We start from the raw sequence: 115,343 nt of genomic DNA on the forward strand, positions 1-115,343 counted from the left end.
TCGCGCCCGAACTCGTCATCGGTCCCGATCACGATGCGGTCGGGTCGCTTGAAATCCGCAATGGCCGCACCTTCGCGCAGGAATTCGGGGTTGGAGACGACCGCAACCCGGTGGCCGCGCTCGCCCGACGCACCGCTTTCGGCGATGATCCGTTCCACCGCATCGCCGGTGCCGACCGGAACGGTGGATTTCGTGACGACGACGGTATCATTGCCGAGATGAGCACCGATCTCCTCGGCAACGCCGTGAACATAGGACAGATCGGCATGGCCGTCGCCCCGGCGGGCGGGGGTGCCAACCGCGATGAACACCGCATGTGCGCCCTCGATCCCGTCGGCAAGATCGGTGGTGAAGGACAGCCGCCCGGCTGCGACATTGGCCGCGACCAGCGCATCGAGCCCGGGTTCGTAGATCGGCATCACGCCCTGGTGCAGGCGGTCGATCTTGCTCTGGTCCTTGTCGATGCAGACGACATCATGGCCGAAATCTGCGAAACATGCCCCCGAGACCAGGCCGACATAGCCCGATCCTACCATCGCGATCTTCATTAACGGGAACTCCTGCTTTCAATACGAATATCGCCGTCATTCTCGACGGCCTGAATGTAGCGCCGGCTTGTCCCCTCCAGAACCACCGCCGTCAAGCGACCGGTGCGAAAGGCGCCGGTGTCCAGACCGATCCGGTTGCTGCGCTCATCGACATCCTCGCTGATCGAATGACCGTGAACGATCATGTGGGAATGCGCCGCCCCGTGGCGCAGGAACCGTTCCCGAATCCATAACATGTCGCGGCGTTTCTGATCTTCCAGCGGCACGGCGGGGTCGATGCCGGCGTGAACGAACAGATAATCGCCCGCGATCATATATTCATCGAAGCTTTCGAGAAATTCACGATCCTCTCGCGGCACGGCGGCACGCATGATTTCCTGCAGATCGTGCAATTCGGCATTGTTATATTCCAGCCTGTCGATGCCGTAGCTCAGGATGGTCTCGCGCCCGCCATGTCTCAGGAAATGGCGCAGCACCTCCGCATCCTCGAAGCTTTCGAGGAACATCTCCTCGTGATTGCCGGCAAGCAGGCGAACCTCGCGGCGTTCGTGCAATCTTCGGGCGAGCGCGATGACCCCGGCGCTGTCGGGACCGCGATCGACCAGATCGCCCAGCAGGACGATGGTCGTTCTGGCTTCGGCGGAGGCGGCATCGTCGGCCTCCATCGCCTCGACAAGGGCCGAAAACAAGTCGAGCCGTCCGTGGATATCTCCCACGACATAATAACGCTCGCCATCGGGTACGGCATGGGCGGGGGCGGCGCGGCGACCGCGAAACATCTGGCGAAGAGGTTCGAGCATGAAATCCGGTTCGTTTCCTTCGTGAGCGCGAATGGCCAGTGCCTGACATGGGGCAATCCACCGCGAAGTTGCGATAGGCGAGGCTTTCTGGCCCGACCCTGAATAAGCGCGGGACAGGCGATCGAATAAGCGCGGGACAGGCGATCGGCACCAGGAAACGCCAAATTCCTGCCAATTCTCGCAATTGCGCAATATGTCTTGTGCATTGCAACAAAGGGCGGCATGATTGTTGCGCAACCGGACAGGTCGCCCATTCGAACGAGGCCGTCGCCGAACAGCAGGTAGGACGAAAGCGACACTTCACCAAGGAAAATTGTCATGCTCACGCCCGGAACGATGTCTGCCGTTCTTACAGCAGCGGGTACGCTCGCTCTCTGCAGCCCTGCTTCGGCGCAAGGATCGCAGGACCAGGACGTGCCGCTTGCAACCGGCAACGATCTGACCGCCCCGCCTTCCGAAATCGAACTTTCCGCCAATGTGGCCCTCGTCAGCGATTATCGCTTCCGCGGCGTTTCATTCTCGGGTGGCGACCCGGCCATCCAGGGAGGTTTCGACCTGGCGCATCAGGGCGGCTTCTATGCGGGCGCCTGGGCTTCCAGCATGGACGGCAGCGAAGCTATGGGTGAGATGGAGCTTGACCTGTATGCAGGGTACAGCGCCGGCGTCGGCAATGGCCTGACCATTGATGCCGGCCTGCTGTATTATGTTTATCCGACCGGAGACGGCAGCGCGGATACGGACTATTTCGAACCCTATGCTTCCATCAGCTTCCTGATCGGCCCGGCAGAGGCGAAAGCCGGTGTCGCTTATGCTTGGGAGCAGGACTCGCTCGGCGGGCGCGACAATCTCTACCTCTATACCGATGCTTCTGTCGGCATACCGACGACGCCGGTAAGTGTTTCGGCCCATCTCGGCTATACCGACGGGTCGCTTGCGCCCGCGATCATCGCCGGCGGCACCGACGACACCGGCTTCGATTATTCGGTCGGGGCAAGTGTCGTGGTGCTGGGCGGCATGGAGCTTGGCCTCACCTATGTCGGAGTCGATGGTCCGACCATCGATGGACTTACCGACGATACGCTCGTCGCCTCGGTCGGCTTCAGCTTCTGAACGGGCCGGAACTGGCGATTGCCATGACGGGGTCTGCACCGCAAATGCTGCGGACCCCATTTGATGCGCAAGGCGGGTTCCGCATGACTAGATTTCTCCACGTGATGATCCGCGTTTCCGATCCCGACGGAATTCGCATTGCGTGGGATCAGCCTGTGCGATAGGCGCGACTGAGCTATGGTCGGGGCCGGGCACGAGTGAGCCTGCGGGTCGGGGGGCGCAAGTGTCGTTGTTGGGTTTCGCGCCATGGGAATGGCTCGCGCTGGTTGAGCACGAATTGCTGCTGTTCGCCGGTATCATCTTCCTGCTCGGCGCGCTCGACGAATTCGCTGTCGATCTGATCTGGATCTGGCTGAAGCTGACGGGCAGGGCAAAGGTGCCGCGCCTGACCGAGCAGGATGCTGCGGCCCCGTTGCACGGCCGTGCAGCGGTTTTCATCCCGACATGGCAGGAAGCCCGCGTCATCGGCACCACGGTCGCTCATGCGCTTGCTGCCTGGCCGCAAACGGGCTGGACGCTGTATATCGGTTGCTATCGCAACGACCCGGCAACGGTCGAGGCTATCAAAGCGGCTTCACGCGGCAACCCGCGCCTGCGGATCGTCATCCTCGACAAGGACGGGCCGAGCACCAAGGCCGATTGCCTCAATCGGCTGTATGGCGCAATGGAGGTCGACGAGGCCCGCTTCGGAACAAGATTCCAGATGGTGGTGCTGCACGATGCCGAGGATATGGTCGATCCGGCGGCGCTGTCGATCCTCGACGCTGCCATCTGCGGCGAAGGGCATTCAGGCGGCGCGGATTTCGTGCAATTGCCGGTCCTGCCCATCCCGCATCCCGGGTCGCCCTGGATATCGGGCCATTATTGCGAAGAATTCGCCGAAGCGCATGGCAAGGGCCTCGTCGTGCGCGATGCCATTTCCGCCGGGATTCCTGCCGCGGGGGTCGGCTGTGCGATTGCCCGTCCCATCCTGGCGCAACTGGCGGAGCGGCAGATTTCGCATCTCCCCTTCGCGGCCGATTGCCTGACAGAGGACTACGAACTAGGCCTCAACGTCACCGCTCTGGGCGCACGCGGAAGATTCCTCCGGCTGCGTCATGCTGATGGCAGGCTGGTCGCCACCAGAGCGTTCTTCCCCTCCCGAATCGATCAATCGGTGCGTCAGAAGACCCGCTGGATCCATGGCATCGCCTTGCAGAGCTGGGACCGGCTCGGCTGGTCCAATCAGCAAGGTCGCGTCGGGCTTGCGGAAATCTGGATGCGCCTGCGTGACCGGCGCGGCCCGCTGACGGCGCTGGTTCTGGCAATGGCCTATCTGTTGCTTGTCCTGACGGGACTTGGGTGGGGCGCTGCACAATTGGGTTACGGGCAGACGCTGCCCCTCTCGCCTGCTATGGAACTGCTGCTGATCGCCAATTTAGTCGGTTTCGGCTGGCGGATCCTGTGGCGCTTCGGGTTTACGTTTAGGGAATACGGCGCAGTGCAGGCCACCATGGCGGTATTCCGCATCCCTGTCGCCAATATCATCGCGATCATGGCCGGCCGGCGAGCGGTCATGGCTTATCTGCACACCTTGCGCGGCAAGGCGATCCGCTGGGACAAGACATCGCATGACGCGCATCCGGCATGGATCGTCAGCCGGAAGCCGAAGCCGCCCCGGTCCAGCGCACTGTGAAAATGTCGCCCGTTCCGACGAGGCCGATGGCAAGGCGCTGGCGCGGCGAGCCGATCGTCATGCTGGTGCTGCTGCTTGCGGTCTGGGCCGGTCTGCGCAGCGCCTTTTGGGAAAATCCCTTTGCCATGTCGCAATCCCCGGTGGAGTGGCTGGTGCCGGAGCTTGGCCTGACCGGAGGCCTTGGTGCGGATACATTTACCGGATGGCGGAGCGCTGCGAATGAGGCGCGATCCGGCATCACGCAAGGCGCGGCAGAAAACCCGCAGACGAACCCGGATCGGATACTCGCTTCTACGCCTTTTAGAAGTGCCACCTTTCCATCCGCTACGCAGCCGGTCGCACTGGATGATGTCGGAATGGGAGGCGGTGCGATGGTCTTGGGCATCTGGCCGGCAGCACCGTATCAGGCGCAGCCGACCCGATCTCCGGCCAAGCCACCGGCCAAGCCGCCCGTCACGCCGCCCACCCGTCCGCAGCAGGATCTCATGGCGGCAGCAGCGCCGAAACGCGATGTGTGGACAGGAGACGCATGGCTGTTTCTGCGTCCCGATGCGACCAACCGCGCCGAGGCGAGCGGGGGCCTGGCAACCTATGGGGCGAGCCAGGCCGGAGCAGTGCTGCGTTACCATATCGCGCAGGAATCGCCGCTGGCGCCAACCGCCTATCTTCGCGCCAGCAGCAGCCTGGCCGCCGCCGAGCAGGCCGAACTGGCTCTCGGCATATCGGCACGGCCGGCGCGGCGTCTGCCGGTCACGCTCCATACGGAGATGCGTATCGCCGAAATTGGCAATGGAAGCGAGTTGCGGCCCGCCGTCTTTGCTGTGGCGGCTCCTCCGGTCGCCCGATTACCCGCGCGCACCGAAGCGCGGTTCTATGGACAGGCGGGGTATGTCGCCGGATCTTTCGCAACGCCGTTCGTCGATGGACAGGCGAGGATCGATCGTGAGGTCGCCCGTTACGACGCGGAAGCAGGCCCCGCGTCCTCTGCCCGGCCGCTTCGCCTGCGCGCCGGTGCCGGTGTGTGGGGCGGCGCGCAGCGCGGCGCTGCACGGGCCGATTTCGGTCCCACGGCCACGGCGCAATTCAACATCGGACAGCTGCCTGTCACCGCCGCGATGGATTACCGTTTCCGCATCGCTGGCGAAGCGCAACCCGCCTCGGGCGCGGCGTTGACGCTGGCGACGAATTTCTGATCCGGTGGATTACCCGCTGCTTTCCCGACCGGCCCGCGTGGGCTAGGCGGAGGGGGTCATGGACGTCTATCTTCCCATTGCCAATCTGTCGGTCAATGGTCTGCTGATCGTTGCGCTTGGCGGGCTGACCGGCATTCTGTCCGGGCTGTTCGGCGTGGGCGGCGGATTTCTGACGACTCCGCTGATGATCTTCTACGGCATTCCACCCACCGTCGCCGCGGCATCGGCGGCAACGCAGGTCACGGGCGCCAGCGTTTCGGGCGTTTTCGCGCATCGCCAGCGGGGCGGCGTCGATTACCGCATGGGCGGGGTCATGGTGGTGGGCGGCATGATCGGTTCGGGGCTGGGCGCCTTGCTGTTCCGTTTCCTCGCCTCGGTCGGGCAGATCGATACCGTCATCAACATACTCTACGTGCTGCTGCTGGGCTCCATCGGCGGGCTGATGATGCGCGAGGCATGGGCCAGCATCCGCCAGTCGCGAAAAGGCGTGCCGCCGCCAGCGCGAAAGCGCCGGCATCATCCGCTCATTTCCGCGCTGCCGATGCGCTGGCGGTTCTACAAGTCCGGCCTCTACATCTCGCCGCTTGCGCCGCTGATCCTGGGAGTGCTGGTGGGCATGCTGACCATGCTGATGGGGGTCGGCGGCGGGTTCATCCTGGTGCCGGCGATGCTCTACATCCTGGGCATGAGCGCGGGCGTTGTCGTCGGAACGTCGCTGTTCCAGATCCTGTTCGTGACGATCACCACGACCATGATGCATGCGCTGACCACGCAGGCGGTGGATATCGTGCTGGCGGCCCTGCTGCTGCTGGGATCGGTGTCGGGCGCGCAGATCGGCACCCGCCTGGCGGTCAAATTCAAGCCCGACCTGCTGCGGCTCGCCCTTGCCGCCATCGTGCTGCTTGTCGCCCTGCGGATGCTTTATGGGCTGGGCGTGAGGCCGGACGAGATCTATTCGGTCGCGCAATTGTGATGGCGCGGGTTTTCCTGATGTCAGCGGCTGTGCTGGCCTTTGCGGCACTGGTGGGCGCGCCGGCTGGAGGGCAGGAGCGCGACCCCATTCTCGTGCCGGCAGTGTCGCAGCAGGAAGTGCAGGTGCGGCAGGGTTTCACCGGGACCGAACTGCTCCTGTTCGGCGCGATCCTCGATCCGCGCGGCAGCCGCGCCGCCGATGGCTATGACATCGTCGTCGTGCTGAAAGGACCGGCAGAACCGATCCGCGTGCGGGAGAAGGAACGGGTGGGAGGCATCTGGATCAATTCCGAAAGTACCGCTTTTCGGTCCGCCCCGACCTATTTCGCCGTGGCCTCGTCGCGCCCGATCGACACGATCGTGGATGCCCGCACGGCCGCCATTTACGAACTCGGCCTCGATTTCATCCAACTGTCTCCCGGCGGGGCGATCGACCCCGAAGAACAGGCGCGTTTCACCTCCGGCCTGGTCGACCTGCGGCAGCGGCAGGGCCTCTACAAGCAGGACATGGACGGCGTCACCATCGAGGAAGGCGTCCTCTACAAGGCGCGCATATCGCTCCCCTCCAACGTGCTGACCGGCCTGTACACGGCAGAAACCTTCGCCATCACCGATGGCCGGGTGATCGCTTCCGCTGTTGCGGATGTCGACGTGCGGAAGGTGGGCTTCGAACGGTTCGTCGAGGTCTTCAGCCAGTCGCAAAGCCTGCTATACGGTCTTCTGGCGGTATGTCTTTCCGTGTTCATGGGCTGGCTTGCCGGGCGCCTGTTCGCGCTGGTCTGATCGTCTTCCGGTGGCCGGGCAGCGATTGACCGCTTCTTAACCGTCCGATGTCTAGTGAACTCCCGAAGCAAAGGGATATTTGGCGGCTATGAACGATCTGGCGACGAAGAACTTCACCGGCTCTGACGCTGCGGAAGAGGCAGAACAGATTGCGGCAGACCTGAGCGCGGAGAATGCGACCCAGCCGATCGGCATCGTTCTCGAGATCGCCGGTTCCGGCTCGCAGATCGCGCTCGATCTTGAACGGCTGAACCAGTGCATGGAAGATGCCGACCCCTCGATTGCGCTCGCCGGGCAGGTCGGGTCGCAGATCAAGATCCGGGTCGGCAACAGCTGGCTGCTCGCCAGCGTGCGCAACCAGCGGCAGGACCGGCGTGCCAGTGGCGGCATCATCGCCAATATCGATTTTCTGGGCGAAGGACAGGAAGAAAAGCTGACGGGCCGCATTCACGGGTTCCGCCGCGGGGTCACGCGCTATCCGGTTCCCGGCGCGCTTATCTTTCCCGCCACGACCGAGGATCTGAAGCAGATCTACGCCAGCGACGGGCGCTCCAATATCCAGATCGGCACGGTCTATCCGACCAGGGACATTCGCGCCGGGCTGTATATCGATGCCATGCTGGGCAAGCATTTCGCCCTGCTGGGCTCCACCGGCACCGGCAAGTCGACCAGCGCCGCGCTGATCCTGCATCGCATCTGCGAGGCTGCACCGCAGGGTCATATCGTGATGATCGACCCGCATGGCGAATATTCCGCCGCCTTCCGCAGCAACGGCCTGATCCTGGATGCCAGCAATCTGCAACTGCCGTATTGGTTGATGAATTTCGAGGAACATTGCGAGGTGCTGCTCTCCAGCAACGGCAACGAACGCCAGATCGACATGGACATCCTGGCCAAGTGCCTGCTGAAGGCGCGCAGCAAGAACCGCCTCGCCGAGGAAATGGGCAAGATCACCGTCGATTCCCCGATCCCCTATCTTCTGTCGGACCTCGGCAACGAGGTGCAGAACGAGATGGGCAAGCTGGACAAGTCCAATTCCAGCGCCCCGTACATGCGCATCAAGAACAAGCTGGACGAATTGAAGGCCGATCCGCGTTACCAGTTCATGTTCTCGGGCATGCTGGTGGGCGACACCATGGGCGATTTCATCAGCAAGGTGTTCCGCATGCCGAGCGACGGCAAGCCGATCTCCATCGTCGATGTGTCCGGCGTTCCGTCCGATATCACGGCGACGGTGGTGGCGGTCCTTGCCCGACTGACCTTCGATTTCGCCATTTGGGGCCGCGAGGAAAAGACCCGGCCCGTCCTGCTGGTATGCGAGGAGGCGCATCGCTACGTTCCGAACGAGAAGAACGCGGATAACAGTTCTGTCGGCAAGATCCTCAGCCGGATCGCGAAGGAAGGGCGCAAATACGGCATTTCACTGGGCCTGATCACCCAGCGGCCCTCGGACCTTGCCGAAGGCGTGCTGTCGCAATGCGGCACCATCATCTCGATGCGTCTCAACAACGATCGCGATCAGGCTTTCGTTAAAGCCGCCATGCCCGAAGGCGCGCGCGGTTTCCTCGATTCCATACCGGCGCTGCGAAACCGCGAATGCATCATCTGCGGCGAGGGCGTCGCCATTCCCATCCGGGTGAGTTTCGACAATCTGGACGAGATCAAGCGCCCGGCATCCGAAGACCCGAGCTTCACCGAATTGTGGCGCGAAACCGGCGGCGAGGAAGAGGCGGTCCAGCGCATCGTGCAGCGCTGGCGTTCGCAGGGCAAGTAGGGGCGGCAGACGCGTCTTTTTTCCACGACCGGGTGCGTTCAGGTGCCGCGTTCGTCCCCGAACAGATGGATGTGCAACCGGTCGCTCAGGCGGAAACCGTGCTGCAAGCACAGCGGCACCAGCCATTCCTCTCGCTGGCGAAGGGTGGCACTGTCGGTGCCTTCGGGCATCAGGAAGACCCTGTCCGGGGGGATATCGTGCTGCCGCACCAACGCTGCGGCTTCGGCTACATCGCCGGGCGTGGCAACGACGAATTTGAACCATGCGCGCGGGTCTGCTGCATAAAAGCGCAAGCGTTCCGGGATCAGAGCGAGTTGGGCGGGATTGCCGCTGTGCGACAGTTTGGGGCTGATATTATATTGCTCGATGTGGGCGTCGAGTGGCGGCGGCGCTCTTGTGGTGCCATTGCTTTCCACCTCCACGAACAGGCCCGGCAGACGGCTGCGTAGCAGGTCCAGCACGCGGATCAGGGCAGGGGCCTGCAACAAAGGTTCGCCGCCGGTGATGACGAGCCGCTGCTGGCCGAGGCTGGCGACGAGATTCGCCACCTCCGCTGCTTCCATCCGCATCTGGTTGGGAATGCGGGCGAAGGTCTCTCCGCCGCGATGCGGGTGGTCATCGCCGTCGAAATGCCAGGTATAGGCCGTGTCGCACCAGACGCAGGCCAGATTGCACCGCGACAGGCGCATGAAGGTGCAGGGCACGCCGGCAGACGGCCCTTCGCCTTGCACCGATGCGAAGATTTCCGCCTCGCCCGGCAGGGTAGTGGCGAGGACCAGGGTCATGGAAGCGATCGCATCGGAGCGGATCAGCCGAGACGAGCAAGGGCTGAACGCAGGCGGTCGGCTTCGCTGACGTGCTGTTCCATGTCCGCCTTCGCCTTTTCCACCGCTTCGGGCTTCGCCTTTTCTACAAACTTCGGGTTTTCAAGCCGTTTGGCCAGATTGCCGACTTCCTTTTCGGCATTTCGCAGCGCCTTGTTCAGGCGCGCCTTTTCCGCTGCAATGTCGATCACGCCTTCGAGCGGGATCACGAATACGTCCGAACCCGCCATGACCTGCATCGCCGGCCCCTCCGGCGCTGCAAGGACGTGGATTTCGGACAGCCGGGCGAGGCGTTCCAGCGCCGCCCGGTTTTCCGCCATGATTATACGGGCGAGATCACTCGGGGCGGCGACATACGCTTCCAGCTTCGCGCCGGGAGGGATGCCCAGCTCGTTCTTGGCAGCGCGAAGTGCACCCGTGAGGCCGATCAGCCAATCCACCTGACGCTTCGCTCCTGCATCGACCTGGGCCGCGGGTTCCGGCCATCTGGCGGTGATCAGCGGGTAATCGGCGCGTGTCCCCTGCTTCGACCACAGCTCTTCCGTGATGAAGGGCATGAAGGGATGCAGCATCACGTAGATCTGGTCGAGCACCCATCCGGCGACCTTGCGGGTTTCTTCGTCTATAGTGCTGCCTTGCGCCGGCTTGATCAATTCCAGGTACCAGTCGCAGAACCGGTCCCAGACGAAGTGATAAATGGTGTTCGCCGCCGCATCGAAGCGGAGTTCAGCCAGCGCCGCATCCAGCGCGGCCAGCGTGTCGACGACTTCGCCGATAATCCAGCGATTGATCGCGGATGTCGCCCTGGGGGCGGCGATCTGCTGGCTCGCCCCGATCCCGTGCGACTGGCAGAACCGGGTCGCATTCCACAGCTTGGTCGCGAAATTGCGATAGCCTTCGAGGCGGCTTTCATCCATCTTCACGTCGCGGCCCTGACTTTCCATCGCCGCCATGAAGAAGCGCAGGGCATCGGCACCAAACCGGTCGATCAGCCCCAGCGGATCGACGACATTGCCTTTCGATTTCGACATTTTCCGCCCGTCGGCGGCGCGCACCAGGCCGTGCAGATACAGCCGCTTCCAGGGCACTTCATCCATGAATTGCAGGCCCTGCATCGCCATGCGTGCATCCCAGAAGAACAGGATGTCAAAACCGGAGATCAGCAGATCGTTCGGATAGTGCTTCGCCAGCATGGCCGTTTCATCCGGCCAGCCAAGGGTTGCGAAAGGCCACAACGCGGACGAGAACCACGTATCGAGAACGTCGGGATCCTGCGTCAGGGAAACGCCTTCGCCCGCCTGCGCCTGTGCTTCCGCTTGCGACTCGGCAACGAAGACATTGCCATTTTCATCGAACCATGCCGGGATTTGGTGCCCCCACCATAATTGCCGGCTGACGCACCACGGCTGGATATTTTCCATCCAGTTGAAGAAGGTCTTTTCCCAGCTTTTCGGGATGATCTCGATACGCCCGTCGCGGACCGCCCGCATCGGCGCTTCGGCAAGGGCCTCCGCATCGACATACCATTGATCGGTCAGCCAAGGTTCGATCACCACGCCGCCCCGGTCCCCGAAGGGAGTGGCGATCACGCGATCCTCGGTGCGTTCGAGCAGGCCTGCATCGTCCATCATTTCCACGATGCGCTTGCGCGCCGCGAAGCGGTCCATGCCGATCAGTTCGTCCGGCACCAGCCGGTCCGCCGTCTGCACGACGTGGCCTTCCGCATCCAGCATGTTGAGCATGTCGGCAGCGGCGATGCCCGCGCGCTTGCCGACCTCGAAATCGTTGAAATCATGGCCCGGCGTGATCTTGACCGCACCCGACCCGAGTTCCGGATCGGCATGTTCGTCCGCGACGATCGGCACTTCGCGGCCCGTGATCGGCAGTCTCACCTTTGCCTTGTTCTTCAGCAATTCGGCATAGCGCGGATCGTCCGGGTGCACGGCCACGGCCATGTCCGCCAGCATCGTTTCAGGCCGCGTTGTCGCCACCGACACCTGCCCCGATCCATCGGCCAGCGGATAGGTGAAATGCCAGAACTGGCCGTTCACATCGCGCGTTTCGACTTCGAGGTCGGAAATCGCGGTCTTCAGCTTGGGATCCCAGTTTACCAGCCGCTTGTCGCGGTAGATCAGACCTTTCTCGTGCAGATCGACGAACACCTTGACCACGGCGCGGGTGAAATGCGGGTCCATTGTGAACTGCTCGCGGCTCCAGTCCATCGAACAGCCGAGCCGCCGCAGCTGGCGCGTGATGGTGCCGCCGCTCTCCGCCTTCCAGTCCCAGACCTTGGCAATGAATTCCTCGCGCGAATGATTGGTGCGCTTGTCGCCGCTCTTCTCCAGCTCGCGCTCCACCACCATCTGCGTGGCGATGCCCGCGTGGTCCATGCCCACGACCCACAACGTATCCTTTCCGCGCAGCCGTTCGTAGCGGACCATGATGTCCTGCAAAGTATTATCCAGCGCATGACCGATATGCAGCGATCCCGTCACGTTCGGCGGGGGATTTACAATGGTGAACGGCTCGGCATCCGCGCGGGCGGGCCGGAACAGGCCGTTTTCCTCCCAATGGGCATACCAGCGCGCCTCGATGGCAGCGGGGTCGAAGGTTGTGTCGAGCGGGGAAGCGGTGTCGTTCATGGCAGGAGTGCCTTTGCCAGCGCGATTGATTTGGCGCAACGGCTTGTCGGCGGCGCATTTTGCGGACATATCGCCTGAGAGATGCATAACGGGGCACGATATTCACTGGAAACCGGCAGCGGCGGGAGCCGTGAGGGGAGCGGCGCGCGGCTGGTCCTGACGGGACCTTATCTCGTCTCCACCATCGGCGGCGTGGACAGGAATCTGCGCTCGATCGGCGAGGATCTCTCCACCATCGATCTGTCCGGGGTGACGGAGATCGACACCGTAGGTGCCTATGTCGCCAGCAGCCTGGCGCAGAAACATGGTGCCGAGATCGTCGGGGCGGATGAACGCGCCACTCGCCTGGTGAATGCGGTAAGTGGCAGCGCTGGCGGCAAGGCCAATGTCCGGCCCGAACGGCCAACCACGCTGACCCGGGTGCCTGCGGCCGTGGGCGAGGGCGTGTTCGAATTCGCCGGCGGCGTCCGGGGGCTCGTCACCTTCATCGGCGCACTGATAGCGGGCATCGGCACGCTGATCGCCCATCCGCGCCGTTTTCGCGGCAAGGCGCTGGTGAGGCAGATGGAACTGGTCGGAGTGGCTTCGCTGCCCATCGTCGGGTTGATGAGCTTCCTGATCGGCATCGTGGTGGCGCAGCAGGGCGCTGTCCAGCTGCGGCAATTCGGTGCCGAGATCTACACGATCAACCTTACCGGCCGCCTGAACCTGCGTGAACTGGGCGTGTTGATGACCGCGATCATGGTCGCCGGCCGCTCCGGCAGTGCCTTCGCCGCGCAGATCGGGACGATGAGGCTGACAGAGGAGGTGGATGCGATGCGGACCATCGGCATCTCGCCGATGGAGGCATTGATCATCCCCCGTATCCTCGCGGCTTTCCTGATGATGCCGCTCCTCGGCTTCTATGCCGCGGTCATGGCGATCATCGGCGGTGCGTTCATCGCCGATCTGACGCTTGGCATCCCCTTCCTTACCTTTCTTGCAAGAGTGCAGGAAGTGGTGCCGATCTACGATCTGTGGGTCGGACTGGCGAAAGCGCCGGTCTTCGGCCTCATCGTCGGCATCGCGGGCTGCTATCAGGGCATGCAGGTAAAGGGCAATTCCGAACAGGTGGGCCTGCGCACCACCAAGGCCGTTGTGCAGGCGATCTTCATGGTCATTGTCCTCGATGCATTTTTCGCGGTCTTCTTCACCGAAGTGGGCTGGGCATGACGAAGCAGCACCTCGATTCCGCAGAAGAAGCTGGCGCTGCCGATACCGCGGACGGCAGTCTGCAGGCCGATGCTCCTCATGCCAGGTTCCGCGGCGAACATGCCATCATCGTGCGAGGGCTGACCAATCGCTTCGGCGAACAGGTGGTTCATGAAGATCTCGATCTGACGGTCAATCGGGGGGAGATCATCGGGATCGTTGGCGGTTCCGGAACCGGTAAATCGGTGCTGATGCGGTCGATCATCGGATTGCAATATCCGTCTGCCGGTGAAATCGATGTTCTGGGCCGGTCCATGACCGCCGCCGAGCCGGACGAGGAAGTGGGCGTTCGCAGCCGTTGGGGCGTGTTGTTCCAGGGCGGGGCGCTGTTCTCGACATTGACGGTCGGCGAAAATGTGGAAGTCCCCCTCAAGCAGTTCTATCCCGAGATCGAAACCGATCTGCGGCACGAGATCGCGCGTTACAAGGTCATGCTCTCGGGCCTGCCCGAAGAGGCGGTCGCCAAATTTCCCAACGAACTGTCGGGCGGGATGCGGAAGAGGGCTGGCCTGGCCCGTGCCCTCGCGCTGGACCCCGAACTCCTGTTCCTCGATGAACCGACGGCGGGGCTGGATCCCGTAGGCGCTGCCAAGTTCGACCGCCTGACGCGCGAATTGCAGGAAACGCTGGGTCTGACCGTGTTCCTCATCACGCATGATCTCGATACGCTTTATGAAATCTGCGACCGGGTGGCGGTGCTGGCCGACCGCAAGGTGATCGCGGTCGGCACCATCGACGAACTGCTTGCTCTCGACCATCCCTGGATCCAGGAATATTTCAACGGACCGCGCGGACGCGCCGCGCAATCCAGCCAGGAACGTGAAAAAGCCAGAATCGCCCGTTCCGGCGCTGAAACAGCCGCAATGGACAATCCCGCGCAAGCCGGGGCATAGGATAGATAATGGAAACACGGGCAAATCACGTTTGGGTCGGCGCCGTCACCCTCATCCTGCTGGCGCTGCTGGCACTGTTCATCGTCTGGCTGGCGCGGCTGGGGACGGCCGATCAGAAGGAATATGACATCTTCTTCAACCAGTCCGTGGCCGGTCTGGCGAACGGTTCGGAGGTGACTTTCGCCGGGGTTCCGATCGGACAGGTGAGCCAGATCCGTCTGTGGGAAGACGACCCCGCTTTCGTGCGCGTACGGATCAGGGTCGAACCCGATGCAGCCATTCTCGTCGGCACCACGGCCACGCTGCAAAGCTCCTTCACGGGCGTATCCACCATCCTGCTGGACGGTGCACGCCGCGATGCGCCGCCCATCACCTGTGAAACGACCGCATGCCCGGAAGGCGCGCCGGTCATTCCGCCAAAGGCAGGCGGCTTCGGCGAAATCATTGCAAACGCGCCGCTGCTGCTGGAACGCCTCGCTACGCTGACGGAACGTCTGACGATGCTGCTTTCGGACAGCAACCAGGGCGAGATTTCCGGTATCCTGCGCAATACGAACGAGATATCGCGGGCGCTTGCCGATACTGCGCCGCAGACGGAACGCACGCTGGCCGAATTGCAGGTCACGCTGCGCGAGGCGAGCAATGCGCTTGTCGGGTTCGAGCGGGTGACGGGATCGGCCGACAAGGTGCTGAACTCCACCGACCGGCTGCTCAACCAGGAAGGTGCCGCCCTTGCTGACGAGGTTCGCAAGACGCTGGCCACCGCAAACCAGGCCGCCGAAGCGCTCACCGCGACCCTGAAGGATGCGCAGCCTGCCGCGCAGCAATTGAGCCAGAGCACCATTCCGGCAGCGAATGCGACGCTCGAGGATTTGCGGGCGACCAGCCGCGCCTTGCGGCAGGTAACGGAAAAGATCGAGAATGAAGGCGTCACGTCGCTGATCGGCGGCGGGGATCTCCCCACCTACGATCCGGATGATTGACGGCCGCATGCTGCCAGCGAATGCTTTATACCGCCGGAACCCGGCAATGCCACGAACAGGACACGACGAATGATCCGTCACGCAAGAACATCGCTCATGGCAATCGCCGGATCTCTGGCACTGGCGGGGTGCATCAGTTTCGGGCCGGATGTGCCCGAAAGCCTGCTGACGCTGACGCCAGTTACCGTGGCGACCCCAGGGGCGATCAGCACCGGGACGGCGGAAAGTGCCATTGCGGTGAAGGAACCGACGGCCCCGCAGCGACTTGCGGTCAACCGCGTGCCGGTCCAGATCGACGACACGAATGTCGCTTATCTGGAAGATGCCACCTGGGTCGAACGTCCAGCGCGCCTGTTCCAGAACCTGCTGGCCGAAACCATCCGCCAGAGGTCGGGCCGGATCGTTGTCGATACCGAGGAATCGTCGATCATGCCGCAGGTTCTTCTTCGCGGCGCGATTCGGGAATTCGGCTATGATGCGCGAACGCAGACCGTCATGGTGCGATATGATGCCATCTGGGAGATCGAGGGCGAGGCGATCCAGACCCGGCGCTTCGAAAGTGTGGTTTCCGCCATCGCGCCCGAGGCTGCACCGGTCGGTGCGGCGCTGAATCTGGCGGCGAATGATGTGGCGACTCAGGTGGCCGACTGGATCCGGTAATCGTCGCCGCTGATTGCGTCCGATCGGCGGCCTAGCTGCGCAGCAGGCGCAGGAACCTGGCCGCCTGCAGGAACCCTGCGCGCCGGGACGCATCGCGCGCTTCGGCTTCCGGGTCGCGGCCCCACAGGCCGGCTTGCCAGTCGCTTTCAAGCTCCGCGGCTTGCCAGGCCGCTTCTGCTGGCACCTCGCCTTCGGCGACTGCGAGCGCAACCGTGAGCGAAGCCGCAAGGGAGGCAAGATTGTGCAGACCCGTCAGCGTGAACTCGTCCTGCTCTGACAGGCGCTTCTGTAAATGCGCCTTCGTTGCCGGGGCAAGTGCGCGGTGCACGATACCGGACACGCGCGGCATGGCAACGCCCTCGCGCTTCTCCAGCGCCGTGACCAGCGGTTCCCACACGCGTCGCTGTTCCGCAAACAGGGCGTCTTCGGGATCGGCGCGATAGATCAGCGTATCGGTTTCGGCAAAGGAAAGCACGGTCGCAACCGACTGCTCCGACACGGCGCGGACGATATCGATCGCGTGGTCGACCATGTCGCGCAAAGGAAAGGCGCGCGGGTCGATGTCCTCACCTTGGTCCCACCACTCCGCCGCCAGGGCTTCGGCCAGCGGCAATGCCGGGATCACCTGCGGATTTCCGGCTTGCGTACGCACCTCCCGCCCGTCCAGCACTACCTGCCAGCCGGCACCATTATCGGCAGCAGCGGGGATTACCCCGACCTTGCGGTAGAAACGCTTCATTCCTTCTTCCACCAGCGGGCGAGCAGGGCGGGGAACAGGAAGAACTCCATCGCGCCGAGTACGAAGAGCATATAGCCAAGCCCCTGGTCCACACGCAGCCTGCCCGCTATGATGACGATGCCGAGCACGACCATGACGATTCCGAACAGGCGCAGCGCCTGAAGTATCCAGAACCGGGCGACCGCCGGATCACGTGGTGCATCATGCATCGCGCAGCAACCTGCCCAGCATGTTCGCGTCGTCTGCCACGGCGATGGCCCCGGCTTCCCGCAGTTCCGCAGCTTCGTGATATCCCCACGCAACGCCGATTGCGCGGACCCCGGCATTCGCCGCCATCTCCATGTCGAAGGTGGTGTCGCCGATCATCGCCGTGGTGCTGAAATCCGTTGCCGCATCCGCCATGGCCGCGTGCAGCATTGCCGGATCGGGTTTGGACGGATGGCGATCGGCGGTCTGCAGCGAGATGAACCAGTCGCCCATGCCATGCACGTCGAGGCAGGAGGCGAGCCCGCGTTCGGATTTGCCGGTGGCAACGGCCACGGCCCAGCCATCGCGGCGCAAGCCCGCTACAAGGTCCCGTATGCCTGGGAACAGCGGCTCCTCCAGCTGTCCCGCCTGCCGGCTGCTGCGGAAAGCCTGCTTGTAGCCTTCCACCACTGCGACCTGGGTCTCCGCTGATGCATCCGGTGCAAGCAGCCTTATGGCACCGGGTAGGCTCAGTCCGACGATGCGGCGAACCCGGTGGTGATCGGGTAGCGGCAGGCCTGCGTCCGCAAAGGCCACGTCCATTGCGGCGCAGATGGCTGCCTGCCCGTCCACCAGGGTTCCGTCACAATCGAATACGGCCAGTTTGTGACCCATGCCTGTCTAACGCCCCTTGCCGCCGCCCGGCCGCGAAGGCTTACCGCCCGGACTGCCCGTGCGCCTGCCGCCATTGCTCTTCCCGTTCCCGGCAGGCTTGCCCCTTGCCGCTCCTGTTTTCGCCAGCGGCTTTCGCACCGGTGTCTTTCCCTCGGCCCGTCCGCGCCGTTCGCCTCGCCGCCCTTTCCGGATCTGCTTGGCATGCTGACGCGCGGCCTGCTTGCGTTCCGCCTTGCCCGGCGGGGGCGGCCCGGTTTCGGGCTGCGCGTCGCTGAGGCTGGGGTCGAAGCCCAGCTGTTCCATGCTGGCGGCAAAATGTTCCGGCAGATCGGCCACCGCGTCGATCATGTCGCCATCGGGATGGTCGATGATCAGCCGCCTTGCATGAAGATGCATCTTGCGGCTGATCGACCCGGTGAGGAAGGCATCCTGCCCGCCATATTTCCCGTCCCCGACGATGGGGTGGCCGATCGCCGCCATGTGGACGCGCAACTGGTGCGTGCGGCCGGTAAACGGTTCCAGTTCGACCCAGGCGGCACTGTTTCCCGCCCGTTCGACGATGCGGTAGCGGGTCTTGGCGCTCTGGCCGTTTTCCTCGTCCACATGCATCTTCTCGCCGCCGGTGCCGGGCTGCTTCGCCAGCTTCGCCTCGATGATGCCATTGGCCACGTCGGGAACGCCGACGACCAGCGCCCAATAGACCTTGCGGGCGGAACGGCCTGAAAACCGCTTCGAGAAGAAAGCGGCGCTGCCCGGCGTTCGCGCGATCAGGAGCACGCCGCTGGTATCCTTGTCCAGCCGGTGGACGAGGCGCGGGCGCGGGCCGTTCGGCCCGGCGAAGGCGTCCAGCAGCCCGTCGACATGGTGATGCGTGCCGGTGCCGCCCTGCGTGGCGAGACCCGGCGGCTTGTTCAGAAGGATGGCGGCGCGGTCCTGTTCGATCACCATCGCTTCCGCCGCGGCAATATCGGCGTCGGTCAACACGCGCCTGGGGGCAGCACCACCGGGCGGGGTATCGCCGCCGGGCGGCACCCGCAGCGTCTGACCCGATACGAGGCGATCGTCGACCTTTACCCGCTTGCCATCCACGCGGATCTGCCCGGTCCGCGCCCAGCGCGACACCATCGCGAAGGACACCTGCGGCAGATTGCGCTTGAACCAGCGGTCGACGCGAATATCGTCATCATCCCTGGCAATGCGGAATTGCCGCACGGTGTCGGCGGGTTCGATCCTGCTCATGCCATCATCCTTGTCCAAGCATTCTTGCCAGCGCCAGCCCGAGGTAGAGACCGGCAAGTCCCGCCACGATGCTGAACGCGGCATAGAACATGGCGAGAGCGGGCTGCCCGCGTTCCACCATTACCATCATCTCGAGACTGAAGGTCGAGAATGTCGTGAAACCGCCCAGCAATCCGACGCCGAGCAGCAGGCGGACCGGTTCGGCACCCACATTTGCCGAGTCACCACGGGCGAGCCAGCCGAACAGCAATCCCATGACGAGCGACCCCAGGACATTGACGGTCAGCGTCGCCCAGGGAAAAGAGGACGCAGCGGCGGGAGCATCCATGATCTTGCCGACCTGGTAGCGCAGGACGGCGCCGATCGCACCGCCAAGACCGACGTGAAGGCTGGCCGACAGGGGGCCGATGGATTGAGCGGAAGCGGACATGGTGCCTGCCCCTTACGCGCCATGGGGCCGCTTGCAAAGGCAGGGTTGCAATGGCGGGGCCGGGCCGCGACGCTTGCAAATCATGTCAAGAAAAGCTACACACGGCGCAGTTCCAGTCGGTCCGCACAGGATTCGGCGCGGTTCCCGTTGATGCGGGGACACGTATTTTCGTCTAGATATGGGCGCATTCCCGCATTTGGCGCGGGCTCTGCTGCCCTGCTGTAAGGTTTTGTAATTTATGCAGATCATGGTTCGCGATAACAATGTCGATCAAGCCCTCCGCGCGCTCAAGAAGAAGCTGCAGCGCGAAGGCGTCTATCGCGAAATGAAACTGCGCCGCCATTACGAAAAGCCCAGCGAAAAGCGCGCCCGTGAAAAGGCTGCTGCCGTTCGCCGTGCCCGCAAGCTGGAGCGCAAGCGGATGGAACGCGACGGCGTCAAGTAAGCTGGCGCGGTTCTGCGCTGCCCGTGCCCCTTCCGTCAGCGGTCCGACGCGTGATGGATGCCGCTGCGCCGCTGCGCCGCTGGTTTGGCAGACGGATCATGCGCAGTCAGACCGGGCATGTAGATTCGCTTTGAAACCTCGATTCGCTTGAAAGCCATGCAGTGATGAGCCATCAGGGCGCGGAAAATATTTTCGCGCCCTTTCGCTTGAGCATCTTATTTTCTTTTTGGGTCCACCCGTTCGTCGTCCGCCAGGGCCAATTTCAGGATAGATCATGACCGAAGTCACCCGCGTACCGATCCAGCCCGTCGACCGGGGAACGCTCCCCAAATTGTGGATCGCGGTCGTGCTGGCCGTTCTGCTGGCTGCGGGCGTCGCGTGGGCCACCGTGCCCGATGGCGTGGAAGTGACGACGATCGCTCCCGGCACCGGTCCCAGCCCGGCGGAAGACGATGTCGTGCTGGTGAATTACGTGGGCAAGCTGGCCAATGGCGAGATATTCGACCAGGCCGAACAGGCGCCGCTGCCGCTCGAGGGCATGATCCCCGGCTTCACCGAAGGCGCGCAGAAGATGCAGAAGGGCGGCACCTATCTGATCGAAATTCCCGCAGAACTGGGGTATGGCGAAGAAGAGAAGCTCGATCCCGCCAGCGGCGAAGTGCGTATTCCCGCGAACAGCACCCTCCTGTTCGAAGTCGAACTGATCGACTTCATCTCGCGCACCGATTTTGAACAGCGGATGCGCGCGATGGAACAGATGATGCAGATGCAGGGCAAGATGCCCGGGGGGATGCCAAGCGCTCCCGCCGGAGCGCCGCCCGTCGTGCCCCTGCCGCAGAACTGAACGCCGCAGAACTGAACGCCGCAGAACTGAACGCCGCAGAACTGAACCGGAAAATAGGCGGGAGACAGGCAAGTGAACAGTCGCCCCGACGAAGCGCCGTCCGACCCTGCAGCGTCCCGATCAATTACGCCTGAGCCCGCAGCTCCCACGGACGAGTTGCCAGCGTCAGCGGGTGCCGGGGTCGAAAACTGGCCAGCGCTGGAATGGGTACTGGCCGGACTCCTCGCGCTTGCCGGGTTTCTGGTCTGGGCGCTGACCGACAAGGCCGATGGAGCCGATGATGAGGCGTGGCGGCTTGCGTCTGCCGCATTCGTCGCCTTCGGTTCGCTGGCGGCAGCCTTCACGCTGCAACGCGGCCAGTGGCGCGAACCTGCAATCTTCGCTGTGCTGACCGGCGCCGTAATGGGCGGACTGGCCTGGCGGATCTCCGACCAGTCCGATGCGCTGGCAGGGGAAGCCTTCATCTTTACTGCCGGCCTGCTCTGCATCGGGCTGGCGTTGCCGCTCTTTCAGGCCGGATTTCACCGGAAGCGCCTGTCCACCTCCTACGCGCAAACCCATCATTTCGTCTGGACCGATGCGATCGGGGCCGCTGGCGCGCTGGCATTCACCGCCCTGACATGGCTGGTCCTGTTGCTGATCGGTCAATTATTCGCGCTTCTCGGCATCGATCTGATCGTCGATCTGATGCAGCGCGACTGGTTTGGGTGGACCCTGTCCGGCGCTGCCTTCGGCGCCGCGCTCGGCCGGTTGCGCGGCGAATCCCCGGTGCTTGGCACCTTGCAAGGCGTGGTGCTGCTGCTGTTCTCGCTGCTTGCGGTTCCGGTGGCCGTGGCTCTCGTCCTGTTCCTGGCTGCCATGCTGGTTTCGGGTCCGGGCGTGCTCTGGGCCGCCACCAGCAGCGCCACGCCCATCCTGCTGGCGCTGGCGGCGGGCAGCTTCATTCTCGTCAATGCGATCATCAGGGATGCCGACCATGCGATGCGTTCTTCGTGCGTGGTGCGATGGGCGGCCTTGCTGCTGGCGCTCTTTATTCTGCCGCTGACAATTTTCGCGGCGATTTCGTCAGGCATGCGGATCGCGCAGCACGGATTGACGCCGGAACGACTCTGGTCGCTCGTCGCCATTGCTGTCGGCGTCGCTTACGGTATCGCCTATGCCGCTGCATGGCCGCTCGCCCGCCTCTCTCGATTTGCAAGCTGGCGAGCCGCCATACGTCATGCAAATCTGGTGCTGGCCGCGGCGATCTGCGCGCTGGCCTTTTTGCTGTCGCTGCCGCTGATCGACTTCGGTGCCATTGCGGCAAGGCAGCAGGTTGCGCGATTGCAGGGTGGCGAGGTCACGCCCGGCGAGTTCGATTTCACCGCCTTGCGCTGGGATTTCGGCGACAGCGGAAGAGAAGCCCTGCAGCTTCTGGCGAACAGCAAGGCCGCCAGCGTGGCGAGTTCGGCAAAGGAAGCCCTGGCCCAGGTTGTCGAGCCTGCGCCCGCTTTCGACGGGGGTATCCGGCAGCAGGGTGAAATCATCATCACCGGGGTTGAGGACGCAGCTTTGCAGGACAGGGTTCGCCGGCAAATCAACGGCCAATTGCGCTATCATTGCGAGACGAAGTGCCGGGTGCAGGCCGTCGGGTCGTGGCCAGGGGGTGGCACGCATCTCGTGCTGGTAAGCACCTTCGGGATCACTCATCTGGTGGTCGGTCCGGGCGATCGCTTCCTCGTCCCGGAAATCGGCAACGGCTATTTGACCGGCGAACCGGCGCACCCCCCTGAAGCGGCCGAGCCGGGAAAAGCCGTCGCATTGCGCCCCTATGTCGGCCGGCAGATCTATCAGGATGGCAGGCCCCTCGGAGAACCCTTCGCCTATCCGCCGAAAACCCCGCTTGAAGCAGGCGGCGCCCCTCGCTAACGCGATTGCCATGTCCGTAGATAAATCTCAGGTCGCGAAGATCGCATCGCTGGCGCGGATCAGCATGGGCGATGCCGAGCTTGACCGCATGGTTCCCGAACTCAACAACATCCTCGACTGGGTGGAACAGCTTGGCGAGGTGGATACGGCGAATGTCGAGCCGATGACCGCCGTCATCGCCAATGCGCTGCGCCTTCGCGCCGATGTCGTCGATGCCGATCCGCTGACCGGCGGCAACATGCGTGAGAGGGTGCTGGCGAACGCTCCCGATGCCGAACACGGCTTCTTCGCCGTACCCAAGGTGATCGAATGACCGAACTTACCGAACTGGGCGTCGCACAGATCCGCGACGGCGTGCGCGGCGGCGACTTCACCGCTGCCGAGGTGGCCGATGCTTTCAACGAAGCGGTGGCGGGGGCAACCTCGCTGAACGCTTTCATCACCCCGACACCCGAGGTCGCCGCGCGTCATGCCGCGCTGGTCGATGTAGACCGCGCTGCCGGCAAGGATCTGGGCGCGATGGCCGGCGTACCGATCGGGATGAAGGATCTGTTCGCGACCCGCGGCGTGCGGACCACGGCGGCCAGCCACATCCTCGAAGGCTTCGTGCCCGAATATGAAAGCACCGTGTCGCACAATCTGTGGAGCGCCGGGGCGGGGATGCTGGGCAAGCTCAACCTCGACCAGTTCGCCATGGGGTCGAGCAACGAGACGAGCTTTTTCGGCAATGTCGTCAACCCCTGGCGGCGGAACGGCAGCGATGTGGCGCTGACGCCGGGCGGGTCGAGCGGCGGTTCCAGCGCCGCCGTCGCCGCGCGTCTTGTGCCCGCCGCTACCGGCACCGACACCGGCGGATCGATCCGCCAGCCCGCTGCTTTCGCCGGTATCTGCGGCATCAAGCCGACCTATGGGCGGTGCAGCCGCTGGGGAACGGTAGCATTCGCCTCCAGCCTCGACCAGGCGGGACCGATGGCGCGCGATGTGCGCGATTGCGCCATCATGCTGGGCGCGATGGCGGGCTTCGACGCCAAGGATTCCACCAGCCTCGACCTGCCCGTGCCCGATTGGGAGGGCACCCTTTCGGCCGATCTGAAGGGCAAGCGCGTCGGTATCCCCCGCGAATACCGGATGGAGGGCATGGATCCCGAGATCGAGGCGAGCTGGGAGCAGGGCAAGGCGATGCTCCGCGACGCCGGTGCCGAGATCGTCGACATCAGCCTGCCGCATACGAAACATGCGCTGCCCGCCTATTACATCATCGCCCCGGCAGAAGCCTCCAGCAATCTGGCCCGCTATGACGGCGTCCGCTACGGCTTGCGCGAATTGCCCGCAGGGGCGGGCCTGCAGGACATGTATGCCGCCACCCGCGCCGCCGGTTTCGGCGACGAGGTGAAGCGCCGGGTGCTGATCGGCACCTATGTGCTGAGCGCGGGATTCTATGACGCCTATTACACGCAGGCGCAGAAGGTACGGACGCTGATCGCGCGCGATTTTGCCGAGGCATGGGACCAGTGTGAAATAATCCTTGCACCCACGACTCCCAGCGCCGCCTTCCCGCTGGGCGAGAAGAGCGACGTTCCGCTGGCGATGTATCTGAACGACGTTTTCGCGGTGCCTGCCAGCCTGGCGGGCCTCCCTGCCATGAGCGTCCCTTGCGGGCTGAACGCGCAAGGGCTGCCGCTCGGTCTGCAGATCATCGGCAAGGAACTGGACGAACAGGGCGTGCTCGACGCTGGCCGCGCGATAGAGGCGCGGGCGGGCTTCACGGCGCAGCCCGAAAAATGGTGGGCGTGAACTGGGTGATATCCCGCGCCTTCCGCTGGAGATCATCCTCCTGGCCTTCCACGAACCCGGCCAGACCGGCTGATATCAGATAAGCGGCGGCGCAGGTAATGCCATGGGGCCGTTCGTTGGAAGCGCCGGGGCACGGTGCGGGAACGGTAGTGCCGACAGGACGCGTAAAATGCTTGGCAGCGGGCGGTCCGCCCCTTATCGCGCCCATCCATGAGCAATTATCGTATTCAGGGCGAAACCGGCGAATGGGAGGTCGTGATCGGCCTCGAAGTGCATGCGCAGGTCACCAGCCAGGCCAAGCTGTTCTCCTCCGCCGCCACGCAATTCGGAGCGGAGCCCAACACCCAGGTCAGCCTGGTGGATGCAGCCATGCCGGGGATGCTGCCGGTTGTGAACCGCGAATGTATCCGGCAGGCTGTACGCACGGGCATGGCCATCGACGCTCAGATCAACAGATGGTCGCGTTTCGACCGCAAGAATTACTTCTATGCCGATCTGCCGCAGGGCTATCAGATCAGCCAGCTCTATCACCCGCTGGTGGGCGAGGGCGCGCTGACCATCGATGCCGATGAAAAAGCCGGCATTCCCGAAGCGAGGCGCATCGGTATCGAGCGCATCCATGTCGAACAGGATGCGGGCAAGCTGATGCACGATCAGCACCCGACCATGTCCTATGTCGATCTCAACCGGTCGGGCGTGGCGCTGATGGAAATCGTCAGCCGCCCCGATCTGACCTCGCCTGCCGAAGCGGGCGCCTATGTCCGCAAATTGCGCTCCATCCTGCGCTACGTCGGGTCATGCGACGGCAATATGGAGGAAGGATCCATGCGGGCGGACGTCAATGTCTCGGTCCGCAAGCCGGGTGAGGAGCTGGGCACAAGGACGGAGACGAAGAACGTCAATTCGGTGCGCTTCGTCATGGCGGTCATCGAATCGGAGGCGCGGCGGCAGGTCGATCTGATCGAGGATGGCGGCGCGGTGGTGCAGGAAACCCGGCTCTACGATCCCGACCGGAACGAGACCCGGTCCATGCGCAGCAAGGAAGATGCGCATGATTACCGCTATTTTCCCGATCCTGATCTGCTGCCGCTGGAACTGGACGACGGTTTTCTCGCCGAATGCCGGAACAGCCTGCCCGAACTGCCCGATGCCAAGCGCGCGCGTTATGAAGGCGAACTGGGCCTGTCCGCTTATAATGCCAATGCGCTCACCGCCGAGGTCGAGACCGCCCGCTGGTTCGAGGAACTGCTCGGCGAAACCGCGGCCGCGCAGGGCAAGCCGGAAAAGGACGTCGCGAAGCAGGCGGCGAACTGGCTGATGTCCGAGCTGCTGGGCGCTCTCAACAAGATCGGCGCATCGCTGGACGCCTCACCCGTCAGCCCCAAGGCCGGCGCCGAATTGCTGGCGCTGGTGGGTGAGGGCACGATTTCCGGCTCCATCGCCAAGCAGGTGCTCGAATTTATGCTGGAAACGGGTGACGGGGCGACTGCAATTGTCGAGCGCGAAGGATTGAAGCAGGAAAGCGACACGGGCGCGATCGAGGCGGAAATCGACAAGGTGCTGGAAGCCAATCCGGACAAGGTCGAGCAATATCGCGGCGGCAAGGACAAATTGTTCGGCTTCTTCGTCGGCCAGGTGATGAAGGCGATGCAGGGCAAGGCCAATCCGCAGGTCATCAACGAATTGCTGAAGCAGAAACTGGGCTGACTGGCCTTTCCACGAAAAGGCCCGCCGGATCGCTCCGACGGGCCTGACATTCTCAAAGGCGCTGGCTTCAGCCCTTGCGTTCGCCGGTCATCGGCATGGAGCCAAAGGCACCTGCGTTAACATTGCCGGTCAGCTGATCGCCATTCACCGTCGCTTCGCAATCGAGCGTCATCGGCATCGGCACCGTCATGTTCATCTTCCAGGTGAGCTTGTCGTCGCCGACGATCTTGCCGTCCTCGACTTCCATGCTGCCCATCTGGCCGGCGTTCGTGCCGGTGAAGGTCTTGCCATCATCGCCGGGTACGACGGTAAAGGTGCTCTTCTGGTCGCCCATCGGGCTCTTGGTGACGCATTCGTAAGTTCCGGCTACGGACATAGATAACTCCATTTTCTAGATTGCCGGCCCATTCATCGGGCCTTGCTTACATGAATGTCAACAGGTGCGCGCGCGCTCAGTTCCCTTCCATCGTGCGCATTTCGATCGGCAGGCCAAGCGCTTCGAGTTGCGGCCGCACCGTTTTCGCGTCGCCAACCACCACGAAGACCAGATCGTCACCCCGCAGGGTCGCGGCCGCTTCTGCATCGAGCTGCTGCGGCGTGAGCGTGCCGTACCGATTGGCCAGCGTCTCGTAATAATCGTCTGCGCGGTCGTAGGTGACGATGTCCACGATGCCGCCAAGAACGTCCTGCGACGTTTCGAAGCGGCCGGGCAGTTCTCGCACATTGCCGTTGATAAGGCGGGTCAGTTCGGCCCCGGTCACGCCCTGTCCATCGGTGTAGCTTGCCAGATCCTTCCGCAATTCCACGATGGAATCGCCGGTCCTGTCGGCCTGGACGGGCGCGTAGATCAGGAAGCTGCTGCGATCCAGGGGTGACTGCACGATGCTGCGCACGCCATAGGACCAGCCCTTCGTCTCGCGCAGGTTCATGTTGATCCGGCTCAGGAAGCTGCCGCCGAACACTTCATTGGCGGAATCGAGCAGCGTCAGATCGTCGGTGCCCCTGCGGTCGAGAACGCGTCCGCCAAGGATCGTGCTTTGCGGGCTTTCCGGCCGGTCGATCAGGATGATCCGCGATTGCTGCACCGGCACTGCGGCATCGAGATTCTTCTGCGGAGCAGGCGTGGCAGGTGCGCGCCAGCCGCCGAAGGATGCCTCCAGCAGCCGGGTCACTTCGGGCAGGGTCGTATCGCCGACGACATAGATGCGCGCCCGGTCGGGCCGCAGCCAGGTGCTGTGGAAATTGGCGACATCCGCGCGGGACAGCCGTTCGACAATGGCCGGATCGCCGGTGCCGCTGGGCGGAATGCCGTAGGGATGCTGGCCGAACAGGATCGGCGCCAGCGCCCGCTGGGCAATCGCGCCGGGATTGTTCATCTCGTTGCGGATACGCGTCAATTGCTGCGTTCGGACCCGCTCCAGTTCCGCCGGATCGAAGGCGGGATTGCGGATGTAATCGGCCAGCAGGGCGAAACTCTGCGCCAGATTGGGCGTCAGCGCGTCGAGGCTGAAACTGGTGGTGTCGACATCGGCAAAGCCGCCGATATTCGCGCCAAGGCGTTCCTTGGCAATCGCCAGCGCTTCGGAATCGAGCGTCTGCGTGCCTTCGTCCATCACCTGCAGCATCAGCGACTGCACGCCGAGCTGGTTGCGAGGATCGGCGGCATAGCCGGCATCGAAGCTGACCCGCGCTGTCACCAGCGGCACCGCATCGCGCCGGGCGAAATATACCTCCATGCCGTTAGACAGCGTGGCTCGTTCGATGTCGGGGAAGTCGAGAGGCTTCAGTTCCTGCATCGGCGGCAGCTGCGACCGGTCAGCCTCGGCAACCGACGCTGCGGCCTGCATCCCCAGCGCAGGCGACAGTGCAGAAGCCAGGGCCGGGTCCATGAACCATGCCGGGGAATTGAGGCCGCTGCCCGGCTCGGCGGTGAAAAAGCCGCCGCGATCCTCGCCGCCTTCCTTCCGCGTGCCCGGTTCGACGACCAGGCGGAAGGCCGGGCGCGAGGCCCATTTGCCGAACACGGTTTCGACCTGCTGCGGGGTCATGGCCGCAGCCCGGCGAAGAACATCCTGATATTCCGCCGGGTCGCCGGAATAGAGCAGCCCTTCGGCGAGAGTAGGCGCCTTGCCGCCAAAGCCGCCGACGCTCTCCAGACCGCGGATCTGCCCGGCGGTATAGGTGGTGACGGCGCGCTGCAATTCGCTTTCCGTCGGCCCTTCGGCGATGAATTTCGCGATCTCGGCATCGAGGGCCGCCGCCAGCATCTCCCTTTCCACACCCGGCTTCGCATCGGCATAGACGACGAGCTGCCCTGCCTGTGCATATATGCCCGCCTGCGCCACGACGCGGACGGCAAGCTGCTGCTCGCGCACCAGCGCATTGTCCAGTCGCGAACTGGCGAGGCCGCCAAGGACCGTGGCACCCATCGTGACCGGCAGATATTCGTCGTTGTCGAGACCCGGTATCGCCCACATCCGGTAGACGCGCGGCGTCGCCACCTGGTCGTATATCACCTTGTCCACCGGTGCGGGCAGGGTCGGCACAGGTGCGGCAACGGGCTGGATTTCCGGCCCGCGCGGGATTGCGCCGAACCATTTGTTCACCTTGGCACGGGCCGTGGCCGTGTCGATATCGCCGGCCAGCACCAGGATGGCGTTGTTGGGGCCGTAATGGTCGCGGAACCAGTCCTTCACATCGTCCAGCGTGGCGGAGGAAAGGTCGTCCATCGAACCGATGGTCGAATGGTGATAGGGGTGGCCGGAAGGATACAGCGTCTCCAGCTGTTCATATTCGACGAGGCCGTATGGCTGGTTGTCGCCCTGCCGCTTCTCGTTCTGGACCACGCCGATCTGGTTATCCAGCTTCTCCTGCGTCACCGCGCCGAGCAGATAGCCCATGCGGTCCGACTCCAGCATCAGCGCCCGGTCGAGCGCGCCGGTCGGCACCGTCTCGAAGTAATTCGTGCGGTCGAACCATGTCGTTCCGTTGAAATCCGTGGCGCCGACCTGTTGCAGCGGTTCGAAGAAATCGCCCGGCGCATTTTCGCTGCCATTGAACATCAGATGTTCGAACAGATGGGCAAAGCCGGTCTTGCCGCGCGGTTCGTGCTTCGATCCCACGCCATACCAGACGGACAACGCCACCACCGGTGCCTTGCGGTCCTCATGGACGAGAACCGTGAGGCCGTTATCCAGAGTAAAGCGGTCGTAGGGGATCGAGACCTCGTCGATCAGCGCTTCTACGGGGGCGGGCTCCGCAGCGATCGCGGGGGCGGCGGACGCCAGCGGATCGGCCATGCCGGCGCGGGATGCATCGGCGCCCGGCACACTGGCACAGGCGGCAAGGGACAGGGCCAGCAGGCTGGTTCCGGCGAGACGTAGCTTCATGTTTTCCCCCAGCATTTCAGTTTTTCAAACGGCCTGCATTATCCGCAGCCGTTTTTCTCCCCGCGAAATTACCCGATGGTCAAAGACCCGTCACTATTTTTCGTTACGCGGCCTTGGTTGAAGGAGTCACGATCGTCTGCCTCTCTCAGACCAGACGCTACGTCCGTCATTCTACATCACCCTCACCACAAGCATCCATCCCGCGAAGCGGGTTCGTGCTACGGTCCAGGACTTGCCAAGGCAGGTCCAGCATTGCCCCTAAGGATTATACCGGTGATTAGCCGATGATCAGCTTCGCTGGCATGATTCTTTCGGAATGACGAACTGGCAGAGCTTCTACGGCTGCAGAGGTCGTTCAAAACCGCCGCCCAGCGCGACGAACAACAGGGCGCGGTTCTGCAGCCAGGCGCTGCGCGTCGCCAGCAATTGCTGCTGCGCGGCGAACAGATTGCGCTCAGCATCGAGGACTTCCAGATAATCGGCAACGCCTTCGCGGTAGCGCAGCCGTGCGATACGGGCGATCCGCTCCTGTGCGGCGATGGCTGCTTCCAGTGTTTCGATCTGCTCGGCCAGGTATCGCCGCCCCGCAAGCGCATCGGCTACCTCGCGAAAGGCAGTCTGAATAGCAAGGTCGTAATCCGCGACTTCCTCGACCGCGATAGCTTCTGCCAGGGCAAGCCGTCCCTGACGCGCGCCGCCGTCGAAAATCGGCAGGCTGATCGATGGACCGAAACTCCAGCCCAATCCGTCGGTGCCAAACAGCCCGGTCAGCCCGTCCGAGGTCAGGCCCGCATTGCCGGTCAGCGAGATCGTGGGAAAGAATGCCGCCCGCGCAGCGCCGATGTTGGCGCGAGCCGCGCGCAGTTGCTCTTCTGCCGCGATGATGTCGGGGCGTACCAGCAGGAGTTCGGACGGCATGTTCGCGTCGAGCCGCGCTTCGTTACCCTGTCCGGCCAGCGTCAGGCCCGGCGGCAGTTCTTCGGGTATGGTTCCGCCGACCAGAACGGCCAGCCGGTTCTGCAGTCGCGCCAGGGCCAGCCGTTGGACAGCAAGCTGCTGTTCCGCCTGCGTCAGCAGGGTTTCTGCTTGGCGGAAGGGCAGGGCCGAGGTGACGCCCGCATTCAGCCGCAGCCGCGCAATGCGCAGGCCTTCCCGCCTGCTTTCGGCCGTCGCTTCGGCAAGAGCGATCTGTTCCTGCGTTTCGACGATCTCGTAATAGGTGGTCGCGGTCTCGGCGATCAGCGACAGATAAAACGCCCGTTGTGCCGCGATGGTCGCGAGATATTCGGCCCGCGCGGCTTCCTCCAGATTGTCGAGGCGGCCCCAGAAATCCAGTTCGAACGCGCTGACCCCCACGCCGACACCGAAGCGGTTGAAGTTAGCCGCACCGCTTCGCGTGCCGGGCGAATCTGCGCTTGGCGGCGCGGCCAGCGGCTGGCGGGACCGGATGGCCGATCCATTCGCGACTACGACCGGCAGATCGCGGCTGTCCTCGATCCGGTAACGCGCGCGCGCCTGTGCGATGCGCGCGGTTGCCGCAACGAGGTTCCTGTTGTTCGCCAGGGCCGCAGCGATGAGCACTTCGAGGCGCGGATCGACGAACCATTCGCGATAGGTGAGGCTGGATGCGACCACCCCGCCGTCGGGGCGGAGCGAATCCGGATATGCAGGCGCGATCGGCAGGTCGCGAAGCTCCGCCGGGGGTGCCAGGTTGGTGCAGCCAACCAGCAAGGTGCCAAGCGTCGCCAGTGAAATGATGCGCTTCATGTGGCCGGTTCCTCTCCGGGCAGCGTGTCAATCTGTTCATCCCTATGACCGGCCGCGACCGGTTCCTTCGAACTCAGGCGCTGCCGCACCAGCAGATAGAGTGCAGGTATGATGAAGATGCCGATCGCGGTGGCAGCGATCATTCCCCCCATCACACCGGTACCGACCGCGATACGGCTTGCCGCACCCGCGCCGCTCGAAAACACCAGCGGGACCATGCCCATGGTGAAGGCGAGCGATGTCATGATGATCGGCCGCAAGCGGAGCCGGGCAGCGGTCTTCACAGCTTCGAGGACTGGCTTCCCCCGTTCCTCCTCCTCGATGGCGAATTCGACGATCAGGATTGCATTCTTCGCCGCAAGGCCGATGATCGTGATGAGCCCGACATTGAAATAGACATCCGCCGAAAGGCCACGCAGCATCGAGAACAGTACCGCGCCGAGCACGCCCATCGGCACGATCAGCAGCACCGCCAGCGGAACGGCCCAGCTTTCATACATCGCAGCGAGCAACAGGAACACAACTACCAGCGACAGGCCGAGCAGGAGGACGATCTGCCCCCCAGCCTGCTTCTCCTCATACGAGATGCCTGTCCATTCAAAGCCGATCCCCTGCGGCAACCGGCTGGCGAGCCGTTCCATTTCCTCCAGCGCCGCGCCAGACGATTCTCCCGGAGCCGCCATTCCCGAAAGGGTCATGGCGGGATAGCCATTGTAACGCGCCAGACTGCCGGGTGCGGCAGACCATTCCGCTTCCGCAAAGGCGCTGAAAGGCACGAGTTCGCCCTGCTGGTTCGGAATGCGTAGCGCGAGCACGTCCTTCGGTTGCATGCGGTAAGGTGCATCGGCCTGAACCAGCACCTGCAGCACACGCCCCTCCCGGTTGAAGTCGTTGGCATATGCCGAACCGAAATTGATCGACAGCGCTGCGTTGATTTCGGCCAGCGACAGGCCGAGAGCACGTGCCTGCACCCTGTCGATGGAGACTTCCATTTCAGGGCTGGGGCCCTGATCCTCAGGTCGCAGATTGGCAATCAGGGGGCTCTGCGATGCCGCGCCCAGCATTTCGTCGCGCGCCGCTACAAGCGCTTCCCGCCCGAGCCCGCCGCGATCCTGAAGCTTGAGCGTGAAGCCGCTCGCCTGCCCCAGCGACTGGATGGCCGGCGGCTGGATGACGAAAGCAATGGCTCCCTCGATTTGTGAGAAGACGCCCATGGCCCGGCCGAGCACGGCCTCCGCAGCGTTCTCTGCCTCGGCACGTTCTTCCCACGGCTTGAACGTTGCGAACATCAGGGCATTGTTCTGGCCCTGACCGAAGAAGCTGAAACCGCGAATGACGACGAGGTCGGAAACCTCCTCCTGCTCCATCCAGTATTTCGTGATCGGTTCCAGCGCCTCGTTCGTGCGTTCGACCGTGGCACCAGGAGGCGCCTGGACGGCGGTGATGAGGAACCCTTGGTCTTCCGTCGGCAGAAACGCCGTCGGCATCCGCATGAACAGCAGCAGCGTCACCGCCCCGAGTGCGAGAAAGATGCCGAAGGTGCGGATCGGACGCGACAGCAGCGCATCGTTCGCCCGGCCGTACTTCCGCGTCATTTTCGCGAACCAGTGGTTAAAACGGGCGAACCCTCTGGCGGCGATGGTCCCCGCTCGGGCGAGGCCGCCGCGCCAGCCGGGCTGCCTTTGCGCAGGCGGCGCGTCGTCCGCGGCATCAACATCTTCTTCATCGGGGCCATGTGCCATCGGCTTGAGGAAGGTCGCGCACAAAGCAGGCGTTAATGAAAGCGCCAGCACGGCGGAGAAGAAGATCGAAATCGCGAGCGTGACCGAGAACTGCCTATAGATGCCGCCGGTCGACCCAGGGAAAAAGGCCATTGGTACGAAGACGGCGATCAGCACCAATGTGATGCCGATGATCGCACCGGTGATCTGGTCCATTGCCTTGCGCGTCGCCTCCAGCGGAGAAAGGCCTTCCTCGCGCATGATGCGTTCGACATTCTCGATCACGACGATGGCGTCATCGACAAGGATGCCGATGGCCAGCACCATGCCGAACAGCGACAGGACATTGATCGTGAAGCCGAACAGCCACAGGCCAAGGCACGCCCCGGCAAGGGCGATGGGCACGACCAAGGTTGGAATGAGAGTCGCCCGCCAGTTCTGCAGGAACAGGAACATGACGAGGAAGACGAGGATCATTGCCTCGACCAGAGTCTTCACCACTTCCTCGACCGAGGTCTGGACGAAAGGGGTCGTGTCGTAGGGGACCGACCAGTCGACCCCGGCGGGCAGGCCGGTCTCAATCTCGTCCATCCGCTCGCGAATACCTTCTGCCGCTGCCAGAGCATTTGCGCCGGTCGCCAGTTGCACGGCCATGCCGGCCATCGGTTGCCCGTTCAGCGTCGTGGACGTGGCGTAATTTTGCGCCCCGATCTCCACGCGTGCGACCTCGCCCAGCCTGACGACAGCCGCGCCGGTGCTGGCGCGCAGGATAATATTCTCGAACTCCTGCACCATGGTGAAGCGGCCTTCGGTTGAGATGGTGGCCGTAATCTGCTGCCCGTCCACGATCGGCAGGGCGCCGATTGCTCCGCCAGCGGTCTGACTGTTCTGTTCGCGGATCGCTCCCAGCACGTCGCTCGGCGAAAGACGGTAGGAGGCGAGCGCTTCAGGATCGAGCCATATCCGCATGGCATATTGCGACCCGAACAGCGTAATGTCGCCCACGCCCTGCACGCGGCGCAGTTCATCAACCACCTGGGTTGATGCGATGTTACCTAGGTCCGTCGTGGACAAAGCGCCCGTTTCAGATGTCAGGGCGACGATCATCAGGAAGCCACTATTGGCCTGGCGCACGGTAATGCCTTGTCGTCTGACCTCTTCCGGCAGGCGAGCCTCGACCGTGCTCAGGCGGTTCTGAACCTCGGTCTGGGCGACGTCGATATCGGTTCCGGCCTCGAAGGTAAGCGTGATCGAGGCAGTGCCGTTCGATTGGCTACTCGACGACATGTAGAGGAAGCCTTCGACTCCATTCAGCTGTTGCTCGATGACCTGCGTGACATTCTGCTCCAGCGTCTCTGCATCCGCGCCGGGATAGACGACGCTGATGGTGAGCGAAGGCGGGGCCACTTGCGGGTACTGCTCGATCGGCAGCCCGCGCAGGGCAATGACGCCTGCCAGCAGGATGCCAATTGAGATCACCCAGGCAAAGATCGGGCGGTCGATGAAGAAGCGAGCCATGCCTACTGGCCCTTGTTGGCGGAGGTGCGGCTTGCAGGAGTCGGCGCGGTGCGCCCCGTTGGCACATCTGCCCTGGTCACCGGAACGCCCGGCCTGATCTTCTGCAGATTGCTGACGATGACCACATCGCCGGGGCGCAGGCCGCTTTCGATTACCCAGCGGCCGTTCACCGTCGCGCCGAGCTCGACCTGGCGAAGCGCCGCCGTGCCTTGGCGGTCGACGACGAATACCGATCCGCCGTTCTCGTTCACGGTCACCGCTCGTTGAGGCACAGCGATACCGCTACTGACCTGCCCTGCGTAGATCTTCGCCCGCACGAATTCGCCGGGCAGAAGAAGGCCGGAGGGATTGGGAAATTCGGCGCGCAATTCGACGGTGCCGGTTTCCTGATCGACCGAAAAATCGAGGAAGTCGATATAGCCTGGGATCGGATATTCCGTTCCGTCCGAGAATGTGAGGCGCACCTCGACTCTTTCGTCCTCGCCAAGCTCGAGCTCGCCCGCCGCGATTGCGCGTCGAACGGCCAGAACCTCGCTCGCTGATTGGGCGAAGCTGACATAGACAGGCGAAATTTGTTCGATTTCCGTCAGCAGCGTGCCTTCGACCTGGCTGACCAGCGCACCTTCGGTAACCTGCGCCCGGCCGGCCCGTCCGGATATCGGCGCGCGAACGGTCGTGTAGCCCAGCTGCAAAGATGCGGCGTCGAGCTGTGCGCGGATCTGGGCGACGTTGGCCGACGCCTCGCGAGCCGCAGCGACGGCGGCATCGTATTCCTGCCCGCTGATCGCATTTTCGGCGACGAGCGGCCGGTAACGTTCCACAACTGCGCGGGCATTCGCCTCCGTCGCGCGGGCGCGTTCGAGACTGGCTTGGATCTGGGCCGAACCAGCCTGGAGTTCGCGCGGATCGATGCGGAAAAGAGGCTGTCCCTCACGGACGTCGGTTCCTTCCTCATAAAGGCGCTCCTGCACGATGCCGGTGACCCTGGCGCGGACCTCGGCCTCCCGCACCGGCTCGACCCGGCCCGGCAATTCGATCACATTAGGGATGGCTTCGCTGCCAATTGTCACTGTCCTGACCGGAACCGGTTGCGGCGCGGGCGCTTCCTCCGGCGCGGAACAGGATGCGAGCAAAAGACTGACAAAAATACCTGCGAAGGAGCGCATCGGGGGCAAGCTTTCTCGATTTATTGTGCAAGTGCGAAGATGTAATAGATATTACATCACTGGCGCGCAAGGCTTGTTCGTGGAATTGTGGGAAGCATGGAACAACTCGAACTCGATCGGCTGGACCGCCGCCGGCGCGCAATCATCGACGCCGCGCTCGATCTGTTTATAGATCAGGGTTATGAACGCACGACACTCAGCAATATCGTCGAACGGGCGGGCGGCTCTCTGGCGACGGTCTACAAGCTCTTCGGGAACAAGGAAGGTTTGCTGGATGCCGTCGTTTTCGACCGGACCACATCCGGCGAAAGCCTCATCCGCGAGATCGCCTCTGAAAACGAACCTCCCGCGCAGACCTTGCGCCTGATTGCAGCAGCCCTGCATGCCCGGTTCCTCGACCCGCGCGAAGTGGCTCTCGTCCGGCTCGTGATCGCCCGCAGCATCAAGGATCCGGCATTTGCCCGGCGGTTCTTCGAAACGACCGCCATGCGCACGCGAGAGGCGCTGGAGCGCATCCTTGTACAATGGGCTGAGGGAGGCGTGGCGATGGAGGGCGAGCCGGAAATACTGGCCGAAATCTTCCTCAGCCTCATCATCAGCGACCTGCAAACCGAAGCCATCAGCCACGGTATCGCGGGACAGACTTCGGCAACAAGACTAGCGATGCGAACCGATTTCTTCCTGCGCGGGGCTGCTTTGGCAGGGTAGTACCCCGGCAAAGTCCGATGTCGAGCAGACAGGTGCCATGATTGGAGGTTCCACCAAGCGGCCGATAGGAAGCGGCGGATGAACTCGTCGGGGCTGAGCGTCATGACCTGCTGCCGGTCTGGTGCGCAGCGACGATAGTCCCTGTAGCGGAACGTGACCCCATGCTCGTCGAGCCGCAGGAGGCGACTGTTCGAGATGGCGACCCGGTGGGTGTAGCGCGAGAGATAGGTGAGTACAGCCTCGGGACCGGCGCACGGCGGCTTGGCATAGACCACCAGCGCTTCTTGCGGACCGGCGCGAGGTGACGCAGGAATGCACGACGATGGTGAGCCTGGTCTGCGAGGCGGTCTTGAACAGCAGCTTGTAGAGCAGAGCTTGCCGCGTGCTGATCGGCAACATGGCGTCGCGACCTGGGAAGAGCAAGCCATCGGCACGCAGCACACCCTGCTGCCGCCCCGCGCGCCACCACTCGCGCAGCAGCACGAGCAGACCTTCGGGCAGCATGGCATTGCGAGAGCGCCCACCCTTGCCATGTTCGATCCTGAGCAGCATGCGCTTGCTATCGATATCGCGCACCTTGAGCGCCGCGACCTCGCCGACGCACAGTCCCGGGCCATGGGAAAGGGAACGGGCTTCCGGGGAAATTCGCCCCGGCCGAGCGTACATGAGAAGGCAAAAACGGCGCGGCAGCGAAAGACGCTGGACCCAGCGGCCCTTTGCCGCGTTTCCCCTTTGCCCGCGACACGGGCACGGGCTGCACAGTGCACGCACCCCTTGAGTTGTAAATATGCAACACCATCTTGCATATGTAACACAGCGAGGAACCGCGAATGAATCTGGAAAAATTTACCGATCGGGCGAAAGGCTTCCTGCAGGCGGCCCAGACTGTCGCCATACGCATGAACCACCAGCGGATCACGCCGTCGCATCTTCTGAAAGCCATGGTCGAAGATGCAGAGGGCATGGCCAGCGGCCTGATCGCCCGCGCGGGCGGCAACCCCCGCACGGTCGAAGGCGAGGTCGACGCCGCGCTCGCCAGGATACCCGCCGTCTCGGGCAGCGGCGCACAGGCGACGCCGGGCCTCGACAATGACGCCGTGCGCGTGCTCGACCAGGCCGAACAGGTCGCCGACAAGGCGGGCGACAGCTATGTTACCGTAGAACGGCTGTTGATCGCGCTCGCGCTGGCCAGCACGACCGATGCGGGCAAGGCGCTCACCACCGGGCAGGTGACGCCCGCGGCGCTGAACGATGCCATCGAGGAACTGCGCGGCGGACGCAAGGCGGATACCGCCAGCGCCGAGGAAGCCTATGATGCGATGGAGAAATACGCCCGCGACCTGACGCAGGCCGCGCGCGACGGCAAGCTCGACCCGGTGATCGGGCGTGACGAGGAAATTCGCCGCACGGTCCAGATCCTCGCTCGCCGCACCAAGAACAACCCGGCGCTGATCGGCGAACCCGGCACCGGCAAGACCGCCATTGCCGAAGGGCTGGCGCTGCGCATCGCCAATGGCGACGTGCCCGACAGTCTGAAGGGCCGCACGCTGATGAGCCTCGACATGGGCGCCTTGATCGCCGGCGCGAAATATCGCGGCGAGTTCGAGGAACGGCTGAAGGCCGTGCTCGACGAGGTGAAGGGCGCGGGCGGGCAGATCATCCTGTTCATCGATGAAATGCACACGCTGATCGGCGCGGGCGCTTCCGAAGGTTCGATGGATGCCAGCAATCTGCTGAAACCTGCGCTCTCACGCGGTGAACTGCACTGCATCGGCGCCACCACGCTGGATGAATATCAGAAATATGTCGAGAAGGATCCGGCCCTGCAGCGCCGGTTCCAACCTGTATTCATCAACGAACCCAGCGTGGAGGACACCGTGTCGATCCTGCGCGGGATCAAGGACAAATACGAACTGCATCACGGCGTGCGGATAACCGACGGCGCGATCGTCGCGGCGGCCCAATTGTCGCACCGCTATATCGCCAATCGCTTCCTGCCCGACAAGGCAATCGACCTGATGGACGAGGCGGCCAGCCGCATTCGCATGGAAGTGGAAAGCAAGCCCGAGGAGATCGAGCAGCTCGACCGCCGCATCATCCAGTTGAAGATCGAGGAATCGGCGCTCGCGAAGGAAAGCGACGAGGCTTCGCGCGACCGGCTCGAAACCTTGCGCGAGGAACTGGCCAATCTCGAACAGAAATCCTCCGAACTGACCGCGCGCTGGCAGACGGAGCGCGACAAGATCGCGGCCGAGGGCCGGCTGAAGGAACAGCTGGACCAGGCGCGGCTTGAACTGGAACAGGCGCAGCGCGAAGGCGATCTCGCCCGCGCGGGCGAGCTGTCCTACGGGCGCATTCCGCAACTCGAGAAGGAACTGGAGGCCGCGCAGGGACAAACTGAAAACGCGCTTCTGCGCGAGGAAGTGACCGAGGACGATATTGCCGGCGTGGTTTCCCGCTGGACGGGCGTGCCCATGGAAAAGATGCTGGAAGGCGAGCGTGAGAAGCTGCTCGATATGGAGCAGATCCTGGGCAAGCGCGTCATCGGCCAGTCGCAGGCGGTAGAGGCCGTGTCCAAGGCCGTTCGCCGGGCGCGGGCCGGATTGCAGGATCCAAACCGGCCCCTCGGATCGTTCCTGTTCCTCGGCCCCACCGGTGTCGGCAAGACCGAACTGACCAAGGCGCTGGCTGGCTTCCTGTTCGATGACGATTCGGCGATGGTCCGTATCGACATGAGCGAATTCATGGAGAAGCATGCCGTGGCGCGGCTGATCGGTGCGCCTCCGGGCTATGTCGGCTATGAAGAGGGCGGCGTGCTGACCGAAGCGGTACGGCGGCGGCCCTATCAGGTCGTGCTGTTCGACGAGGTTGAGAAGGCGCATGCCGATGTATTCAACGTACTGTTGCAGGTGCTGGATGATGGCAGGCTGACCGATGGGCAGGGCAGGGTGGTCGATTTTTCCAATACGCTGATCATCCTGACATCCAATCTCGGCAGCCAGTACCTTACCAATCTGGAGGAGGGGCAGAGCGTCTCCGATGTCGAGCCTCAGGTGATGGATGTGGTGCGCGCGCATTTCAGGCCCGAATTCCTGAACCGGCTGGATGAGATCATCCTGTTCCACCGCCTGGCGGCCGAACACATGGCGCCGATCGTCGACATCCAGCTTGGCCGCGTGCAGAAGCTGCTGAAGGACCGCAAGATCGAGCTGGAACTGACCGATGCGGCGCGGCGCTGGCTGGGCCGGGTCGGCTACGATCCCGTCTATGGCGCAAGGCCATTGAAGCGCGCGGTGCAGCGTTACGTCCAGGATCCGCTGGCCGACAGGCTGCTGGCCGGTGAAATACCCGACGGCAGCAAAGTGCATGTCGATGAAGGTGATGGCGAGCTGGAGATGGCGGTCGACTGATTAAAACTGTTCAGAATGGCCGGCCTGGCGGGCCGCTCAAATCGAGTGGCTGAACCCTGACCCATTTGGACAGCAGGTATTTTTGCCCACGGAGGACGGGTGATCCGGCGTGAACCAGGCGCGAATCCGGTAACTCGTCTGCCCGCAAATTTCGGAACATGATCGCATCTCCCGTCGATCCACGAAAGGAGAGGTCAAGCTCAGGAAAGACAGTTTCGCCGCCGGTATAGCTATTGTTCAAGTAAATCAGGAACGTGATGAGGCGTTGATTGGACGTGCCTTTTGGAAGTGCATCCAGATGCAAGCGGTATTCCTGCTTCTCGCGATAATGTAAGATTTGAGTGGGCTCTGCCTGTTCCACCTGCGTCTTCGAGGCAAAGGCGATCCTCCGATTTATTGCGTGCAGAGCTGCCGTCTCTGCTACAAATGGAAACGAAGTGGCTTCCGACGAACGGATGGGATTTGCCACCATGTGACCAGTTTCAGGGTCAACAATCAGGGAAGGCTGAAGCGTGGGTTTGGCGAGATTGACCAGATGTTCGCACTCTTTTCTGCTTAAGAAGCTTCGGAAACAGTGTACCAGGCCTTCATTATCCAGTATCTCTGCCGAAGAAACAGATTGCGGTTCTCCCTCCGCATCCAATTGCATCTGTTTTATGATAGCTAATTCTTGTTCGTGCTTCGGATCAACAGCAAGGTAGCGAAGAACCTCGGGCCAATCTCTACGCCCTCCCGCGCCATTCATCAGAAGAGCCATGTATGCAGCGCGGGAAAATTCATCGCCAAGTGCGCCGGCGGAGCGGTAAGCTTCTCTTGCCAAAGTGAGATCGCGCCGGATGAGGGCTCCGGACATCCGCCAATCGCCTAAGATGCCGAATGCGAAGGCACTTCCCTTTCGGGCAGCTTCCTCGAGTGCACGATAAGCAACCGTGATGCCCCGCGACTGTGTGAGAGCTAGGGCATTTTGCGCGAGAGCGGATCGAGGATCATCGGTCATCTGTTGAGACCATCATCTTGCCATGAGTTTCAATTTTCATAACTTTAAGAAAAAAGGGCCGGATTGGCATCCGGCCCCTTCATCTTCTTATCGTCAGTACCAATCAGAACCCGGCACGGACACCAGCGTAAAAGGTACGACCTTTGATACGGTATATGCCGCTGCCACCACCGATACCGGTCAAACCCAGCGGCGGATTGGTGTCGAGGACATTGTCGACACCGAAGTCGAAGTCGAACTGATCATTTACCTCATATCCAACGCGAACATCGTGGTAGAAGGTTTCGGAGTACTTGCGAATGTCGGCATAGTCGGCATTCGCCGGCGGATCTCCGTTGACGCTATTGAAATCTTCGAATTCATTAAGGTACATCGGTCCGATATACCGCATCTCGTAGCCCAAGGTGAAGCGATTGAGCTTCAGGTCCACATTCCAGCGGAACTCATCCTGCGGGTCACCCAGTTCTTCAAGAACAACGTCCTCGAAGTCCGGGTCTGTTGGAGATTCGAAATTGCTGCGCTCGAAAAGATGCGTGTAAATAAACCGCGTGCTGATCGCATTATCTGCGCCGAAGGGTCGGCTATAAGCGGCCTCAAGATCAATCCCGCGGACCGTGCGAGCGGCAAAATTCACTCCACTCACTACCAGGTTCTGATCCAGGATCTGCCCCGGAACTTCATCATTGGGTCCGGTGCCTGGGCCGCGGAAACGATTGATCAATGCGCAGAACGGATTGTCCAATGAGGGAAGGTCGTAGCAGGTATCAACCAGCGTCTGAGCAGACACTGCGGTAATGACATCGTCCACGCTGATATCATAATAATCTGCAGTAAACGAGAAGCCGGGTAGAAAACGTGGCTGAAGGACTGCGCCAATAGTATAGGAATCCGAAGTTTCCTCAGTCAGGTTCGGGTTGCTGCCACTCAGGATTTCAAGCGAATATGTCGGCAATGCTACGAACTGGGGGTTGGTCAGCAAGTTCCCAAGATCTGCACGGCAATTTGCCGCACGATTTGGTGAGTTGTTGATGTTCTGTGGCAGACAGGGATCGGAGAAGCCCGGAGCAAAGTTCTGGGTAATCGGGAACGATGTTTCGGTCAGATTCGGTGCGCGAACCGAGCGGCCATATTGGGCCCGGAAACGAATGTCTCGAATTGGCGACCATTCGACACCGGCATTGTAGGCGTAAACGGTTCCGACTTCACCCTCATAATCGGATACGCGGCCCGATCCACTGACCGTCAGTTCATTGAAGAAGGGGCGGTCGGCCAGAAGCGGAAGACGAATTTCGCCGAACGCTTCTTTCACTTCGAAAGGATCGGGGGCAAAGGTCGGCAAGGCGTTGTAGAAGGTGCGTCCGGACTCAACGATCGGGTCAGCCTGATAGAACAGTTCCTCACGGCGATACTCCGCACCAACTGCAAAGCCGATCGGGCCGCCGGGAAGGTTGAAGAATCCGCTCGAATCTCCGGAAACGAAACCGCTGATGACGAGCTGCTCGAGCCTGGCATCGGATACGGTGTTTTCAAGGATGTAATCTGCTGCTGCGGCGTTGTTCGGAGCGCCAAACGGATTGTAGGGAACACAATTGGCGATGTCGTCGGCCAGAGCAGCTGCGTCGCCCTCGAGGCCGTATTCGACGGCTGCGGTCGGGTCGAACTGCGACCGGCAGCGAATCTGGCCTGTCGCCGGATCAATTCCGGAATCAAGAGCAAGCAGGAAACGCTGCGGAATGATGTTCCCGAGAATCGTCGTGCTTTCATCAACACGGCCATAGTTCGCCGAAACTTCATAGCTCCAGTCATCATTGAACTGACCGCGAACACCGCCCACGATCCTGTAAACGTCGCGTTCGGACGCTTCGTCCCTGTTGCCGAGGTCGGTCAGGGAACGAGCTATCGTGAAGCGATATGAGCCATCAGCGATAGCTGCCCTGTTAGCGTCTGTCAGGGGATTGCGGCGAACCAGGCTGGAGTTAAATCCCGATTCCAGGATTTCGCCTGCAATCAGGTTACGCGCTGCCGGATTGAGGAACGGGTTGTCGAGGCGGACCAATTCACGGCGGTCGCCGAACGTCACACCTTGAACGAAGGCCGGGCTGGACTGCTGGCCCTGTGTATTGATGCGCACATACTTTGCTTCGATGAACGGTTCGAATGCTTCTGCCAGCTCGAAGTGGGCAAGAAGGTTCGCGTTATAGCGTTCCTGCTGCGGGAAGACGCTCAGCAGTGTTCCTTCCCGACCCGTTTGGCCGTTACTGTTGATAATGCTGCCGATCGGACCGGTGCCCAGGCGAGTGCCCGTTTGCGGCACAAGCTGTCCGTCGCTGGTAAACAGAAAAGTGCAATTGAACGGAACGCTGTTAAGACCGGTTCCGCATTCGGGGCTGTTGGTGCCTCGGGTAATCGGCACGAGACCATTGAAAAAGATGCTCGCGGTGGAAATATTGCGGAAAAAGGCGCGGTCGGGGAACCCATCAGAACTGAGTGGGGACCCGTCAGGATTAGTTCCCGAATCCGTATCGATCGTCAGGAAACCGTCGTTTCGACGAAGAAATCCGACGTCGGACCCGTAAACACGTTCCTGATTGGCATATTCCCCATGCAAGGTAATGTTGCCGCGGCCGTCGGCAAAGTTCTGGCCTGCCAGCACCGAGATATACTGGCTGGGAAAAGTACCCTCTTCATTGACGCTGGCATGGCCGCGGAATTGCACGCCCTCATAATTATCGCGAAGAATGAAGTTAACCACGCCTGCAATTGCATCTGAGCCGTAAATCGCGGAATTGCCGCCGGTGACAACCTCGACGCGTTCGATCAGATCAGTCGGGATCGTGTTTACGTCAACCGATGTCCCGTTGGACAGGATGTCCGACGCCACATGCCGACGGCCATTGACCAAGGTCAGGGTCCGTGCCGTGCCGAGCCCGCGAAGATCGAGAAGATTAAGACCAGTAGTGCCAAGGAACCGGCCGGCATTGGCCTGACTGAAGCTGCTGCGCAGCTGCGGCAAATCGTTCAATGTATCGCCGACGCTTATCGAGCCCTGCTCGAAGAATTCTTCACCCGTGAGGATAGTCACCGGGACTTGCGCTTCAAGATTGGGCCGCGCGATTCGCGATCCGGTGACGACAATGGTATTCGGCTGTTCAGCAGCCGTATCCACATTGCTCAGCGTTTCTGCCGGGTCGCAGATGCCATTGTCGTTGAAGTCGGGGCAATCGACCGGCGGAGATGCAACAGCGGTATCCTGAGCGGAGGCAGGGGTTGCCAATGCCAGAGCGGCAAGGCCAGCGCCGGTGAACAGGGCGCCCTTCGCCGTGATGTTGAGATTCTTGATCATAATCTTCCATTTTCCCAAGGAAGCCGAGCGACCCGGCCCAGCGATAATCAACAAGTGAGGTCCGCGATAAGCGGGACCTAAGCTGCCGCAGAAATGCAGCAGCGCACTTCGTTACGCAATGCCGTTCGGCTGCGGTAAACGCTTGAGGGAAAAGCTGTGGCATCAGTGCAACAAGGCTGCAGCTCGGTGCATTTCTGCTGGAGAGTGCGCCCGCAGCAGGCCAGGCCAGGACGATTTCCGTAGGTGCAGATGACAGGTGGCAATTGGGCCGGACGTGCCGCGATTAATCCTGGGGCCAATCTGCCGGACGTAACCCTGCTTTTGGAAAGACGCTGGCGCGCGATACGAAACAACTCTCGAACAGACGGTTCGTGTACTTTTCTCAGGACGAAAAAAGGGGCGCAGTCCTGGAACTGCGCCCCTCTTATTGGCTCTATAATTCGGTGTCGCGGTTGCGATCAGAAGGTGATGCGACCCGTGACAGAGAACCGGCGGCCCAGCGGGTCGTAGGTCGAGGGGAAGGTGTTCCCGCTGTTGAACGATGTCGAACCGATGTTGCTGCCGACCACCGGAGGCTTGTTGTCGAACAGGTTGATGGCAGCGACCGTGAACTGGAAGTTCTCGAACACGTCGAAGCGCGCCGTCAGATCGAAATAATGCTCCGAGCTGATCGATTCAAATTCGTCCAGGAAGGGTGCTTGACCTTGCGGGTTGAAGTTCGATTCCTCGAGTTCAACACCGTCGATATAGCGCCAGAGAAGCGACAGATCCGCTCCGCCGAAGCCTAGCGTGGTACGCTGCGTGAACGAGAATTCGGGGATGATCGATCCGCAGTTCGAACCGAAGAAGCCCGCACATTCGAAGATGATGTTCGTATCATCGTCCTGAGCAGCGTCGAAGGTGTTCGAATTGGTCCAGTTACCCGCGAAATTCAGCCCGAGATCGGCGAAGCCGAGCTGCCGCTGATAATTGATGACCACGTCGATACCGTCGGTCTGGATACGGCCCTGGTTGGTGAGAACCAGAGGAATACCACGCGTGGTACCCACGTTTCCGAACAGATTACCCGTTGCCGGATTGCGGCGAATGGCCTGACAAGCAGGGTCGGCCGGGTCGCCGGTCGGGCTGGTCCGGAAATTGTCTCCGAAGCAGTTGGCGAACACGTTATCAACGGTCGGGTTCGTAATCGCGTTGGTGAGGTCGATATTGTAATAATCTACCGTCATCGACAGGCCGCGGAAGAAGTCCGGCTGGAATATCGCACCGACAGTCCAGGTGTTTGCATCTTCGGCGTCGAGATTTGGGTTGCCGCCGGTCGTGACGTTAACCTGACCTGCGGGATCGACGATGATCGAACCGATGCTCGATGCCGGTGCACCCTGGGCAAGGCAGACCGCGCGCAAGGCAGCATTGCCCGCAGGCGCTGCACCGACGCAGGGATCGGTATCGAAATTGTCGAGACCGGTGACCTGCGGGTCGAACAATTCACCGATATTCGGGGCGCGGGTCACCTTCTGATAATTACCGCGAATCTGCAGGCCGGGAAGGATCGTGGCGGTACCGCCGGCCTTCCAGGTGTATTCCGTACCCGTCGACGAATAATCCGAGATACGACCGCCGAGGAGGATGGTCGCTTCCTGCAGGAAGGTGTTTTCCAGCACCGGAATGGCCAGCTCGCCGAACACTTCGCGAACGTCATATTTACCGAAGGAGTCCGGCTGCGCTGCGCCGTTGCCAAGCACTTCGCCCGGAGTCTGCGTCAGCAGGTCCGAAGTCGTTCCGGCCGTGTATTTGCGGTATTCGACGCCGGCGACGACGCTGACGGGCGTGATGGCGGAGGGAACGGCAAAGCCGAAGTCGCCCGCGACGAAGCCCTGAACCTGCGTCAGGCTGGTTTCCGTCTTGGCCGAGTTGCCGACATCCAGGAAGTCCTGAACGGCAGGGGTAAGGCTGCCGAGCGGACCGAACAGGTTGATCGGAACGCAGCCGTTGGACGCATCGAGGCAGGTGTTGCGGTTGGTCGAGAAGACCGACTGCTGCAGGCGCGACAAGGTCCCGTTACCACTCTGGCGCGAATCGATCTCGCTTTCGCCATAGGCACCGAAGATTTCGTAATCCATGTTGGCAAGCAAATTGCCGCGGAAACCGCCCTTGTACTGGAAGAGCTGCGTTTCATATTCGTTGTTACGCGTGCCGAACTCGACGAAACGACGACCGTAATCGAGATCGACGGTCAGGAAATCGGGATCGTTCGGATCGGTTGCAGTCGCAGCCGCATCGCACTGCGCCTGGGAGAACAGGCGCTGGACGCCTGCAGTATCGCCATCCGTATCAAGACCGCAGATCTGGTTGCGGATCCCGGCATTCAGGAACGGATTGGACAGCGGCGTCGTCAGGACGTTGCGGAACGTACCCGACGGGGCGATGATCGTGCTGTTGGTGCTCTGGACAAACATCGCTTCGGTGAAGAATTCGACCGAGTCGAGCACTTCGTAGCGTGCCGAACCGTACATGCGGTACTGTTCGAGCGGCAGCTGGAAGACGTTGAACGGGTTGAAGTTGAAGGGGCGGTCGAAAGGCACGAGCGAATTGCCATCGGGCGATACCTGCAGCGTGCCGCCGGTGGTGCCCGGAACGGTGATGACGGTCGGAACGGCCGTGGACGAACCGCCGGCATTGCCGCTGATGGAACTGATGTTCTCGACGGAGAAGGCGCGGTCGCCCTGGAAGATGGTCTCGCGATCGGTGTAGCCGATGCTGAGAACGGCGTTGCCGCGGCCATCTTCGAAATTCGCACCGAGCGTCAGATCGATACGCTGCGTGCTGCCGTCACCTTCTTCGGTGAGCTGCTGCGTCGCGGAAAGATCGACGCCTTCGAAATCATCCTTGGTGATGAAGTTGACGACGCCGGAGATCGCGTCGGCACCATAGGTGGCGCTGGCGCCGCCGGTCAGCACATCGACGCGGCTCAGCAGAGCGACGGGGATAATGTCGATATTGGTGAGGCCGTTGAGATTGGCGGGAACCACGCGGGTGCCGTTCAGCAGGACGAGGTTGCGGTTGGGGCCGATCCCGCGCAGATCGACGAAGGTCGAACCGCCATTGCCATTGTTGACCTGTGCACCGATGCTGGGCGTGATGCCGGGCACTTCGCGCAGGAATTCGTCGGCGACGGTCGCCTGACGCAGGTTGATTTCCTCGGACGTCACGACCGAAACGGGGCTGGACTGTTCGAGATTGGGGTTGGTCAGGCGCGTGCCGGTGACGACGATGGTGTCGAGCGGCTGGGCAGGCGGCGTCGCTTCGTTTTCGTTGACGTTCTGCTCGCTGGGCTGGATCTGCGCCGAGGCAGGTGCGGCGAGAACCGTACTGATTGCGATCGTGGCAGCACCGGCTGCCAGGAATGTCGACTTCTTCATTGTTCTTTCCCTCTGTAACTGCGCCGTGAAGGCAAATCTGCATCACGGGCCTGTAACCCCGCCCGGTGAGTAGCGCGGAACGACGATGCACGCACCGCGATTCCCGTCAGATTCACCCGGATGCGGGGTTACTGGCCGAGGCGTCACTTCATTGGAAGCGGGAACCGTGTCCTGCCGCGAAATTGGTTCCCGGGTGTAACGCAGTTGCAACAGGTAGCGAGCGCAGAGGCCGGCCGACCTCCTGCGGGATCGAACCGCCGGCAGGCGCATCATTCAGGTGAGTAGCAGGTTGCAACCTGCTTGACCGGTAGCGGGGTGCTGGCTACGCCATGCGCCAAATTACGCCAAGAGGATGACCGAACATGACCACAGCCTATATCGTCGATGCCGTTCGCACCGCCGGGGGGCGCCGGGGCGGGCGACTTGCAGGGATTCATCCGGTCGATCTGGCGGCCCGGTCGCTCAACGCCATCGTCGAGCGCAGCGGGATCGATCCTGCCACGGTCGAGGACGTGATCATGGGCTGCGTCAGCCAGGCTGGCGAGCAGTCGATGCAGGTGGGGCGGAATGCCGTTCTCGCCTCGATGCTTCCCGAGAGCACGCCCGCCGTCACCATCGACCGGCAATGCGGTTCCAGCCAGCAGGCCATCCAGTTCGCGGCGCAGGCGGTGATGAGCGGCACGCAGGACGTCGTCATCGCCAGCGGCATCGAGAGCATGAGCCGCGTGCCGATGGGCTCCACCGCCACGCTGCATATGAAAGAGGGCATGGGGCATTACAAATCGCCGGGGCTTGAGCAGAAATATCCCGGCATCATGTGGTCGCAGTTCAAGGGCGCGGAAATGATCGCGGAGAAATACGGTTTCTCCAAGGACGATCTCGACCGCTTCGCCCTGCACAGCCATGAGAAGGCGATTGCCGCCACCCGCAGCGGTGCTTTCGATGCGGAGATAGTGCCTGTCGAGATCGAGACGCCCGACGGGACCGAAACGCACCGGATCGACGAAGGCATCCGCTTCGACGCGACGCTGGAAAGCATTGCGGCGGTGAAGAAGCTGTCGGAAGACGGGCGCCTGACCGCCGCCAGCAGCAGCCAGATCTGCGACGGTTCCAGCGCGGCGCTGATCGTGTCGGAGCGCGTGCTGAAGGAGCAGGGCCTGACGCCCATGGCGCGCATCCACAACATCACCGTGACGGCAGGCGACCCGGTCATCATGCTGGAGGAACCGCTGTTCGCGACCGATCGTGCCCTCGAGCGCGCCGGGATGAAGATCGAGGATATCGGCCTTTACGAAGTGAACGAGGCCTTCGCCCCGGTGCCGCTCGCCTGGCTGAAGCATGTCGGCGCAGATCCCGAACGCCTGAATATCCATGGTGGCGCCATTGCGCTGGGTCATCCGCTGGGCGCATCCGGTACGAAGCTGATGGCGACATTGCTGCATGCATTGAAGGCGAACGGCAAGAAATACGGGCTGCAGACGATGTGCGAAGGTGGCGGCGTCGCCAATGTCACCATCGTCGAGAGCCTGTGATCCGGACAGATAAGACAAACATCGAAACCAAAGAGGACAAGCCATGAAGATCGACAGCAATGTTTCCGCCATCGTCACCGGCGGCGCATCGGGCCTGGGTGCCGCCACGGCGAGGGCACTGGCCGCGCAAGGCGCGAAGGTCGCACTTTTCGACCTGCAGGAAGAGAAGGGTCAGGCGCTCGCCAGGGAAATCGGCGGGATCTTCTGCGAGGTCAATGTGACCGACGAAGCCAGCGTCGATGCAGGCTTTGCCAAGGCGCGCGAGGCGCATGGGCAGGAACGTGTGCTGGTGAACTGCGCCGGCACCGGCAATGCGATCAAGACCGCGCGCCGCAACAAGGAAGATGGGTCGATCAGCCACTTCCCCCTTGATGCGTTCAACTTCATCATCCAGATCAACCTTGTCGGCACTTTCCGCTGCATCGCCAAAGCGGCGGCCGGGATGATGACGCTCGATCCGATGGAAGACGGCGAACGCGGGGCCATTGTCAACACCGCTTCGGTCGCGGCGGAAGATGGCCAGATCGGCCAGGCCGCCTATTCCGCGTCGAAGGGCGGCGTGGTCGGCATGACCCTGCCGATCGCCCGCGACCTGATGAGCGAGGGCATCAGGGTGAATACGATCCTGCCCGGCATCTTCAACACGCCGCTGATGAATGCCGCACCGCCGCAGGTGAAGGATGCACTCGCGCAGTCGGTTCCCTTCCCCAAGCGGCTCGGCAATGCGGAGGAATATGCCCACCTTGCCATGACGATGATCGAGAATGGCTATTTCAACGGCGAGGATGTCCGCCTCGACGGTGCGATCCGCATGGCGCCGCGCTGATCCGACCGACATCGAACTGGAGGTAGAGGCGATGGGCTATTCGCAGATCCGTTACGAACGGCGGGGGAAGCTGGCGATCCTGACGCTGGACCGACCCGAAAAGCTCAACGCCTATACCAGGCACATGATGGGTGAGATCACGGCGGCGCTCGACGAAAGCGACGCTGACGATGCGGTGAGGGCGGTGATTTTTACCGGTTCGGGCGACCGGGCCTTCTGCGCCGGTGCCGATCTGTCCCCGGCAGACGGTAATGCGCCGTTCGCGAGCGCGGCAGAGGTGGCGGATCTTGCCGACGAACGGGTGCGCGACGGCGGAGGCAGGCTGACCCTCCGCCTTTTCCGGTCCAAGAAGCCGCTGATCGCCGCGTGTAACGGCGTGGCGGTCGGGGTCGGTGCCACCATGCAATTGCCGATGGACTTTCGCCTTGCATCGGAGAACGCCCGTTTCGGCTTCGTCTTCGCAAGGCGGGGCATCGTGCCCGAAGCGGCGTCCAGCTGGTTTCTGCCGCGGCTGGTGGGTATCAGCCGGGCGATGGAATGGTGCATGACAGGCCGTATATTCGGCGCGCAGGAAGCGCTGGAACACGGGCTGGTCCGTTCCGTCCATGCACCCGGCGAATTGATGGAAGCTGCCTGCGAACTGGCAAGCGAGATCGCCGACAATACCTCCGCCGTATCGATTGCGATGACGCGGGCCATGCTCTGGCGGCTGTCCGCACAGCCGCACCCGATGATGGCGCACCGGATCGACAGCCGCGCCATCTATCGTCTGTCGCGCAGCGGAGACGCGCGGGAAGGTGTCGCCAGCTTCCTCGAAAAGCGAGAGGCGGATTTCAGGGATAGCGTGTCGACGGACATGCCCGACTTCTATCCCTGGTGGGATGAGCCCGGGTATGAGTAACGCCTGGCATATCGGGGTCATCGGCGGGTCGGGGCTCTACGATGCCGATCTGCTGCAAGATGCGCAGCAGATTACTGTCCAGTCGCCTTTCGGCGACCCATCAGGGCCGGTCACGACAGGCTTTCTGGGCAATGTGCGCTTCACCTTCCTCTCGCGGCATGGCGCAGGCCACAGGCTGACGCCCGATGCCGTCAATTACCGCGCCAATATCGACGTCCTGAAGCGGTGCGGCGTAACCGACGTTCTCGCCATATCCGCCGTGGGCTCCCTGCGCGAAGCGATGGCGCCGGGCGATGTGGTCGCGGTGGATCAGTTCATCGACCGCACGGCAGGGCGCGAACGCAGCTTCTTCGGACCCGGCTGCGTCGCTCATGTCGGGCTGGCCGACCCGGTCTGCGACCGTTTCGCTACTTTGGCGGGCGATGCTGCCGAGGCGGCCGGCGCGAAGCTGCACCGCGGCGGCACCTATGTCGCAATAGAAGGGCCGCAATTTTCCACCCGCGCCGAAAGCCGGATGTTCCGGGACTGGGGCGGCGATATCATCGGCATGACCGGGATGCCGGAGGCGCGACTCGCCCGCGAGGCGGAGCTGCCCTACGCGCTGCTCGGCATGGTGACGGATTACGACAGCTGGCGCGACGGCGAGGCCGGCGTCGAAGCGCCCGATATCTTGGCGGTGCTGAGCGCCAATGCCGCAAGGGGCATGGACACGCTGCGCGCCCTGGCCGACCTGCTGCCGCAGGACCGGTCGCCGGCCCCGGCCGATACGGCACTGGAACATGCCATCATCACGACGCCCGATAAACGGGATGCGAGGCTGGTGGCGCGGCTCGATGCCGTTGCTGGCCGGGTGCTTGGCTAGGACGGTCTCGCCAACGAGGCGCGCGCCCTCAATCCACCTCCGCCCCCGGACCTAAACGCACCTTCACGCGCGTCTTGCCAAGTGAACAGGTTTCGTTAGAAACCATTTTCATGGAAGCGTCCGAAAACCCAAACAAAGTTCCGCGCCTTGGCCTGGCGGAATTCCTTCCCTATCAGCTTTCCACCGCCGCCAATGCGGTCAGCGACCGCATAGCCGAGGCCTACCGAAGCCGCTTTGGGCTGAAAGTCACCGAATGGCGGGTCATGGCCGTGCTCGGCGATGCCGGCAAGCTGACGCAGCGTGAACTGACGGCGCTGATCCGCATGGACAAGGTGGCGGTCAACCGTGCCTGCAAGCAGTTGGAAAGTCGCAGATTGCTGACCCGCGCACCGAACCCGCGCGATGGCCGATCGCATCATCTGGTGCTTACGGGCGAGGGCAAGGCGATGCATTCGCGCATCATGCCGCTGGCCCGTGCGATCGAGCGCCGCCTGTTCGAACCCTTTGACGAGGCGGAGCAGGCGGTGCTGCGCGAATTACTGGAAAGAATGCGCGAACAGGCGGAACGGATCGGCCCCGGTGCCGATTACGACGCCGGAGCCTGACCCTTGTGCTGCCCTGATCCCGATCCGATCCGCCTGATTTCTTCTGCTCCGGCCTAGCCGCCGCCGCTGCCCGGCTGGGCGGCGAAAGCATCGCTGATGGAGCAGGCGGCGGGGCCGAGAATGACGATGAACAACACCGGCAGGATGAACAGGATCAGCGGCACCGTCATGATGGCGGGCAGTCGCGCGGCCTTTTCTTCCGCCCGCATCATGCGTTCGTTGCGGAATTCGGCCGAGAGCACCCGCAGAGCAGACGCCAGCGGCGTGCCGTATTTTTCGGTCTGGACCATGGTGGTCACCACGCCCTTCACCGACTCCAGGTCGACACGATAGGCCAGATTGTTGAAGGCCTGCTTGCGTTCGGTCAGGAAGGAAAGCTCGATGGCGGTGAGGGCGAATTCGTCCCCCAGTTCGGGATAGGCCCGCCCCAGTTCCTTGGCGACGCGGTTGAATGCGGCATCGACCGTCAGGCCCGCTTCCGCGCAGATCACCAGCAGATCGAGCGCATCCGGCAGGCCCTTGCGGATTTCCAACGTCCGCTTGCCCGCCTTGTTCTTCAGGAACAGTTCCGGACCCTTGTAGCCGGCCAGAACCATGGCGGCGAAAGCTGCGAAGCGTTTGAAGTCGCTCCAGTCGGCGAACATGTCGGAGACATAGAAGAGCATCAGGCCGATGAAACCGAGGATTACCGGCGCGATCAGCCGGGCACCGATGACCAGAACGGCCAGTTCCTTGTTGCGATAGCCGGCATGCGCCAGCTTCTGCTGGATCACGTCGACCTGGCTTTGCTGCAGGACTTTCATGCCCGTCAGCGTGCCCTTGACCCGTTCGGTCTTGTCGCTCCTGCGGACCAGGCTGGTGCGTTTTCGGCTGGTGCTGTTGACGATGCCCGCCTTCAGTTCCTCGCGCCGCGAATTCAGCGCCTTCACTCGCTTGGCCATCGGATCCTTCACGGTCACGGCGGCATAGATCGCCAGCATCACCGCCATGGCCGCCACCCCTGCAAGGAGGGTTCCGACCATGATGACATCGACACCGAGAAGGGTCGGACCGTCTGAACTGTTGAACATTGGCTGGATCCCGTCTTCAGATTTCGAAGCTGACCATCTTGGCCATGATGAATGCGCCGATGGACATCCAGACGAGGCCGCCCATGCCGGCCACGATCAGTCGGTCCTCCTCGAAGAAGCCGGCAAGATAATCCGGATTGATCCACCAGATCATGATGAAAACCATGAAGGGCAGCGCGCCGACGATGTAGGCCGAGGCCTTGGATTCCGAACTCATCGCCTTGATCTTCAGCTTCATCTGCGCGCGTTTCCGCAGGACATCGGCGAGGTTCGACAGGGTTTCGGCCAGGTTGCCGCCCGTTTCGCGCTGGATGGCAAGGGTAATGCAGAAGAAGTTGAATTCCGCGATGCCGAGCCTGTCGGCTGTTTCCTGAAGCGATTCCTCCATCGTCCGGCCGATCTTGATCCGCTCGGTAATGCCCTTGAATTCCTGCCCCACGGGGCCGGGCAGTTCCTGTGCGACGACGCTCAGCGTCTCTGTCACCGGCAAACCCGAACGCAGGCCGCGCACCAGCAGTTCGATGGCATCGGGAAACTTGCTGTTGAAGCCGTTGGTGCGCTTCTTGATGAAGAAGTTCACCACCATATGCGGCAGGCCAAGCCCGACCACCGCGCCGACACCCAGCGACAGGGCGGCGGAGCCCGAACGCAGGAACAGAATGACAGATACCACCAGCGCCAGACCGAGCGACGCATAAAGATAGTTCTGCACCGTCCATCCCTTGCCCGTGCGGTCCAGCCGCATGGCGAGCGCCTCGGCCTTGCTGGCCGACCCGGCGATGCGGTGCATCTTGGGCTTGCGCGCCGCGATGGCTTTCTTCAGCTGCGATTCGACCTTCGTGTCCGTGCTTTCGGAATGGCGATAACGGACGGCCTGCAGCCGGCGCTGGCTTTCCCTGGATGCGGAAGGGCCGGCCAGCAGCACATAGCCGATGGCCAGGATTGCCATCAGTCCGCCGCTTACCAGCAGGAGCTGGATGATGGTCATGCTGTCGTTCCGCCTTTCATTGTCGCCAGGCCCCGACGCCAGCCTCGGGCCGGCGTCGGGGGTGATGCGGGCGGCGGCAAACAGGACCCGCCGCCCGCAAACCTCGTATCTATCCCGCGATCTTTTCGGCTGCGGGCTTCCTGTCCTTCTTCGCCAGCAGCGACTTCAGGTCGAAGCTGGAAAGCAGACTCTTCTTTTCGGGCTCGCCCACCTCTGCATCCTCGTCGCTGGCGCCGATTATGCGGTCCGCCACCTGACGGATGACGCCGGCTGCCTTGCTGCTGCGGTTCGCATCCAAGAAGGTCTGCCCCAGCTTCGCCGCATTGGTCGCGGCCTTGAGGTCATAGGGGATATGGAAGTCGATCTTGCGTTCGATACTGGCCTCGAAATCCGATTTGCTGATTTCCGTGACGCCCGACTGCACCTTGTTTGCAACGATCAGCGGATGGGCGTGGCTGGCGTTGGTCTTCAGCCATGACAGGATGCGAATAGTGTCGCGGGCCGAGGCCAGCGTCATGTCCGTCATCAGCGCCACCACGTTCACATCGCTCAGCAGATGCGGGAAATTGATCAGCATGTTGCGCGGCAGGTCGATCACCGTCATTTCGAACGCGTGGCGGAATTCCTCCTCCAGCTGCACGAAGGCGGACCCATCGGTCATCAGCGGAGCGCTGATCGGCGCCTCTGCCGACAGGATGGCGAGATTGTCGTTGGCCCTGATCATCGCCCTTTCGATGAACAATCCGTCGATACGGCTTGGATTGTCGATCGCATCGGTCAATCCGCGGCCTGGTTCAAGGTCGAGCGCCAGCGCCCCGGTGCCGAAATGCACGTCGAGATCGAGGAGGGCGGTCGGCAGTTTCTGGTCCGCGCTGAATGTCCAGGCCAGCGATGTCGCCAGCATGGAGGCGCCGACCCCGCCGCGCGTGCCGACGACGGCCGTGGAGATATGGCGTTTGCCCGCATCGGGATCGGATGCCTTGGGCGCGTTGAACACCGCCTGCGCGCCGTTCAGCGCATCGCGCAGCTGGCCGGCCGACAGGGGTTTCAGCAGGTAATCGTGAATGCCGCTGGCGAGCAGGTCGCGGTAGAGCCGCACGTCGTTGACCTGGCCCATGGCGATGACGATCGTGCCGGGTTCGCAGACTTCCGCCAGCGAATTGATATCGTTCAGCGGGTCGCCGCTTTCCGAAAGGTCGACCATCAGGATGTTCGGGCTGGCGCTGACCGACAGGGACTGGACCGCGTTCCGCAGCCCGCCCTTGTTGCATTTTTCAGGCTGCCAGCCCATTTCGATGACGACCGGGCGCAGGGCGTCCAATGCGTTCTCGTCGCAGATATAGGCGGCGAAAGGGTCGCGATTGGCGGGCAGGCCGGCTTTCCAGGGAGCATTCATGGTCAATTCCCTCCTGCACCGCTCGCGCTGCTGCTCTTGTTAAGGCCGCCTTCGCCGGTGGGGGCCTGATCGCGGTAGCTGCTGATCGCCTTGGTGGAAGTGTGGATTACCGTTTCGCCCGTGCCGGTCTGACCTGCGATCAGATCTTCCGGATTGGCGACCATGCTGGCAAGATTGGTGTTGATGGCGCAGCCGTAACCCGGGTGCGTACCATTGTTGTAATTGGCGTCGGACTTGACCTCCCAGTCGGGGCACCCCGGAACCGAGGCGGTCGAGCGGGTGATGATCACGCGCGTCTGCCCCGGATCGACGTAACCGGCCGTGACCGGAGCACCTTCGCTGATCAGGATGCCGCGCCGCCCGGCCAGTTCGGCAATGGCATTGCGTGTTGCCTGGCTCTGCATCGGATCGTCGATCGAGATCCTGTCGCCATAGCGCAGGTTCATGGCATCGAACCAGCCGGCCAGCCGCCTCTGTTCATTCACTGGCAACCCGCCGGGGCCGGTGTACACGTCCAGCGTGTAATTGGTGCGTTCGACCACCGGCTGCTTTACCGAATAGAGGCTGCGATTGTCGGGCATTCCCCCGCAGGCAGCGAGGCCGAGACTTGCCGTGAGGGCCAGGGCCGCCATGGCGAGACGCCGTCCGCGGCCGTCGCCGGAACCGGTGCCTGATCTGGTGTCGGATAGGATCATCGTCATTCACCTCTACTCAATTGAAGCTGAAGCCCGGGGCGGGGGCAGGCCCGGCCTCGGCCGTGCGGTTGCCCTTGCGCCTGCGTTCGGCGCGGCGGCTGGATCTGTCCGTACCGCTCTGGGCCGGGACAAGGGCGGCGGGATCGACGCTGCTCACTGCCGGTCCTGCCGGCACTTCGCTTTCCCGCGCCGTCGGCATCGGGCGGCTGGCGCCGCTCACCCCGTCGTTTTCCCTGAACCCCAGCAGGCGCTGTGCATCATTGGCTGCGCGGAAGCCGTCCGTCGGCAGGGCGATGTCACTCGCATTCACGGGGTTTACCAGATAGGGGGTGACGACGATGACGAGTTCGGTTTCGCCCCTGCGGTAATCGGTGGAGCGGAACAGATTGCCGAGGATCGGCACATCGCCAAGACCGGGCGCCTTCTCGATGGTGTTCTGACTGTTGTTGCTCATTAGGCCGGCGATCATGAAGCTCTGGCCCGAGCCGAGCTCGACCGTGGTTTCCGCCCGCCTGATCGTCAGCCCCGGTACCTGGAAGCCGTTCAGCGTGACCGCGCCCTGGTTCGACAGTTCCGACACTTCGGGCGCCACGCGGATCGAAATGCGCCCATTGGCGAGAACCGTGGGCGTGTAGGCCAGGCTGACACCATATTTCCGGTATTCGATTGCCGTCGTGCCCAGGCCCTGGCTGATGGGGATGGGGAATTCGCCGCCGGCAAGGAAATCTGCCGTTTCGCCGGAAAGCGCGGTGAGGTTGGGCTGCGAGAGGGTGGTGACCAGGCCCACGCGTTCGGCAAGGTCGAAAGCGGCAGCAACGTCCAGCCCGAACAATTCACCGGCAAGGCTGATCGCCGTCTTCTCGGGCGAAGCGCGCTTGGTAGTGATCGCCTTGCCGCCCGTGACGAACTTGCCGGTCTGCGGGTCGAAAGGCAGGTCGAGGCTTCCCGGCGGCAGGCCATACAGGCTGGACGCATCGACCAGCGGGAGGTCGGAAACATCGATATTGCCAATCGTGCCGAAATCCCGGCCGCGGCCGACGCCGAACATGAAGCCGCCGGTGTTGTCGCGGGTCTGCAGATTGGCACCGATTTCACGGACGAGAGACCGGCTGACTTCGGCGAAGCGAACCTGCAGATTGACCTGCAGCGGCGTCGCCATCTTCAAGCGGGTGATGACATTCGCATCATCCCCCAGGAAAGCCTGGACCAGCCGTTCGGCCTCGGCCACGTCTTCGGGCGCGGCCACGGTTCCGGTCAGCAGAACGGTGTTGTTGCCCATGGTCGCCACGGAAATCCTGGCTTCGGGCATGGCCAGGCCGAGCATCTGGTCGACGCTGTCGATGTTCGATCCGACGCGGATATTCGCGGCCCAGATCACATCGCCGCCGGCATTGCTGGCGTAGATCGTGGTCTCGCCGCCGTTCTTGCCGAAGACATAGAGCTGGTTGCGCGATTTCACCTGCACATCGGCAATGTCCTCATTCGCGACGAAAACGTCGGCCATGGTGCCCGACACGGTCACCAGCTCGCCCCGGCCGATGGACAGGACGATATCCTGCGACGGGCGGACGACCGACTGGGCCTGAGCGACCGGTGCGGTCAGCGCCGCGAGCGGAGCGAAGGCGATACCGGCCACGATGGCCCGCGGCAGCAATTTGGCGGTAAGGCGGCGTTTCATCGTCGTGCCCCTGTTGATGGCGGCATAGGTGGCGGCTGGCCTGGCGGCCCCTGCCTTCTTGCGGCGGAGTTTCATCGCGGTGCGGTTCATGTCACCTGGTTCCGACCGGTACTTCTGTGGTTTCCTTGCCCCGCGTCACGCGGACCGTCGGTCCGGTGTGGACCGGGGCCGATCCGGCCCTTGACGAGACTTGCGTCGGAACGCCCATGGACGGCGCGGCAATCGTCACCGGCTCGGGCCGGGAACTGGTCATCGCGGGCATCGACCGGCGCTGGAAGCGCGAGACATCGCCGCCGGTCACGAAAGTCGCCGCCTTGTCGCTGGGCCGGGACATGGCCGAGCGCAGCAGGCGTTCCTCTTCTTCGGGCGTGGCGTTGTCGGGGATGTTCACGACGCCTTCGGCAATCGCCCGTTCCAGATCGCTCTGGCTGTCGGCGATGGAGCGGAGCGACAGGCTGAGCGTGCCGATGGTCTGTGCCACCGCCACCTTCTCGGCGATCTTGGGCGTGACTTCCAGCGTGACCGTGCGGAAGGCGCGGACGACGGTCTTGCCCTCGACCGTTTCCTGCGTGGTGGACTGGTCGGTCGCGAGAACGCGAAGATTGCTGAGGATCGTCTCCGAGGTCTTGAGGTCGGTACCCTCGTTGCCCTTGACGGTCTGTGTCAGCACCAGATCGACCCGGTCGCCCGGAAAGACGAAGCCGCCGACGCCGGTCTTGGCGGAAACCGGGACGGTCACGGCGCGCATGCCGGGGCCGAGAGCCGCTGCAAGGAAGCCGCGATCGCCGGGAGCGACGAGCGAGCCCTGCGTTACCGGTTCGCCGGCAGTGATGGGGTGGCGCACGACCGTACCCAGCAGCTTTGCCATATCTGCCTCACCGTCGATGAAATAGGCGTCCTGCACCAGACCTTCGGGCCATTGCTGGAAACCGACGGCATCGGCCGTGACGATGGTGCCGACGGGCAGACCCCGCTGGGCAACCAGGACCTTGGGCCCGACGGGTACTGCGACCGCTTCCGCCTGCGGGGCGCTGGCCCCTGCAAAAATGCTCCGCGCTGCGACAGCCGTAGCGACCGCGATGATCAGCGCCCCCAGCAGCAATACCAGCTTCTTCCTGTCCATGGCTTATCAAGCCCCCTGTTTCTGACCGGCAATCGTTTCCGGCCATCTTGGTTTTCATCACTAACGGTCGAATGGTTAAGAACGGGTTCACCCAAGCAGCGCGTCGGTGGAAACCGTTGAATTCTGAACGTTCGGCGCCGCCGCAGGCAGATAATGCGTTCCCAGTACCCAGATGCCGGCGGCGGCGATCGCAACGCCGTAGGGTATCTGAAGGCGATCCTTCTGCCGCCGGGCGACATGCCATGCCCCGACAACCAGCGTCAGGACGCCGCCCACCAGCGCCATGATGATCAGCAGCTTCATGAACCAGGATGGTTCGATCCACAGGGCCAGGGCCGTCAGCAGCTTGACGTCGCCGCCGCCCATCATCCGCATCGCGAACAGGGCGACCAGCACGGCAAAGGCGGCGGCGGCGATGCCGATCTGGATGGCGACGCCCGGCCACAGCGAAAGACCGCTTGCCCACCAGTAAAGCGGAGCGCCCAGCGCAATGCCTGCATTCAGGCGGTTATCGATCTGCCGCCAGCGAATGTCGGTGAAGGCAGCGATCAGCAGCGCAATTGCCAAGCCGGCGAGCAGGCCGTATTGAAGATATTCGCTAAGCACGTGACCCCCCACGGTCGCCTCGATGAGGGCTGTGCTACAGGTCAGTGCTTACCAATTAGTAACCAAGGACAGGCCGGGGGGGCGTTTCAAGGGCCGGGAGAACGCCATTAGCCAGATGGATCAGATGAAGGCCGGGCCAGCGGGGCCGAAGCACGCGGTACTGCCGATAGACCGCCGCGCCATTCCTCGCCATGCGGCAGAGGATGTGTGGATTGCGGCGGACGGGCATCGCATTCGCCGCATCGACTGGCTGCCTGAGCCGCCGAAGGAAAGCTGCCCGCGCGGGTCGATCCTGTTCCTTCCCGGGCGCGGCGATCATTACGAAAAAAATCTGGAATCCCTGGAGGATTGGTATCGCGCCGGCTGGAATGTAACGGCTATGGACTGGCGCGGGCAGGCAGGATCGGGCCGGCTGGGGATCGATCCGGTGACCGGCCATATCGAGGATTTTTCGGTGTGGATCGACGATCTGGCTGCGTTCTGGCGCGAATGGGCTGGTCGCAATCCCGCTCCTCACGTCCTGATCGGCCATTCCATGGGCGGGCATCTGGCGCTTCGCGCAGTGGCGGAAGGGCGGGTGGACCCCGATGCTCTGGTGTTGTCCGCTCCGATGCTGGGGTTTACCGGCAGCGCCGCGCCCGATGGGCTGATGCATCTGGCCGCGCGCATGATGGCAGCCCTCGGCAATCCCGCGCGGCCAGCCTGGAAGTGGAGCGAAAAGCCGGGCGAGATGCCCGCCAGCCGTGAAAAACTGCTGACTCATGACCGGGAGCGCTATGCGGACGAGGCCTGGTGGCGCAAGCACCGGCCGGAACTCGTCATGGGGCCGGGTAGCTGGCGCTGGGTCGAGCGGGCCTACCGTTCCATGCGCGATCTCGCCGCTCCTGGTGTGCTCGAAGAAATCGGTATTCCCGTGCTGATCGTCGCCACCGACAATGACCGGCTGGTCGGGTGGAAGGCGATAAGGTCAGCCGCGCGCCGATTGCCGCATGGCGAATTGCTTCGCTTCGGCGCAGAGGCACGGCATGAAATCCTGCGGGAGGTGGACGAGGTGCGAAACCGTGCCATGGCGCGCATCGATGAGTTCCTGGCCCGCATATCGACCGGTCGGCGCGGGCAGGCCGACGAGGAAGCGGCTTGAGCGACAGGTTCAATTTCGCGATTGTCGGCGCGGGAATGGCAGGCGCGAGCCTCGCCGCTGAACTGGCACCCTTTGCCCGCGTCGTGGTGCTGGAGGCGGAAGACCAGCCCGGCTATCACGCGACCGGCCGTTCCGCTGCCTTCTGGGAAGAATGTTATGGCGGGCCGCAGATATTGCCGCTCACCACCGCGTCGGGCGCCTATCTTCGCGACAATGGATTCCTGCATGAACGCGGCGCATTATACATCGGCCGCGACAGAGACGCAGCATTGATCGGCAGCTTCGTGGATCGCTTCGCCGCCACCGATGCCACGCTGGAACGTCTGGAGATACCTGCACTTCGCGCGATGGTTCCGGGGCTGAAGGCCGAGTGGACCCTGGGCCTCTTGCAGCCCTTCTGCGCCGATATCGACGTGGCGGGGCTGCACCAGCATTATCTGAAAATCGCGCGGGAGGCAGGGGCCGTGTTCCGCCACGCGCAGCGTATCGCATCCATCGAGAGCGATGCTCGGGGCTGGCGGCTTTCCTCGTTTCGCGGGATGCACGTTCTTGCCGATACCGTCGTCAATGCCGCCGGGGCATGGGCCGACGAACTGGCCAGGATGGCAGGTATCGGGCCGCTGGGGATCACGCCGCTGCGCCGCACCGTGGCGCAGCTGCGACTTTCGCCCGAACCCTCACCGCGAATGCCGCTGGTGCTCGACATCGCCGGCCGTTTCTATTTCAAACCCGAGCATGGCCGCCTCTGGCTCAGCCCGCATGACGAGACGCCGAGTGCCCCCGTCGATGCGGCGGCGGAGGAGTGGGACGTGGCGCTGGCGATCGACCGGCTGGGGTCCGTCACTGATTGGCAGGTGGAGGCGGTGGAGCGCAGATGGGCCGGTTTGCGCAGCTTCGCCCCCGATCGGCTGCCGGTCTATGGCCGCGACCCCCGCTGCCCCGGCTTTGCATGGTTTGCAGGGCAGGGCGGCTTCGGCATCCAGACGGCACCCGCGGCCGCGAGACTGATGGCGCGCCATTTGCTCGGGGAGCGGACGGAAAATGCGTCATGCGCGGAGCGAAACGGCATTTCGCCCTCGCAGGCCGAAGCCTACGCGCCCGACAGGCTTATCTGACGACCCTCATCTGCCCGGCCTCATCTGGCCGATGCGACCGAATCGGCCGCGTCGCTGGCCAGACGGTCCACGCGGTCGTTTTCCGGATGGCCGGAATGGCCCTTCACCCAGCGCCAGTCGACATCATGCATGGCGGCGGCGGCAATCAACTCGTGCCACAGATCGGCATTGCGCACCGGTTTCTTGCTGGCGTTGATCCAGCCGCGCTTCTGCCAGCCCGCGATCCACTTTGTCATGCCGTCCAGCACATATTTGCTGTCCGAATAAAGGGTTACTTCGCAGGGTTCGATCAGGGCCTGAAGCCCGCGGATCGCGGCGGTCAGTTCCATGCGGTTGTTCGTGGTTGCCGGATCCGCGCCCGACAGTTCCTTCTCATGCGCGCCAAGCCGCAGCAATGCACCCCAGCCGCCAGGGCCGGGATTGCCCTTGCACGCACCATCGGTGAAAATCTCGACATGTTTCATGTGACCAATGTGCCCGTCGGAACGTCCGCCGAAAAGAGCTTCGCCCCTTTCTGCGCATAGAATTGCAGCCGCCGCGCGAAATCCATCGGATCCTTGCGCTTCACCATCGCACCTTCCTCACCATGGAGCCAGTCGTAGGCGCGTGTCGCGATGAAGCGCATGCAGGCACCCTGCGCCAGCACCGGCAGGGCAGCGCGTTCCTCGGCCGAAAAGGGACGGATGCTCTCGTATCCCCCGCGCAGCGCGGCGGACACCTCGGGGTCAAAGGTCTGCCCGTCCGGAGTGAAGCACCATGCCGCGTGAGTCACCGCGAAATCATAGGCAACCATGTCGTTGCAGGCGAAATAGAAATCGATCATCCCCGCGACCTGGTCGCCGCGCATCAGAACGTTATCGCAGAACAGATCGGCATGGATGATCGAGCGGGGCAGATCCTTCGGCCATTTTGCGCGCAGTTCGGGGAGTTTCATGCGGACTAGGCCGGTCAGCGCCGGATCGATCTTACGCAGATTATCCGTGCCGCAGCTGTCGAACAGGGCGCGCCAGTCGGCCGGCTTGAGATCGTTCGTCCGCGTTTCGCCGTAATCGCGGCTGGCGATATGCAGCCGCGCCAGTTCCACTCCCACCGCGCGCGCCTGTGCGGGGGTGGGCTGGTCGACCGAAAGGCCGGGAAGATATTCGATCAATGCGACTGCCTTGCCATTCACCATCCGCGACGCGGCTCCATCCCTGTCGTGGATCGTGCGCGGAACCGGAAGATCCTTGGCAGACAGGTGGTCGAGCAGGCCCAGAAAGAACGGCAAATCCGCCAGGTCGATCCGCTTTTCATACATCGTCAGGATGAAACGGTTGCCTGCGCGATTCGCATCGATGTCCGGGCCGGGCACCCGCTGCGCGGCAGACCCGGTGGTTTCGATCAGCCAGTTGCTGTTGGACACCCCTTCGGCGATGCCCTTGGCGGAGACAAGTTCCCCCACATCGTAATGAGTAACGATGGCGGCGAGGTCTTCCGCGCCGAGATGCGTATAGACGGCCATGTCAGCTAGCCTCGCCAATCAGTCCAGCAGCTGGCGAGGCAGCTTGAACACCATTTTTTCCTCGGCGGTGACGAGGGTATGTTCCTCCACCTCGCGCCACTCGGCCAGCCTGTCCACGACTTCGCGGACGAGGGTTTCCGGGGCCGAGGCACCGGCCGTCAGGCCGATCGTCCCGACGCCGTCCAGCCACTCCGGTTCGATATCGCCAGCCCTCTGGATCAGCCGCGCAGTCGTGCCGCAGCGCATGGCAACCTCGACAAGGCGGACGGAATTGGATGAATTGGTGGCACCGATCACCAGCACCAGATCGCTGCCGGGGGCAATCGCCTTGACCGCCGCCTGCCGGTTCGAGGTGGCATAGCAGATGTCCTCGGCCTTGGGTCCGACGATATGCGGGAACTTGCGCCTGAGGGCTTCCACGATCGCGGCGGTATCGTCGACGGACAGGGTGGTCTGGGTCAGAAAGGCCAGTTCGTCCCCGGATGAGAATTCCAGCGCCGCAACATCGTCCAGGGTTTCCACCAGCGTCATCTCGCCCCGTGCCACCTGGCCCATGGTGCCGATCACCTCGGGGTGACCGGCATGGCCGATGAAGACGATATGCCGCCCCGCCTCGATCTGCCGTTCGGCCTGGCGATGCACCTTGCTGACCAGCGGGCAGGTGGCGTCCAGATAATCGAGCCCGCGCCGGTCGGCTTCGGCGGGAACCGATTTCGGCACGCCATGCGCGCTGAACACCACCGGCGCGCCGTCCGGAACCTCTTCGAGTTCCTCGACGAAGACGGCGCCTTTCGCCCGCAGGCTGTCCACCACGAATTTGTTGTGCACGATCTCGTGGCGAACATAGACCGGTGCGCCGTATCGCTCGATGGCGCGCTCGACGATCTCGATCGCCCGATCCACGCCCGCGCAGAAGCCGCGCGGTGCGGCAATCAGCAGGGTAAGGGCGGGCTTGCCGCCCGTGGCAATGCCTCCGGCCTGGCGGGGCGTATTCTGCAAGGGAGCGTTCATGCATCCCCCCCTAGCCCTTTCGCCCAAGCACCGCTAGGGCTGCGCGCCATCAGGATTTCGAGGATTTCGCCGCAGATGACACCGAAGACCGCATCTTTTCGCCTTATCAGTGTATTTGCCGCCGGTGCAGCCCTGGCGGGATGCGCGAAGGATGGCGACCTCGTGCTGGGCGAGGCCGTCGGCATATCGGCGGTTCGCAGCGCCTGCCCGGCGGTGGGCGTGCCCGATTACACCGGCAATATCACGACGTTCCGCAGCCCGGATTCGCGCACCGTCAGCGATCTCGATGTGACTGCCGCGATCACCAACGTTCGCAGCACCTGCAACGACACGGGCGACAGGATCTATTCCGAGGCCAGCTTCGCCGTGCAGGCGCGCCGCGCCGATGCGCGCGGTGCCCGCAGTGTGGAACTGCCCTATTTCTCCACGGTGCTGCGGGGCGGAAGCCAGGTGGTGTCGAAGCGGGTGGGAACGGTCCGCATCGATTTTGCCGACGGGCAGGAACGCGCGGAGGCCATGGCCACGGCGGGTGCCTTCATCGACCGCGCGGCCGCGACCCTGCCGGATGACATTCGCGCACAGATCACCCGCCGCCGCCGCCCCGGCGATGCCGATGCGGCGCTGGATCCGCTGGCCGATCCCGCAGTTCGCGCGGCGCTGCAGCGGGCGAGTTTCGAACTGCTGGTCGGCTTCCAGCTTACCGAAGAGCAACTGGCCTATAACGCAACGCGCTGATCGGCGATTCGCTGACCGGGTAGCCTGTGCTCCTTTCGTCGGGGCTTTGCGAAACATTGCGCTTGGGCTAGGCGCGGGGCCATGTCCAAGCAACAGATGCCCCGCCGCAATACCGTCCACGCCGCTTTCGCGGAAAAGCTGGATGCGATCCTGTCCGCGCTCGAGATGGAAGGCAATCTGCCGCCGGATACGCCGCGCACCGGCGTGACCGTGGAGCCGCCGCGCGATGCGACGCATGGCGATCTGTCCAGCAATGCCGCGATGGTGCTGGCGAAGCAGGCCCGCACCAATCCGCGCGAACTAGCCGCGAAGATCATCGAGAAGCTGGACCGCGACGCCGATGTGGAAAGCGCCGACATCGCGGGGCCGGGATTCATCAATCTTCGCCTCGCGGAATCGACCTGGCGCGAGGAAGTGGCTGCCATCGCTGCGCTTGGCGACGATTACGGCCGCTCCGACATGGGCGAGGGGCAGCGGGTGAATATCGAATATGTCTCGGCCAATCCCACCGGGCCGATGCATATGGGCCATTGCCGGGGGGCCGTGGTCGGCGATGCGCTGGCGGCATTGCTCGAATATGCAGGCCACGAGGTGATCCGCGAATATTACGTGAACGATGCCGGGGCGCAGGTCGACACCCTCGCCCGCAGCGCACATCTGCGCTACCGCGAGGCGTTGGGCGAGGATATCGGGGCGATAACCGAGGGTCTTTATCCCGGCGACTATCTGCGGCCCGTGGGCAAGGCCCTGGCCGAAGAACTCGGCAAGCGGTATGTCTCCGCGCCCGAGCAGGAGTGGCTGCCCGTCTTCCGCGACCGGGCGGTAGCCGCGATGATGGATCTGATTCGGCAGGATCTCGCCCTGCTGGGCATTCATCATGACGTCTTCGCTTCGGAAGCGAAGTTGCAGCAGGCCGGGAAGCCGGAGGCGGCCGAACGATGGCTGCGAAGCCGCGACCTGGTCTATGACGGAATTCTCGAAGCACCCAAGGGCAAGACGCCCGACGATTGGGAGCCAGTGGAACTGCCGCTGTTCCGCTCCACGAAATTCGGTGACGATCAGGATCGCCCCATCCGCAAATCGGACGGGAAGTGGACCTATTTCGGGGCCGACCTCGCCTATCACATGCAGAAGGCGGAGGATGCCGACGCGCTGATCGATATCTGGGGGGCCGACCACTCGGGTACGGTCAAGCGGATCAAGGCCGCCGTGGCCGCACTTTCCGAAGGGAAGGGCGGCGCGATCCACTTCGACGTCAAGCTGGTGCAGATGGTCAATCTGCTCCGCGACGGCGAACCGGTGAAGATGTCCAAGCGCTCCGGTAATTTCGTCACCCTGGCCGAGGTGGTGGAGGAGGTCGGCAAGGATGTCGTGCGCTTCACCATGCTGACGCGGAAGCCCGAAGCGCAGATGGAGTTCGACTTTGCGAAAGTGATCGAACAGTCGAAGGACAACCCTGTCTTCTACGTGCAATATGCCAATGCGCGCATCCATTCCACTTTGCGCCGGGCTGCTGCCGAAGGCATCACATCCGCGGGCGACAACAGCGACCTGCTCGGCCCGGCGGATCTCGCGCTGGTGAAACAGGCGGCACAGTTCCCCCGCATCGTGGAAGCGGCGGCCCAGGCGCGCGAGGCGCATCGGATCGCCTTCTATCTTTACGATCTGGCGGCGGCCTTCCATGCCTATTGGAATGCCGGCAATGACGATGCGGCGAAGCGTGTCATCACCGCCGATCGCGATCTGACGGCAGCGCGGCTTTTCCTGGTATCGCAGGTAGCGCAAGTGATTCGTAACGGTCTTGCTATATTGGGCGTCGAACCTGTCGAGGAGATGTGACCATGACCGGCAACGGACGCCGTGACGACGATTACCAGAACGCCGAAGGGGCCACGCCGGAAGCGGGTCCTACTCTCGATGCGGCGGGCTTCGCACCGGATGATTATCGTTCCGCCGACGATTACCGGACCGGCAAAAATTACCGCATGGGCGACGATACCGAGCCTGCCAGCGCATACCGCATGGATGACGAACTCGCGCTCGACCGGCAGGACGAACGCCTGCCGTGGCTCGAATCCGCCGATGATGAGGAAGATGCGGGCGGCGTCGATCCGGCGCGGCTGATCGGCTTCGTCCTGCTCGCCCTGCTGGCTTTGGCCGTTCTGATCGGCGGCGGCTGGTTTATAGCCAATTCGGGCGGCGACGGCGAGATCGTTGCGGATGGCAGCACCATAGAAGCGCCCGACGAACCCTACAGGTCCCGGCCCGACAATCCGGGTGGCAAGGAATTCGCCGGCACTGGCGATGTTGCGCCCGCCGTGGCCGAAGGCCAGACGCGGGAAGGGCGCATCGCGGAAGACGACACGCCGCGCCCTACCGTCAATGTCGCGCAGGAAGCAGACGTTGCCGAACCGCAGGAGACGCCGGAACCTGCGCTGGGCGGCGTTGCCGTGCAGGTCGGCGCCTATATGAACGAGGCCACCGCCGAGAGCGGATGGGCCGAATTGCGTTCGCGTACCGATCTGCTGAACGGGGTGAACCACCGCATCGTGCGCGGGAATGCGGACATCGGTGTGGTCTATCGCCTTCAGGCGGTTGCGGGCGATCTGTCCTCCGCGCGCCAGCTCTGCACCGCCTTGAAGAACGATGGCGTCGCCTGTCAGGTGAAGCCCTGAACCGCTGCTGCATCCGGCGGTAATGTCCACAGCGCAGGGTTGGCAATCGCTTGCGAACCCTGCGTTTTCCTGCGATTCCTGCTGCCATGACACCAGCAATTTTCGGCCTGTCGGGGGCAAGGCTCACCGATAACGAGCGGGATTTCTTCCGCGACAGCGTGCCTGCGGGCTACATCCTTTTCGGCCGCAATTGCATCGATCGCGATCAGCTCCGCGCCCTCACGGGTGAATTGCGCGACCTTCACGGACGGGACGATCTGTTCATCTGCATCGATCAGGAAGGTGGCCGGGTCGCGCGTATGAAGCCCCCGGAATGGACGCGCTTTCCTGCCGGAGAACTATTCGACGGTCTGTATCAGGTGGCTCCCGCATCGGCGATGCAGGCGGCGCGCCTGAACGCGCAGGCCCTGGGGCTGGAACTTGCGGAGGTGGGCATCACCGTCGATTGCCACCCGCCGCTCGATATCCGCTGGCCGGGCGGCCACGACGTGATCGGCGACAGGGCACTGGGCGCGGAACCGATGCAGGTGGCGGCGCTGGGCCGTGCGATCCTGCAGGGACTGGGCGAAGCGGGCGTTGCGGGCTGTATCAAGCACATGCCGGGGCACGGCAGGTCGAATACCGATACGCACAAGAGCATGCCGAAGATCGGGGCGAGCGCTGCGGAACTGGAGGTGGACATGCAGCCGTTTCGCGCACTGAACCATGCGCCGGTCGGCATGACCGGGCATCTGCTGTTCACGGCCTGGGACGATGAGAACCCCGCGACCCTGTCTCCGGCTGTCATTCAGAACCAGATACGCGGGCACATCGGCTTCGACGGTCTGCTGCTGACCGACGATATCGACATGCAGGCGCTATCGGGGACGATCCCGGAACGATCCGCCCGCGCGATCGCTGCCGGTTGCGATCTGGTGCTGAATTGCTGGGCGAAGATGGACGACATGGTCGGCATCGCCAAAGCCGTACCCGCGGCGGGGGGCAAGACGCTTGAGCGATTGCAGAAGGCGCTGACGGGCACCGGCCCGCAGGCGGACCAGCCGGACAGCGCGGAATTGCTCGCCACCCGTGACGCATTGCTGAGCGCAGCGGGTTTCGCCGGGTGAGCGGTGCCGGGCTGCTGTTTGCCGAGGCCGAGCCGGATGGCGATCGCCCGGCGGGCGGTGCGGCATCCCTCACGAAAGCAGACGATGCGGCGCTTTATCTCGAACTCGACGGGTGGGAAGGGCCGCTGGATCTGCTGCTGGATCTTGCCCGGCGGCAGAAGGTCGATCTTCGCGCGATTTCCATTCTTTCGCTGGTCGATCAATATCTCGAATATATCGAACGTGCCGATGCGCTGAAGCTGGAACTCGCGGCCGATTATCTCGTCATGGCCGCATGGCTCGCGTTTCTGAAATCCGCTTTGCTGCTTCCGGCGGAGGAACAGGAGGAGCCGGGGGCGGAGGAACTGGCGCTGCGCCTGCAATTGCGGCTGGCGCGGCTCGGCGCCATGCGCGAAGCGGCGGCGCGCCTGCTGGCCCGCGACCGCACGGGACGGGAGGTGTTCCTGCGCGGCGCACCCGAAGGCCTGCGTACCGACCGCAAGGTGAAGTGGCAATGCGACTGGTTCGCCCTGATCCGGGCCTATGGGCAGGTGAAGGCCCGTACCGCGCCCGCTGTCCACATGGTGCGAGACCGTCCGGTGATGACGCTTGAGAGCGCTCTGGAACGCATCGCGGCCATGCTCGGCGTCAGCCGCGACTGGATGAGGCTGGAGGATTTTCTGCCAGGCGAGGCGGAGCCGGGTTGGAGCAGGCCGCGTCTTCGCCGCAGCGCACTCGCCTCCAGCTTCGTCGCCGCGCTGGAACTTGCCCGCACCGGGCAGGCCGAACTGAGGCAGGACGGCGCCTTTCAGCCGATGCTCCTGCGCCGTACAGGGTCGTGAACTTGCCGGCGGAAGAGGGTGATCCGCTGGTCAGGGCCGTGGAGGCGACGCTGTTTGCAGCGGAGGAGCCGCTGACGATCGCTGCTCTTTGCGCTCACCTCGGCGATGCCGACGCGGCAGATATCCGCGTAGCTATCGACGATCTCGTGGCATTTTACTGCGGCAGGGGCGTGGAACTGGTCCGGCGCGGGGCGGCCTGGCACTTCCAGACCGCGCCCGACCTTGCCCATCTGCTGCGGCGGGAACGCGAACAGGTGCGGCGACTGTCGCGTGCGGCCACCGAAGTCCTGGCGATCGTCGCCTATCACGAACCCGTCAGCCGGGCAGAAATCGAGAGCATCCGCGGCGTGCAGACGGCGAAAGGAACGCTTGACGTCCTGATGGAGGCAGGCTGGGTTCGCGCGGCCGGACGAAGGGATGCGCCCGGAAGGCCCGTGATCTACGCCACGACACAGGCATTCCTGGCCCATTTCGGCCTTGAATCACGCCGCGATCTGCCGGGGATTGGCGAATTGAGAAGCGCCGGATTGCTCGACCCGGTCGACGATGCCTTTGACGCGTTGGCAGACCCGAAACAAAGCGGCGAAGCGGCCGGCCCCGAATGATGCATCGCTGGCAAATGCCCGGCACATCCACTATATCGAAACATGGAACCTAGGCAAAAAAGGATCGCCTCATGGGTAGTATAGGCCCCGTTCAGCTGCTGATTATCGCCATCGTCATCCTCGTGCTGTTCGGCCGGGGCAAGATTTCCGAGATGATGGGTGATTTCGGCAAGGGCGTGAAAAGCTTCCGCTCGGGCATGAATGACGAGGACGAGGCGCATGCAGTTGAGGCCAGGCGCCTGAACGCTCCGGCACCCCATGACGCACCGCCGGCATCGCCCGCTCCGCCAGCCACCGGCAACGCGCAGGAAACCGCCATGGCGGCGGATGCCGCCGCGCAGGATAATGGTACGCGCGGCGATACGCCCCGCTGACCTGACGGGCGGCGACCATGTTCGATATCGCTGCAAGCGAAGTCCTCGTCGTCATCATCGTGGCGATTCTCGTCATCGGACCCAAGGACATGCCTGCCGCATTACGTGCCGCCGGGCGCTGGATCGGCAAGATCCGCCGGGTGTCCGGCCATTTCCGATCGGGGCTGGATACGATGATTCGCGAGGCGGAGATGGAAGACATGGAACGCAAGTGGCGCGAACAGAACCGTGCCATCATGGCGGCTCATCCCGATATAATGACAGCTGAGGATTCGGGCATCGTGCCCGACGATAGCGCTACGGGCGAAGCCGCCACGGCAGCGCCAGGTGATGGCGGTAGCAACGAAACAGGCGGAGCCTGGGGCGTATCGGCGGAGAGCCGCGCGCAGGTGGAGATGCGCGCCAGCCAGGATCCGCAGAATCATGCGGCCGCAAAAGGGCCGGGCAGCGATGTTCCGGATGAGGCGTCACGCTGATCATGGCGATACAGTTGAGAGATATCGACGAAACGCAGGCGCCGCTGCTCGACCATCTGATCGAATTGCGCACGCGCCTGGTGCGCTGTGTCATCGCGCTGGCAATCGCCTTTGCCATCTGCCTGTATTTCGCCGACGACATATTCGGATTTCTGGTGCGCCCGCTGACCGTTGCTTTCGCCGAAGGTAACCAGCAGGGCAGGCTGATCTACACCCAGCTTTACGAAGCCTTCTTCGTGGAACTGAAAGTCGCCCTGTTCGCGGCTTTCTTCGTCAGTTTCCCGATTATCGCAAATCAGTTATGGGCCTTTGTCGCGCCCGGCCTCTATGCACGGGAAAAGGGTGCCTTTCTGCCCTTCCTGATCGCCACGCCCATCCTGTTCACGGCAGGGGCCTCGCTCGCCTATTTCGTCGTGATGCCGACCGCTTTCATATTCTTCCTCGATTTCGAGGGGGTGTCCGGGGGTTTGGAGCAGGAGGCGCTGCCGGCGATGGGGGAATATCTCTCCCTGGTCATGCAGTTCATCCTTGCATTCGGCGTGAGCTTCCTTCTGCCGGTGCTGCTGCTGCTGCTGAACAGGGCCGGCATCGTGTCGCGCGGGCAGCTTATCGCCGCCCGGCGCTATGTCATCGTGCTGGTGGTGGGCGTCGCCGCCATCGTCACGCCGCCCGATCCCGGTTCGCAGCTGGTCTTGGCCATACCGCTGATGCTGCTGTTCGAAGGGTCGCTCGCGCTGATGTGGCTGGGCGAACGCCGGATGAAGAAGGCCCAAGTCAGGCCAATTGCCGACGGTTAGACCAGGTGCGTCGGCGCAGCGTAGATCGCGGGTAAATGGACGGCCGCATCGCAGAGCCATGATTCAACCGGATACAAAAACGGGGCCGAAAGGCCCCGTTTTCATCATATCATGATCGAAAGATCAGGCGCTGATGGCATCATCATCATCGTCGACAGCGACGATGATCCCGGCGATGACGGCAGCAGCTGCCAGGATCGCGAGAATGATGCTCGAACCACCGATTTCGCTCTCGCCTTCGACGGGAGCGGCAACGCGGTCGACATTGGTCTGCGCCAGTGCAGGCGATGCAACCAGCGAAAGTGCAGCAGCGGAAGCTGCCAGGTTACGAATCTTCATAGTGAGTTCTCCTCGATTATTTCAAAATCTAAAATGCTCCGCTCGCCCTAAAGCAAGTGGTCTTTAGCCGCAACCCGGTATTTCTATCGCCCGGCAACGATTGCGTCAGATAAGCCTCATCTGTTGCCATTTGCAAACAGTTCGCCGGGCCGTAGAAGTCACTTCACACGCTGACGGCATCATCGTCATCATCTGCCGCAAGGAAGATGACAGCTGCGATGACAGCGGCAATGCCTGCAAAGAAGACCAGCGTATTCTGCTGTGCCGCAAGGCTCGACGAACGCTCCACCGGTGCCTCGGCACGCGACATATCCGCGCCGGCCGCCTCGGCCGCGACAGGAGCGGACACGAGCGCCATTGCTGCCAATGCAGGAGCCACGTTACGAAACTTCATTCAACTTCTCCGTTCGGCGAGATCTGCATGCGCCCCTGCCGATGCCCTTTAGAGGCAGTCCCGCCCGGTGCAAACAGGCAGGATGCCGCGATGGGGCCAGCAATAGGGCTGCCTTTATGAGGGAGCGGTTAACAGCTGTCGATTCCGCTGCGTCAGCGATGAACAAAATTTACGTGATCAGTCGCCCTGTCGCCAGACCCGCTCCCCGCCAATCCATGTTTCCAGTATATTCGTAGCGCGAAGTTCGGCAGGCGATGCGATCATCGGATCCCGGTCGATGAACAGGAAATCTGCCCGCTCACCCGGAACCAGCCGGCCGAACCGTCCCTCGGCAAAACCTGCAAAGGCCGCATTGGCCGTAAAGCCGGCGAGAGCAAGTTCGCGCGAAACCGCCTGTTCGGGCATCCAGCCGCCGGGCGGCAGGCCCTCTGCATCCGTGCGGGAGATTGCCGCCGCAAGTCCGGCGAACGGGTCGGGCGATTCGACGGGCGCATCGGAACCGAAGGCGAGCCTGCTGCCGGCCCTGTCCAGCGACGCCCAGGCATAGGCACCTTGAAGACGTGCCGGGTCCAGCCGCGCCTCGGCCATCGTCCGGTCTGACGTCTGGTGCACCGGCTGCATCGAGGCGATGATGCCATTGCGCCCGAAAACGGGAATATCCGCCGGATCGACGATCTGCGCATGTTCGATTCGCCAGCGTCTGTCGGGGTAGCTGCCCGACAGTTCCTCTATCGCCTCCAGCACCTCGCGATTGGCGGCGTCGCCGATGGCGTGGATGGCGAGTTGAAAATCCTCCATCGCCGCGCGGCTCATCAGATTGCGCAATTGTGCCTGCGTCAGCAGCGGCAGGCCGGTGTTGCCCGGATCGTCGGCATAAGGTTCGAGAAGCCATGCGCCGCGCGATCCCAGCGCCCCGTCCAGATATAACTTTACACCGTTCAGGCGCAGCCGGTCGTCGTACAGCCACGGCGTCGGGCCGGGGCCGCCGATCAGTTCCATGGCATCGACCCCGTGGGCATAGGCCATGATCCGCAGCTTCAGCGTGCCGATGTCGCCCGCGCGGCGATAGGTCTGCCAATCCTGGATCGTGGTGCCCATGTCGGCGGCGGCCGTCACTCCGGAGGAAAGGAGCCGCCGCTGGGCTGCGAGCAGGGCGACGTCGCGGTCATCGGGGCGGGGCGGCGGCACGGCCTTCTGCACCAGTTCGCCCGCCGCATCGATGAAGACACCCGCCGGTGTCTGCGATCCCGCGAGGCGTTCTATGCGGCCGCCGGACGGATCCTTCGTCGCTGCCGAGACGCCTGCGGCCGCGATGGCGCGGGAATTGGCCCAGCCGGCGTGACCGTCCACGCGTTCCAGATAGACGGGCCGGTCGCCGACCGCTTCGTCCAGTTCGGCGGCAGTGGGAAAACGGCCCAGTCCCCAGAGTTCCTGATTCCAGCCGCGCCCGATGATCCACGGACGGTCCGGGTTCTCGGCGGCAAAGACGCGGATGGCGTCCTGTGCCTCGGCCAGCGAGCGGGTCTGCGAGAGGTCGAGCGTCAGGGCGCCGAAGCCGAGGCCCATGACATGGAGATGCGCGTCGATCATGCCCGGCACCACCACGCGGCCCTGTCCATCGACGCGGTAATCGGTGCGTTCCGGTCGGCGGTCGCGGCGATCGAAGACCTGTTTCACCCGCCCGTCATCGTCGATCCACATTGCTTCGAAGCGGTCGATCTCGCCATCCTTGTCGATGGTGAGGCCCTGTATATTGTCGATCAGCACATCGGCCTGCGCGTTGGGTGCGAGCGCCAGGGCAGGGATGGCGAGCGCCAGTTTGCAGGCGGAGCGGAACAGTTGCAATTTCATGGTGTCTTTCCTTCGGAACCTGGCGGCAGTCGTCTGATCAGGGCGCTGGTATCCTGCCGGCCCGCGCCCATTGCCTGCAAATCGGCATAGAACTGATCGACCAGAGCGGTGACCGGCGCGGATAGCCCCAGACGGCGCGCTTCCTCAAGCGCATAGCCAAGATCCTTGCGCATCCAGTCGAGCGCGAAGCCATGGTCGAATTCGCCGGCGACCATCGTCTGCCAGCGGTTCTCCATCTGCCAGCTTTGCGCCGCACCGCCGGAAATCGCCTCCAGCACCCGCTCCATGTCGAGATCCGCGGCATCGGCCAGCCGGATCGCTTCCGACAGCCCGGCGAGCGTTCCGGCGATGCACATCTGGTTGGCCATCTTGGCGGTCTGCCCTGCGCCTGCCGCCCCGACATGGACGATGCGCGAACCGTAGCTTTGCATCACCGGACGGGCGCGCTCGAGGGCTTCGTCCGAGCCGCCGCACATTATGGCCAGCCTGCCGTTTTCCGCCCCCGCCTGTCCGCCGGATACGGGCGCATCCAGTGCGGCGAATCCGGCGCTGCGGGCAGCACCGTCCAGCCGCCGCGCCATCGCCGCCGACACCGTGGTATGATCGATGAACAGGGCATCCGGCGCAATCGCGGCAAAAGCACCGTCCGGCCCCAGCGTCACCGCCTCCAGATCGGCATCGTTGCCCACGCAGGTCAGGACGATGTCGGCTCCGCCTGCTGCTTCTGCAGGTGTTGCCGCGATATGCGCGTCACGGCCGTCGGCGCGTTGCGCCTCCAGCCATGTCCGCGCCCGGCTGGCGGTACGGTTATAAGCGGTTACGCTATGCCCGGCAGCGGCAAGGTGTCCGGCCATCGGCCCGCCCATCACGCCAAGGCCGATGAAGGCTATCTCGAGGGGTTCGGTCATCGGAGCCACGAATGTGGCAAAATGCGCGCCAATGCAATCGCTGCGGAGGCGTCAATGCTCTGCTTTCCCAACGGCATTCCCCAGCGGCCAAATATCCCCTAAAGGCCGCAGCCATGACGCACAGCACCGACCAGACCGCCACAAGCGCCGCTGCCATAACGGCAGCGCTGCCCCTGACACTTGCCGACGTTGAGGCGGCGGCTGACCGTATCGCCGGGGCGGTCGTGCGCACGCCGACAATGTTCAGCCAGACGCTGTCCAATATCACCGGCGCGCGAATCTGGCTGAAGTTCGAAAATCTGCAATTCACCGCTGCTTACAAGGAGCGCGGTGCGCTGAACGCATTGCTGCTGATGGACAAGGCGCAGCGCGAACGCGGCGTGATCGCGGCAAGCGCCGGCAATCACAGCCAGGGTCTCAGCTATCACGGTACGCGGCTGGGCGTTCCGGTCACCATCGTCATGCCGCGCACCACGCCGACGGTGAAAGTGATGCAGACCGAAAGCGTCGGCGGCAACGTAGTGCTCGAAGGCGAAACCTTCGATGATGCCTATGCCCATGCGCGCAAGCTGGAGCAGCAACTGGGCCTCACCTTCGTGCATCCGTTCGATGATCCGCACGTGGCAGCGGGTGCGGGTACGGTGGCGCTGGAAATGCTGGCGGATGCGCCGGAAATCGACTGCATCGTCACGCCGATCGGCGGCGGCGGGCTGATTTCCGGCATGGCCACCGTGGCCGAGGCGCTGAACCCCGGGATCGAGGTGATCGGGGTGGAGGCGCGCCTGTTTCCATCCATGTACAACCGGCTGACGGGCGAATCGCTGCCCTGCGGGGGCGATACTCTGGCCGAAGGCATCGCTGTCAAGGAGCCCGGCCAGTTCACCGAACAGGTGATAAGACAGCGCGTCGACGACATCCTGCTGGCGGACGAGGCATCGCTGGAAAATGCCGTCTCGCTGCTGCTGCAGATCGAGAAGACCGTGGTCGAAGGGGCCGGGGCCGCGGGCCTCGCGGCGGTTCTCGACCATCCGGAGCGGTTCAGGGACCGGAATGTCGGCCTGGTCCTGTGCGGCGGCAATATCGACACGCGCCTGCTGGCGAATGTGCTCCTGCGAGATCTCGCCCGTTCGGGCCGCCTGGCGCGGCTACGGATCACGCTGCAGGACCGGCCCGGCGCGCTCTACAAGGTGATGCGCGAATTCGAGGCGCACAACGTCAATATCATCGAGATCTATCACCAGCGCATCTTCACCACCCTGCCGGCGAAGGGTCTGATTACCGACATCGAATGCGAAGCGCGCGACAAGCAGCAATTGGTCGGGCTGATCGCCGAATTGCAGGGCAAAGGCTATTCGGTGAGCCAGGTCGAACTGAACTGAAGCCCGTGCCGGCGAAATCCCGTGCCTGTACGAATCGTGGTTAAAGGGCTTTAACCTGCCTCATATCGTGGCATAATCGTTCAGGCAGGAAAGGCGATGCGTCGCCGATCCGGCGCGAAGGATCAGCAACCGACAGGATGACACCAGCCCCCGTGACCGCCCAATGACCGCCCCTGTAAGATTCCCCCGCTTCTTCGTCACGAGCCCGGCGCCATGCCCCTATCTTCCGGGCCGCAGCGAACGGAAGGTCTTTACCGAACTGAAGGGCGACAATGCCGACCAGCTGCACGAGGCGCTCGGCCGGATCGGGTTCCGGCGCAGCCAGACGGTTGCCTATCGGCCCAGCTGCGCCGATTGCCAGGCCTGCATCTCGGTCCGTGTCGCGGCGCTCGATTTCCGCCCGTCGGCCACCCAGCGCAAGAATATGCGGCGCAATTCCGATCTTGAAGTGACCGAATGCCGCCCCTGGGCGACGGCGGAACAGTTCGAATTGCTGCAGAAATACCTTGGCATGCGCCACCCCGATGGCGGCATGGTGTCGATGGACGAGATGGATTTTGCGGATATGGTGGAACACACGCCCATATCCAGCTATGTGACCGAATACAGGGAACCTTCCGCCGATGGGAAGCCGGGCCGCCTGGTGGGCGCCTGTCTGACCGACCGGCAGGGAGACGGGTTGTCGATGGTGTACAGTTTCTACGACCCTGAACATGAGGCGCGGTCCGGTCTTGGGAACTACATCATTCTGGACCATATTCGCCGCGCGGGCGAAGCGGGCCTGCCTTATGTCTATCTCGGCTATTGGGTCGAGGGATCGCCGCGCATGCAGTACAAGGTGCGCTACCGCCCGCTGGAACGGCTTACTCCTGCCGGCTGGGTGCGGATGTCCGCCCAGCAGCAGGACGCCCTCATCGCCGCTTCAATTGCCCGGGCCGGTCAGCCCGGGGCCGGTGCCAACGTGCCGGCCGGTGAGAAATGGCAACCGTCAGGTTCCAGAGAAGGTGTCGCCGCGATCGGGTAATCGCCCTGCCATCCCGACGGCATTTCATCGCCTGACCCTCTCCACCGCAATCGGGGCGTTGTGCGTTCCCGCTGCGCTTCACGCGCAGGAAGGGCCGGATACTCTCCGGCTGGAAGATCTGATCCCCGACACGGCAGTGGCCAATCCCCAGGACTGGGCTGTCGATGCCCGGGGCGAGAGTGATCTTCCGCCCGCGATCACGGAACTGCCCGAACTTGCCGCCGATTCGCCGCTGGCCGAGATGCCGCTGATCACCGTCCCTTGGCCGGACGACGACCTCGACCTGCCGCAGCTTGCACCGCTCGAACCTGAAGACGATATTGAATTCGCCACGTTCGACGAACCGATGCTCGCTCCTGCTCCGGTTCTGGTGGAGCGGCGGATCGACGACAATCTCGTGATCGCCTATCCTGAACGCGCCGAGGATTTCCCGCCGCGCGACGATTTTATCGAAAGATTTGCTGCCCTTTCCACTCTGGAAGAACTCGAAGGCGAAGAAACCAATATCGCGCAGCTGACGGCACGCGCGCGCCGCGACGAGGAACTGCTCGGCACATTGCTGCGCGTCTATGGCTATTATGACGCACAGATATCGCGCAACATCGCTGCGGAACTGCCGGCCGCAGGGCGTGACGACGGGAGTGCGCCCGACGATGCGACCCGCGCTACGGTACGTTTCGACATCGTTCCCGGTCCGCGTTACCGTTTCGGCGCGATCGACCTTGGCAATCTGTCCGCTGCGCCCGATTACAGCGAATTGCGCGGCGCCTTCGATATTGACCGGGGGATGGACCTTTCGAGCGACCGGATCGTCGAGGAACAGGCCGATCTGGATCATGCGCTGGGTGAAAACGGCTATGTTTTCGCCGAGATCGACGCACCCGAACTCGTGGTCGATCACGAAAGGCTGGAAGGCGATCTGACGATGGTCGTCCGCCCCGGCGGCAAATATGCCTTCGGCGGCGTCGTAAGTTCCGATCCCGGCTTCCTCGGCGGCGAACATCTGGCCGGGATCGCCCGTTTCGATTCCGGCGACATCTATCGGCGCAGCCTTGAACTTGACCTGCGCCGCGCCATCACGGCGACCGGACTGGTTTCCACGGCGACGATCACGCCGCGTGTCGTGGCGGAGCCGCAGGGCGATAGACCGGGCGTGGTCGCGCTGGACGTGAATATCACCCGCGCGCCGCTGCGCACCATTGCCGGCGCGATCGGTTACGGATCGGAAGAAGGCATCCGCGTTCAGGCCAGCTGGGAACATCGCAATCTGTTCCCGCCCGAAGGATCGCTGCGGGTGCGCGGCATTCTGGGCACGCAGGAACAACTGGCCGGCGTCACCTTCCGCAAGAACAATTTCGGCGGGCGGGACAAGGTGCTGACGCTGGATGCCTATGCCAGCACACTGGACAGCGATGCCTATGATGCCCGCACGGTCGCGCTGATCGGCACTTATGAGCGCCTGTCCACGCTCTTGTTCCAGAAGCCGTTCAGCTGGGGCGGCGGCTTCGAACTGATCGCCACCGACGAGGCACCCGCATCGGTGCGCGAATCGCAAACCCCGCGGGAAACATATTTCATCGCCGCGCTTCCCGGCCGCGCGCAGATCGACACGACGGACGATCTGCTCGATCCGACGACCGGTTTCCGCCTTGGCCTGCGCCTGTCGCCCGAAATCTCGCGCAACCGGGGCACGCAGAGCTTCTATCTGCGCAGCCAGGTCGATGCCAGCTACTACCGCCGCATGTCGGACCGGGTGGTGCTGGCGGGCCGGGCGGCGGTGGCGAGCATTCCGGGCGCGGACCTGATCGACATCGCACCCTCGCGCCGCCTTTACGCTGGTGGCGGCAGTTCGGTGCGCGGTTACGGGTTCCAGCAGATCGGCCCGCGCAATGCTTTCGGTGAACCCAATGGCGGCCGGTCGCTGGTGGAACTGGCGCTGGAGGCGCGGATACAGACGGGCATTTTCGATGGCGCATTATCCGTCGTTCCCTTCGTCGATGCGGGCACGGTCAGCGTCGGCGCCGTCCCCACGCTGGATGTGCTGCGGGTCGGCGCAGGAGTGGGCCTGCGTTATCAGACAGGGTTCGGCCCGATCCGGGTCGATCTTGGCGTGCCGGTCAACCCGGGGCCGGACGACAATCCCTTCGCGGTCTATGTATCACTGGGGCAGGCGTTCTGATGGCGACCACTGCCGTCGATGAAAGCCGCGAGGAAACCGGCGGCGGAATTGCTCGTGGCAGGCACGGCGCTCGTTCCATCGCCATGCGCTTCGTGCAATGGATGCTCGGAATAGTTCTTGCGTTCGCGCTCATCATCGTCGGCGGAGTGCTGGCGCTGGATACGGCACCCGGCAAGCGGTTCCTGATCGACAGGATAGAGGGTCTGGCGCCCGCATCCGGCCTCGGTATCACGATCGGGCGGATCGAAGGGAGCATATACGGTTCCGCCACGCTCCATCACGTTGCCCTGTCCGACCCTGAGGGCGTGTTCCTGTCGCTGCCGCGCGTGGCGCTGGACTGGCGCCCGCTGAACTGGTTCACCAGCGGCATCGACATTCGCGACCTGCTGACGCGGGGCGGCACCTTGTACCGCTTGCCCGATCTGCGACCCGGCGATCCGGATTCGCCCGTTCTGCCCGATTTCGACATTCGGATCGACCGCCTGCGGATCATCGACCTGACCGTCGCGCCGCAAATCATCGGGGGCGAAAGCCGCACGGTCGATCTGCTGGCCCAGGCTGACATCCGGTCGGGCAGGGTCTATGCCAACTTGCGCGGCGGCTTTGGCGGGGGCGACCGGCTGTACGCGCTGATCGATGCGATGCCGGATGAGGACCGCTTCGATCTCAAGCTGGACTATATGGCGCCAGCGGGCGGCGTTCTCGCCGGCCTGCTCGGGGCGGAGGCGGATTATCACGCCGTCATCGACGGGCAGGGATCGTGGACCAACTGGGCGGGGCGCTTCCTTGTCGAACGTGGCGGCGCTCGGTTCGCGGTATTCCGCCTGACAAATTGGGCGGGCGAATACGGGATTGCCGGGCAATTGACGCCGGGCACGGCGCTGGACGGGCTGACGGCCGATCTGGTCGCGGGTGAATTGTCGGTAAGAGCCGCCGGAACCTTGCAGCAACGTGTGTTGGAAGGAAAAGCGCAATTCGCTTCCGCTGCGGTGGCCGGAGCCGTGCAGGGCGCGGTGGATCTCGGCCGCAATGTGATGGAGGATCTGCGCTTCGCCGTTCGCCTGCGCCAGCCCGACATTCTCGGCGGCAATCTGCGGCTGGAGGATCTGCGGCTGAGCGGCACCGCCGAGGGCGCTTTCGGCAGTCTGACCGTGGAGCACAGGCTGGCGCTGGGCCGACTTGTGTCCGGCGAAATCGTGGTGACCGACCTCCGCCAGAACGGCATTGCAAGGCTGAACGGGTCGCGCCTGCAACTGCCTGTCGATGCCGAGGTGGGGCGGATCAGGGTCGGCAACGATCTGCTCGACCCGCGCCTTGTGGGTGGGACCATCGCCGGCGTATTAATCGCCGAGGATGGCCGCCTGTTTTCCGACGAATTGCGCGTCAGGTTTCCCGATACCAGCGGCGATCTGGCCTTGCGGGCCCGGCCCGCGGACGGTGCCTATACGCTGGCCGGACTGGTGCGGGCGCAGGGATTGCAGTTCCGCAATATCGGCCGGGCCAGTGGCAGCGCACAGGTGGTGTTCGACGTTGCCCGCAACCAGCCCTGGACACTGCGCGGCGTCGTCGACGGGCGATTGGGGCAGGTCGCCAATCCCACCTTGACCACCATCGCGGGGGACAATATCCGCTTCGCCGGGGGTGTGAGTTTCGGCAAGGGCCAGCCGCTTTCCTTCCGCCAGTTCCGCGTGAATGCGAGCAAGCTGCAGGCGGAGCTCGACGGACGCATTACAGGTGGCAGGACCACGCTGGCAGGGCGCGGGCGGCATGTGCAATTCGGGCCGTTCACCGTCGAAGGCGCGCTGACCCCTTCGGGGCCGGAGGCCGTGCTGGTCTTTGCCGATCCACTGCCGCAGGCGGGACTGCGCGATGTTCGCGTTGCGCTCAGCCCGGAAGATGGCGGCTTTTCGCTGGCGGCCACCGGGCAATCTCTGCTCGGCCCGTTCGAAGGCGATTTCCGCCTGTTCGCTCCGCCGGGGAACGACGTTCGCATCGCGGTCGACCGGCTGCAGGTCAGCGGTACCGAGGTCACCGGCAATCTCGCCTTGCAGGGCAGCACGGCGAGGGGGCGACTGGCATTTGCCCAGGGCGGCGTTGACGGTGCCATCCTGCTAACGCCGCGCGCGGGCGGGCAGGGCTTCGACGTCGATCTGACCGTGCGCGATGCGCGCTTCGGTGGAGGAACCCCGCTCGCCATTGGCCGGGCGCAAGTCGATGTCTCCGGCTATCTTGCGGACGGCAATAGCACGATCACGGGCGAGGCGCGGGCGCAGGGCGTCAGTTACGGCAACATCTTTATCGGCCGGCTGGCGGCAGAGGCGGAACTGCGGAACGGACGCGGCAGGGTGGACGCCCAGATCGCCGGGCGCCGAGGCAGCCAGTTCGAACTGCGGCTGGCCGCCAATGTCGCGCCGCAGCAAATCGCGCTTGCCGCAAAGGGCCGCTACGCCGGGCGCGACATCACCATGCCGCGCCGGGCCATGCTGGAAGAGAGGGCAGGCGGTGGCTGGACCTTGCGCCCTACCCAGGTAAATTACGGGCAGGGCAGCGCCATCGCGCGGGGCCGGTTCGGCGGCGGCGAAACGGCGCTGAATTTGCAACTGGCCAATATGCCGCTGGCCCTGCTCGACATCGCCGCAGATACCATCGGACTCGGCGGGACGATTTCCGGCACCGTCGATTACAACCAGATTGCAGGGGGACTGCCAACCGGACAGGCGCGGGTCAAGATCGACGATCTGACCCGGTCGGGCCTCGTGCTCACGTCCCGGCCGATCGATCTGGCCCTCGTCCTGCGCCTGACGCCCGACCGGCTGGAAACGCGCGCCGTCGCCACCGAAGGCGGTGAGCGGCGCGGGCGGCTGCAGGGGCGCATCGCCAATCTGCCGGGTCAGGGCGGGCTGGCCGAACGCCTGCGCCGGGGCGACCTAGCGGCGCAGCTGCGCTATGGCGGACCTGCTTCGGCGCTGTGGCGCCTGGCGGCGGTGGACACGTTCGACCTGACCGGCCCGGTCGAGATCGCCGCCGACGTGACCGGCACGCTGGCCGATCCGCGGGTGCGGGGTTCGCTATCGACCGATGAATTGCGGCTGCAGAGCGCCGTTTCGGGAACCGACGTCCGAAACTTGCGGGCGCGTGGCAGTTTCAACGGTTCACGCCTTCGGATAGGGCGGTTCGCCGGCACGACGCCGAATGGCGGCACCGTGGTCGGCAGCGGGACGGTCGATCTCGCGAACCTGGGCGCGCGGGGGCCTGCCCTTGACATCAAGCTGGCGGCAACGAACGCTTTGCTGCTCGACCAGGCCGGTCTGCAGGCCGCCGTCACCGGACCCTTGCGCCTCGTGTCCAACGGCATTGGCGGTACCATCGCCGGGCGCGTCGAGATCGAGCGGGCAAGCTGGCGGCTGGGCCGCGCGGCACAGGAACTGCGCCTGCCGCAGATCGCGACCAGCGACGTAAATCTGCCCTACGACGTCGCGCCCGCCCGCCGCCGCAGCGCCCCGTGGCGCTATCTCATCAACGCACAGGGCGATAACCGGATCGATGTCGAAGGTCTGGGCCTCGAAAGTGAATGGAGCGCCGATCTGGCCATTCGCGGAACCACGGACGATCCCCGCATCGGCGGCGAAGCGCAGGTGGTGCAGGGCACCTACAGCTTTGCCGGGGCGCGTTTCGACCTGGAGCGGGGCCGCATCGATTTCGACGTGAACGGCCCCATCGACCCGCGCATCAACATACAGGCGGAAAGCCGCCAGAACGGCATCGATGTAACGGTCAACGTCGAAGGCAACGCACAATCGCCAGAGGTGCGCTTCAGCTCGACGCCGATGCTGCCCGAGGAAGAAATCCTCGCACGGCTGTTGTTCGGCGGTTCCATCACCGATCTTTCCGCAACCGACGCGCTGCAATTGGGCGCGGCGCTGGCTTCGCTGCGCGGCGATGGCGACGGCGGGCTGGACCCGATCAATTCGCTGCGTAACGCGATCGGGCTGGACAGGCTGCGGATCGTCAATGCCGATGCCGCCCTGCGGCGCGAAACCGGCATTGCCATCGGCAAGAACATTACGCGGCGCATCTATGTCGAACTGATTACCGACGGGCGCGGTTACAGTGCGACCAGCGCCGAATTCCGTATCACCCGATGGCTGTCGCTGCTGGCGAGCGTCTCGACAATCGGGCGAGAGAGCGTCGTCGCGGAAGTCAGCCGGGATTATTAGAGTATCTTCGTGGGGGAGCTTCTCGTCACGGCGCTGCAACCCGGGTCGGCGCCGAGGTGAAAGCACCCTTCAGAGGCAGGACCACGCCATTATCGGCCACCAGTGCCCGGCCAGCCAGCGGAACGCTGCTTCCGTCCTGCGTCGCGACCAATGTTTCGCCCTCGATGGAAAAGCTGACTACGCCCTTGCCCAGGGTGCGCATTTCGACAGGCCCGCCCTGATCGGCAATCGCCTGACGGATGATCGCGGGGGTCAGATGGCCGGGCAGGATATGATCGCGCAGCAGCGCCACCATGATCGGCAGAGACTCGCTGTCGTCCCCGCCTGTCGGCAAAGCGCCTGCCAGCGCATCGTTGCCGGGGGCGAGCACCGTGTAGCTGCCCGGGCCATCGAACACAGCGCCTAGCCCGGATCTGGTCAGAACGCTGGACAGGCGCGACAGGCCTTCATCTTCGGCGATGACCGATGCCAGGGTCCGGGTCGAAACCTGTTCGTCCGGTTGCAGTTCATCGCCGGAACTGCACGCAGACAGGCCGATCGCTGCCGTGGCCACCAGGAACCACGCACCGCCGCGCCTCATACGAGAAGTTCGATTGCAGCGCGAACGAGCTGCGTCGTCGGGTCGATTTCATAGATATAGCCATCGGAATAACGGTAGGCGGCCTCGGGCCGATCGCGATAATCGTCGCGATAGGCGCTCGGCACGTTGTAGATGTCGTATCCGTCGGGCGCTCTTTCCCCCACCCGGAATTCGTCGCCGGTCAGCAGTGCGGCAATGGAGGTGATGGTGGATGACTGCGGGTTCAGCCGGTAGATGACATCATCGGCATACCCGTAATTGCGCGGCGGCCCGAGGTTGTAATATTCGGCGTAATAATCCGGCACCTGGTTGCGCTGATAGCTCTGCGGCCAGATATTGCCGATCGACAGTGCTCCGCCCAGCAGCGGGATGAAACCCAGCAGGCCGCCGCTGTCGTTCAACCGGTAGAGATAGCCGTCGCCATAGCGATACCGGCCATCCTGCACATCGCGATAGCCGAAGAAATCGGCACCGTAGTTCAGCAGCGGGCGCTGCTTCTGCTGCCTGGGCGGGATGCAGCCATTGTTCTTTTTCGCAAGTCCCGGCGGGCAGCCCGCGATCAGATAATCGCTTTGCACGAATGCGAACTGCGGGCGCTTGGCTGCGAAGCGGCTGACATTCGCCCGGTCGCGCGAGTCGGCGCGGCGTGCAATGCGTTGAGCGTTATCGCGGTTCTTGCGAGCACGCTGGTCACTATTGAAATCGTCGGCTGAGCGGGTCCGCTTGTCGATCTTGTTCGACGAAAAATCGCGCCGGTCGCCACGGCTTTCGCCGCGATCCTCTGCTGCATTTCCATTGTTGGAGGCGGCAGACGCCCTGTCGCTCACTTGCTCGCGCTGGCCATTGCGCCCGGCATCTTGATCTCCGTTCTCGCGCACGCGGTCCGGCCCCTTGGCGAATCGATCGCCGGCCTCGTTCTTGCCCGCTGATGCTTTTTCGGAACGGCGGTTCTGGACACCGCGATTTTCCTGCGATGAATCGGCTGTCCGGTCGCGGCCCGTCGCGTTTCCGCCTTTCTGACCCAGAGCCTTGCTTTCACCCTGGTTCTTGCCCTGGCCTTGTGCCGAAGCAAGGTCGCCCGAAACGCTGAACATGGCGAGAGCAGCAGCAATGATAACGATCTGGCGCATAATCCGCCTCCTTCAACTCTGAAAACAGGTCCGCCACGGCAATGGTTCCCCCTGTTCGGCGGATGACCTGACATTCCGTCAATGTTGCGCGACCTTCATGCCCTCGCCAGGCAGAGCCTAGCCTTGCGAATATAATGCCGCTTCCGCCTTGCGGCGATTGACGAGTCCGGGAAGGATCCTCCCGGCGGCCCGGTTCCAGCGGGCGAATTCGGCGGCGGCGGCAGATTTGCGGCCGGCACGATGGTATTTCGTCAGGGTAGCGCGGGCAATCGCGCCCGTATTGTAATGAAAACTGACCAAGGCATCGAATTCACCTTGCGTGGTGGGTGCGCCGTCCAGTGCGCGGGCGACTTCCTGCGAATAGCTTGCCAGATCGGCTGCCAGCCGGGTGTCGCATTGCTCCTGCGTCCACACGGTGCCACGGGCGATACCATGCCCCGTTGCGCCCCAGCCTATGGTCCAGGGGTCGCCGCCGCTGCCCGGATCGGGATAGGCTTCGACCAGACCGTCCCGCCGGACCTTTGCGCAGCCTTCGAATCTTTGGACGAGGGCAATCCCTTCGTCCGAAATTATCGCCGGCGAAGAGTTGCTTCCATCGCCGATATCATGACGATCGAGGGCTCTGTCGATCGCGGCATCCAGCTGGATCACTTCGGAAGCGCGGAATCCGCGCCCCAGCATGTTCCGAACGGCATCGAAAATGGATTTGCGCTGCATGGGCTGCCTCCGGGTCTGAAATGGAAGGCGCAGGCATTACGCAGCAAAAGACGCTGTAGGAAAGGACTATTCCAGCGAGTGAATGGAACGAGGCGCACGGGATATTCCCGCGCGCCTCGCCAGCAGTTTCAGCGGTCAGGCGCTGTAATACAGATCATATTCGACGGCATTGGGCGTGGTTTCCACGCGCATCACCTCTTCCCACTTCAGTTCGGCATAGGAATCGATCTGATCCTTGGTGAAAACGTCGCCCTTCAGCAGGAAGTCGTAATCGGCATCCAGCGATTCCAGCGCCTCTCGCAGCGAACCGCAGACGGTGGGCACGTCGGCCAGTTCGGCGGGCGGCAGATCGTAAAGGTTCTTGTCCATCGCCTCGCCCGGATCGATCTTGTTCTGAATACCATCGAGGCCGGCCATCAGAATGGCGGCATAGGCGAGATAGGGATTGGCCATCGCATCCGGGAAGCGGAATTCCACGCGCTTCGCCTTGTCGCCCGCACCATAGGGGATGCGGCACGATGCCGAACGGTTGCGGGCGGAATAGGCCAGCAGCACCGGTGCCTCGTAACCCGGCACCAGACGCTTGTAGCTGTTGGTGGTCGGGTTGGTGAAGGCGTTCAGCGCCTTGGCATGCTTGATGACGCCGCCGATGAAATAAAGGCAGTTCTGCGACAGGCCGGCATAGGCATTGCCGGCAAACGTCGGCTTCCCGCCTTCCCAGATCGAGAAATGGGTGTGCATGCCCGAACCGTTATCGTCCTTGATCGGCTTGGGCATGAAGGTCGCCGTCTTCCCATAGGCATGGGCCACCTGGTGCACGACATATTTGTAGATCTGCATGTTGTCGGCCGTTTCCACCAGCGTGGCGTAGGTGAGGCCGAGTTCATGCTGCGCGGAGGCGACTTCGTGGTGATGCTTGTCGCAATTGAGGCCCATCTCGATCATGGTCGAAACCATCTCGCCGCGGATGTCGACGGCGCTGTCAACCGGCGCCACGGGGAAATAGCCGCCCTTGGCGCGGGGGCGATGGGCCATGTTGCCCGATTCATATTCGCGGCCCGAATTGGTCGGCAGCTCGATATCGTCGATGCTGAAGCCCGATGCGGCATAGCCATCCTCGAACCGCACGTCGTCGAACATGAAGAATTCCGCCTCCGGCCCGACGAAGACCGTGTCGCCGATGCCGGTGGTCTGCAGATAGGCCTCGGCGCGCTTGGCGGTGGAGCGGGGATCGCGGGAATAGAGTTCGCCACTGGAAGGTTCGACGATGTCGCAGAACATGATCATCATCGGCGTGGCGCTGAACGGGTCGATATAGGTCCGTTCCAGATCCGGGCGCAGGATCATGTCGCTTTCGTTGATGACCTTCCACCCGGCAATGGACGATCCATCGAACATCAGCCCGTCTTCCAGCTCATCCTCGCCCAGCAGATTGGCGACCATGGTCAAATGGTGCCACTTTCCCTTCGGATCGGTGAAGCGCAGGTCGACCCATTCGATCTCCCGGTCCTTGATGTCGCTGATGATTTCCTTGGCGCTGGCCATGTCTGTTCCTTCTCGATTGATAGATCTTGCGGAGTCGGGCTGATCCGCAGCGGGGGCATTACTCTGCGAAGCGTCTGCCTAGAGGGCGTCCTCGTCCCGTTCGCCGGTGCGAATGCGGAGCACGCTTTCGATGGCGGAAACAAAGATTTTCCCGTCGCCGATGCGACCTGTCTGGGCAGCGGCAGCGATGGCTTCGACCACGCGGTCGGCGATATTGTCGCTGACGATGACCTCCAGCTTCACCTTGGGCAGGAAATCGACGACATATTCGGCCCCGCGATAGAGCTCGGTGTGGCCCTTCTGCCGTCCGAAGCCCTTCGCTTCGGTCACGGTGATGCCGGACACGCCCACCTCGTGCAGCGCCTCCTTGACCTCGTCCAGCTTGAACGGCTTGATGATTGCCTCGACTTTTTTCACGCTGCCTCCCTTGCCTTGCGACTTGCTTCTGCCGTTCCGGACCTGCCGGGCACCGGGCGCGCTGCCCGAGAGACTATGCACGCAGGCGCTGCTTGCGCGCAACCTTTCAAGAAACGTGCCACGCTGGCTGCTTGAACGAAATTCGCCGTCAGCCGCGCTTCGGGTCCGAGCCTTTCCCGCGCCTGCAGATGTTCAGCGCCCGATTGCAACAATTGTGCCCATGAGGTGCAAGTTTTTTAGGCAGATAGTTGCAGTCCACGAATTTCATCGCAGCCCAGCATCAGGTTCAGCGACTGGACGGCAGCACCGCTCGCCCCCTTGCCGAGATTGTCCAGCCTGGCGACCAGCCGCACCTGATCGTTCGCCATTTCGCCAAGGATGAACAGTTCCATGCCATCCCAGGGCGCAGCCCCGCGCCGCAACAGCAATTCCTGCGGAGTTTCGCCTTCGACTACGCTGACGACCCGGGACTCGCGATAATGCACGGACAGCGCGCTTCGCAGTTCCGGAGCGGTTGCCGCGCGCGGCATGGCGCGCAGGGGCAGGGGAACTTCCACCACCATGCCGCGCATAGCGTCGATCACCGCAGGGGCGAACAGGGGCGGGTGGGCAAGTCCGGCATGAGTCTGCATCTCCGCCAGGTGCTTGTGCCCCATGGCGTAGCCGTAGCCGCGCCATGCAAGATCGCCTTCGCTCTCGAACCTGTCAATCAGCGCATTGCCGCCGCCCGAATAGCCCGAGACGGCGTGGACGCTGTAGGGCCAGTCCGCCGGCAACAGCCCTTCGCGTACCAGCGGTGCGACCAGCGCGAGAAATCCCGTGGGGTAACATCCCGGATTGCTGACGAAGCGCGCCCTCCGGATCGCGGCGCGGCCGTAGATCTCCGGAAAACCGTAAGTCCAGCCCTCTGTCACCCGGTGCGCGCTGGAGGCGTCGATCACGCGCACGTTGCTCGCCGGATCGATCATGCCGACCGCTTCGCGCGCCGCATCGTCGGGCAGGCAGAGGATGGCGATATCGCATATGTTCAAGGCTTCGCGACGGGCGTTCCGATCCTTGCGGAGTTCGTCCGGCAGGCGGTGCAATACGACGTCCGTGCGGCCCGACAGGCGCTGGTGGATTTCCAGCCCCGTGGTGCCTGCCGCGCCATCGATGAAGATCCGTGCCGCCATCTTAACCTGCGGCCAAGCTGCCGATCTCGACATAGCCGGTCGGCCCGGCAGGACCGCAGCATCCCCAGCACCAGCCACCGGCAAAATCGAGCGCTTCGAAAGTCGATCCGCCGTCCAGCCGGACGATCGCCGCTGCATCTACGGCAGGTGCGAAGCGCAATGTCGCGCCTTCGGACCCGATGCTGCGCTTCTGCGGCTGAACGTAATGCGTGACCAGGAACCGGTCGGCAAGCGCGACATGCGCCATGTCGCCGCGCAGGGGCAAGGTGCCCGGTTCCGGTCTCTCGACCGGACCGGCCAGCGTCACGGTGCCGCGCGGGAGATCATATTGGCACGCTTCGCTCACGGTTTCGTCAAGGCTTTCATTGATTGCAGCGGGCCATCTAGGCCCAGATTGCGCCGGTGGCAACTTCGCCGCGCGGGCGGGTCAGGCGGCGGGGTAGCGCGACTTCAGCATGTGAAATGCCGCGCGCAGCCCCAATGCGGCACCGCCTTTCGGCCTGCCCGGCTTTGCTGCGGGCTGCCAGGCGAAGGTGTCGAAATGCGCCCAATCGATGAGCGAACCATCGGCATTGTCGCCCACGAACTTGTCGAGGAACAGACCCGCCACGCTTGCGCCGGCAAAGGAATTGCCATGTGCATTGTTCGTATCGGCGATGTCTGAATTCAAGAATTCCGCATATTGTGCGGGCAGCGGCAGGCGCCAGCATTCGTCGTCATGCGCCTTGCCGGCGTCGAGAAATGCCTGTGCAGTGTCGTCGCGGCGCGTCATCAATGCGGGCAGATCGGGGCCGAGCGCCACCCGTGCCGCACCGGTCAGGGTGGCGAAATCGATCAGCAGTTCGGGGTCGTCCTCGCTCGCCCTGGTCAGCGCGTCGGCCAGGATCAGCCGGCCTTCCGCATCGGTATTGCCGATCTCGACCGTCAACCCCTTGCGCGAGGTCAGCACGTCGCCGGGGCGGAAGGCATTGCCTGCAATCGCGTTTTCCACGGCCGGAACCAGCAGGTGCAGGCGCACGTCCAGCCCGGCCTCCATGACCAGGCCTGCGAGGGCGAGTGCGTGGGCCGCACCGCCCATGTCTTTTTTCATGAGCTTCATGCCGCTGGCGCTTTTCACATCCAGCCCGCCGGAATCAAAGCAGACTCCCTTGCCGACGATCGCAAGACGCGGCGCGTCCTTGCGGCCCCATTCGAGCCTGATGAGGCGCGGCGCATGTTCGCGTGCCGCTGCCCGCCCGACCGCATGGACCATCGGGTAGTCGCGCTCCAGCGCATCGCCGCGCGTCACCGTCAGTTCGGCACCGTGCCTGCGCGCCAGATCCCCGGCTTCCGCTTCGAGCGCGGCGGGGCCCATGTCCTCGGCAGGCGTGTTCACCAGATCGCGCACCTTGTTGACGGCACGTGCCTCTGCGCGCGCCAGCTCCAGACCTCTTGCATCGCGCGTCAGCAGGATGCGAGCGCCTGTGGCGGAATTATTGCTGAGATACCGGTCGAAACGGTACTGCGCCACTTGCCAGCCATGCACGGCCGGGCCCGGGTCGCATTCCTGAAGGCGGTAGGTTCCCTCCGGCAGTGCTTCGGCCAGTTTTGCAAGGCACCAGCTCGACAGGCTGCCGGCATCGGCAACCCCGCCGACGGCGAACCAGGCTCCGGCCTTTCCCGACCCGCACGGGACTATCGCGGTCTGATAACCGCTGCCATCGAATTTCTGCGCATCGAGCACCGCCCTCTGCCCTTCGTTCAGGGTCTCGCGCCATGCGGCATGATTGTTCTTGTCGACGATGTGGATCGCAACTGCATCCTGGCCGCGGTCGGCCTGTAGCAAATCTGTCTGAATGGTCATAATGGCCTGATGGCACAGGTCAGGCGCCTTGTCAGCATCCGGTCGCTGGCGCATATGAAAACGATGCTGCGAAAGGACATGGCGATGCGGCTCGCATCTGTTGCGAAACCGGTAATCGGGGCGGTTGTTTATCTCGCGCTCTGCGCCTGCGCACCGGATGCGGGTAGCAATGATGCGGCGCAGGCGGGTCAAGGCGATGCGATGGCCGCCGGAAAGCGGGCCGATGCTAATGCTGCGCCGCGTGTTGGCGGAGTGCGGGCGAGTGCTACTGCACGTGCCGGCGATAGCGCCGAAACCGCCTTGTCGGGCGCATTTGCGGTGGAGGAGACGACCGAACTCTACGAATTCGAATATGCATGGCCGGAAGCGGCAGGGGATGAACCCGGCCTTCGCGCCCTGTTGGACCGGCGCCGCCAGAACAGCCTCGAACTGCTGCAGGAAAATGCGACCAGGGGACGCGCGGATGCACGGGACAGCGGCTTTCCCTACAATCGTTATCTGCTGCGCGTTAACTGGGAAATTGTGGCCGATCTGCCGGATTATCTGTCGCTCTCTGCCCGCCGGTCGAGCTATACTGGCGGCGCGCATGGCAATTACGGCTTCAACTCGCTGATCTGGGACCGGAAAAGCCGGACGGCGTTGAAGCCGGAAAGTTTTTTCAGCGACATGGCGGCCCTGGAGGATGCGGTGCGGGAGCCGTTCTGTACCGGCTTGCAGGAGGAGAGGGCCAGACGCCGCGCGGATGTCGATGCGGAAGATATTGCCGACGATTTCAGGCAATGCCCTCCGCTGAAGGATATGACCATCCTTCTCGGATCGTCCAGCGGACGAAGGTTCAACCGGCTGGGGCTGCTGGCCGGCCCCTATGTGGCAGGTCCGTTTTCCGAGGGAGCTTACGAGATCGACGTTCCGATCACGGCGGCGATCCTGGAGGCGGTCGATCCACGCTACCGCGACGCTTTCGCTCTGCGCTGATCGTTGCGGGCCTGACGCGGCCGCTTCTCCTTCTCCCCCTCGCAATTCCGGCGCGGTGACGCTACATCGGCGGCATGACTCAATATCAGACTATCGAAGGCGACGAGACCGTCATCCGTGACGGCACGATCAAGCTGCATACCGAAGCCGGTTTTGCCGGAATGCGGCGGGCAGGCGCATTGGCTGCCGAAATCCTCGACGAGGTGGCGCGGATGGTGGAGCCGGGCATCACCACCGCGGCTATCGACGATCGCGTCCGCGAGATGACGCTGGACAATGGGGCGGTGCCCGCGACCATGGGCTATCGCGGTTACCAGCACAGCTGCTGCATCTCGATCAATCATGTCGTTTGTCACGGTATCCCTTCGGAAAAGGTCTTGAAGGAAGGCGATATCGTCAATGTCGACGTGACGCCGCTGCTGGATGGCTGGCATGGCGACACCAGCCGGATGTACATGGTCGGCGAGGTTTCGCTGAAGGCGCGGCGGCTGGTCGAGGTGACTCACGAATGCCTGATGCTGGGGATCGAGGCGGCACAGCCCGGCGCGCGGCTGGGCGATATCGGTGCGGCGATCGAGGCGCATGCCCGCCAGTATCGCTATGGCGTGGTGCGCGAATTCTGCGGCCATGGTCTGGGCCGCCTGTTCCACGATGCGCCCGAGGTCGTGCATGCGGCGAAAGCGGGAACCGGGCCGGAACTGAAGCCGGGCATGTTCATGACCATCGAACCGATGATCAACGCGGGCAAGGCGTGGGTCAAGCTGCTCAACGATGGCTGGACGGCGGTGACCCGCGACAAGTCGCTTTCGGCGCAATTCGAGCATTCGATCGGCATTACCGAGACCGGGAACGAGATATTCACGCTCAGCCCTACCGGGCTGCACAAGCCGCCCTATGCGGCCTAGCTGTCGCGCACGCTGCGGATTGCAGCGCCCCCGGCAAACGGCGCGATGGCGAGCGCGACGAGGCTGATTGCGGCGGCGAGCAGAATGCCGCCGCCGGTACCATTATCATCGGGCCGCGCCAGACTGCCCGCGCCGAAGATCAGGATTGGCGTCGCCAGCGGCACCAGGAGTAATCCCGCCAAAGCGGTGCCGCCGCGCAAACCCGCCGTCAGCGCCGCGATGGTGACCCCGATGGCGGCAAGGCCCGGTGTTCCCGCCAGCAGCCCCAGCACGACTGTCTTCAGAGTCGGGCCGTCGAGGCCCAGCAGCGCCGATGCGGGCAGGGTGGCCACGATCAGCAGGGGCGCGAAACTCAGCCAATGGGCCGCCACGCGAATGGCGATGACCGCTTCGTCGGCGATACCGCGCAGGGCCAGCTGATCGAACACGCCCTGTTCGATGTCCGGTGCGATCAGCCGGTCCAGCGGCAGGAGGGATGCAAGCAGGGCCGCTACCCAGATGACGCCGCCGCCGGTGCGGCCCAGAAGCTCCGCATCCGGCCCCACGGCGAAGGGGAAGAGCATGGCGATGGCGAGGAAGAACAGGAATGGCAACAGGCTCTGCCCGCTTCGCCCGCCGGGCAGGAGCATCGCCAGATCGCGGCGCAGAAGGGTGAAGAAGATCCGGGTCACCAGGGATGCTCGCGCAGATCGAGCGTGCGGTGATCCGGCACCGCGATGGGCTGGTGGGATGCTATGATGACGATGCCGCCGCCCATGCGCTTCGCCGCGATCAGCCGTTCCAGCATCGCGGCACCTTCGGCATCAAGGCCGTTCAGCGGTTCGTCCAGTAGCCAGTTCGCGGCTCCTTGCAAGGCAAGCCGGGCAAGACCCGCCCGGCGGCGCTGGCCGGTGGAAAGATAGCGAACGGGAACATCCATGAGGTCCGACAATCCGAATGGCTCGAATTCAGCCGGATGCCCATCGAGTCTTGCCCAGAAGCCGAGAGCTTCTGCCAGCGGCAAATCTCCATCCAGCGCCGTTCGATCCTCGAGATAGCCGAGGGAACCCTGCCACACTACTTTGCCGGGGGCTGCCGCTTCTCCATGCGCGCCGTATCGCGCCGGCCTGCGCAGCCCGGCCAGCATCTGCAACAGGCTCGTCTTGCCGATGCCGTTCGGCCCCGTCAGATGCAGCGCCTCGCCCGCCGACAGGTCGAGGTTCAGCCCCCCGAACAGCGGACGGTCGCCGCGGCGGCAATAAAGGTCATGCGCTGCAAGCGATGTTTGCGTTCCGGCCAGTGGCGTGCCCTGTTGCGCTGCAGCTTGCATGGGGCGGGTCGTTAGGCGAAAGGCACCGGGCGAACAAGCAAGGGAGATACGATATGGCAATTGCCCGGTTGAACGAGGCGGAGCGTACAGCCGCGCTGAACGATTTGCCTGAATGGAGCGAAACGCGCGGCGGAGCAGCGATCGAACGGCAGTTCACCTTCGCCGATTTCAGCGAAGCCTTCGGTTTCATGACGCGAGTGGCCCTGCTGGCCGACGCACAGGATCATCACCCCGAATGGTCCAACGTCTACAACCGCGTCACTATCGCCCTGACGACGCATGATGCCGACGGGTTGAGCGAGCGCGATGTTGCCATGGCCAAAGCCATCGACGCGCTGCTCTGATCCCTCAGCGACCCAGCGGGCGAGCGCTATCGCGCGCGCGCTTCCGCACCCTGCCGGGCATCCAGCGGGTGCCAAAGGCGAGGGCATGGGCGGTCTTGCCCACCCTGGTGTGCAATTTCTCGCCATGCACCGCGTCCCAGGCCGCCTGCGCCACCTGCAGGACGGGCGTGATCTCCAGCCCGGCATCCGTCACGCGCTGGCGAATATTCTCGTTGCTGCGCTGGTTGGGCGAATGTTCCAGCAGCGGCGTGTCGATGAAGCCAGGCATGATGGAGCGCACCTTGATGTTGTCCTCGCTCCATTCCGCGTCCAGCGCCTCGGTCACCGCGCGAACGCCGAACTTGGTGGCGGAATAGACCGATGCGCCGCTGGTGCCGTAAATTCCGGCGGCGCTGGCGGTGTTCAGCAGGCAGGAATCCGGCGCGCTTTTCTGCAGATAGGGATAGACCGCCTGCGCGCCGAACAGCACGCCTTTCAGGTTGATGTCGAGGCAGCGCTCGATTTCCTCGACCGAGTTTTCCGTCAGCGATCCGCCCAGCGGGATGCCCGCATTGTTGACGAGAACATCGATCCGCCCGCCCGCAGCAATGTTGAAGGCCGACAGCGCCCGGTCCCAGGCATCGCGGTCGCGCACGTCGAATTCATGGGAATAGTGATAGCCGCCCGGCAGCAGCGCCTCGGTCTTGCGCATCCCTTCCGCATCCACATCGCCCAGACCGACGAACCAGCCGCGTTCGCCGAAATAGGCGGCGATGGCCTGACCGATGCCGGACCCGCCGCCGGTGATGAAAATAGCCTTGCGCTCGCCCAAAATCTCTCTCCTGCCCATGTTTTCGGCAGATGATAGCAGCAGGGACGGCTTTGTCAGCAGCTTAGCGCATCAGGTCTTTTTCCTGCCGATCTGCGCCGCTACCAGCCCTTCGACATATTCGGCGCCGGTCACGATCTCCGCCGTCGCATGATGCAGCGCGTCGCCTATTGCCTCGGCCCGGCCGCCGAGGAACTGCGCGAGGAAATTTTCGGCGATGGCGTTGAAGGCGATATTGTTGGCGGGCTTGGCAAAGCCGTGGCCCTCGTCCGGGTAGAGCACGTAGGTCACCGGAATGTCGCGGGTCCGCATGGCATCGACGATCTGATCGCTTTCCGCCTGATTGACGCGGGGATCGTTCGCACCTTGCGCGATCAGCAGCGGCCTGACGATATCTTCCGCACTGTGAAGCGGGCTGCGCTCCTTCAGCAGGGCGAGACCTTCCTCCGTATTCGGATTGCCCATCCGGTCATGGAACTGCCGGATCATCGGCACCCAGTAAGGAGGAATCGTCTCCAGCAATGTCTGCAAGTTCGACGGGCCGACGATATCCACCCCGCAGGCAAAGACTTCCGGCGTGAAGGCAAGCCCCGCCAGCGTGGCGTAACCGCCATAGGATCCGCCCATGATCGCGACTGTGTCGCTGCCTGTCACCCCGCGTTCCACCGCCCATGCGACCGCATCGAGCAGATCGTCATGCATGGCCTTGCCCCATTCGAGGTCGCCTGCGGAAATGAAGCTCTTGCCGAAACCGGTGGAGCCGCGGAAGTTCACGCTCAGCACGGCGTAGCCACGATTGGCGAGCCATTGATGCGTCCCGTTGAAGCCGTAAGCGTCGCGCGCCCATGGCCCGCCATGCACCAGCAGCACCATCGGAACGGCCCGCGTCGGATTACCCTGTGCATCGGCGGCCGAACTGGCGGGCAGGGTAAGATAGCTGGGCAGAACCAGCCCGTCGCGCGCCGTGATCTCGCACGCCTGCATCGGCTGGAGCGGCGCGCCTTCCAGTTCGGGCCGCGCCGTATAGAACGGCGTCAGCGTTCCCGCCACGCGGTCGTAGATCCAGGTCTGCGCCGGTTCGGTCAGCGGGTCGTTGGCAACGATCCATCTGGTGTCGTCACGGGTTCGCGACTGAACGCCGAAATCGCCTTTCAGATTGTCGCGCAGGAAATCGAGCGATTTGCCGATGTCGGGATCGAGCGCGGTCCATTCGTTACGCAGATAATTGACGGAATAGGCCTGCACCTCGCCCGTCTGCTGATCCTGCATCGCACCGCCGATATCGGCCCGGTCGTCCTCCGCGATCACCCGCCGTTCGCCGGATTTCGTATCTTCGGCAATCAATGCTGCCGTGTTCCGCCCCCGGCTGTCGATCCAGTACAATATCCCGCCGTCGGTGGTGTAGCCGGCGGGGCTGGTCGTCAGACTGTCGGCAAGGCCGGTGCTTTCGGAAGGTTCTTCCGCCACCTTGCCATTGTCCACCGCGAAATAATCCATGCCGCCGGCTTCGTTCGGCTTGATCGCCATGCGGATGGCAAGGCTGTCGTCCGAAAGGAATCCCGCAAAGCCTTCGTTCCGCATCACTTCGATCAATGCGCCCGTATTCAGATCGAGCATCCAGATATCGTGATATTGCGGATCGCGATTGTTCAGGCCCACCAGAATGCGGTCGCGGATGGTTTCCGATGCCCCGGCAATCTGCACCCGCGTGTTCTCGAACGGCGTGAGGGTCCGCTCTTCGCCGCTGGCGACATCGACGCCGTAGAGCAGGAAATTCTCGTCGCCGCCCTTGTCCTGAATATAAAGCAGGCTGCGCGAATCCGGTGCCCAGAAATATTGCCGGATCGGGCGGTCGCTGGCCGCAGTCATCACCCGCGCATCAGCGGGATCGGAACAGGGTGCTATCCAGACATTGAGGACGCCATCCTTGGGCGCCAGCCAGCTGAGCCATTCGCCATCGGGACTGATCTTGCCCGCCGCCCGCGTGGGATTGCCGAACAAGGCGCTGCGGGGGATCAGCGGAACTCTCGCGAGATCGGGCGTGCTGACGGGGGCAGAGCGTGCGGCGGCGCTATTGGTCGGTGCTGTCATCCTATCCTTTTTGGGTGCGGCGGCGGCACTTGCAAGGCGCGAGGAAAAGACTGAAGGCAAAGGCGGCGGCCAGTCGCATGGTCCCGAAGACGGGTTGAAGACGGCACGACACGGAGGGAGCGACATGAGAGCTTTGCCATATGCCGTCGGAATCTTCCCGTCATCGCCGGATTATACATCTTCCTTCGTGGTATGGGCAGCTTCCAGTCCGACTGCAGAAAAGGCAAATCGTCCGAGATTGGGGTGGGAAGCGGACGTTGGTTAGGAAGGAGGCCAAGGAGGAAAACGGTCCTCGCATTCCTCTGACCGTAAAGAGTTCGGCCTTACGTTTAAAATCCGATAGACTGAGACATAGCCTTTAGGGGGCCAATCGGGATTGGCCTTGTTAGGAGGAATATACTCTGCCGCCGGGATGGGCGAGTAGACCCCAACTTGACAGATGCCCTGTTCTGTCAGCGACGCGATTGCCTGCCGATAGTGATCAGCCGTTGCGCTCGGCGGAAGATGCACGACCACGTGAGGGTTGCTTCCATGGGGGCCAACCTCAAGACCACGAACCAGTTCAGCAAAATCTTCAACTCTCTGTCCAGCTAACGTCCACTGCCCAGTCTCGGGCTTAAACATCGGTAACTCTGGGATTTCGTCGCCGCTAAAAACCAGATCCTCGGTGCCCCATACCTGTACGGTGAAATCTGTTACATTCGGCACGTGCGTTCGTTGGGAGAACCAAAGTTTAGTTGCAAGGAATTGAGTGCCATGGACAATCACGACTGCGGCTAGGATCACTAACAGCAAGCCTCGTGCGCGACTGATCTTTCCCCCGAACATGAGGTCTTATGCCAAAAAACGCCAAACGCGCCAACGTCCACACTGGGGTCGTAAGTTGAATTGCCGTTTTTAAGGAGAACTTCCGTTAATCTGCCTGTCTGCTTGCGGGTGCTGCCGATGCGGACCAAAATGCTCGGACTTGAGTGTGGAAAGCTGCCAATGCCATGATCGGTGCGGCTTCACCCTAACACGCGCGCCATGCGGGAGGAAATTCGCAGCTGCCTGCTACAGGGCATTGAAGCCGGTGAATGGCGGGCCGGATGCACCCTTGCCCGCCATTCGGCCGGAGATTGGCGCGGATTAACGCTTCTTCAGCACTTCGAGCAGCTTTTCGGCGGCGGGCTCGCTCGATGGCGGGTTCTGCCCGGTAATCAGGAGGCCGTCCTGCACCACATAGGGTTCGAATACACCCTGCTTGGAAAACGTCCCGCCCTGCTTGATAAGCACGTCTTCCAGCAGGAAGGGGACGACATCGGTCAGGCCGACAGCGTCTTCTTCCTGATTGGTGAAGCCCGTTATCTTGCGGCCCTTCACGATCGGCTCTCCATCCTGACCGGTCACGTTCTTCAGCACTGCAGGCGCATGGCAGACCAGCGCCACCGGCTTGCCTGCCCCCAGTGCGTCTTCGATGATGGCTTTCGATTCCGCACTTTCGGCAAGATCCCAGAGCGGGCCATGTCCGCCCGGATAGAACACCCCGTCGAAGGTCGCGACATCGACATCCGCCAGCTTTTCTGTCGAAGCCAGCCTGGCCTGCGCATCCGCATCCTTCTTGTATCGTTTGGTCGCCTCGGTCTGGGCGTCCGGTTCGTCGGAAGCCGGATCCAGAGGCGGCTTTCCGCCCTTTGGACTTGCCAGCGTGATTTCGTGTCCGGCGTCTTTCAGAACATAATAGGGAGCCGCGAATTCCTCGAGCCAGAACCCCGTTTTCTTGCCAGTGTCTCCGAGTTTGTCGTGGCTCGTCAAAACCATCAGGATCTTCATGCTTTCCGTCCTTGTCAGTATGCCTTGGGCGCGGCCTCGATGCCGCACGCTTCACCCATTGAACAATCTTCGTCCGGTTCGGTTTCGCGCCGGTCGGTTCGCAAACGTGGCGGGACAGGGCTCGATTGCCCGGCGCATCGCGGCTTTGCTCCAGATATGCGCGACTGGGGAGCCAGCCGAATGGCCGCACCGATTACGATATGATCGAAAGCCGGCTTTCCCTTGCAGTCTATATCGCTGCCGTATTGTAGATATGCCAGGTGAAGATTGCCGCCGCACCGCGCCATGGGCGCCAGTCTGCGGCTACCGCGCGGGTCTGTTTTTCGTCCGGGCGTTCCGGCAGGCCCAATATCCTGCCGACGCCGGCCATCACCGCCAGATCGCCGGCGGGCCAGATATCCGGGCGGCCTTCGGCGAACAGCAAATAGATCTCGGCCGACCAGCGTCCGATGCCCTTGATGCGGGTGAGTTCCGCTATGGCGGCCTCGTCGTCGGCGGGCAGATGCTCCAGATCGACCTCGCCCCTCGCCACCAGTTCGCACAAGGAGCGGGCATAGCCCTGTTTCTGCCGCGACAGGCCGCAGGCGCGCAGGGTATCGTAATCGCGCGACAGCAGGTCGTCGGGATTCATTTCCGCCCCGAGCTCAAGCTCCAGCTTGGCCCACACCGATGCCGCCGACGCGACGGAGACCTGCTGCCCGACGATGGTGCGCAGCAGGGTGCGATAGCCGCGAGGGCTGATACGGGGCGGCGGATATCCGGCGTGGGCAAGTGCGCGGGCCATCGCCGGTTCCCGCGAGGCAATCGCATCCATGCCGGTCCGCAATTGTTCGGCGCTCAACCCCAATGTTCGATCTCCCACCTGTTCACTCGCACCGTTCAGCGTGCCCGTCTTGCCAAAATGGGCCGCCTGTCCTAGCAGCTTGCCCCGACCGGTCCGACCATCCTGACGGGCCGCTGCAAACCGGGGGTCAAGGCTCATCATGCCCACATTGAATGTCGTCAACCGTGAAGGCGTGGAATCCAGCATCGAGGCGCAGGACGGCCTGACCGTCATGGAAGCGATCCGCGACAATGGCTTCGACGAATTGCTGGCGCTTTGCGGTGGCTGCTGTTCCTGCGCGACCTGCCATGTCCATGTCGACCCCGCTTTCATGGGCAAGTTGCCGCCAATCAGCGAGGATGAGGACGATCTGCTGGAATCCAGCGATCACCGGACCGAGAATTCCCGCCTGTCCTGCCAGATTGATTTTACATCGGATCTGGACGGATTGAAGGTGACCATCGCACCCGAGGATTGATCCGATCATCCCCTCAGGACGAGGGGCGGACTGCAAGCGGCGTTTAGCGCCGGAAAAGCGCAACTGCGTTGCCATGCACTCCGCCTGCCCCTAATTCACGCGCCATGATGCTTACTTCTCCGCGCAAGGACACGCTCGATCTGATCGGCAACACGCCGCTGGTGTTGCTGCAAGGCCCCAGCGAGGCTGCGGGCTGCGAAATCTACGGCAAGTGCGAATTCACCAATCCCGGTGCCTCGGTCAAGGACCGGGCGGCGCTGTATATCGTGCGCGAGGCCGAAGCACGGGGCGAGTTGAAGCCCGGCGGCACCATCGTCGAAGGAACGGCGGGCAATACCGGCATCGGCCTTGCGCTGGTGGCGAATGCGCTGGGCTATCGCACCATCATCGTCATGCCCGAAACGCAAAGCCGCGAAAAGATGGATACGTTGCGTGCATTGGGCGCGGAACTGGTACTGGTTCCTGCCGCGCCATTCGCCAATCCGGGGCATTTCGTGCATACATCGCGCCGCCTCGCCGAGGACACCGACGGGGCCATCTGGGCCAATCAGTTCGACAACACCGCCAATCGCAAGGCGCATATCGATGGAACCGCAGTGGAACTGTGGGAGCAGATGGAGGGCCGGATCGACGGCTTCACCTGTGCGGCGGGCACGGGCGGCACCATTGCCGGCGTCGGCATGGGGCTGAAAAGCCGTGACGAGGGCGTCACCATCGCGCTAACCGATCCGCACGGCGCGGCGCTGTATAATTACTATGCCCATGGCGAGTTGGAGTCGGAGGGTTCCTCCGTCGCCGAAGGGATCGGGCAGGGCCGCATCACCGGCAATCTGGAAGGCGCACCCATCGACACGCAATTCCGCATCTCGGACGAGGAAGGGCTGCACTGGGTCGCCCGCCTGTTGCAGGAAGAAGGGCTGTGCCTCGGCCTGTCGAGCGGCATCAACGTGGCAGGTGCCGTGGCGCTGGGGCGTCAACTGGCCCGGACGAAGGGTGAGGAAGCGCGGGTCGCCACGATCCTCTGCGACACCGGTTTCCGCTATCTGTCGTCGCTCTACAATCCCGAATGGCTCGCCGAGAAGGAATTGCCGGTTTTCGATTGGCTCAAACCCGCAGCATAGCCGGGCGGATTGACTGGAGCGCGGCTTGCTGTAGCCTGTGGCGCAATGGCGAAGGCAAATCTCGACCGCATCGCGGTGGCCGGTGGCGACCGGCTGACGCCGCCGCTGGGCGGAACCCGCCAGCAGGCCATGCAGCGCCTGCAGGTCGGCGTGGCAGGTCTGGTTACCATGCTCCTGCTGATCGGCCTGGCTAGCATAATCACGCACCGGGCAGACGAAACCGGCCGCGCTGCGGTGCCGGAAGCAACCGCGACGGTGGCTGCGCCACCTGCGCCGCAGAGCGATCCGCTGGCCGATGCCGGCGTTGTTCCCGACATGCCGGCCGGACCGATACCCGCCGAAAAAGCCGGACCGGCGCCCCTTACCGGAGATGCCATACCCATCGAGACGCGCGGAGAAGCGGATGCCGCCCGCCCCTGATCATCGGGTGAGGCGCTGTTTGCGCGCGGGATTGCACGCGCTGCTGGCACCGGCACTGCTGGCGGGGTGTTCGGCCAATGGCGATGCCGTATCCGGAGCCGAAGACGGGCCAGCATCCGGAGGAACGGACGCCGCCGTTACAGATGCCGAGCGCCGGATTGCCGGCGGTGCGGACCGACCGGTCCTGGGATTGCTGACGACGCTGCCGATCTACTGGGCCGAGAACGCTACCTTTTCCGATGCGCTGGACAGCGACGTGCCTGTGCACTGGGCTCGCCGGTGGCTGGCACGCCGGTACGATCTGCAGCCCGTCGATGCGCTGGAGGCGGATACGCTTGCCGCGCTGGACCACCTCCTGCTCGTGCAGCCCCGGGCGCTCGGGGGCGCGGAAAATGTCGCGCTGGATGACTGGGTTCGGAAAGGCGGCGAAGTCCTGCTGTTTGCCGACCCGCGCCTGACGGGTCATTCGATCTACCCGATCGGCGATCGCCGGCGACCGCAGGACGTGGTGCTGCTTTCGCCCATCCTGACCAGGTGGGGGCTGGAGCTTACCTTCGATGAAGCGCAGCCGCTGGGGGAAAGCAGCGTGAATTTCGGGGAGAGGCCCTTGCCGACCGAACTGGCGGGACGATTGCGTCCGGTGACCACCAGCGCGGACGCGCCCTCGGATTGCCGTATCGTTGCCGATGCCCTGGTTGCGCTGTGCCGGATCGGGGCCGGGCGGGCGGTGATCGTCGCCGACGCGGCCCTGCTGGAGGATCGCGACGACAGGCGGCAAGATGCGCTCCGGGCGTTCGATGCCTTGCTGCAGGCCGCTTTCGATCCAGCGCAAGCGGGCTGACGGATTCAGCCGCAGACCCACGGGAAATCACGGGCAGCGCGCGGAGGAAGCGCGGGCACCCGCGTCCGGAAAAACAGAAATCTTAGCAAAATGAAGCTTTCCGACGATTGGTGTTAACCATCGTGCGTGAAGCGCTCGAGAATAATTCCTAACAATAATAGAGAGTTGCGTCTTTATCCCGCGATTTCCCGTATTTTCCCCTTCCATCCCCCAAGGGGTGGGGTTAAACAATTCACCTATCGGACATGGAGTCTCGGAAGCCGTGCTGGGGTGGCAGCGCGAACCCGACGCGAATGCGCGCGTCGGGGCGGGGGAACTCATGTCCGTGATCGGGGGAGTTGGGAAGAGTTGGCCACGGCGCTACAGCACGGATATAGCGGACAGGCCTATTCGCCGCAGGGCGATAAGGGCCGCTTCGTCCTGCCGCCGCTGTTCCGCAAGGCCGTGAAGGAATCCAGCGACGGTCGCGTGCTCTGCCTTGCCAAGCATGACCGCTGGAACTGCCTGACAGGCTTCGGCCTTTCGCGCCGGGTGGAGCTGGACGCGCAGATCGACCGCGAGGAAGCCATCGCCATCGACCGCGGGCAGGATTTCGACCGCGACCTGCGCTCCATGCAGCTGTTCGGCTTTACCGAGGTGCCCTTCGACGACAGTGGTCGCTTCGTCATGCCTGACCATCTTGCTGCGCTCGGCTGCATCGAGGATGGATTGTATTTTCAGGGTGCGGGCCGCTTCTTCACCATCTGGAACCCGGAAGAACTCGCCCGGATGGGCGCAGGCTGGGAAGCGGCGCAGGCTGCTTGCGCCAATCTGCTGGCTGATGCGAAAGCAAAGCGCAAATGAGCGCCGCCCCGCATATTCCCGTGCTGCTTGCAGAAGTGGTCGCTGCGCTGGACATCCGTCCCGGAGCAGTCGTGGTGGATGCCACCTTCGGTGCTGGCGGCTATACCCGCGCCCTCCTGCATGCCGGTGCCATCGTCCACGCATTCGATCGCGACCCCGATGCCATTGCCGCAGGGCAGGGCTGGTCGGAAGCCGCTGGGGAGAACCCGCGCCTGATATTGCATCCGCGCCGCTTCTCGGAAATGGCGGAAACGCTGGCTGAAGCTGGCGTGCCTAAGGTCGACGGTGTGGCCATGGATATCGGCGTTTCCTCAATGCAGCTTGACCGGGGCGAACGCGGTTTCGCTTTCTCGCTCGATGGCCCGCTCGACATGCGGATGAGCCAGCAAGGTCCGAGCGCGGCGGATTTCCTGAACGAGGCGGACGATGCCGCGATCGCCGACGTGCTGTATCTCTATGGCGAGGAACGCCAGTCGCGCAGGGTAGCCCGCGCTATCGTGGCCGCGCGGCCGCTGCAAACCACCGGCGATCTGGCGCGGGTCGTGCGCAAGGCGCTGGGCCATCATCCCGGCGCGCCCAAAGACCCTGCGACGCGCACATTCCAGGCCGTCCGTATCCATGTGAACGCCGAACTCGACGAATTGCGCGCGGGCCTTGTCGCGGCAGAGCAAGTGCTGCGCACCGATGGCAAACTCGCTGTCGTCAGCTTCCACAGCCTGGAGGATCGCATCGTGAAACGGTTTCTGAAGGATGCAGCCGCTGTTTCCGGCGGATCGCGCCACCTGCCCAAGGCGGAAACCGGCCCGGCCGTGTTCACCGCCATTTCCCGCGCCATCCGTCCCGCACCGGAGGAGATCGAGCGAAACCCGCGCGCCCGTTCCGCCACGCTTCGCCATGCAAGCCGCACCGATGCCCCGGCGAGGGAGGCAGCGTGATGGTCGCGGGCAGCCGGATGCGGCATCTGGGCTGGGCAGTCGTGCTGGGCATCTGCCTGGCGGCATTCGCCGCGCTGACCTTCCGGGTCAATGCGGTGAAGAGCGAAGTGCGTCTGGCCGAACGCCAGATCATCGCCTTGCAGCGCGAAACCATCCTGCTGGAAACGGAATTCGAAACGCGGGCCAACCAGCAGCAGCTTGCCGACTGGAACGTCGTGGACTTCGGTTACGAGGCCCCGCGCGCCGATCAATATATCGACAATGAGCGTGAACTGGCAGCACTCGCCGGGCCACGTGCGGTGGGTGCCCCCGACCCGATCCGGGTCGCCCGCGCCGCCGATGACGAGGCGCTGATGGCCGAAGGTCTGCCGGCGTTGGTATCGCCTGTAACCGGACGGCCCGCCGGTCAAGGCGACGACGAGCGCAGGGAAACCCGCTCGCTGGCCGAACGGCTGACCCATGGCGGAACCTTCGGTACGCGCGGCATGGGGCTGGGCGCTTCGGTCCTGGAGAATGGCCAGTGACCTCCATGACCTACAGCACGGCTATCTCCTCCGGACGGGCGCAATTGGTCGATTTCCGCCAGCGCACCCTGGCGGTCGCGCGGCTGCGGGTGCTGCTGGTCGCCGCCATCTTCGTGCTGATCGCGGTCGCCGCGGTGGCGCGGATCGGCTTTCTGGGTCTGACCGACAGAACTACCCGGACCACTTCTCTGGAGGAAGCCCTGCTGCCATCGCGCGGCGAGATAACCGATCGCAACGGCGTTCCGCTGGCACGGGCCTTTCCGGCCTACGCCCTGTGGTTCAACCCGGAGGCCCTTGGCGACACCGGCTCGCCGCTGGTGCAGAGCCCGGTGAAAATTGCCGCGCAATTGAAGCAGATTTTCCCCGAAATGGACGAGGCCGACGTGGCGGCGCGGCTCGCCAGCGGCAAGCCCGGCTATCTGCGCCGCCGCGTTCTGCCCGAACAGGCGAACCGGGTACAGGCATTGGGCGAACTTGCGCTGGAGATGCCCAAGGAGAATGACCGCCATTATCCGCAAGGAACGATGGCGGCGCATGTGCTCGGCTATGTCGCTGCGGACGGGAAGGGCCGCGTCGGCATGGAACAGGTGCTGGATGACCAGCTGAGCGACCCCGCGCGCCGGGCGATGCCGAGCGCGCTCTCCATCGACATGCGCGCGCAGGGTGCGCTGGAAGACGAATTGCGCCGGGGCATGCTGTCGACCAATGCGATGGGTGCTGCCGGTATCGTGCTCGATGTCGATACGGGCGAGGTTCTCGCGCTGGCCTCGCTGCCCGAATTCGATCCCAATCATATCGATGCCGAGGGCGAGAAAGCCATGTTCAACCGGGTGACCAACCAGGTTTACGAACTTGGCTCCACCTTCAAGCCGCTGACGGTGGCAGCCGCCATCGATGCCGGCGTGGTGCGCGATTTCGGCAAACGCTACAACGCTCACCCGGTGAAGGTCGGGCGGTTCAGCCTGAAGGACAGCCACTTTCTGGGTGCCACGCTGAACGTGCCGGAAACGCTCATCCATTCGTCCAATACGGTAACCGCGCGTATCGCTGACGAGCTTGGGCCGGAGCGGATGCGGCGGGTAATGATGGATCTCGGCATGGACGGCCGCCCCGCCATCGAATTGCCCGCGCGCGGTTTTCCCATCTGGCCGGGCGAGAAATGGCCGCGCCTGCGCAACATGACCGTCAGCTACGGCCACGGCATCGCCGTCACGCCGCTGCACCTCGCCAGCGCCTATGCGGCCATGGTCAATGGCGGGATCTTCCGTCCGGCGACGATGCACCGGGTTGAACCCGGGCAGGCCGCGCGCGGCACCCGCGTGTTCAAATCCAGCACATCGTCGCGGATGCGGCAATTGCTGCGCATGATCGCGGTGTATGGCACCGGCCGCAACGCCGATGCGCCGGGTTTCCGCGTTGGCGGCAAGACTGGTTCTGCCGAAAAGCCGGGCGCGGGCGGCTATCGCCGTTCGTCGCTCGTTTCCACCTTCGCTGCCGCTTTCCCGATGGATCGCCCGCGCTACGTGATCGTGGCCATGCTGGACGAACCCAAGGGTACGACGGCCAGCTCGTTCCAGCGCACGGCGGCATGGAACGCGGCCCCCATCGTCGGACGGCTGGTTCCCCGCATCGGTCCCATACTCGGCGTGCGTCCTGACGATACAAGGGATGTGGACATGAGCGATCTCGAGCCGCTCGTCGGCGGGGGTGCCTGATGAAATTGGGCGCAATTTACCCTTCGGTAGACGGCAGCGACAATGCGGACCAGGCCGTGACGGGTTTCGCCATCGATCATCGGAAAGTCGCGCCAGGAACGATATTCGGCGCCTTTCAGGGTTCCGCTGCGAATGGCGAGGATTTCATCGCGGCGGCCATCAGCGCAGGTGCCATCGCGGTGGTCGCCAGACCCGAAGCGCAGGTCGAAGGCGCGCTGCATATTGCAGGCGATCAGCCGCGCCGCCTTTTCGCGCAGCTGGCGGCACGATTCTTCACGCCGGTGCCGGGCACCATCATCGCCGTGACCGGCACCAACGGCAAGACCTCGACCGCGGAGATGACGCGGCAATTGTGGCGCATGGCGGGGGAGCGGGCGGCGTCGATCGGCACTCTGGGCGTCACCACGCCCGACGAGAGCATCTCCACGGGGCTCACCACGCCCGACATCGTCACTTTCCTGTCGAATATGGCGGGGCTCGCCCGCGAAGGCGTGACCCACGTCGCCTATGAGGCGTCGAGCCACGGCCTGTCGCAATATCGCAACGAGGGACTGCCGGTCAAAGCCGCAGCCTTCACCAATTTCAGCCGCGACCATCTCGACTATCATGCCGATATGGAGGAGTATTTCTCCGCCAAGCTGCGACTGGTGCACGAGGTTGTGGACGATGGCGGCACGCTGGTGGTGCATCCGGACGGCAGCGACTGGATGGCGCGCGTGGCCGAAAGCGGCAGGGCGCGCGGATTGCAGGTGCTCACCGTGGGTGAGCAGGGCAATTTTCTCCGGCTCGTCGGGCGCGATGCCACGCAGCTCGGGCAGGAATTGACGCTGCAACATGATGGTGCGGACAGATCCGTTCGCCTGCCGCTGATCGGTGCCTATCAGGCGCAGAACGCGCTGGTCGCGGCTGCGCTTGTCCTCGCGACCGGTGGGCAACCTTCGCAGGTATTTGACGCCATGGCACGGCTGCAGCCGGTGCGCGGGCGGCTGGAACGCGCCGTCATCTCGCCGCAGGGTGCGCCCGTCTATGTCGATTACGCGCATACGCCCGATGCCCTGGAGGCCGCGATGCAGGCGCTTCGCCCGCATGTCACCGGGCGGCTCATCACCGTGATGGGTGCGGGCGGCGAGCGCGATATCGGTAAGCGTGATCCCATGGGCCGTGCGGCAGCCGAATTCTCCGATGTGGTGATCGTTACCGACGATAACCCCCGCGGCGAAGACCCCGCAGACATTCGCCGCGCGATCATGGCTGGTATCGCCGGACAGAAGGCGAAAGCCCGCGAGATCGGCGACCGCCGCGAGGCGATCGCGGCCGCGATTTCCGAGGCGCGGCGGGACGATATCGTCCTCATCGCGGGCAAGGGCCACGAACAGGGCCAGATCATAGGGTCGGCAGGCAGCATGCGCGTGCTTGCTTTCGACGACGTCACCGTTTCGCGTGAGGAGGCCGCCCGATGAGCGCCCGTAATGCTTTGCTGCAATGGCCAATTACCCGGACCGACACCCTGCCCGCCCGTCTGTGGAGCAGCGACGAGATCGCCCGCGTGACCGGTGGCCGGGCCAGCGCCGCCTTCCAGGTCTCGGGTGTTGAAATGGACAGCCGCGACATTCGCGGCGGCGATCTGTTCATCGCCCTGAAGGGTGAAGCGATGGACGGTCACCGCTTCCTCGACACCGCCTTTGCCAATGGTGCCGCCGCCGCGATCACCGACCGTCCCATCGTGCAGCCGCATGTTCTGGTCGCGGACACCACCGCGGCGCTGCATGCGCTTGGCCAGGCGGCGGCCGACCGCGCGAATGCGATGCGGATCGGCGTGACGGGTTCTGTCGGCAAGACCGGCGTGAAGGAGGCGATATTCGCGGCGCTCGACCGGTCCAGCAGGGGCAAGGCGCATCGGTCGGTGCGCAGCTACAACAACCATGTCGGCGTTCCGCTGTCGCTGGCGCGGATGCCGGCCCGCAGCCGCTTCGGCATTTTCGAAATGGGCATGAATCATGCCGGCGAGATGGCGGCCCTGGCCGATCACGTCCGGCCGCATGTTGCGGTGATCACCACGATCGCTCCGGCGCATATCGAGAACCTCGGCAGCGAAGAAGCGATCGCGGACGCCAAGGCCGAGATCTTCGGCGGTGTCGTGCAAGGCGGCACCGCCATCGTTCCGGCCGACAGCCCGCATTTCGCGCGGCTTGCCGATCATGCGGCGAAGGCAGGCGTGAAGCTCGTTTCCTTCGGGCGCTCTGCCCATGCCGATGTGCGGCTGCTGGATGCGATCCCCTCCGCCAATGGCGGATCGCTGGTTACTGCGGATATGGGCGACACACGGGTCTGTTTCTCGGTCGCAGAACCCGGCGATCACTGGATCTCCAATGCGCTCTGCGTCATGGCCGCGGTGCGTGCGGCGGGCGGCGATCTGGGGGCTGCCGGGCTGGCGCTTGCGGAAATGGGCGGGTTGAAGGGGCGCGGCGCACGGCACCGGCTGGCCGCTCCCGGCGGTCATGCGCTGATGATCGACGAAAGCTACAACGCCAATCCTGCATCGATGCGGGCGACCCTGCGCGCGCTGGGGCAGACGCCCGCCACCCGCCGCGTGGCGGTGCTGGGCGCGATGAAGGAACTCGGCGATTTCGCCCCGCGCTTCCATGCCGATCTGGCCGGGCCGCTGGCCGAAGCCAGGGTCGATTTCGTCATCCTGGTGGGCGAGGAAATGCGCAGCCTTGCGCGCAGCTTGGGGAAAGGTGAGGCCGGTGCGCTTGCAGCAGGGCTTCACTTCGCGCATTGCGGCGATCCTGAAGGCGCCATCGCCGCGCTGGAAGATTACGGGATAACCGCCGGCGATGCCGTGCTGGTGAAAGGATCGAACTCGGTCGGGCTGGGCAGGGTGGTTGCCCATTTCACGGCCAGGGAAGGCTGAATGCTCTATCTGCTAGCCGAATGGATGAATTTCGAGGGCGTCTTCAACCTCGTCAGGTATCAGACCGCGCGGGCAGGTGCCACGCTGGTTACTGCCTTGTTCATCGGGCTGATCATCGGCCCGCGTTTCATCCTGATGCTGCGGGTGCGGCAGGGCAAGGGTCAGCCGATCCGCGTGGACGGCCCGCAGAGCCACCAGGCCAAGGTCGGCACGCCCACCATGGGCGGGCTGATGATGCTGGTGTCGCTGATGCTGTCGCTGCTCATCTGGATGGATCTGCGCAACCCGTTCATCTGGGCCTGCCTGGCCGTGACGGTCGGGTTTGGCCTGATCGGATTCATCGACGATTACGACAAGATCACGAAGAAGAGCCATCGCGGGGTTTCGGGCCGGGTTCGGCTGCTGCTGGAATTCGCCGTCGCCGGAGTGGCATCGTGGATCATCGTCAGCCAGATTAATACGTTCCTGTACGTGCCGTTCTTCTCGAACATCGGCTTCGAAATGGGCTTTCTCTATTACGTCTTTGCCGCCTTCGTGATCGTGGGGGCGGGCAATGCGGTCAATCTGACCGACGGTCTGGACGGGCTGGCGACGATGCCGGTCATCATCGCGGCGGGCACTTTCGCGATCATCTCCTACCTTGTCGGACGCGTGGATTATTCCAGCTATCTCGGTATTCCGCATGTGCCGGGGGCCGGGGAACTGGCGATCTTCTGCGCCGCGATCATGGGGGCGGGGCTCGCCTTCCTGTGGTTCAACGCGCCGCCGGCCGCCGTGTTCATGGGCGATACCGGCAGCCTTGCCCTTGGCGGGGCGCTGGGCGCGATTGCCGTCGCCAGCCATCACGAGATCGTACTGGGCATCGTCGGCGGCCTTTTCGTGATCGAGGCGCTGTCCGTCATCATCCAGGTATTCTGGTTCAAGCGCACGGGCCGACGGATCTTCCTGATGGCACCCATCCACCACCATTTCGAGCAATTGGGCTGGAAGGAATCCACCGTCGTCATCCGTTTCTGGATCATCTCCATCGTGCTTGCGCTGATGGGCCTCGCCACGCTGAAGCTGCGTTGATCGGGCGATGATCACCTCCGCCGCCTTTGCCGGAAAACGCTACGCGGTGCTTGGCCTCGCGCGTTCGGGCGCGGCGGCGGCGGAAACTCTCATCGCCAGCGGCGCGCAGGTCACCGTATGGGACCGGCAGGGGGAACCGCGCGAGGCCTTTGTCGGCCGAGCGCAGATTGCCGACCCGCTGACCTGCGACCTGACCGGCTTCGATGCGATGGTCGTGTCGCCCGGCGTTCCGCTCAATTCGCACCCCATTACCGAACGCGCGCGGCAATTCGGCGTGCCGATCGTCGGCGACATCGAACTGTTCGCGCAGGCGCGCGCCGAATTGCCGCCGCATCAGGTGGTGGGGATTACCGGCACCAACGGCAAATCGACCACGACCGCGCTAGTCGCCCATATTTTGAGCGAAGCGGGGCGACCGGTCCGCATGGGCGGAAATATCGGCCTGCCGGTGCTGGCAGCGGAACCGCTCGAACCCAATGAGAGTGGGGCAGGCGTCTATGTGCTGGAACTGTCCAGCTACCAGATCGACCTCACGCGGTCGCTGGCCTGCGAAGTCGCCGCCCTGCTGAACATTTCGCCCGATCATCTCGACCGCTACGATGGGCTGGAGAGCTATGCCTTTTCGAAAAGCCGGTTGTTCGCCATGCAGGGTTCCGGCCAGCTGGCGATCTTCGGAACGGGCGATCCGCTGACCCGGGCTTTCCGGGATGCGGCGCAGGAAAGACGCGGGGCCGACCGGGTCCGGTCCATCGACATGGGCCGTCATGCCGGCCAGCAACATCTCTGGCCTTCGCTGCAAGGGCCGCATAATCTGGAGAATGCGGCAGCTGCCATCGCCATCGTCGAGGAACTCGGGGTGACGGAAGCGCAATGGGGACCGGCGGTTGGAAGGTTCGGCGGACTGCCGCACCGGATGGAACGGCTGGGCGAATATCGCGGCATATTGTTCGTGAATGACAGCAAGGCGACCAATCCCGCCTCGGCGGCGCCCGCACTGGCGGCCTTCCCGCCCGATAACGCGATCCATGGCGGCACACCGCGCATCCACTGGATCGTGGGCGGACTTCCGAAGGAAGACGGGCTGGGCGAATGCGCGCAATATCTCGGCAATGTCGCCTGCGCCTATACGGTCGGGGAAAGCGGCCCGCGCTTCGCGGAATTGCTTGACGGTGAAGTTCCTGTCGAGGCGTCGGAAATGATCTGCGAAGCAACCCGCCGCGCCCTGGCATCGGCCAGGGCCGGGGATGTCATTTTGCTTTCGCCCGCTTGCGCCAGTTTCGACCAGTTCCGCGATTACGAAAAGCGCGGTGACCATTTCCGCACCGTGGTCGGAGTGCTTACCGGCAACAGACTGGAAGCGGGCATGCAAAAGCGATGAGTACCGTTCAGCCCTACATGCCACATGGTCCGGACCGCGGCGCGGCGCACTACGGCTATCGAACATCGAAGCGCAACGCGGCGCGAATCTGGTGGCGCGAGATCGATCGGGTGCTGCTCGCCCTGGTTCTCGTCCTGATGGTGATCGGCACGGCGGCTGTGGCTGCGGCCTCCCCCGCCAGCGCACGGCGGCTGTCGACATCGGGCGTGACCTTGCCCGAACTGTTCTTCTATTGGGCGCATCTGCGCTGGCAGGTGCTGGGCCTTGCCGTGATGATCGGCGCATCCATGCTGTCGCGGGGCGCGGCGCGGCGGGTGGGGATCGTCCTGGCAGGGGCGATGATCGCGCTGCTGGTAATGGTCCCCTTCATCGGCACGGAAGTGAACGGTGCGCGGCGCTGGATCAATCTGGGCGTCGGCTTTCAGCCTTCGGAATTCCTGAAACCGGCCTTTGCCATCGCGCTGGCGTGGATATTATCGTGGCAATTGAAGGACCGGCACCTTCCTGTCATGTGGGTTATCAGCGGCCTGATGGTGGTGGTGGGCGGCCTGCTGATGATGCAGCCCAACCTTGGCGACACCATGCTGTTCGCCGGTGTCTGGTTCGTCATGCTTCTGCTGTCGGGTGTTTCGCTGGGGCTTATCGGCGCGATTTCGGCTGCCGGTGTTGCAGCGCTCACGGCGACGTATTTTCTTTATGACAACGCCCGGCACCGCATCGACGATTTCCTCGGCGGCGGCACGGCTTTCGATCAGGTCGATCTGGCCGAACGCACTCTACTGGCGGGTGGCTGGACCGGCAGCGGCTTCTGGCTCGGCGTGCGGAAGATGAACCTGCCGGAAGCGCATACCGACTATATCTTTTCGGTCATCGGCGAGGAGTTCGGACTTGCCGTCTGTGCGGTCATCGTCCTGCTGTATCTCGCCATCATCATCCGGGTGCTGACCCGCCTGGTGGATGAAGAGGATTTGTTTACCGTGCTAGCCGCAGCAGGGCTGGCCGCGCAGGTGGGCGGGCAAGCCTTCATCAACATGCTGGTCAATCTGCAGATGTTTCCCTCCAAGGGCATGACCCTGCCGCTGGTCAGCTATGGCGGGTCGTCCACCATTGCGGTATGCCTCGGCATCGGCCTGCTTCTGGCCATTACCCGGCGAAACCCCTTCCTGCGGCGCGATACGCCGGGCCTGGGCGCGCTGATGACCCGCAGACCGGCCACGGGAGGGCCACGGACATGACCGGCGAACACCCCGGTTCCAATCGCCATTTCGTTCTCGCCGCGGGCGGTACGGGCGGGCACCTTTTGCCGGCCTTCGCGCTGGCCGCCGAGCTGGATCGGCGAGGTCACCACGTGGCGCTGATCACTGATGACAGGGGGGCCGAAATCCCGGGCAAGCCGGAATTCCTGCCTGCCCACGTCCTGCCTGCGGGCCGGTTCGGGAAAAACCCCCTGCAGTGGCTGCGGGGTGCCCGTGCGGTGTTGCAAGGGCGGAACATGGCGCTTCGCCTGTTCGAGACCTTTCAGCCAAGCGCCGTCGTGGGCTTCGGCGGCTATCCTTCGCTGCCGGCCCTCCTGGCGGCGGACAAGGCCGGCATTTCCAGCGTCGTTCACGAACAGAATGCGGTGCTCGGGCGGGTGAACCGGTTGCTCGCCGGCAAGGTCGCGGCGATTGCCACGGCCTATCCCGATATCGAGCATCTGAAGCCGAAGCATGCGGGCAAGGTGCATCTTGTCGGCAACCCTGTTCGCGCGGAGGTACTGGCGCTTCGCGATCAGCCCTATCCCGCCTTCACGCAGGACAGCCCGTTGCGGGTGCTGGTTACAGGCGGCAGCCAGGGCGCGCGCATCCTGTCGGAAGTGGTGCCCGACGGCCTGGCGATGCTGGCACCCGCCCTGCGCGCCCGTCTGCAGGTGACGCAGCAATGCAGACCCGAAGACATCGGCGCGGTTCGCGAACGTTATCTGGCGCATGACATACCCGCCGAACTCGGCACCTATTTCGAAGACATGCAGGCAAGGCTGGCGGACACGCATATTTTCATCGGCCGGGCAGGCGCATCGACGATCGCGGAACTGACGGCGGTGGGCCGTCCTGCCATCCTTATACCGTTGCCGATCGCCACCGACGATCACCAGGCGGCGAACACGCGTGAGATCGTGGCGAAGGGCGGGGCAAGGGCGATCCGCCAGC

The 115,343-nt window shown here is 63.6% G+C and carries 100 protein-coding genes and 1 pseudogene (1 of these 101 running past the window's edge); 55 read left to right on the top strand and 46 right to left on the bottom strand.

Annotated elements, in window-relative coordinates:
• Nucleotides 1-548 (bottom strand): nucleotide sugar dehydrogenase (locus tag HG250_RS11585; RefSeq protein WP_170005497.1); only part of this gene is annotated, 548 nt, incomplete at its 3' end.
• Nucleotides 548-1,348 carry a metallophosphoesterase family protein gene (locus HG250_RS11590; protein ID WP_170005498.1) on the bottom strand — a complete coding sequence of 267 codons (801 nt, stop codon included), beginning with the start codon at nt 1,346-1,348 and terminating at the stop codon, nt 548-550. The genes HG250_RS11590 and HG250_RS11585, both read right to left, overlap by 1 nt.
• A 318-nt stretch (nt 1,349-1,666) precedes the next feature.
• On the opposite strand from HG250_RS11590, the gene HG250_RS11595 reads away from it, so the two are divergent.
• The 6 genes from HG250_RS11595 (at nt 1,667) to HG250_RS11620 (ending at nt 8,855) form a co-directional block, all read left to right on the top strand.
• Nucleotides 1,667-2,458: a TorF family putative porin gene (locus HG250_RS11595; protein ID WP_170005499.1), complete on the top strand. Its 792-nt coding sequence runs from the start codon at nt 1,667-1,669 to the stop codon at nt 2,456-2,458.
• A 223-nt stretch (nt 2,459-2,681) separates the two neighbouring features.
• Complete coding sequence (locus tag HG250_RS11600; RefSeq protein ID WP_170005500.1) at nt 2,682-4,133, top strand: glycosyl transferase family protein; 1,452 nt, start codon at nt 2,682-2,684, stop codon at nt 4,131-4,133.
• Complete coding sequence (locus HG250_RS11605) at nt 4,085-5,326, top strand: hypothetical protein (protein WP_170005501.1); 1,242 nt, start codon at nt 4,085-4,087, stop codon at nt 5,324-5,326. The genes HG250_RS11600 and HG250_RS11605 overlap by 49 nt, the downstream gene beginning before the upstream one ends.
• 58 nt (nt 5,327-5,384) lie before the next feature.
• Nucleotides 5,385-6,299 (top strand): sulfite exporter TauE/SafE family protein, encoded by a 915-nt coding sequence (locus tag HG250_RS11610; RefSeq protein ID WP_170005502.1) that lies wholly within the window; start codon nt 5,385-5,387, stop codon nt 6,297-6,299.
• Between the two features lie 17 nt (nt 6,300-6,316).
• Nucleotides 6,317-7,081 (top strand): TIGR02186 family protein, encoded by a 765-nt coding sequence (locus tag HG250_RS11615; protein ID WP_170005503.1) that lies wholly within the window; start codon nt 6,317-6,319, stop codon nt 7,079-7,081.
• Nucleotides 7,082-7,169: 88 nt separating this feature from the next.
• Nucleotides 7,170-8,855, top strand: coding sequence for an ATP-binding protein (locus HG250_RS11620; protein ID WP_170005504.1), 1,686 nt, complete (start codon nt 7,170-7,172; stop codon nt 8,853-8,855).
• A gap of 38 nt (nt 8,856-8,893) precedes the next feature.
• Here HG250_RS11620 and HG250_RS11625 read toward each other — a convergent pair whose 3' ends face one another.
• Nucleotides 8,894-9,640, bottom strand: a complete 747-nt coding sequence (locus HG250_RS11625) for a 7-carboxy-7-deazaguanine synthase QueE (RefSeq protein ID WP_170005505.1) — start codon at nt 9,638-9,640, stop codon at nt 8,894-8,896.
• 23 nt (nt 9,641-9,663) lie between these two features.
• Entirely contained in the window at nt 9,664-12,321 is a 2,658-nt protein-coding gene (locus HG250_RS11630) for a valine--tRNA ligase (protein WP_170005506.1), read from the bottom strand.
• Between the two features lie 81 nt (nt 12,322-12,402).
• Here HG250_RS11630 and HG250_RS11635 point away from each other — a divergent pair, with 81 nt between their 5' ends.
• The 4 genes from HG250_RS11635 (at nt 12,403) to HG250_RS11650 (ending at nt 16,108) form a co-directional block, all read left to right on the top strand.
• Nucleotides 12,403-13,533, top strand: a complete 1,131-nt coding sequence (locus HG250_RS11635; protein WP_170005507.1) for an MlaE family ABC transporter permease — start codon at nt 12,403-12,405, stop codon at nt 13,531-13,533.
• Complete coding sequence (locus HG250_RS11640) at nt 13,530-14,465, top strand: ABC transporter ATP-binding protein (protein ID WP_170005508.1); 936 nt, start codon at nt 13,530-13,532, stop codon at nt 14,463-14,465. The genes HG250_RS11635 and HG250_RS11640 overlap by 4 nt, the downstream gene beginning before the upstream one ends.
• An 8-nt stretch (nt 14,466-14,473) precedes the next feature.
• Entirely contained in the window at nt 14,474-15,448 is a 975-nt protein-coding gene (locus HG250_RS11645) for an MlaD family protein (RefSeq protein ID WP_170005509.1), read from the top strand.
• A gap of 69 nt (nt 15,449-15,517) precedes the next feature.
• Nucleotides 15,518-16,108: an ABC-type transport auxiliary lipoprotein family protein gene (locus HG250_RS11650; protein ID WP_170005510.1), complete on the top strand. Its 591-nt coding sequence runs from the start codon at nt 15,518-15,520 to the stop codon at nt 16,106-16,108.
• Between the two features lie 31 nt (nt 16,109-16,139).
• Here the strand turns inward: HG250_RS11650 and HG250_RS11655 are convergent, their stop codons facing one another.
• The 5 genes from HG250_RS11655 to crcB are packed head-to-tail and all read right to left on the bottom strand — an operon-like array spanning nt 16,140 to nt 19,377.
• Nucleotides 16,140-16,847, bottom strand: coding sequence for an ATP12 family protein (locus tag HG250_RS11655; RefSeq protein ID WP_170005511.1), 708 nt, complete (start codon nt 16,845-16,847; stop codon nt 16,140-16,142).
• A complete protein-coding gene (locus HG250_RS11660) occupies nt 16,844-17,056 on the bottom strand; it encodes a hypothetical protein (protein WP_170005512.1) in 213 nt (70 codons plus the stop codon). The genes HG250_RS11655 and HG250_RS11660 overlap by 4 nt, the downstream gene beginning before the upstream one ends.
• Nucleotides 17,049-17,708, bottom strand: a complete 660-nt coding sequence (locus tag HG250_RS11665) for an HAD-IA family hydrolase (RefSeq protein ID WP_170005513.1) — start codon at nt 17,706-17,708, stop codon at nt 17,049-17,051. Before HG250_RS11665 ends, HG250_RS11660 begins: the two co-directional genes overlap by 8 nt.
• A gap of 6 nt (nt 17,709-17,714) precedes the next feature.
• Complete coding sequence (locus tag HG250_RS11670) at nt 17,715-18,947, bottom strand: RluA family pseudouridine synthase (RefSeq protein ID WP_170005514.1); 1,233 nt, start codon at nt 18,945-18,947, stop codon at nt 17,715-17,717.
• A gap of 4 nt (nt 18,948-18,951) precedes the next feature.
• Nucleotides 18,952-19,377, bottom strand: a complete 426-nt coding sequence (gene crcB, locus HG250_RS11675) for a fluoride efflux transporter CrcB (protein ID WP_170005515.1) — start codon at nt 19,375-19,377, stop codon at nt 18,952-18,954.
• Between the two features lie 238 nt (nt 19,378-19,615).
• Between crcB and rpsU the strand changes: the two genes are divergently transcribed.
• The 6 genes from rpsU to gatB all read left to right on the top strand — a co-directional run bounded on the left by rpsU (nt 19,616) and on the right by gatB (nt 26,075).
• The gene (rpsU, locus tag HG250_RS11680; protein ID WP_007011585.1) at nt 19,616-19,822 is read left to right on the top strand and encodes a 30S ribosomal protein S21; all 207 of its coding nucleotides are present in this window, start codon (nt 19,616-19,618) and stop codon (nt 19,820-19,822) included.
• A gap of 274 nt (nt 19,823-20,096) precedes the next feature.
• On the top strand, nt 20,097-20,666 hold the full coding sequence (locus HG250_RS11685) for an FKBP-type peptidyl-prolyl cis-trans isomerase (RefSeq protein ID WP_170005516.1): 570 nt from the start codon (nt 20,097-20,099) through the stop codon (nt 20,664-20,666).
• A 72-nt stretch (nt 20,667-20,738) separates the two neighbouring features.
• Entirely contained in the window at nt 20,739-22,574 is a 1,836-nt protein-coding gene (locus HG250_RS11690) for a DUF4153 domain-containing protein (protein WP_170005517.1), read from the top strand.
• 10 nt (nt 22,575-22,584) lie between these two features.
• Nucleotides 22,585-22,887 carry an Asp-tRNA(Asn)/Glu-tRNA(Gln) amidotransferase subunit GatC gene (gene gatC / locus HG250_RS11695; RefSeq protein WP_170005518.1) on the top strand — a complete coding sequence of 101 codons (303 nt, stop codon included), beginning with the start codon at nt 22,585-22,587 and terminating at the stop codon, nt 22,885-22,887.
• Nucleotides 22,884-24,368, top strand: coding sequence for an Asp-tRNA(Asn)/Glu-tRNA(Gln) amidotransferase subunit GatA (gene gatA, locus HG250_RS11700; protein WP_170005519.1), 1,485 nt, complete (start codon nt 22,884-22,886; stop codon nt 24,366-24,368). The genes gatC and gatA overlap by 4 nt, the downstream gene beginning before the upstream one ends.
• Before the next feature lie 210 nt (nt 24,369-24,578).
• Nucleotides 24,579-26,075: an Asp-tRNA(Asn)/Glu-tRNA(Gln) amidotransferase subunit GatB gene (gene gatB, locus HG250_RS11705; protein ID WP_170005520.1), complete on the top strand. Its 1,497-nt coding sequence runs from the start codon at nt 24,579-24,581 to the stop codon at nt 26,073-26,075.
• 67 nt (nt 26,076-26,142) lie between these two features.
• Here the strand turns inward: gatB and HG250_RS11710 are convergent, their stop codons facing one another.
• The 5 genes from HG250_RS11710 to HG250_RS11730 all read right to left on the bottom strand — a co-directional run bounded on the left by HG250_RS11710 (nt 26,143) and on the right by HG250_RS11730 (nt 35,636).
• The gene (locus tag HG250_RS11710) at nt 26,143-26,451 is read right to left on the bottom strand and encodes a hypothetical protein (RefSeq protein ID WP_170005521.1); all 309 of its coding nucleotides are present in this window, start codon (nt 26,449-26,451) and stop codon (nt 26,143-26,145) included.
• 76 nt (nt 26,452-26,527) lie between these two features.
• Nucleotides 26,528-29,464 carry a M16 family metallopeptidase gene (locus HG250_RS11715; RefSeq protein ID WP_170005522.1) on the bottom strand — a complete coding sequence of 979 codons (2,937 nt, stop codon included), beginning with the start codon at nt 29,462-29,464 and terminating at the stop codon, nt 26,528-26,530.
• A gap of 336 nt (nt 29,465-29,800) precedes the next feature.
• Nucleotides 29,801-31,231 carry an efflux transporter outer membrane subunit gene (locus tag HG250_RS11720; protein WP_170005523.1) on the bottom strand — a complete coding sequence of 477 codons (1,431 nt, stop codon included), beginning with the start codon at nt 31,229-31,231 and terminating at the stop codon, nt 29,801-29,803.
• Nucleotides 31,228-34,470 carry a multidrug efflux RND transporter permease subunit gene (locus tag HG250_RS11725; protein WP_170005524.1) on the bottom strand — a complete coding sequence of 1,081 codons (3,243 nt, stop codon included), beginning with the start codon at nt 34,468-34,470 and terminating at the stop codon, nt 31,228-31,230. The genes HG250_RS11720 and HG250_RS11725 overlap by 4 nt, the downstream gene beginning before the upstream one ends.
• Nucleotides 34,471-34,472: 2 nt before the next feature.
• A complete protein-coding gene (locus HG250_RS11730) occupies nt 34,473-35,636 on the bottom strand; it encodes an efflux RND transporter periplasmic adaptor subunit (protein ID WP_170005525.1) in 1,164 nt (387 codons plus the stop codon).
• Nucleotides 35,637-35,732: 96 nt separating this feature from the next.
• Between HG250_RS11730 and HG250_RS11735 the strand changes: the two genes are divergently transcribed.
• Complete coding sequence (locus HG250_RS11735; RefSeq protein WP_170005526.1) at nt 35,733-36,344, top strand: TetR/AcrR family transcriptional regulator; 612 nt, start codon at nt 35,733-35,735, stop codon at nt 36,342-36,344.
• 77 nt (nt 36,345-36,421) lie between these two features.
• Here the strand turns inward: HG250_RS11735 and HG250_RS13140 are convergent.
• Nucleotides 36,422-37,273: pseudogene (locus HG250_RS13140) on the bottom strand (transposase); the annotation flags it as partial.
• Between HG250_RS13140 and clpB the strand changes: the two are divergent.
• Nucleotides 37,175-39,754 (top strand): ATP-dependent chaperone ClpB, encoded by a 2,580-nt coding sequence (gene clpB, locus HG250_RS11745; protein WP_170005527.1) that lies wholly within the window; start codon nt 37,175-37,177, stop codon nt 39,752-39,754. The pseudogene HG250_RS13140 and the gene clpB overlap by 99 nt on opposite strands.
• Before the next feature lie 10 nt (nt 39,755-39,764).
• Here clpB and HG250_RS11750 read toward each other — a convergent pair whose 3' ends face one another.
• From HG250_RS11750 to HG250_RS11760, 3 genes are all read right to left on the bottom strand, one after another.
• Entirely contained in the window at nt 39,765-40,751 is a 987-nt protein-coding gene (locus HG250_RS11750; RefSeq protein WP_170005528.1) for a 2OG-Fe(II) oxygenase, read from the bottom strand.
• Nucleotides 40,752-40,854: 103 nt separating this feature from the next.
• On the bottom strand, nt 40,855-44,094 hold the full coding sequence (locus tag HG250_RS11755; protein ID WP_170005529.1) for a TonB-dependent receptor domain-containing protein: 3,240 nt from the start codon (nt 44,092-44,094) through the stop codon (nt 40,855-40,857).
• A gap of 458 nt (nt 44,095-44,552) precedes the next feature.
• Nucleotides 44,553-47,513 (bottom strand): TonB-dependent receptor domain-containing protein, encoded by a 2,961-nt coding sequence (locus HG250_RS11760; protein ID WP_170005530.1) that lies wholly within the window; start codon nt 47,511-47,513, stop codon nt 44,553-44,555.
• A 362-nt stretch (nt 47,514-47,875) separates the two neighbouring features.
• Here HG250_RS11760 and HG250_RS11765 point away from each other — a divergent pair, with 362 nt between their 5' ends.
• The 5 genes from HG250_RS11765 to HG250_RS11785 all read left to right on the top strand — a co-directional run bounded on the left by HG250_RS11765 (nt 47,876) and on the right by HG250_RS11785 (nt 52,239).
• Nucleotides 47,876-49,045, top strand: coding sequence for an acetyl-CoA C-acetyltransferase (locus HG250_RS11765; RefSeq protein WP_170005531.1), 1,170 nt, complete (start codon nt 47,876-47,878; stop codon nt 49,043-49,045).
• Between the two features lie 43 nt (nt 49,046-49,088).
• Entirely contained in the window at nt 49,089-49,871 is a 783-nt protein-coding gene (locus HG250_RS11770) for an SDR family NAD(P)-dependent oxidoreductase (RefSeq protein WP_170005532.1), read from the top strand.
• 31 nt (nt 49,872-49,902) lie between these two features.
• Nucleotides 49,903-50,772, top strand: coding sequence for a crotonase/enoyl-CoA hydratase family protein (locus HG250_RS11775; RefSeq protein WP_170005605.1), 870 nt, complete (start codon nt 49,903-49,905; stop codon nt 50,770-50,772).
• Nucleotides 50,765-51,634 (top strand): phosphorylase family protein, encoded by an 870-nt coding sequence (locus tag HG250_RS11780; RefSeq protein ID WP_170005533.1) that lies wholly within the window; start codon nt 50,765-50,767, stop codon nt 51,632-51,634. Before HG250_RS11775 ends, HG250_RS11780 begins: the two co-directional genes overlap by 8 nt.
• A 110-nt stretch (nt 51,635-51,744) precedes the next feature.
• Nucleotides 51,745-52,239 carry a MarR family winged helix-turn-helix transcriptional regulator gene (locus HG250_RS11785; protein WP_170005534.1) on the top strand — a complete coding sequence of 165 codons (495 nt, stop codon included), beginning with the start codon at nt 51,745-51,747 and terminating at the stop codon, nt 52,237-52,239.
• Nucleotides 52,240-52,292: 53 nt separating this feature from the next.
• On the opposite strand, the gene HG250_RS11790 is transcribed toward HG250_RS11785, so the two are convergent.
• The 7 genes from HG250_RS11790 to HG250_RS11820 form a co-directional block, all read right to left on the bottom strand.
• Nucleotides 52,293-53,309, bottom strand: a complete 1,017-nt coding sequence (locus HG250_RS11790; RefSeq protein ID WP_170005535.1) for a type II secretion system F family protein — start codon at nt 53,307-53,309, stop codon at nt 52,293-52,295.
• A 16-nt stretch (nt 53,310-53,325) separates the two neighbouring features.
• Nucleotides 53,326-54,297, bottom strand: a complete 972-nt coding sequence (locus tag HG250_RS11795) for a type II secretion system F family protein (protein ID WP_170005536.1) — start codon at nt 54,295-54,297, stop codon at nt 53,326-53,328.
• A 109-nt stretch (nt 54,298-54,406) separates the two neighbouring features.
• Nucleotides 54,407-55,693: a pilus assembly protein CpaE gene (locus HG250_RS11800; RefSeq protein ID WP_170005537.1), complete on the bottom strand. Its 1,287-nt coding sequence runs from the start codon at nt 55,691-55,693 to the stop codon at nt 54,407-54,409.
• Nucleotides 55,694-55,695: 2 nt separating this feature from the next.
• Nucleotides 55,696-56,388 carry a CpaD family pilus assembly protein gene (locus HG250_RS11805; RefSeq protein ID WP_240957104.1) on the bottom strand — a complete coding sequence of 231 codons (693 nt, stop codon included), beginning with the start codon at nt 56,386-56,388 and terminating at the stop codon, nt 55,696-55,698.
• 16 nt (nt 56,389-56,404) lie between these two features.
• Nucleotides 56,405-58,066 (bottom strand): type II and III secretion system protein family protein, encoded by a 1,662-nt coding sequence (locus HG250_RS11810; RefSeq protein WP_170005607.1) that lies wholly within the window; start codon nt 58,064-58,066, stop codon nt 56,405-56,407.
• Nucleotides 58,067-58,157: 91 nt separating this feature from the next.
• Nucleotides 58,158-59,189, bottom strand: a complete 1,032-nt coding sequence (gene cpaB, locus HG250_RS11815; RefSeq protein WP_170005538.1) for a Flp pilus assembly protein CpaB — start codon at nt 59,187-59,189, stop codon at nt 58,158-58,160.
• Between the two features lie 87 nt (nt 59,190-59,276).
• Nucleotides 59,277-59,795, bottom strand: coding sequence for a prepilin peptidase (locus HG250_RS11820; RefSeq protein WP_170005539.1), 519 nt, complete (start codon nt 59,793-59,795; stop codon nt 59,277-59,279).
• Nucleotides 59,796-59,910: 115 nt separating this feature from the next.
• On the opposite strand from HG250_RS11820, the gene HG250_RS11825 reads away from it, so the two are divergent.
• Both HG250_RS11825 and HG250_RS11830 read left to right on the top strand, forming a co-directional pair.
• Nucleotides 59,911-60,936 carry an alpha/beta fold hydrolase gene (locus HG250_RS11825; protein ID WP_240957105.1) on the top strand — a complete coding sequence of 342 codons (1,026 nt, stop codon included), beginning with the start codon at nt 59,911-59,913 and terminating at the stop codon, nt 60,934-60,936.
• Nucleotides 60,933-62,051 carry an NAD(P)/FAD-dependent oxidoreductase gene (locus HG250_RS11830; RefSeq protein ID WP_170005540.1) on the top strand — a complete coding sequence of 373 codons (1,119 nt, stop codon included), beginning with the start codon at nt 60,933-60,935 and terminating at the stop codon, nt 62,049-62,051. Before HG250_RS11825 ends, HG250_RS11830 begins: the two co-directional genes overlap by 4 nt.
• A gap of 20 nt (nt 62,052-62,071) precedes the next feature.
• On the opposite strand, the gene rnhA is transcribed toward HG250_RS11830, so the two are convergent.
• Genes rnhA through ispH form a run of 3 tightly spaced genes read right to left on the bottom strand, consistent with a single transcriptional unit; the run spans nt 62,072 to nt 64,563 of the window.
• Entirely contained in the window at nt 62,072-62,515 is a 444-nt protein-coding gene (rnhA, locus tag HG250_RS11835) for a ribonuclease HI (RefSeq protein WP_170005541.1), read from the bottom strand.
• Nucleotides 62,512-63,552: a homoserine kinase gene (gene thrB / locus HG250_RS11840; protein WP_170005542.1), complete on the bottom strand. Its 1,041-nt coding sequence runs from the start codon at nt 63,550-63,552 to the stop codon at nt 62,512-62,514. The genes rnhA and thrB overlap by 4 nt, the downstream gene beginning before the upstream one ends.
• 18 nt (nt 63,553-63,570) lie before the next feature.
• A complete protein-coding gene (gene ispH, locus HG250_RS11845) occupies nt 63,571-64,563 on the bottom strand; it encodes a 4-hydroxy-3-methylbut-2-enyl diphosphate reductase (RefSeq protein WP_170005543.1) in 993 nt (330 codons plus the stop codon).
• Between the two features lie 75 nt (nt 64,564-64,638).
• Here ispH and HG250_RS11850 point away from each other — a divergent pair, with 75 nt between their 5' ends.
• The 9 genes from HG250_RS11850 to tatC all read left to right on the top strand — a co-directional run bounded on the left by HG250_RS11850 (nt 64,639) and on the right by tatC (nt 72,152).
• Nucleotides 64,639-65,298, top strand: coding sequence for a hypothetical protein (locus tag HG250_RS11850; protein ID WP_170005544.1), 660 nt, complete (start codon nt 64,639-64,641; stop codon nt 65,296-65,298).
• Nucleotides 65,299-65,379: 81 nt separating this feature from the next.
• Nucleotides 65,380-67,137: an arginine--tRNA ligase gene (gene argS / locus HG250_RS11855; RefSeq protein ID WP_240957106.1), complete on the top strand. Its 1,758-nt coding sequence runs from the start codon at nt 65,380-65,382 to the stop codon at nt 67,135-67,137.
• Nucleotides 67,138-67,139: 2 nt separating this feature from the next.
• On the top strand, nt 67,140-67,973 hold the full coding sequence (locus HG250_RS11860) for an SPOR domain-containing protein (protein WP_240957107.1): 834 nt from the start codon (nt 67,140-67,142) through the stop codon (nt 67,971-67,973).
• An 86-nt stretch (nt 67,974-68,059) separates the two neighbouring features.
• A complete protein-coding gene (gene nagZ / locus HG250_RS11865; protein ID WP_170005545.1) occupies nt 68,060-69,079 on the top strand; it encodes a beta-N-acetylhexosaminidase in 1,020 nt (339 codons plus the stop codon).
• Entirely contained in the window at nt 69,076-69,900 is an 825-nt protein-coding gene (locus tag HG250_RS11870) for a segregation/condensation protein A (RefSeq protein WP_170005546.1), read from the top strand. Before nagZ ends, HG250_RS11870 begins: the two co-directional genes overlap by 4 nt.
• The gene (scpB, locus tag HG250_RS11875; RefSeq protein WP_338103914.1) at nt 69,897-70,505 is read left to right on the top strand and encodes an SMC-Scp complex subunit ScpB; all 609 of its coding nucleotides are present in this window, start codon (nt 69,897-69,899) and stop codon (nt 70,503-70,505) included. Before HG250_RS11870 ends, scpB begins: the two co-directional genes overlap by 4 nt.
• 71 nt (nt 70,506-70,576) lie before the next feature.
• Nucleotides 70,577-70,879 (top strand): twin-arginine translocase TatA/TatE family subunit, encoded by a 303-nt coding sequence (gene tatA / locus HG250_RS11880; RefSeq protein ID WP_170005547.1) that lies wholly within the window; start codon nt 70,577-70,579, stop codon nt 70,877-70,879.
• A gap of 17 nt (nt 70,880-70,896) precedes the next feature.
• Nucleotides 70,897-71,355, top strand: a complete 459-nt coding sequence (tatB, locus tag HG250_RS11885) for a Sec-independent protein translocase protein TatB (RefSeq protein ID WP_170005548.1) — start codon at nt 70,897-70,899, stop codon at nt 71,353-71,355.
• Nucleotides 71,356-71,357: 2 nt separating this feature from the next.
• On the top strand, nt 71,358-72,152 hold the full coding sequence (gene tatC / locus HG250_RS11890; protein WP_170005549.1) for a twin-arginine translocase subunit TatC: 795 nt from the start codon (nt 71,358-71,360) through the stop codon (nt 72,150-72,152).
• A 123-nt stretch (nt 72,153-72,275) separates the two neighbouring features.
• Here the strand turns inward: tatC and HG250_RS11895 are convergent, their stop codons facing one another.
• The 4 genes from HG250_RS11895 to HG250_RS11910 form a co-directional block, all read right to left on the bottom strand.
• Entirely contained in the window at nt 72,276-72,491 is a 216-nt protein-coding gene (locus tag HG250_RS11895; protein WP_170005550.1) for a hypothetical protein, read from the bottom strand.
• Nucleotides 72,492-72,654: 163 nt separating this feature from the next.
• On the bottom strand, nt 72,655-72,885 hold the full coding sequence (locus HG250_RS11900; protein ID WP_170005551.1) for a hypothetical protein: 231 nt from the start codon (nt 72,883-72,885) through the stop codon (nt 72,655-72,657).
• Between the two features lie 177 nt (nt 72,886-73,062).
• Complete coding sequence (locus tag HG250_RS11905) at nt 73,063-74,736, bottom strand: amidohydrolase (RefSeq protein WP_170005552.1); 1,674 nt, start codon at nt 74,734-74,736, stop codon at nt 73,063-73,065.
• Nucleotides 74,733-75,644 (bottom strand): NAD(P)-dependent oxidoreductase, encoded by a 912-nt coding sequence (locus HG250_RS11910; RefSeq protein WP_170005553.1) that lies wholly within the window; start codon nt 75,642-75,644, stop codon nt 74,733-74,735. Before HG250_RS11910 ends, HG250_RS11905 begins: the two co-directional genes overlap by 4 nt.
• 113 nt (nt 75,645-75,757) lie before the next feature.
• On the opposite strand from HG250_RS11910, the gene HG250_RS11915 reads away from it, so the two are divergent.
• From HG250_RS11915 to HG250_RS11930, 4 genes are all read left to right on the top strand, one after another.
• On the top strand, nt 75,758-77,023 hold the full coding sequence (locus HG250_RS11915; protein ID WP_170005554.1) for a threonine ammonia-lyase: 1,266 nt from the start codon (nt 75,758-75,760) through the stop codon (nt 77,021-77,023).
• A gap of 163 nt (nt 77,024-77,186) precedes the next feature.
• Nucleotides 77,187-78,047 carry an arginyltransferase gene (locus tag HG250_RS11920; protein WP_170005555.1) on the top strand — a complete coding sequence of 287 codons (861 nt, stop codon included), beginning with the start codon at nt 77,187-77,189 and terminating at the stop codon, nt 78,045-78,047.
• On the top strand, nt 78,028-80,226 hold the full coding sequence (locus HG250_RS11925) for an autotransporter assembly complex protein TamA (protein ID WP_338103915.1): 2,199 nt from the start codon (nt 78,028-78,030) through the stop codon (nt 80,224-80,226). The genes HG250_RS11920 and HG250_RS11925 overlap by 20 nt, the downstream gene beginning before the upstream one ends.
• Nucleotides 80,226-84,443 (top strand): translocation/assembly module TamB domain-containing protein, encoded by a 4,218-nt coding sequence (locus HG250_RS11930; protein WP_170005556.1) that lies wholly within the window; start codon nt 80,226-80,228, stop codon nt 84,441-84,443. The genes HG250_RS11925 and HG250_RS11930 overlap by 1 nt, the downstream gene beginning before the upstream one ends.
• A gap of 25 nt (nt 84,444-84,468) precedes the next feature.
• Here HG250_RS11930 and HG250_RS11935 read toward each other — a convergent pair whose 3' ends face one another.
• The 8 genes from HG250_RS11935 to HG250_RS11970 all read right to left on the bottom strand — a co-directional run bounded on the left by HG250_RS11935 (nt 84,469) and on the right by HG250_RS11970 (nt 91,847).
• Nucleotides 84,469-85,023 (bottom strand): fasciclin domain-containing protein, encoded by a 555-nt coding sequence (locus HG250_RS11935; RefSeq protein WP_170005557.1) that lies wholly within the window; start codon nt 85,021-85,023, stop codon nt 84,469-84,471.
• Nucleotides 85,020-86,153, bottom strand: coding sequence for a hypothetical protein (locus tag HG250_RS11940; protein ID WP_170005558.1), 1,134 nt, complete (start codon nt 86,151-86,153; stop codon nt 85,020-85,022). Before HG250_RS11940 ends, HG250_RS11935 begins: the two co-directional genes overlap by 4 nt.
• Before the next feature lie 117 nt (nt 86,154-86,270).
• The gene (locus HG250_RS11945) at nt 86,271-86,870 is read right to left on the bottom strand and encodes a lysozyme (protein ID WP_170005559.1); all 600 of its coding nucleotides are present in this window, start codon (nt 86,868-86,870) and stop codon (nt 86,271-86,273) included.
• Nucleotides 86,871-87,005: 135 nt separating this feature from the next.
• Nucleotides 87,006-88,415, bottom strand: coding sequence for a type I glutamate--ammonia ligase (gene glnA, locus HG250_RS11950; RefSeq protein WP_170005560.1), 1,410 nt, complete (start codon nt 88,413-88,415; stop codon nt 87,006-87,008).
• A 78-nt stretch (nt 88,416-88,493) separates the two neighbouring features.
• Entirely contained in the window at nt 88,494-88,832 is a 339-nt protein-coding gene (locus HG250_RS11955) for a P-II family nitrogen regulator (RefSeq protein ID WP_170005561.1), read from the bottom strand.
• A gap of 236 nt (nt 88,833-89,068) precedes the next feature.
• Nucleotides 89,069-90,004, bottom strand: a complete 936-nt coding sequence (gene argC / locus HG250_RS11960) for an N-acetyl-gamma-glutamyl-phosphate reductase (RefSeq protein ID WP_170005562.1) — start codon at nt 90,002-90,004, stop codon at nt 89,069-89,071.
• 1 nt (nt 90,005) lies between these two features.
• Nucleotides 90,006-90,350, bottom strand: coding sequence for a hypothetical protein (locus tag HG250_RS11965; RefSeq protein ID WP_170005563.1), 345 nt, complete (start codon nt 90,348-90,350; stop codon nt 90,006-90,008).
• Nucleotides 90,351-90,431: 81 nt separating this feature from the next.
• On the bottom strand, nt 90,432-91,847 hold the full coding sequence (locus HG250_RS11970; RefSeq protein WP_170005564.1) for a leucyl aminopeptidase family protein: 1,416 nt from the start codon (nt 91,845-91,847) through the stop codon (nt 90,432-90,434).
• A gap of 9 nt (nt 91,848-91,856) precedes the next feature.
• Between HG250_RS11970 and HG250_RS11975 the strand changes: the two genes are divergently transcribed.
• Both HG250_RS11975 and map read left to right on the top strand, forming a co-directional pair.
• Nucleotides 91,857-92,822 (top strand): DUF4163 domain-containing protein, encoded by a 966-nt coding sequence (locus HG250_RS11975; protein WP_170005565.1) that lies wholly within the window; start codon nt 91,857-91,859, stop codon nt 92,820-92,822.
• A 74-nt stretch (nt 92,823-92,896) separates the two neighbouring features.
• The gene (gene map / locus HG250_RS11980) at nt 92,897-93,727 is read left to right on the top strand and encodes a type I methionyl aminopeptidase (protein WP_170005566.1); all 831 of its coding nucleotides are present in this window, start codon (nt 92,897-92,899) and stop codon (nt 93,725-93,727) included.
• Here the strand turns inward: map and HG250_RS11985 are convergent.
• Together HG250_RS11985 and ccmA are read right to left on the bottom strand one after the other, a co-directional pair.
• On the bottom strand, nt 93,724-94,401 hold the full coding sequence (locus tag HG250_RS11985; protein WP_170005613.1) for a heme exporter protein CcmB: 678 nt from the start codon (nt 94,399-94,401) through the stop codon (nt 93,724-93,726). The genes map and HG250_RS11985 overlap by 4 nt on opposite strands.
• Nucleotides 94,395-95,036 carry a heme ABC exporter ATP-binding protein CcmA gene (gene ccmA / locus HG250_RS11990; protein ID WP_170005567.1) on the bottom strand — a complete coding sequence of 214 codons (642 nt, stop codon included), beginning with the start codon at nt 95,034-95,036 and terminating at the stop codon, nt 94,395-94,397. Before ccmA ends, HG250_RS11985 begins: the two co-directional genes overlap by 7 nt.
• A 53-nt stretch (nt 95,037-95,089) precedes the next feature.
• On the opposite strand from ccmA, the gene HG250_RS11995 reads away from it, so the two are divergent.
• Complete coding sequence (locus tag HG250_RS11995; RefSeq protein ID WP_170005568.1) at nt 95,090-95,380, top strand: 4a-hydroxytetrahydrobiopterin dehydratase; 291 nt, start codon at nt 95,090-95,092, stop codon at nt 95,378-95,380.
• Between the two features lie 4 nt (nt 95,381-95,384).
• Here HG250_RS11995 and HG250_RS12000 read toward each other — a convergent pair whose 3' ends face one another.
• The 4 genes from HG250_RS12000 to HG250_RS12015 form a co-directional block, all read right to left on the bottom strand.
• Complete coding sequence (locus HG250_RS12000; RefSeq protein WP_240957108.1) at nt 95,385-96,191, bottom strand: SDR family oxidoreductase; 807 nt, start codon at nt 96,189-96,191, stop codon at nt 95,385-95,387.
• A 69-nt stretch (nt 96,192-96,260) separates the two neighbouring features.
• Nucleotides 96,261-98,279: a S9 family peptidase gene (locus HG250_RS12005; protein ID WP_170005570.1), complete on the bottom strand. Its 2,019-nt coding sequence runs from the start codon at nt 98,277-98,279 to the stop codon at nt 96,261-96,263.
• A 1,128-nt stretch (nt 98,280-99,407) separates the two neighbouring features.
• Entirely contained in the window at nt 99,408-100,091 is a 684-nt protein-coding gene (locus HG250_RS12010) for a type 1 glutamine amidotransferase domain-containing protein (RefSeq protein WP_170005571.1), read from the bottom strand.
• Nucleotides 100,092-100,320: 229 nt separating this feature from the next.
• Entirely contained in the window at nt 100,321-100,938 is a 618-nt protein-coding gene (locus tag HG250_RS12015) for a DNA-3-methyladenine glycosylase family protein (protein ID WP_170005614.1), read from the bottom strand.
• Nucleotides 100,939-101,074: 136 nt separating this feature from the next.
• Here HG250_RS12015 and HG250_RS12020 point away from each other — a divergent pair, with 136 nt between their 5' ends.
• From HG250_RS12020 to murG, 14 genes are all read left to right on the top strand, one after another.
• Nucleotides 101,075-101,392, top strand: a complete 318-nt coding sequence (locus HG250_RS12020) for a 2Fe-2S iron-sulfur cluster-binding protein (RefSeq protein WP_170005572.1) — start codon at nt 101,075-101,077, stop codon at nt 101,390-101,392.
• A 104-nt stretch (nt 101,393-101,496) separates the two neighbouring features.
• Nucleotides 101,497-102,513, top strand: a complete 1,017-nt coding sequence (locus tag HG250_RS12025) for a cysteine synthase A (protein WP_170005573.1) — start codon at nt 101,497-101,499, stop codon at nt 102,511-102,513.
• 45 nt (nt 102,514-102,558) lie between these two features.
• A complete protein-coding gene (locus tag HG250_RS12030) occupies nt 102,559-102,933 on the top strand; it encodes a hypothetical protein (RefSeq protein WP_170005574.1) in 375 nt (124 codons plus the stop codon).
• 7 nt (nt 102,934-102,940) lie between these two features.
• A complete protein-coding gene (locus tag HG250_RS12035; RefSeq protein WP_170005575.1) occupies nt 102,941-103,774 on the top strand; it encodes a motility-associated ABC transporter substrate-binding family protein in 834 nt (277 codons plus the stop codon).
• Between the two features lie 348 nt (nt 103,775-104,122).
• The gene (locus HG250_RS12040) at nt 104,123-104,617 is read left to right on the top strand and encodes a division/cell wall cluster transcriptional repressor MraZ (RefSeq protein ID WP_170005576.1); all 495 of its coding nucleotides are present in this window, start codon (nt 104,123-104,125) and stop codon (nt 104,615-104,617) included.
• Nucleotides 104,614-105,552 (top strand): 16S rRNA (cytosine(1402)-N(4))-methyltransferase RsmH, encoded by a 939-nt coding sequence (gene rsmH / locus HG250_RS12045; protein WP_170005577.1) that lies wholly within the window; start codon nt 104,614-104,616, stop codon nt 105,550-105,552. Before HG250_RS12040 ends, rsmH begins: the two co-directional genes overlap by 4 nt.
• On the top strand, nt 105,552-106,076 hold the full coding sequence (locus HG250_RS12050; RefSeq protein WP_170005578.1) for a hypothetical protein: 525 nt from the start codon (nt 105,552-105,554) through the stop codon (nt 106,074-106,076). Before rsmH ends, HG250_RS12050 begins: the two co-directional genes overlap by 1 nt.
• A 5-nt stretch (nt 106,077-106,081) precedes the next feature.
• Entirely contained in the window at nt 106,082-107,791 is a 1,710-nt protein-coding gene (locus HG250_RS12055; RefSeq protein ID WP_170005579.1) for a peptidoglycan D,D-transpeptidase FtsI family protein, read from the top strand.
• A complete protein-coding gene (locus tag HG250_RS12060) occupies nt 107,791-109,251 on the top strand; it encodes a UDP-N-acetylmuramoyl-L-alanyl-D-glutamate--2,6-diaminopimelate ligase (protein WP_170005580.1) in 1,461 nt (486 codons plus the stop codon). The genes HG250_RS12055 and HG250_RS12060 overlap by 1 nt, the downstream gene beginning before the upstream one ends.
• Complete coding sequence (locus tag HG250_RS12065; RefSeq protein ID WP_170005581.1) at nt 109,248-110,705, top strand: UDP-N-acetylmuramoyl-tripeptide--D-alanyl-D-alanine ligase; 1,458 nt, start codon at nt 109,248-109,250, stop codon at nt 110,703-110,705. The genes HG250_RS12060 and HG250_RS12065 overlap by 4 nt, the downstream gene beginning before the upstream one ends.
• On the top strand, nt 110,706-111,776 hold the full coding sequence (gene mraY, locus HG250_RS12070) for a phospho-N-acetylmuramoyl-pentapeptide-transferase (RefSeq protein WP_170005582.1): 1,071 nt from the start codon (nt 110,706-110,708) through the stop codon (nt 111,774-111,776). It begins immediately after the preceding gene.
• Nucleotides 111,777-111,783: 7 nt separating this feature from the next.
• Complete coding sequence (gene murD, locus HG250_RS12075; RefSeq protein ID WP_170005583.1) at nt 111,784-113,154, top strand: UDP-N-acetylmuramoyl-L-alanine--D-glutamate ligase; 1,371 nt, start codon at nt 111,784-111,786, stop codon at nt 113,152-113,154.
• Nucleotides 113,151-114,389 carry an FtsW/RodA/SpoVE family cell cycle protein gene (locus HG250_RS12080; protein WP_170005584.1) on the top strand — a complete coding sequence of 413 codons (1,239 nt, stop codon included), beginning with the start codon at nt 113,151-113,153 and terminating at the stop codon, nt 114,387-114,389. The genes murD and HG250_RS12080 overlap by 4 nt, the downstream gene beginning before the upstream one ends.
• Nucleotides 114,386-115,343 carry the 5' portion of an undecaprenyldiphospho-muramoylpentapeptide beta-N-acetylglucosaminyltransferase gene (murG, locus tag HG250_RS12085; protein WP_170005585.1) on the top strand. It continues 245 nt past the right edge of the window, so only the first 958 of its 1,203 coding nucleotides appear in the window; it begins with the start codon at nt 114,386-114,388; its stop codon lies beyond the right edge, outside the window. Before HG250_RS12080 ends, murG begins: the two co-directional genes overlap by 4 nt.

Source organism: Pseudopontixanthobacter vadosimaris, from assembly GCF_012979275.1.
GTDB lineage: Bacteria > Pseudomonadota > Alphaproteobacteria > Sphingomonadales > Sphingomonadaceae > Pseudopontixanthobacter > Pseudopontixanthobacter vadosimaris.

Coding starts and splice junctions, on each gene's coding strand:
- HG250_RS11590 (WP_170005498.1), bottom strand. CDS start 1,348: ATGCTCGAACCTCTTCGCCAGATGTTTCGCGGTCGCCGCGCCGCCCCC.
- tatA (WP_170005547.1), top strand. CDS start 70,577: ATGGGTAGTATAGGCCCCGTTCAGCTGCTGATTATCGCCATCGTCATC.
- HG250_RS11665 (WP_170005513.1), bottom strand. CDS start 17,708: ATGGGTCACAAACTGGCCGTATTCGATTGTGACGGAACCCTGGTGGAC.
- clpB (WP_170005527.1), top strand. CDS start 37,175: ATGAATCTGGAAAAATTTACCGATCGGGCGAAAGGCTTCCTGCAGGCG.
- argS (WP_240957106.1), top strand. CDS start 65,380: ATGTCCAAGCAACAGATGCCCCGCCGCAATACCGTCCACGCCGCTTTC.
- HG250_RS11935 (WP_170005557.1), bottom strand. CDS start 85,023: ATGAGGCGCGGCGGTGCGTGGTTCCTGGTGGCCACGGCAGCGATCGGC.
- HG250_RS12010 (WP_170005571.1), bottom strand. CDS start 100,091: ATGAAGATCCTGATGGTTTTGACGAGCCACGACAAACTCGGAGACACT.
- HG250_RS11900 (WP_170005551.1), bottom strand. CDS start 72,885: ATGAAGTTTCGTAACGTGGCTCCTGCATTGGCAGCAATGGCGCTCGTG.
- map (WP_170005566.1), top strand. CDS start 92,897: ATGACTCAATATCAGACTATCGAAGGCGACGAGACCGTCATCCGTGAC.
- HG250_RS11920 (WP_170005555.1), top strand. CDS start 77,187: ATGACCGCCCCTGTAAGATTCCCCCGCTTCTTCGTCACGAGCCCGGCG.
- HG250_RS11800 (WP_170005537.1), bottom strand. CDS start 55,693: ATGAATGCTCCCTGGAAAGCCGGCCTGCCCGCCAATCGCGACCCTTTC.
- HG250_RS11725 (WP_170005524.1), bottom strand. CDS start 34,470: ATGGCTCGCTTCTTCATCGACCGCCCGATCTTTGCCTGGGTGATCTCA.
- HG250_RS11640 (WP_170005508.1), top strand. CDS start 13,530: ATGACGAAGCAGCACCTCGATTCCGCAGAAGAAGCTGGCGCTGCCGAT.
- HG250_RS11735 (WP_170005526.1), top strand. CDS start 35,733: ATGGAACAACTCGAACTCGATCGGCTGGACCGCCGCCGGCGCGCAATC.
- HG250_RS12055 (WP_170005579.1), top strand. CDS start 106,082: ATGACCTACAGCACGGCTATCTCCTCCGGACGGGCGCAATTGGTCGAT.
- HG250_RS11915 (WP_170005554.1), top strand. CDS start 75,758: ATGACGCACAGCACCGACCAGACCGCCACAAGCGCCGCTGCCATAACG.
- HG250_RS11645 (WP_170005509.1), top strand. CDS start 14,474: ATGGAAACACGGGCAAATCACGTTTGGGTCGGCGCCGTCACCCTCATC.
- mraY (WP_170005582.1), top strand. CDS start 110,706: ATGCTCTATCTGCTAGCCGAATGGATGAATTTCGAGGGCGTCTTCAAC.
- gatB (WP_170005520.1), top strand. CDS start 24,579: ATGAGCAATTATCGTATTCAGGGCGAAACCGGCGAATGGGAGGTCGTG.
- HG250_RS11615 (WP_170005503.1), top strand. CDS start 6,317: ATGTCAGCGGCTGTGCTGGCCTTTGCGGCACTGGTGGGCGCGCCGGCT.
- tatC (WP_170005549.1), top strand. CDS start 71,358: ATGGCGATACAGTTGAGAGATATCGACGAAACGCAGGCGCCGCTGCTC.
- HG250_RS11765 (WP_170005531.1), top strand. CDS start 47,876: ATGACCACAGCCTATATCGTCGATGCCGTTCGCACCGCCGGGGGGCGC.
- HG250_RS12030 (WP_170005574.1), top strand. CDS start 102,559: ATGGCGAAGGCAAATCTCGACCGCATCGCGGTGGCCGGTGGCGACCGG.
- HG250_RS11825 (WP_240957105.1), top strand. CDS start 59,911: ATGGATCAGATGAAGGCCGGGCCAGCGGGGCCGAAGCACGCGGTACTG.
- HG250_RS11730 (WP_170005525.1), bottom strand. CDS start 35,636: ATGCGCTCCTTCGCAGGTATTTTTGTCAGTCTTTTGCTCGCATCCTGT.
- HG250_RS11850 (WP_170005544.1), top strand. CDS start 64,639: ATGACACCGAAGACCGCATCTTTTCGCCTTATCAGTGTATTTGCCGCC.
- HG250_RS12080 (WP_170005584.1), top strand. CDS start 113,151: ATGAGTACCGTTCAGCCCTACATGCCACATGGTCCGGACCGCGGCGCG.
- HG250_RS11805 (WP_240957104.1), bottom strand. CDS start 56,388: ATGATCCTATCCGACACCAGATCAGGCACCGGTTCCGGCGACGGCCGC.
- HG250_RS11780 (WP_170005533.1), top strand. CDS start 50,765: ATGAGTAACGCCTGGCATATCGGGGTCATCGGCGGGTCGGGGCTCTAC.
- HG250_RS11930 (WP_170005556.1), top strand. CDS start 80,226: ATGGCGACCACTGCCGTCGATGAAAGCCGCGAGGAAACCGGCGGCGGA.
- HG250_RS11795 (WP_170005536.1), bottom strand. CDS start 54,297: ATGACCATCATCCAGCTCCTGCTGGTAAGCGGCGGACTGATGGCAATC.
- gatA (WP_170005519.1), top strand. CDS start 22,884: ATGACCGAACTTACCGAACTGGGCGTCGCACAGATCCGCGACGGCGTG.
- HG250_RS11660 (WP_170005512.1), bottom strand. CDS start 17,056: ATGCATGATGCACCACGTGATCCGGCGGTCGCCCGGTTCTGGATACTT.
- HG250_RS11785 (WP_170005534.1), top strand. CDS start 51,745: ATGGAAGCGTCCGAAAACCCAAACAAAGTTCCGCGCCTTGGCCTGGCG.
- rnhA (WP_170005541.1), bottom strand. CDS start 62,515: ATGAAACATGTCGAGATTTTCACCGATGGTGCGTGCAAGGGCAATCCC.
- HG250_RS11655 (WP_170005511.1), bottom strand. CDS start 16,847: ATGAAGCGTTTCTACCGCAAGGTCGGGGTAATCCCCGCTGCTGCCGAT.
- HG250_RS12065 (WP_170005581.1), top strand. CDS start 109,248: ATGAGCGCCCGTAATGCTTTGCTGCAATGGCCAATTACCCGGACCGAC.
- HG250_RS12020 (WP_170005572.1), top strand. CDS start 101,075: ATGCCCACATTGAATGTCGTCAACCGTGAAGGCGTGGAATCCAGCATC.
- cpaB (WP_170005538.1), bottom strand. CDS start 59,189: ATGGACAGGAAGAAGCTGGTATTGCTGCTGGGGGCGCTGATCATCGCG.
- HG250_RS11995 (WP_170005568.1), top strand. CDS start 95,090: ATGGCAATTGCCCGGTTGAACGAGGCGGAGCGTACAGCCGCGCTGAAC.
- HG250_RS11635 (WP_170005507.1), top strand. CDS start 12,403: ATGCATAACGGGGCACGATATTCACTGGAAACCGGCAGCGGCGGGAGC.
- argC (WP_170005562.1), bottom strand. CDS start 90,004: ATGGCGGCACGGATCTTCATCGATGGCGCGGCAGGCACCACGGGGCTG.
- HG250_RS11755 (WP_170005529.1), bottom strand. CDS start 44,094: ATGATCAAGAATCTCAACATCACGGCGAAGGGCGCCCTGTTCACCGGC.
- HG250_RS11905 (WP_170005552.1), bottom strand. CDS start 74,736: ATGAAATTGCAACTGTTCCGCTCCGCCTGCAAACTGGCGCTCGCCATC.
- HG250_RS11595 (WP_170005499.1), top strand. CDS start 1,667: ATGCTCACGCCCGGAACGATGTCTGCCGTTCTTACAGCAGCGGGTACG.
- HG250_RS11770 (WP_170005532.1), top strand. CDS start 49,089: ATGAAGATCGACAGCAATGTTTCCGCCATCGTCACCGGCGGCGCATCG.
- HG250_RS11670 (WP_170005514.1), bottom strand. CDS start 18,947: ATGAGCAGGATCGAACCCGCCGACACCGTGCGGCAATTCCGCATTGCC.
- HG250_RS11630 (WP_170005506.1), bottom strand. CDS start 12,321: ATGAACGACACCGCTTCCCCGCTCGACACAACCTTCGACCCCGCTGCC.
- HG250_RS11970 (WP_170005564.1), bottom strand. CDS start 91,847: ATGACCATTCAGACAGATTTGCTACAGGCCGACCGCGGCCAGGATGCA.
- HG250_RS11650 (WP_170005510.1), top strand. CDS start 15,518: ATGATCCGTCACGCAAGAACATCGCTCATGGCAATCGCCGGATCTCTG.
- HG250_RS11790 (WP_170005535.1), bottom strand. CDS start 53,309: ATGTTCAACAGTTCAGACGGTCCGACCCTTCTCGGTGTCGATGTCATC.
- gatC (WP_170005518.1), top strand. CDS start 22,585: ATGTCCGTAGATAAATCTCAGGTCGCGAAGATCGCATCGCTGGCGCGG.
- HG250_RS11760 (WP_170005530.1), bottom strand. CDS start 47,513: ATGAAGAAGTCGACATTCCTGGCAGCCGGTGCTGCCACGATCGCAATC.
- nagZ (WP_170005545.1), top strand. CDS start 68,060: ATGACACCAGCAATTTTCGGCCTGTCGGGGGCAAGGCTCACCGATAAC.
- rpsU (WP_007011585.1), top strand. CDS start 19,616: ATGCAGATCATGGTTCGCGATAACAATGTCGATCAAGCCCTCCGCGCG.
- HG250_RS11750 (WP_170005528.1), bottom strand. CDS start 40,751: ATGACCGATGATCCTCGATCCGCTCTCGCGCAAAATGCCCTAGCTCTC.
- murD (WP_170005583.1), top strand. CDS start 111,784: ATGATCACCTCCGCCGCCTTTGCCGGAAAACGCTACGCGGTGCTTGGC.
- HG250_RS12060 (WP_170005580.1), top strand. CDS start 107,791: ATGAAATTGGGCGCAATTTACCCTTCGGTAGACGGCAGCGACAATGCG.
- HG250_RS11710 (WP_170005521.1), bottom strand. CDS start 26,451: ATGTCCGTAGCCGGAACTTACGAATGCGTCACCAAGAGCCCGATGGGC.
- HG250_RS12025 (WP_170005573.1), top strand. CDS start 101,497: ATGATGCTTACTTCTCCGCGCAAGGACACGCTCGATCTGATCGGCAAC.
- ispH (WP_170005543.1), bottom strand. CDS start 64,563: ATGAACGCTCCCTTGCAGAATACGCCCCGCCAGGCCGGAGGCATTGCC.
- HG250_RS11895 (WP_170005550.1), bottom strand. CDS start 72,491: ATGAAGATTCGTAACCTGGCAGCTTCCGCTGCTGCACTTTCGCTGGTT.
- HG250_RS11685 (WP_170005516.1), top strand. CDS start 20,097: ATGACCGAAGTCACCCGCGTACCGATCCAGCCCGTCGACCGGGGAACG.
- rsmH (WP_170005577.1), top strand. CDS start 104,614: ATGAGCGCCGCCCCGCATATTCCCGTGCTGCTTGCAGAAGTGGTCGCT.
- glnA (WP_170005560.1), bottom strand. CDS start 88,415: ATGGCCAGCGCCAAGGAAATCATCAGCGACATCAAGGACCGGGAGATC.
- thrB (WP_170005542.1), bottom strand. CDS start 63,552: ATGGCCGTCTATACGCATCTCGGCGCGGAAGACCTCGCCGCCATCGTT.
- HG250_RS11810 (WP_170005607.1), bottom strand. CDS start 58,066: ATGAAACGCCGCCTTACCGCCAAATTGCTGCCGCGGGCCATCGTGGCC.
- HG250_RS11625 (WP_170005505.1), bottom strand. CDS start 9,640: ATGACCCTGGTCCTCGCCACTACCCTGCCGGGCGAGGCGGAAATCTTC.
- HG250_RS11720 (WP_170005523.1), bottom strand. CDS start 31,231: ATGAAGCGCATCATTTCACTGGCGACGCTTGGCACCTTGCTGGTTGGC.
- HG250_RS11940 (WP_170005558.1), bottom strand. CDS start 86,153: ATGCGCCAGATCGTTATCATTGCTGCTGCTCTCGCCATGTTCAGCGTT.
- HG250_RS11860 (WP_240957107.1), top strand. CDS start 67,140: ATGACCGGCAACGGACGCCGTGACGACGATTACCAGAACGCCGAAGGG.
- HG250_RS11910 (WP_170005553.1), bottom strand. CDS start 75,644: ATGACCGAACCCCTCGAGATAGCCTTCATCGGCCTTGGCGTGATGGGC.
- crcB (WP_170005515.1), bottom strand. CDS start 19,377: ATGTCCGCTTCCGCTCAATCCATCGGCCCCCTGTCGGCCAGCCTTCAC.
- HG250_RS11620 (WP_170005504.1), top strand. CDS start 7,170: ATGAACGATCTGGCGACGAAGAACTTCACCGGCTCTGACGCTGCGGAA.
- HG250_RS11610 (WP_170005502.1), top strand. CDS start 5,385: ATGGACGTCTATCTTCCCATTGCCAATCTGTCGGTCAATGGTCTGCTG.
- HG250_RS11975 (WP_170005565.1), top strand. CDS start 91,857: ATGGCACAGGTCAGGCGCCTTGTCAGCATCCGGTCGCTGGCGCATATG.
- HG250_RS11775 (WP_170005605.1), top strand. CDS start 49,903: ATGGGCTATTCGCAGATCCGTTACGAACGGCGGGGGAAGCTGGCGATC.
- HG250_RS12005 (WP_170005570.1), bottom strand. CDS start 98,279: ATGACAGCACCGACCAATAGCGCCGCCGCACGCTCTGCCCCCGTCAGC.
- ccmA (WP_170005567.1), bottom strand. CDS start 95,036: ATGCAAGCTGCAGCGCAACAGGGCACGCCACTGGCCGGAACGCAAACA.
- HG250_RS11605 (WP_170005501.1), top strand. CDS start 4,085: ATGGATCGTCAGCCGGAAGCCGAAGCCGCCCCGGTCCAGCGCACTGTG.
- HG250_RS11945 (WP_170005559.1), bottom strand. CDS start 86,870: ATGCAGCGCAAATCCATTTTCGATGCCGTTCGGAACATGCTGGGGCGC.
- HG250_RS12050 (WP_170005578.1), top strand. CDS start 105,552: ATGGTCGCGGGCAGCCGGATGCGGCATCTGGGCTGGGCAGTCGTGCTG.
- tatB (WP_170005548.1), top strand. CDS start 70,897: ATGTTCGATATCGCTGCAAGCGAAGTCCTCGTCGTCATCATCGTGGCG.
- HG250_RS11715 (WP_170005522.1), bottom strand. CDS start 29,464: ATGAAGCTACGTCTCGCCGGAACCAGCCTGCTGGCCCTGTCCCTTGCC.